We start from the raw sequence: 108734 nt of genomic DNA, 5'->3' as shown, positions 1-108734 counted from the left end.
CCACCACCAGATCTCAACAGCGGGTAAACGCCGGCCCGCGGCCGGCGGTTCCGCGCCGGGCGATCAGGCGTCGACGTGCTTCAGGACCAGGGTGGCGTTGGTGCCGCCGAAGCCGAAGGAATTGGTCAGCACGTGGCCGAGCTGCGCGTTGTCCCGGCGCTGCTGCAGGATCGGCATGTCGGCGAAGGCCGGGTCGAGCGTGTCGATGTGCGCGCTCTCGCAGATGAAGCCGTTGTTCATCATCAGCAGGCTGTAGATCGCCTCCTGCACGCCGGTGGCGCCCAGGGAATGGCCGGTCAGCGACTTGGTGGCCGAGATCGGCGGGCAATCCTCGCCGCGGCCGAACACCTCGCGGATCGCCTCGATCTCCTTGTCGTCGCCGACCGGCGTCGAGGTGGCGTGCGGGTTGATGTAGTCGATCCGCGCGCCCTTCAGCCCGTCCAGCGCCTGGCGCATGCAGCGCACGGCGCCCTCGCCCGACGGCGCGACCATGTCGTGGCCGTCCGAGGTGGCGCCGTAGCCCGCGACCTCGCCGTAGATCCGGGCGCCGCGCGCCTTGGCGTGCTCCAGCTCCTCGAGGACCAGCACGCCGGCGCCGCCCGCGATGACGAAGCCGTCGCGGTTGGCGTCGTAGGCGCGGGAGGCACGGGACGGCGTGTCGTTGTACTTCGACGACATGGCGCCCATGGCGTCGAACAGCACCGAGAGCGTCCAGTCGAGATCCTCGCAGCCGCCCGCGAAGATGATGTCCTGCCGGCCGCCCTGGATGATCTCGGCGGCGTTGCCGATGCAGTGATTCGAGGTCGCGCAGGCGGAAGAGATCGAGTAGTTCACGCCGCGGATCTTGAACCACGTCGCGAGCGTCGCCGAGGCGGTCGACGACATCGCCTTCGGCACGGCGAACGGGCCGATGCGCTTGGGACCCTTGTCCCGCGCGATGCCGGCGGCCTCGACGATCACGCGGGTCGAGGGACCGCCCGAGCCCATGATGATGCCGGTGCGCTCGTTCGAGATGTCGCCCTGATCCAGGCCGGCATCCTGGATCGCCTGATCCATGGCGACGTGATTCCAGGCGGTCCCGCCGCCGTGGAAGCGCATGGCGCGCCGGTCCACCACGCCCTCGGGATCGAGGGTGGGCGCGCCGGAGACCTGGCTGCGGAAGCCGTGCTCCGCGTAGCTGGCGTCGCGCGCGATGCCCGAGCGGGCCTCGCGCAGGGAGGCGAGCACCTCCTGCGTGTTGTTGCCGATGGACGAGACGATGCCCATCCCGGTGATGACGACACGGCGCATGATGGTGACACTACCTCCGTCGCGGTCCCGGTCGCCCGGGCCGCGTCACGGTCAGCTAAGGTGACGCGGACACAATCTCAACCGCCGAGACCGTCCGGCGTTGCGGCCAAGCCGCGAACCGGACGCGCGGCGGCTGCGGCTCAGCTCTGGAACAGGCCGACCCGCATGTCCTGGACCTGATAGACGCGCTCGCCGTCGGCCTCGAGCCAGCCGTCGCCGATGCCGAGCACGAGCTTGCCCTGACGGACCCGCTTCACGTCGACATTGTAGACGACCTTCTTGATCGTCGGCAGCACCTGGCCGGCGAGCTTCACCTCGCCGACGCCCAGGGCGCGCCCGCGGCCCGGCGAGCCGAGCCAGCCGAGATGGAAGCCCAGCATCTGCCAGAGGGCGTCGAGGCCGAGGCAGCCCGGCATCACCGGGTCGCCCTGGAAATGGCAGGGGAAGAACCAGAGGTCCGGCCGGATGTCGAGCTCGGCCGTCACGTGCCCCTTGCCGTGGGCGCCGCCCTCGGTCCCGATGGACGTGATCCGGTCGAACATCAGCATCGGCGGCAGCGGCAACTGCGCGTTGCCGGATCCGAAGAGTTCGCCGCGCCCGCAGGCCAGAAGATCCTCGTAGGAATAGTGCGACCGGCGGTTCGCACCCTGCGCTTGTGTCTCGGCGTCTGGCGGCATTGCGTTGGCTGTTTCCTCGGATGTGCGCGATCTTCGCGTCGCGGGCGACTATACTCGGCCCATCGGCTGGCGCGCGGGTTAGCACGGGGCGCCGCGCCTTCAAAGCCTGCAGCCGCGGGTATGCGGCAACGCTCGGGTTGCGACTGTCCGACCACTTCAATATACTGAGGAGACATCCGTTCCTTCAGGCCCCTCGTCGAGCGTTCAGTCCAGCGATGTCCGAACCGGTGCCATTCCAGGCCGTCTTCAACGGCCGGGTCCCCGCCCCCCAGTTGGAGGCCAACGGGACTCCGCGCCGCGGCTGTCCGCTGTCCGACCTGCGCGACCGTTTGCGTCGGGCCGGCCTGCGCCCGACGCGGCAGCGCCTGTCCCTGGGCTGGCTGCTCTTCGGCCGCGGCGACCGCCACCTGACGGCGGAGATGCTTTACGACGAGGCGATGCGCGCCAAGGTGCCGGTCTCGCTGGCGACCGTCTACAACACGCTGCACCAGTTCACCGAGGCCGGGCTCCTGCGCCAGCTCGCGCTCGACGGGTCGAAGGCCTATTTCGACACGAACCCGACCGAGCACCACCATTTCTACCTGGAGGACGAGAGCCAGGTGATCGACATGCCGGATTGCGGCATCACGGTCGATTCGCTGCCCGAGGCGCCCGAGGGCATGGAGATCGCCGGGGTCGAGGTGATCGTGCGCCTGCGCCGCAGCCGTCCGGCGGGCCGCCGCCAGGGCTGAGGCCCGCGTCCAACGCAGTACGCAAGCGACGCGAGGCCCGGCATCGTCCGGGCCTTCGTTTTTTCGGGCGGCGGCGGCGTGCCGGGAGCTGGCGCGCCGCCGCCGCCCGGAATGACGGACGGGCGCCGTCGGGGCGCCCGGACCGCTATTCCACGACCTCGTTCGGGTAGACGCCCCACAGGCGATTCTGGCGAATGTAGCCGTCGACGTCCCGCTTGTTGGGCAGCGCGACGATCATGCGGCACCACGTGCCGGTGCAGCTCTTGACGCTGCCGATCACGCCGGTCTGGAGCTTGGCCTCGTCGTCGGCGCCGTCGTCGGCCTTGGCCCGCAGCGACACGGCCGCCTTCTCGACACCCTTGTCGGGGCCGGCATTCACGATGGCGGTGCGGCGCCCGGACAGCAGCGAATGCAGCACCCAGCCCTCGGTGCCCTCCGAATCGCGGATCCTGCGCCAGGTTTCGAACTCGCCCACGATCTCGACCGGCAGGCCGGCCCGCTGGAACACCCAGAGCGTCCGGTGATCCTTCGAGGGGCCTTCGCGGAGGTTGACGCGATCGGTCTTCAGGCTCGCGTAGCGCGGCAGCGGCAGCTTGGTCACCGGCCCGACCCCGGCCTCGGGGCCGGTCGGCGGCGCCGCGCGGGCACCGGTCGCGAGGCCGCCGGCCAGCACCGCCGCGACGGCGAGGCTGAGGCATGACACGCGCATGGTCGTCTCCCTATCCAGACGTGGCGTTGCTCGGCGCCGGACATGTCGAAAGCGGGGCCGGTTCGACACGCGGACCGGCCCGCATCCGATTGTGTTCCGGCCCACCTCTGGTAGAGAGGCCGATGGGTCGGAACAGGCTCCGGAACCGGCGCCCGTGACCGATCCTGTCTGGCCGAGTTCGGTTAACGGACGCTTGCGGGACGCGGTCCGGGCGGGAATCACCGGGCGCGAGCCGTGATCAAGGCCGCTGGGCTGACGGGGAGAGAGACGTGTCGAAGCGCAAGCCGCTGGTGGTCGTGACGCGGCGCCTGCCGGATGCCGTCGAGACGCGGATGCGCGAGCTGTTCGACGTCCGGCTCAATTCCGAGGACGCGCCGATGGCGCCGGACGCCATGGCGTCGGCCCTGCGCGAGGCCGACGTGCTCGTCCCCACCGTGACCGACGAGATCGATGCCGGGCTGATCGCCCAGGCCGGCCCGAACCTCCGCCTGATCGCCAATTTCGGCAACGGCGTCGACCATATCGACGTGGCGGCGGCGCTGGAGCGCGGCATCACGGTCACCAACACGCCCGGCGTGCTGACCGAGGACACCGCCGACATGACCATGGCGCTGATCCTCGCGGTGGCCCGCCGGGTCACCGAGGGCGCGCGGATCATCCCGGACGACGAGTGGACCACCGGCTGGTCGCCGACCTGGATGCTCGGCCGGCGCATCACCGGCAAGCGCCTCGGCATCGTCGGCATGGGCCGGATCGGCCAGGCGCTCGCCAAGCGCGCCCGCGCCTTCGGCCTGCAGGTGCACTACCACAACCGCCGCCGGGTGCCGGCCGCCATCGAGAGCGCGCTGGACGCGACCTACTGGGAATCCCTCGACCAGATGCTGGCGCGCGTCGACATCGTGTCGGTGAACTGCCCGCACACGCCCGCCACGTACCATCTGCTCTCGGCGCGGCGCCTCAAGCTGCTCAAGCCCGAGGCGGTCGTGGTCAACACGGCCCGCGGCGAGGTGATCGACGAGAACGCCCTGGCGCGGCTGATCGAGGGCGGCGAGATCTCGGCGGCCGGCCTCGACGTGTTCGAGCAGGAGCCCGCCGTCAGCCCGCGTCTCGTCAAGCTCGCCCGCCAGGGCAAGGTCGTCCTCCTGCCCCACATGGGCTCGGCGACCTACGAGAGCCGCACCGACATGGGCGAGAAGGTCATCATCAACATCAAGACCTTCATGGACGGACACCGGCCGCCGGACCGCATCCTGCCGAGCATGCTCTGAGCGGCGGACACTGAGCGGCGGACACTGAGCAGCGGACGGCGGCGCCTCACAGGGCGTCGCCGGCCACCGCCTGGGGCTTGGACATGCCCTGCACACCCTGGAAGAGCCGCTCGCTGGTCAGCTTGAGGAAGTAGAACCCGAATTCGGGGTTCTGGTAGTAGAGCTGCTTCACGTCCGAGTAGGACACGCACAGCGCGTGTCCCGCCTCGACGCAGACCAGCGAGGCGGTGCGGGCGTTGCCGGGCGACAGGAGCCCGAGCTCGCCGACGATCCCGCCCTGGCGGACCTCGAGGTCGACCTCCGGGATCCGGAACACGCCGCTCTCGATGTAGTACATCTCGGTGGCGAGTTCCCCCTTGCGGAACACCACCTCGCCGATGCCGAACGGGCGTCGGGAGCCGAAGGGTCGGAGCCATTCCAGGGACAGGTCGTTCTCGGCGGCCGTCTCCACGTCTTGGACGAGGCGCAGCATCTGCCAGAGCCGGTAGGCGTTGAACGGCATCTGGATCAATTCGGTCAGCACCACCGGCATGCTGCCGATCATGATGCCGTAGGTGATCACGGCGCAGCTCGCGCAGAGCGAGATGATCCGCAGCGGGATCATCGTGCTCATGGCCGTCGCCGTGATGGTCAGCGCCGTCCCGAGATAGCCGATGCCCTCGACCCAATCCATCGCCGCCCCCTGTCGCGTTTCGGCCGGGGGATGCCTGTCTTGTCCGGCTGCGGCAAGCGTTCCGGTAGGTTCCGCGCCGCGCGCGCTTCAGCCTGTGCCCGCCCGGATACGCTCGCCGGCGCCCGTCTGTACGACGGCGGACACGGCCTCGGCGGCCCGGACGCCCTCCGCGTAGGCGCCCCCGACCGTGCCCCACTGCTCCCGGGATAGCGCCTCGCCGGCGAACCAGACGGTGTCGGCGACGGCGGCGCGGAGGGCCTGTCGCGCCGGCGCGTGGCCCGGCGGGACCACGGCCCACGAGCCGCGCGACCACCGGTCGTGGCGCCACGCGCTCACAGCGGGGATCGTCAGGTCGCGCAGCCGCGCCCGGCCGAAATGCTCGCCCAGGACCGCGCGGACATGGCGGCGCACGCCGTCCGCACCGGATCCTGCCGCGTCGATCGCCGCCGCCTCGTGCAGGTCGAGCTCGTAGTAGTGGAACGGCGTGTCGTCGATGCGGGTGAGGAGGCCCGGCGGGGCGCGCCGCCCGCCGTGGATCGCCGCCAGCCGGTCGCGGCCGCGGAACGGGCTCGATGGCCAGTGCAGCACCGCGTGCTCGTAGATGCCGGTGGTGAAGCCGTCGATGGCGGCGCGGACCGCGTTCGGCAGCGGCGGCGTGAAGGTCGGCCCGTCCCGGAGCACCATCATCGGCACCGTCACGATCACCGCGCGGGCGGCGTAGACGGTCCCGTCGGCGCCTGTCGCGCGGACGCGGCCATCCGACCAGTCGATCCGCGTCACCGGCGTCGCGAGCGCCACCGGCAGGCCGTCCGCCAGGCGGGCGACGTAGCTGCCGTAGCCGTCGGCCAGGAAGTAGTTGTCGCCGTACTCCATGCTGGGGAAGTCGTGGAGCGAGACCGCCTCCAGCGGCCGGCCCGAGACGAGGCCGTGGACCTGCGCGACCCGGTCGCCCCAGGCACCGAGCCCGGGCGGCAGCGCGCTGGCGGCCGGCCGGTCGGGACCGGGCTGCGCGGCGCCACGGGTCATGGCGCGGTCCGCGCGGTCGAAGGCGCGCGCGTTGGCCCGGACGGCGTCGGCGCGGCCCGGCCGGCCCCCGACCCAGACATGGCTCTCCTGCGCGGCCCGGCGGAGCCGCTCGCCGCGCGCCCGGCCGAGCGCCACCAGGGGATTGATCGGCCCGGCATGGAGCCAGTGGGCACCGAGATCGAGGGCGTGGCCGCGGAGGGCCACCGTCACGGCCCGGCCTCCGACGCGGTCCCGCGCCTCCAGAACCGCGACGGGCACGCCCCGGGCCGCGAGGGTGCGGGCCGCGCCGATGCCGGCGGCGCCCGCGCCGATTACCAGCACCTCCGGCCTCTCTGGCAGCGGCGCGAGGCGCGGCCTGTAGGCGGGCCGGACGACCGGGTCGCTCCACGGGTGATCGGGCGCCCGCGGCGCCGAGATCTGTCCTGTCGTGTCCTGCACGCGTGCTCCCCGCACCCTGCCGCCCCTGCGACGGAGCCCGATCTTGCACCGGTCGCCGCACCGCTCCACAACGCGCCAGCGCCGCTTCCGGCGCAGGCCGGAACTCTCGCCCGATGCTCGTCGAGTCCGCCGCGGCGGCTTTGCGCCAGACCTTCTCGCCGCCGCTGCGCGCGATCCTGTGGAAGTCCCTCGGCCTGACGGTCGGGCTCCTGCTCCTGATCTGGCTCGGCCTGACCCGGCTGATCCAGGCCTTCCAGGCGAGCCACCACATCTCCGCCCAGTACCCGATCCTCGACAGCCTCGCCTACTACCTCGCGGGTTTCGGTCTGGTCGTGGCCCTCGCCTACCTGATGCCGGCGGTCTCGATCCTGGTGGCGGGCTTCTTCCTCGACGACGCGGCCGAGATCGTCGAGCGCACCGATTTCCCGAACGAGCCGCCCGGACGCGCCATGCCATTCGGGACCGCCATGCTCTACGCCCTGCGCTTCGCCGGTGTGACGCTGCTGGTGAACCTCGCGGCCCTGGTGATCTTCTTCGTCCCTGTCATCGGGATCGCGGCTTTCTTCGCCGCCAACGCCTACCTGCTGTCCCGCGAGTACTTCGAGATGGCGGCGGCCCGGTTCCGGCCCCTCCCCGAGGCCGCCGAGATGCGCCGCGCCTTCTCGGTCCGGACGCTCGGCGCCGGGTGCCTGCTGGCCGGCCTGATGATCGTCCCGGTCCTCAACCTGCTGACGCCCCTCTTCGGCATCGCCCTGATGGTCCACCTGCACAAGCGCCTCAGCCGGCGACTGCTGGTGGCCGGGCCGGCGCGTTAGGCCGGCGCGCCGATGCGGCCAATGCACACGCTGGCCGGCCGGCCCGCCGGGCGCTACCCTCACCGTGGCCCTGCGGGATGTCCGGGGCGGAGAGCCGATCGATGAAGGCGCACGACGCGGGCGCGGAAGTCCCTCCGCCGCCCGGCAAGGCCCCGTTCCTGCTGGTCGGCCTCGCCGGACTCGGCCTGCTCGCCTGGGGTGCCTACGGTCACTGGCAGCGCGACGTGGAGGCGACCGCGACGCTGGAGCGGATCAAGACCCTCGTGCCGCAGGTGCGCACCGTGGCCGCCGAGCGGGCCGAGGGCCCCCTCGATCTCGTGCTTCCCGGCGAGATCCAGGCCTTCACCACGGCGGCGATCGCCGCGCGCGCCACCGGCTACATCGCGGAGCGCCGGGTCGATATCGGATCCCGGGTCAAGGCGGGCGACCTCCTTCTGCGCATCGCCGCACCGGATCTCGACCAGCAGCTCGCGCAGGCCGAGGCGCAGGTCGGCCAGCTGAAGGCGCAGCTGCTCCAGGCGCAGGCGCAGGTCGAGCAGGCCCGCGCGAACGTGAACCTCGCCAACCTCACCAACAACCGCACCAGCACCCTGGCCGTGCAGGGCTGGGCCTCGCGGCAGAACGCCGACAACACCAAGGCGGGCGTGCTGAGCCAGGCCGCCGCGCTCGCCGCCGCCGAGGCCGGCGTGAAGGTCGCCACCGCCAACATCAAGGCGCAGGAGGCTGTGGTCGACCGCCTGAAGGCGCTCACCGCCTTCGAGCGTGTCGTGGCGCCGTTCGACGGGGTCGTGACCGTGCGCAACGTCGATGTCGGCGACCTCGTCCGCGCCGACAACGGGGGCACGCCGCTGCTGACCATGGATCAGGACAGCCTGCTGCGCATCACCGTCAACGTGCCGCAGAAGGATGCCGTCGGCGTCAAACCCGGGGTGCGGGCCGAGATCACCGTGCCGCAGATGCCGGGGCGGCGCTTCGAAGGCTACGTGGAGCGCAGCTCCGTCGCGCTGAACGCGGCGTCGCGCACGCTGACCACCCAGGTGGACGTCCCCAACGCCGACCGGGCGCTGCGGGCCGGGCTGTACGCCTACGTCACCCTCAAGATTCCCCGGGCGGAGCCCGGCGTGTCGATCCCCGCCGAGGCGACGGTGTTCGACGGCAACGACCTCAGGGTCGCCACCCTCAGCGACGACGACCGGGTGACGTGGCGGACGATCCGCGTCCGGCGCGATCTCGGGCGCACGCTGGAGCTCGACTCGGGGCTGCCTGCCGACAGCCGGATCATCTACAGCCCCGCCCCGGATCTGCGGGACGGCCAGTCCGTCGAGCCCCTGAAGTCACCGCCTCCGCCCGGGCCGCTCCGCTCGGCGCAGCGGTGAACGCGGGAAACACTCGACCGCGGGAATCACTCGGGCGCGCCGGCCGCGGACCGCGTCGCGACGGCGCGGCCGGCGCGCGGATACCGCCTCTGAGCTGTCGGAGACCGGTCGGTATATCGGTGCCGAGCTGGCGACATGAGCATCGCGCCGGCCGGATCCGTTGCTCAAATGCGCGCCACTCGTAATGAAAGGTTGCGTTCAATCGACGGGATCCGCTCGCCGGCACAAGCGCGGTGCCGAAGATTTCACCGATCGGGCGGTCGACTGTGCCTGATCCGCCGATTGCTCCGTGACTGTCGCGCGCAGCTGATCCGTGATCTGAGACAAGCCAGCTAATTGCCTCTTAACAAGTGACATTTATCGCTGGCCGGACGTGTGACCCAGCGACCTGTGCGATGCGAGATCCCGAGACACCGACGGCGTGCGCGGACCGAGCCGGGCACACCCGCGCGGCCGCGACGCGGACGGGCCGTATCACGTCGATCCGCGCCGCGGTCAGCGTCGCCTTCCTCTGTGTCGGTCTTCTCCTGGGCGCGCTCGCGCTCTCGGCTGGCTTGGCGATCACGCAGGTCGGGACGCTCGTCACACGGACCTACGACGAATCCCTGACCTCGATCAGCTTCGCCCGCGCGGTGGCGGCCGATTTCGCGAAGATGCGCGCTGCCCTCGTCCGGCGGATGCAGACCGGCGACGCTGCCGAGGTGGCGAAGCGGGATGCGGACATCACCGACCTCTCGGCGATCCTGGCCGAGGATCTCACCATCGCGGCCGAGCGGGCCCAGTCCGAGCGGGCGGCGCGGACGGCCGAGGCCGTCCAGACCAGCGTGGCGTCCTGGGAGAGCCTGCGCCGCGCTTTCGATCCCGTGACGGTTCGGCCGGATCAGAAGGCGGCTCTCGAACGGCAGGCCGACGCAATCGAAGGCCAGATCGATCTCCTGATCAACGTCATGGCCGGCGACGGCTTCACCTTCCGACAGGCTGCGCGGCAGCGCGTGCGGGGCGTCGTCCGGTGGCACGCCATCGCGGCGGCCCTCGTGATCATCGCCTGCGGGCTGATCGCCTGGCTGCTCACCCGCCACATCGGCGGATCGGTCGGCGCGCCGGCCGAGGCGGCCGAACGGATCGCGGGCGGCCAGCGCGACGATCGGATCCCCACCGGCGGCCGCGACCGGTTGAGCCGGCTGCTGAACGCCGTCGCGGCGATGCGGTCGACCATCCGGGCTCTCACGCTCCGCGAGGGCAGCCAGCGCCGGGGCACCGAGACGCAGGTGGCGGACGCGCTGCAGACAGCACGGGAAGGCGTCGTCGTGGTCGATGCCGACGGCCGGATCACCCTGGCCAACGCGCAGGCCCTGCGCTTCTTCGACGGGCTCGACGCTGCCATCGAGGCCGGTCTGTCGCTGACGAAGGTTGCGCACGAGCCGCAGGACCACCGCTCGGATGTCCCGGAGGATCGCTTCGGAGCCCTGGCCCGGGACGGTGACGTCCGGTTGGCCGACGGCCGCTGGCTGCGGGTGAGTCGCACCGCGACCCGGCAGGGCGGCTTCATCGCGGTGTGCAGCGATATCAGCCTGCTCAAGGAGCAGGCTCATTTCCTGACCCGGACCAACCTGCGCCTCGATGCGGCCCTCGACACCATGTCCCAGGGGCTCTGCCTGTACGACGCGCAGCATCGGTTGATGGTGGTCAACCGGCGCTACGGCGAGATCTACGGCCTGCCGCCCGGCACGGTCGTACCTGGCATGACGGCCCTCGAGGTCCTGAGCGCCAGTCTCGCGGCCGGCGACCATCCCGGCTGCGATCTCGAAGCGCTGCTGCGCCAGCAGCGGGACGCCTTCAGCAACGGCGTTTGGCAGACGCATTTCCAGGAGCTGAGCAACGGCCGCATCGTCGCCATCGACCGGCGTGAGGCCGCCGATGGCGGCTTCGTGGCCACCTACGAGGACGTCACGGAGCGCCGCCGGGCCGAGGCCCGCATCGCCTTCCTGGCGCATCACGACATGCTGACCGGCCTGCCCAACCGGGTGGCGGTGGGGCAGCAGATCGACGTGGCCGTGGCGCAGGCCGGGCGCGACCAGGGCTTCGCGGTCTTCGCCATCGACCTCGACGACTTCCGGCCGGTCAACGAGACCCTGGGCCACGGGATCGGCGACGAGCTGCTCGTCGCGGTCGCGAATCGGCTCACCGCCTGCGTGCGCGAGATCGACTGCGTCGCGCGCCTCGGTGCCGACGAGTTCATCGTGGTCCAGCGCGGCGTCGACCGGCCCGAGGACGCCGCCATCCTCGCCCGGCGCATCATCGCGGTCGTCGGCGCGCCCTACAGCCTGACCCATCACACGATCTGCGTCGGGCTCACCATCGGCATCACCCTCGCCCCGAGCGACGGGTCCGACGCGGACAAGCTCCTGAAGAACGCCGAAGTCGCCCTCGACCGGGGCAAGGCCGAGGCGCGCGGAGCGTTCCGCTTCTTCGAACCGGCCATGGATGCCCGCCTCATGGCCCGGCGGATCATGGAGCGCGACCTGCGTGACGCCCTCGCCCGGGAGGCGTTCGAGGTATACTACCAGCCGATCTACAGCCTCGAGACGGACCGGATCTGCGGCTTCGAGGCGCTGCTGCGCTGGAGCCACGCGGTCCGCGGCTCCGTCTCGCCGGCCGAATTCATCCCGATCGCCGAGGAGCTCGGGCTGATCGTGCCGCTCGGCGAGTGGGTGCTGCGCCGCGCCTGCGAGGAGGCCGCTCGCTGGCCGGACGAGCTCAAGGTCGCCGTCAACGTCTCGGCCGTGCAGTTCACCTCGGCGAGTCTCGTCACCGCCGTGCGCGAGGCGCTGCGGCGGACCGGGTTGCCGGGCCGGCGCCTGGAGCTGGAGATCACCGAGACGGTCCTGGTGGCCAATCCCGGTGCGACGACGGCGATCCTGCATAGCCTGCGCGCGCTGGGCGTGCGCGTGGCGATGGACGATTTCGGCACCGGCTACTCGTCGCTCAGCTACCTGCGCTCCTTCCCGTTCGACAAGATCAAGATCGACCAGTCCTTCGTGCGCGACCTGTGCGTGAAGGACGGGACCGATTTCATCGTTCGGGCGGTGATCGGCCTCGGTGCCAGCCTCGGCATGACGACGACCGCCGAGGGCGTCGAGACGGAGGCACAACTCGCGCATCTGCGCGCCGAGGGCTGCGACGAGGTCCAGGGCTACCTGTTCAGCCGCGCCGTCCCCGTCTCGGAGGTCGCCTCGGTCATCCGCCGCTGGAACGGCACGCTCCGGGCGATCGCCTGACCATCGCGGTGTCCGGCGGTGCGCGCCGCCCCCGCGAGGGGACAGCGCGCGTCGTTGGCCGGTCGGATGACCGGTCGGAGATCTGCCCTACTCGGCCGCGTCGAGGCGCGGGCGCTCGATGTGGCTGCGCTCGGCCTTGACCAGCTCGGCCGTGCGGAACGCCACCTCCAGCGCCTGCTCCGCGTTGAGACGCGGGTCGCAGTAGGTGTGGTAGCGGTCCTGCAGGTCGTCTGCCGTCAGGGCCCGGGCGCCGCCCGTGCACTCGGTCACGTCCTTGCCGGTCATCTCCAGGTGGATGCCGCCCGCGAAGGTGCCCTCGGCGCGGTGGACGCCGAAGAAGCCCTCGATCTCCTGCATCACCCGCTCGAACGGCCGGGTCTTGTAGCGGCCGGCCGGGATCGTGTTGCCGTGCATCGGATCGCAGATCCACACGACCGAGCGCCCTTCCCGCTCGACCGCCCGGATCAGCGCCGGCAGGTGGTCGCCGACCTTGTCGGCGCCGAAGCGGCAGATCAGGCTGAGGCGCCCCGGCTCGTTCTCCGGGTTGAGCAGGTCGATGAGCCGGATCAGGCCCTCCGCCTTCATGGACGGGCCGCACTTGAGGCCGATCGGGTTCTTGATGCCGCGGGCGTACTCGACGTGGGCGTGGTCCGGCTGCCGGGTCCGGTCGCCGATCCACAGCATGTGGCCGGAGGTCGCGTACCAGTCGCCGGTCGTCGAATCGACGCGGGTCAGCGCCTCCTCGTAGCCGAGCAGCAGGGCCTCGTGACTGGTGTAGAAGTCGGTGGTCCGCACCTCCGGATGGGTCTCCGGATTGATGCCGATCGCCCGCATGAAGTCGAGCGCGTCGGTCATGCGGCCGGCCACGTCCTGGTAACGCGAGGATTGCGGCGAATCCTTCACGAAGCCCAGCATCCAGCGATGCGCATTCTCGAGGTTCGCGTAACCGCCGGTTGCGAAGGCGCGCAGCAGGTTCAGCGTCGCGGCCGATTGCCGGTACGCCTCGAGCTGGCGGCGCGGATCCGGCACCCGCGACTCCTCGGTGAAGCCGATGCCGTTGATGATGTCGCCCCGGTAGCTCGGCAGGCTCACGCCCTCGAGGGTCTCGGTCGGCGACGAGCGCGGCTTGGCGAACTGCCCGGCGATGCGCCCGACCTTCACCACGGGCGAACCGCCCGCGAAGGTCAGCACCATCGCCATCTGCAGGAACACCCGGAAGAAGTCGCGGATGTTGTCGGCAGAGTGCTCGTCGAAGCTCTCGGCGCAGTCGCCGCCCTGGAGCAGGAAGGCCTGGCCCGCGGCGACGCGCCCGAGCGCGGCCTTCAGCTTGCGGGCCTCACCGGCAAAGACCAGCGGCGGAAAGCTCGCGATCTGCGACTCGACGGCACCGAGGCTGGCGGCGTCCGGATAGGTGGGGGCCTGCTCGATCGGCAGATGTCTCCAGCTCTTCGGTGTCCAACGCTCGCCCATGGTCTCTCTCCGCGCACCTCTTCGTGCGATCGCGCCTACGCGCGAAGCGCGGCTTATAGAGAGGTTCCTCTACACTGGCGAGTGCCGTGAACCGGGGGGCAGGCGCGTCCCGGATTCAGGTCTCGGGTCAGGCCTCGCCGTCCTCGACCTCGATCCCGTGCTCGGCCAGAATCCAGAAGATCGCCTCCAGATCCTCGGCCGAGACGTCCCTGGGCGGCAGCGCCTCCTCCAGGTCGTCGTAGGTCAGGTTGCGGCTGCGCTGCGCCTCAGCTTTGGCGAGGAGGCGGTCGATCGCATGCCGGATGTCGGGGGAGAGGGCCTCGTGGCTCGGCGGCCGGTGGAAGGCCGGCCGCAGGGCGTCCTCCAGCAGGCCGTCGATGATCGCCTGCCGCCGCGCGTGCGCGTCGTCCTCGCGTCGTCCCTTGCCGGTGCCCTGCTTGCCCATGACCCTGATATGGCTCGGTCGCGCACCGCGTCGAGCCCCGGCCGCGGCGCAGGTCTCAGCCGACGCCGACCGGGTGCTTGGTGACCTCCGGGACGCGCATGGTCACCAGCTCCTCGGCGGCTGTCGGGTGGACCGCGATGGTCCGGTCGAAATCGGCCTTCGTGGCGCCCATGGTCACGGCGATGCCCACCGCCTGGATCACCTCCCCGGCATCGTGGCCGAAGATGTGGACGCCGACCACGCGGTCGCTGGCGCAGTCGACCAGCACCTTCATGAAGATCCGCTCCTCGCGGCCGGACAGGGTCGCCTTCATCGGGCGGAAGCGCGCCTTGTAGACGTCGATGTTGCCGTAGATCGCCCGGGCGGCCGCCTCGTTGTGGCCGACGACGCCGATCTCGGGGGTCGAGAACACCGCGGTCGGGATCAGGCGATGGTCGACGCAGGCCGGCTTGCCGCCGTAGACCGTGTCGGCGAAGGCGTGACCCTCGCGGATCGCCACCGGCGTCAGGTTGGCGCGGTTGGTCACGTCGCCCACCGCGTAGATCGACGGCACCTTGGTCTGCGAGTAGGCGTCGACCGGGATCGCACCGGCGGCGTCGGTCTCTATGCCGACCCGGTTGAGGCCGAGGCCCTCGACGTTCGGCCGCCGCCCCGTGGCGACGAGCACCTCGTCCACCAGGATCTCGCCGCCGTCGTCGAGCTGCGCGCAGAGGCCGCCGTCCCGGCGCTCGATGCGCCGCAGCGTGCGCCCGAGCCGCAGGTCCATGCGCTGTGCGTAAGCTTCGGCCAAGGCGTCGCGGATCTCGTCGTCGAACCCGCGCAGCAACCTGTCGCCCCGGTGCAGCAGCGTCGTGCGGCTGCCGAGTGCCGCGAAGACGCCGGCGAACTCCACCGCGATGTAGCCGCCGCCGATCACCAGGATCCGGTCCGGCAGGCGCTCCAGCTCGAACACCTCGTTGGAGGTGATCGCCAGGTCGATGCCCGGCACCGCCGGCTCCTTCACGGGGTGCGCGCCGACCGCCACCAGGATCCGCTCGGCCCGGATGGTGCGGCCGGACGCGACGAGGCGGATCGTGTGGGGATCCTCGATCACCGCCCGCTCTGGCACAATCTCGACGCCGGCGCGGATCAGGTTGGTGTCGTAGATGCCTTCGAGCCGGGTCACCTCCGCGTCGCGCCGCGTCTTGAGCGTGCCCCAGTCGAAGCGGGGCTTCTCCACCGTCCACCCGAAGCCCGCGGCGTCCTCGAACTCGTCGGCGAAGCGGCCGGCATAGACCATCAGTTTCTTCGGGACGCAGCCGCGGATCACGCAGGTTCCGCCCACCCGGTACTCCTCGGCCAGCGTCACCCGCGCGCCGTACCCGGCCGCGATCCGCGCCGCGCGGACACCACCGGACCCGCCGCCGATGACGAAGAGGTCGACGTCGAACGCGCTCATGCCGGACCGTCCCGTTCGGATCTCTCGATCGCGCCGCCCTGAGGGGCCGCGCGCATCCAGGTGATGGCAGCGCCGAGCCCCGCCGTCCACCACGCGGCCCAGCCGTTGTGCTCGACGAAGGCGATCGAAGCCGCGCAGGCCACGAGGCCGAGCGCCGCCGCGCGGTCGGGCCGCGGCAGCCGCGCGATCCGGGCGAGCATCAGCATCGCGGTCAGCGCCGCGAGGATCGCGCCGGGCAGGCCGAGCTCGACCCAGACCTGCAGGAAGCTGTTGTGCGGGTGCCCGACCCCGAGGAGGACGCGCATCTCCGGCGGCACCGTCTGCGCGACGGGCGTCTCGGCGAAGCGCGCGCTGGTGCCGACGCCCGCGCCGCGCCAGGGATCGGCCGCCACCGCGGCCCCGAAGCTGCGCGCGATCGCGACCCGGGCCCGGGACGAGGACTGAACGAGGCGTTCGTGGGCGGCCTCCGGCATGGCGCGGGCGAGGAGGTCGCCCTCGACCGGGGCGAGGATCAGCGCGAGGCCGAGACCGAGTCCGGCGAGGCCTATGCCGACCCGCCTGGGCAGCGAAAGCGCGAGGGTCGCCATCGCGGCGCCCGCCAGGAGGCCGAGCTGGGCGGCGCCGCTGATCGAGCGGACCACGCCGAGGCTCGCGAAGGCGAGCGTCGCGGCGGCGAGGCCGCGGGCGCGGTCCTTCCAGAGGACGAGGGCCAGCGGGCCGGCCACGAGGTCGAGGGTCAGGGCCGGCCGGTTGTGCACGAAGGCTGCGACCCGGCGCCCGAGGGCCCGCTCCAGGGCCAGATCCGAGGCGAGATCCACGGCGATCAGGAGTCCCGCCAGCGCGACCGCGATCGCGCCGAGCCGCGGCGCGAAGGCCGGGATCCGGCCGGGCGCGAGGCAGGCCAGCAGGTATGCGGCAAGCAGCGTCGGGAGGAACTCGCCCAGCACCCGCAGGGAGGCCGCCGGGAACGGGCTCCAGGCCAGCGAGACCAGCGCCCAGGCCAGGAAGGCGAGCGCCGCCCCGGCCAGCGGCGTCCGCAGCGGGGACAGGAGCGCGCGGCGCAGGGCGGACGCGTCCTCCGCCCATCGTCCGGCCAGGAAGGCGAGCGCCGCCAGCCCGACGACCAGCGGGCTCGACCGGTTGGCCAGCACCATGGCGAGCGGCATGGCCGCGAGGAGCGCGCCGCCCGCCGCGTACATGCGGCCGGCCGCTCTCATGGACGACCTCTCACGGCGATCCGCCCCCGGGAGCGGCTGCCCTCACTGCATCTGGTGTCCGCGCTTGCCCATCTCGGCGCGGACGCGGACCATGACGTATTCGGAGACGTCCTGCGTCCAGTCCTGCATCTCCTGCACCATCTCGTCGAGGAGCTGCGGCTGCGCCTCGACGTAGTGCTTGCCGGCGGGCGAGCGGAAGAAGGTCGCGATCTCCTTCAACTCGGTTTCCGAGAACTTCGACGCGTAGGTGCGCGCCGCGATGTCGATCATGCGCTGCTTCTGCAGTTCCATCTCCGGCTGCAGCGAGGCCAGGACCTCCTCGAGGTCCTTGGACAGCTCGGGACGGGTGACCGCCTGCTTGCGGATCTGGTCGGCGAAGGCCGGCAGCACCGAGTCGAACGACCGGGCGATGCCGGAGCTGAGCATCACCTCGCGGGCCAGGGCGAGGTGGGCCGGCGTGTAGGTGGCCGCGGCCGGGCTGTTGGCCGCGGGGGCGCCGGCGGCCGGCTGCGCCGCCGGCTTGGCCTGCGCGGCCTTCTGCGGCTGCGCGACCGCCGCGTGGGGGAGCGCCGGGAGCGCGAGGCCGAGCGCGAGGCTGAGCGCGAGGCCTGGCACGGCGGTGAGGCGACGGGACATGCTGGACTTTCTTGCGAGGATGGCCGGCGATGGAGGGCGGCGCCTCAGGTGAGGCTGCCGAGAACGGTGACCTCGGCCTGCCCGTCCCGCGCCGCCGCCAGGATCGCGGCGTCGGCGATGCCGAGGAACAGACCGTGCTCGACGACGCCCGGCACGGCCCAGAGGGCGGCGCCGAGGGCCTCCGGATCAGGAATCGCTCCGAGGCGCGCGTCGAGGATGTAATGGCCTCCGTCGGTGACCAGGGGCTTGCCATCCGTCAGGGCGCGCAGCCGGACCTCGCCGGAGCAGCCGGTCCCGGCGATTGCGGCCTCGACGGCCCGGTGCGTGGCCTTGAGGCCGAAGGGATTGACCTCGATCGGGAGCGGGAAGGCGCCCAGCCGCGCCACGTGCTTGGCCGCGTCGGCGATCACCACCATGCGATGGCTCGCGCAGGCGACGATCTTCTCGCGCAGGAGTGCCGCGCCGCCGCCCTTGATCAGGCGCAGCCGGTCGTCGACCTCGTCGGCGCCGTCGATGGTCAGGTCGAGCTCGGGCTGCTCGTCCAGGGTCGCGAGGCGGATGCCCAGGCCCTCGGCCTGCGCGCGCGTGGCCTCGGAGGTCGGGACGCCGACGATGTCGAGGCCGGCGCGGACGCGCTCGCCGAGGAGCGCCACGAAGGCCGCCGCCGTGGAGCCCGTGCCGAGGCCGAGCCGCATGCCCGGTTCGACGAGGTCGAGGGCGCGGGCGGCCGCGGCCCGCCTCAGGTCCGGCCCACTCACCGGGACACGGCCCGGTCGGCGAGGGGGAGCGAGGGAGCGCGGGTCATGGGCAGCCGGTCTTTCCGTGGGCGTCGGGCGGCCCCTAGCACGGGACCGGGCCGACCGGAACGCCCCGCCCGCACGGCCGCGTCACGGACGGCCGCCCTGGGTCGGGGTGGCGCTGGCGCCCGCGCGACCCGGGGCCGGACCGGTCAGCGGCGCGTCGGACGCGCCCTCGGCGCCCGGCTTGCCCTGCTGCGTGCAGACGACCTGCTCCTTCTTCACCAGCACGAAGCAGATGCTCATCTCGCCGGTGCGATAGTTCACCCGGAAGACGCCGGCCTCGCGGGTATGCCGGCTCGCCACCAGCCCGTATTCGGACGGGGTCTGCGGCCCGGCGCCCTCTCCCGATCCGAAGCAGACCGTCTGGCCGATGCCGCCCGCCGATTCCTGGAGGCCGTACTGGCAGGAGGTCACCTCGCCGGTCACCTTGTCGACCCGGTACATCCGGTTCAGGTCGGTCTGCGGGGCGGGCACGAACTCGAAGGAGGTCGCCGCCGCCGGCAGGGCTTGCAGCGCGGCGCAGGCGGCCAGGAGGGGCAGGAAGAGTTTCATCGCGGGTCCCGGGGCTGGTACGCGCTGCGTTTCGCTGCGCTTTCGGGCGAGTCTGGGGCGCCCGGTGAGACGATCCGCGCATCCGCCGTGCCGCGCCGGTCGGCTTGCCCCGGGTGCCCGGTCCCGATAGCGACGCCGTTCGAGATCCCGCCGAGCACGGAACCGCCCAGGCATGTCTACCGAATCGACGCGCAAGCCCCCGATCGCCGTGTTCGACCTGGACGGGACGCTCGCTGAGACCGCGGGCGACCTTATCGGCACCCTCAACGTGCTGATGAAGCGCGAGGGATTGGCCGAGCTGCCCCTCTCGCAGGCGCGCGGGCTGATCGGCGCCGGCGCCCGGGCGCTGATCCGGCGGGGTTTCGAGGCCGAGGGCCGGCCACTCTCGCCGGAGGACCACGACCGGCTGTTCGACGCCTTCATCGCCCATTACGGGGCGCACCTCGCCGACACGTCCCACCTCTTCCCGGGCGTTGTCGAGGCGCTCGACGCCCTCGAGGCGGCGGGTTTCCGGCTCGCGGTCTGCACCAACAAGTACGAGGGGCAGTCGGTCGAGCTGCTGCGCCTCCTCGGCATCGGCCACCGCTTCGCGGCGATCTGCGGTCGGGACACCTTCCCGCAGTCGAAGCCCGACCCGCGCCACCTGACCGGCACCATCGCCCGCGCCGACGGCGATCCGGCCCGCGCGGTGATGGTAGGCGATTCCCGCACCGACATCGACACCGCCAAGGCCGCCGGGATCCCGGTGGTGGCGGTCACCTTCGGCTACACCGACCGCCCGGTCGCCGAGCTCGGGCCCGACCGGGTGATCGAGCACTTCTCTGAGCTGGTCGAGGCGGTCGGCGCCCTCGTGCCGGCTGCCTGACCTGTCAGCGCAGCCACGCCTTCAGGCGCCGCGCCGCCTCGCGGCACTCGGTCTCCGAGCCCGCGAAGGAGAAGCGGACGTGGTGGTTGCCCACGTCCGGATCGAAATCGAGGCCCGGCGTCGCCGCGACGTGCGCCTCGTCAAGCATGCGCCGGCAGAAGTCCGAAGCGTCGTTGGTGAGGTTCGAGACGTCCGCGTAGAGGTAGAAGGCGCCGTCGGCCGGGTGGACGCGGCCGAGGCCGAGGGCCGGCAGCGCGTCCAGGAGGATCGCGCGGTTGCGTGCGTAGCCGTCGCGAACGGCGTCGAGTTCGTCCGTCGCGTCGAAGGCCGCCAGGGCGCCGACCTGCGACAGGTACGGCGCCGAGATGTAGAGGTTCTGGGCCAGCCGCTCGATCGGGCGGACCAGCGCCTCCGGCACGACCATCCAGCCGACGCGCCAGCCGGTCATGCAGTGGTACTTCGAGAACGAGTTGATCACGACTGCGTCGGGGTCGAAGCGCAGGGCCGTGACGGTGGGCTCGCCGTAGCTGAGGCCGTGATAGATCTCGTCGGAGATCAGCGGCAGGCCGAGGCCGCGCGCCGCCGCGCAGAGATCCTGCAGGGCGCCCTCCGTGATGACTGTGCCGGAGGGGTTCGCCGGGCTCATCACCAGTGCCCCGGAGACCGGCGCGCGGGCGTGGGTCTCGCGCAGCAGGGCGGCGGTCGGCGCGAAGCGGTCATCGGCGCGCAGCACCATCGGCGCCGGCAAGAGGTCGAGGGCGGCCAGGATGCTGCGATAGGCGGGATAGCCCGGCTGCGGGACGGCGACCCGGGCGCCGGCGTCGAACAGGCTCATGAATGCGAGGATGAAGCCGGCCGAGGATCCGGTGGTGATCACCACGCGCTCCGGGCTCACCGCGACGCCGTGCCGCTCCGCGTAGTCCCGGGCGATGCGGGCGCGCAGAGACGGCAGGCCCAGGGCCTCGGTGTAGGGCACGCGGCCGGTCGCGAGCGCCCCCTGCGCGGCCGCGATGACTGCCCGGGGCGCCGGTGCCGACGGCTGGCCGACCTCCATCCGCACCACGTCGCTGCCGGCCCGCGCCTTGGCGGCGGCGGCGGCCATGACATCCATCGCGAGGAACGGCTGGACGGCGGCGGCGCGCCGGGAGATCGGGATCATGGGGTCTGCTCTGAGCCGGACGACGCTGGAGCCTCCGGGGGTTAGACGCTCCCCCTTCCCGCCTCAAGCCGGCGCGCACGCCGCCCTCGCCGCGGGAATTGACCGGACGCCGCGAAAACGCCTAACCCAGCCCCTACCGCTCGCGCCACGCGCGGGCCGCCCCGCCGCGCAAGCGAGGATCTATGCCCTTCATCCGCCCCCTGCCCGCGCTGGTCCTGGCGCTCGGCCTCGTCGCCGTCCCGGCCCTCGCGCAGACCGTGACGCCCCCCGCCGCGCCGTTCACCGACGCGCAGCGCGCCGGCATCGAGGCGATCGTCAAGGACTACCTGATCAAGCATCCCGAGGTGCTCCAAGAGGCCCTCGCCGAGGCCGAGAAGCAGCAGGCCGAGACGCAGCGCCTGGCCCAGGCCGCCGCCCTCAAGGAGTCGCGCGAGGCTCTCCACAACGGTCCCCACGACGTCGTTGCCGGCAACCCGTCGGGCGACGTCACGCTGGTCGAGTTCTTCGATTACAATTGCGGCTACTGCCGCAAGGCCCTGGGCGACATCCAGGCGCTGATCAAATCCGACCCGAAGCTGCGGGTGGTCATCAAGGACTTCCCGGTCCTCGGCCCGGAATCGCTGGAGGCCAGCCAGGTCGCCGTCGCGGTGCGCCAGCAGCTGAAGGGCGACAAGCTGTTCGAGTTTCATCAGAAGCTTCTGGAGACCAAGGGCCGGGTGAACGGCGCCCGCGCGATCCAGGTCGCCAAGGACATGGGCGTCGACACGGCCAAGCTGCAGAAGGACATGGCCTCCCCCGAGGTGAAGGCCGCGCTCAGCGAGAACCGCGGCCTCGGCGACCGCCTGGGCCTGTCGGGCACGCCGGCTTTCATCATCGGCGACGAGGTGATCCCGGGCGCCGTCGGCGTCGAGCCGATGCGCAAGACCATCGCCGACGTGCGTCAGTGCGGCCACGCCTCCTGCTGAGCTGACGGATCGGGCCGAGGAACCCCGAAGGCGGTCCGCGCAGCCTTGTCGCGCCGGGGCGCCTTCGTCTAAGAGCCGCCAGCCGCAGGGCCGCGGTGGGGTCCAGGGCCGAGCCCGGATGGACGCACCGACGTGCCGCGAGACGAAGTAGGCCGGATGCCAAAGAACGACGCCATCGATCCCGAGCTCGTGCGCGAGCTCGCCAACCTCGTGACCGAGACCGGCCTGTCCGAGATCGAGGTCGAGAAGGGCGACCTGCGCATCCGCGTGGCGCGGCGGCTCGAGCCCGTGAGCGTGCAGGTCGCGGCGCCCGCGCCGCTCGCGGCCGTCGCCCCGCCTCCGGTGCCCGCGCCTGCCGCGTCGTCTCCCCTCGCCCCGGCCGAGCCGGCCCGCGCGCAGCCCGGCACCGTGCCCTCGCCGATGGTCGGGACCGCCTATCTCCGCCCCTCGCCCGACGCCAAGGCCTTCGTGGATGTCGGCTCGACGGTCGCGGTCGGCGACAAGCTGCTGCTGATCGAGGCGATGAAGACCTTCAACGAGATCGTGGCGCCCCGCGCCGGCACGATCAGCGCCATCTTCGTCGAGGACGGTCAGCCGGTCGAGTTCGGCGAGGCCCTGCTCGTCATCACCTAGGACGTCCGCCGGGCGCCCGCCGCCCAGTCCCGGACGACGCCGCAACACGAGAGGATAGAGCATCCTGCGCGGTCCGGGATCGCCAGGACGCCCTAACGGGTCCGATGTTCGACAAGATCCTGATCGCGAACCGCGGCGAGATCGCCCTGCGCATCCTGCGGGCGGCGAAGGAGCTCGGGATCGCTACCGTGGCGGTCCACTCCACCGCCGACGCGGACGCGATGCACGTGCGCCTCGCCGACGAGAGCGTCTGCATCGGGCCGCCGGCCGCCCGCGACAGCTACCTCAACATCCCGTCGATCATCGCGGCCTGCGAGATCACCGGGGCCGATGCCGTGCATCCCGGCTACGGCTTCCTGTCGGAGAATGCCCGCTTCGCCGAGGTTCTGGCCCATCACCAGATCGGCTTCATCGGACCCAAGGCGCAGCACATCCGCACCATGGGCGACAAGATCGAGGCCAAGCGTACGGCGCTGAAGCTCGGCATTCCCTGCGTGCCGGGCTCCGAGGGCGGCGTCGAGGATGCCGACACCGCCAAGCGCGTGGCCGCCGAGATCGGCTACCCGGTGCTCGTCAAGGCGGCGGCTGGCGGCGGCGGCCGCGGCATGAAGGTCGCGCGCTCCGAGGCCGAGCTCGAGCAGGCGATCGGCATGGCCAAGTCCGAGGCCAAGGCCGCCTTCGGCGACGACGCGGTCTATCTCGAGAAATACCTGGAGAAGCCCCGGCACATCGAGGTGCAGGTGCTCGGCGACGGCCGCGGCGGCGCCGTGCACCTCGCCGAGCGCGACTGCTCCCTCCAGCGCCGACACCAGAAGGTCTGGGAGGAAGGCGGTTCGCCGGCCCTCAACGAGTCGATGCGCGCCGAGATCGGCGGCATCTGCGCCAACGCCATGAAGGAGCTCGGCTACCTCGGCGCCGGGACGATCGAGTTCCTCTACGAGGACGGGCGGTTCTACTTCATCGAGATGAACACCCGCATCCAGGTCGAGCATCCGGTGACCGAGATGATCACCGGGATCGACCTCGTGATCGAGCAGATCCAGGTCGCCTCGGGCGGCCCGCTGTCGGTGAGCCAGGCGGACATCAAGGTCGAGGGCCACGCCATCGAGTGCCGGATCAACGCCGAGCACCCGGAGACCTTCCGGCCGTCGCCCGGTGAGATCACCCACTACCACACCCCCGGCGGCCTCGGCGTCCGCGTCGATTCGGCCGCGTTCCAGGGCTATCGGATCCCGCCGACCTACGATTCGCTGATCGGCAAGCTGATCGTCCACGGCCGGACCCGCAACGAGTGCCTCATGCGGCTGCGGCGCGCCCTGGACGAGTTCGTCATCGACGGGATCGACACGACGCTGCCGCTGTTCCGGACGCTGGTCCGCAACCCGGACGTGCAGAACGGCCTTTACGACATTCACTGGCTGGAGCATTTCCTGGAAGACGGCGGCATGAAAGCCTGACCGGACCTGGGCGGGGCTGCGGCGAGCGCGGCGCGCGCGGGATCTGGTCTTCGCGCCGTCCGCGCGCGACATTCACGGCATGCACGACACCGCCCGCGTGGACATCACCCCTGAGATCCTGCTGAAGGCCTACGCGGCGGGCATCTTCCCGATGGCGGAGGATGCCGACGATCCCACGCTCTACTGGGTCGAACCCAAGGCGCGCGGCGTTCTGCCCCTCGACACGTTCCGCGTTCCCCGGCGCCTCGCCCGGACGGTGCGGTCCGACCAGTTCGTGGTCCGCTGCGACACCGATTTCGACGGGGTGATCGACGGCTGCGCGGCGCCCCGGCGGGACAGCGAGCGCACCTGGATCAACGGGCGGATCCGCGAGCTCTACGGCGCCCTGTTCGACATCGGCCACGTCCACACGGTCGAGGTCTACGCGGGCGCGGACGGCCGGCTCGTCGGCGGCCTGTACGGCGTCTCGCTGGGGGCGGCCTTCTTCGGCGAGAGCATGTTCCACGAGGTCCGCGACGCCTCGAAGGTCGCCCTCGTCCACCTGATGGCCCGCCTGCGCGCCGGGCGCTACCGGCTCGCCGATACCCAGTTCGTCACCGACCACCTGTCGCAGTTCGGTGCCGAGGAGGTGCCGCGCCACGTCTACAAGCGCCGCCTCGCCGAGGCCCTCGATCAGGTCGCCGACTGGAACGTCTGGCCCGGCGACGGTTCGGTTCCGGGTACGCGGGTCCTCGAGGCGCTCGAAGCTCCGGATCGCCGCTAGGGCAGCGACCCGCGCCGGTGGCCGCTAGCGCCGACGCCGGTGGCGGTAGCCGGTCGAGAACGAGGCGTATTGACGGCCGCGCACGGACCGGTAGCGTCGACGCCGGCTGGTGCTGGCCTCGACCGTCTCCTCCACCTGCGGGATCGGCTCGGCCATGGCCGCCGCGGGCGTCGCCGCCATGGCGACCGCCGTATCGGCCGAGGCGTAGCCCCCGGCGACGTTCTTGGCCGCCGGTCCGAACATCGCGAGACACTGGTTGTAGGCGAGGTCGTTCTTGAGACGCTCGCATTCACCGATGGAGCGCGGTGTCCCCTGCGCCAGGGCCGGCAGGGGCGCGAGCAGCACGACGAGAGCGGCCAGTGGCTTGAGGCAGAGAGTCGGGCGGTGCACGGAGGGGGTCTCGAGCGACGACGGCAGGCTTGTGATCCCCGAGTGCGGCAAAATCGAGGGTTGGCCTCAGCGATCGGGTCGCTCCATCCACCGGATCAGCGGCATCAGCGGGAAGATCCACGCGATGCCGAGGATCGAGTAGATCACCGCCTGCACCGCCGCCGGCGTCTCCGAGATGCGGCTATCGGCCAGGGTCATCGCCAGCGGCCCGTAGAGGCAGACGAAGACCAGGATGGCGAGAGTGCCGATCAGGGTCCGGGTGCGGCGGCGCATTGCTGTGTTCCTGGACCGTGCCTTCGGACTGTGCCCCCGGCCCCGCGGAGGGCGCTGCGGGCTCGGACGGGCGACGGCTACCGTCCCGGAACCCGGTTGGCAACGCGCCCGCTGACGCGGGCTGCGGCGCCGGCGCCGTTGATGGGCGACCGGACATCCCCTAACCCGGACACCGCGGGGAGCATCCCGGTCTCCGCGGAAGGGACGTGTATGGACATGAGCGGCGCGGGCGACCGGCGGTCGGGGGCGGTGCGAACCTGGCTCTACGTGGTCGCGGCCCTGGTGGTCGCCATGGTGGCGGTCGGCGGTGCGACGCGGCTGACCGGGTCCGGCCTGTCGATCACCGAGTGGCGCCCCGTCACGGGCGCGATCCCGCCGCTGACGGAGGCAGACTGGGCGGCCGAGTTCGCCAAGTACAGGGACACGCCGCAATACAACATCCTCAACCAGGGGATGGGATTGTCCGCCTTCAAGGTGCTGTACGGCTGGGAATGGGGCCATCGCCTGCTCGGCCGGGTGATTGGCCTCGTGTTCTTCCTGCCGCTGATCGTGTTCTGGTGGCAGGGCCGGATCGGCCGGCGGCTCGGCCTCGGCCTGCTCGGTCTCGGCGCGCTCGGCGGCCTCCAGGGCGCCATCGGCTGGATCATGGTCGCCTCGGGCCTCCAGCCGGGCATGACGGCCGTGGCGCCGCTCAAGCTCGCCCTGCACCTCACCACCGCGAGCCTGATCCTGGCCGGGCTGGTCTGGCTGGCCGCGGGCCAGCGCCCCGGCGTCCTGGCGCCCGCCCCGGCGCGCCTGCGGGCCACGGCCTTGCTGCTGCCAATCCTGGTCCTGGTGCAGATCTTCCTCGGTGGCCTCGTCGCCGGCTCGCATGCCGGCCTCGTCTACAACACATGGCCGACCATGGACGGCCACCTCGTCCCGCCGCTGGACAGCCTGTTCGCGATCCGGCCGTGGATCGAGAATTTCATCGACAACCACGCCCTCGTTCAGTTCGACCACCGGGTGACGGCCTACCTCGTCTTCGTCGTGGCGGTGCTGCACGCCGTCGACGCCCGGCTCACCGGCCCGAAGAGCGCGGCTGGGCGGGCCACGGGGGTCGTCATCCTCGTCCTCGCCCAGATGGCGCTTGGGATCGCGACGCTGCTCCTCGCCGTGCCGCTCTGGGCGGCGCTCGCGCATCAGGTGCTCGCCATGGCGGTGCTCACGATGGCCACCGTCCATGCCCGCCTCGGCCGGGGATCCGGCCTGGTCGAGCCCGCAGCCGCCGAGCCGCCGCTGGGCTTCGAGGGGCTCGCCGCCGGCCGCATCTAGGCTCTCGTGCGGTGCAGCGGTCTTGCTGCGCCGCACGAGACTTTTACCGCTTTCAGTGGAACCTTGGGATAACTCCCCATCAGCAATCTGCACATGGAACGACTAAGACTTCTCAAGCTTTAAGCTGCACGCGTTGCAGGAGGCTTCAAGATGTCTCTCGCGGAGGATGGTCGACCGCTCTCCCTGACCTGGCACTACACGCCGCGGGAGATCATGGCGGATGGCGTGATCCACGGTCTCGGCGTGGTGCTCGGCCTCGCCGGTGCCGTTGCCCTGGTGGCGACCGCGGTCACGGCGCATCTCGGGATCGGCGAACGTGCGGCCGTTGTCGTGTACGCCACGGCCCTCGTCCTGATGCTCGGCGTCTCGGCCGTCTACAATCTCTACCCTGTGAGCCCGCGCAAATGGCTCCTGCGCCGCGCCGATCACGCGCTGATCTACCTGATGATCGCCGGGACCTACACGCCGCTGGTGGCCCTCGTCGGGTCGGGCCCGCGGGCCTACGCGCTCCTTGCGATGATCTGGGTCGTGGCCCTCATCGGGATCGCCGTGAAGCTGTTTCTGCCGGGCCGGTTCGATCGCCTCTCGATCGGGCTCTACCTGTTGCTCGGCTGGAGCGGGTTGTTCGCCTACGAATCAGTGATCGCGGCGCTTCAGCCGACCGCCCTGTGGCTCTTGGGAATGGGCGGAGCGCTCTATTCGATCGGCGTCGTGTTCCACATCTGGCGGACCCTGCCCTTCCAGAACGCGATCTGGCACGGCTTCGTCCTCGCCGCCACGGCCTGCCACTACGGGACGATCTGGGCCAGCCTGAACGGCTCGCCGATGACGTAGCGTTGGGATCGATTGCGACCGTGCGCGTAAAATTCCGGTTACCGTCCTGATGGAAAGGTCGAGACGCGGCGACCTGCATTAAGTTTCCTGCGACCACGGGTGCACCACAACCTAGGGACTGATATTCCCGGGAGCTGGAACGTGGTCCCGAAGACGAACGACTCTGGCATCGCTCAGCGTTATAGGATCCTGCACGTGTTCCGCGCGCCGGTGGGCGGCTTGTTCCGGCACGTGATGGATCTCGCTCGCCTTCAGGCGGCCGCGGGGCACCATGTCGGTCTCGTCTGTGATTCCAGCACCGGCGGCGACCGCGCTGCGGGCGCCCTGGCGGACCTGGTGCCCTGCCTGGACCTCGGCCTTGTCCGGCTGACGATGCGCCGCAATCCGCATCCGTCGGACTGGTCCTGCCTCCGGGCCGTGGCGCAGAGGGCCGCGGAGGTCGGCGCGGAGGTCCTGCACGGACACGGCGCCAAGGGCGGCGCCTATGCCCGGCTCGCCGCGGCGGGTCCGGCGATCCGCGCCTACACGCCGCACGGCGGCAGCTACAATTACCGGCCGGGCAGCCCGCTGCACCGCCTCTACATGGGTGCCGAGGCGGTGCTCGCCCGCCGCACCGACGCGTTCCTGTTCGAGAGCGAGTACGTCGCCGGCCGCCATCGGAGCTTCGTCGGCGGTCCTGAGCGGGTGACGCGGATCGTGCACAACGGCATCGCCGAGGCCGAGTTCGCGCCGCTGGACCGCGTCGCCGAGCCCTTCGACCTGCTCTACGTCGGCGAGCTGCGGGAGGCTAAGGGCCTGCCCTACCTGCTTGAGGCCCTGGTCCGGCTGCGGGCCGAGGGCCGGGCGCTGCGCCTGCTCCTCGTTGGGTCGGGACCGGATGCCGAGATCCTTCGCGACACCGTGGCGCGGCTCGGCCTCGCCGACGCGGTGGCGTTCGAGCCGCCGCAGGCGATCCGCTCCGTGCTCGCCCGCGGGCGGATCCTCGTCGTCCCGTCGCTCGCGGAGTCGCTGCCCTACGTCGTGCTGGAAGCTGCCGCGGCGGCGCAGCCCCTGGTCGCCACCCGGGTCGGCGGAATCCCGGAGATCTTCGGCGCGGCCGCGCGCGACCTCGTGCCGTCGCGCGACCCGGCGGCGCTCGTGGAGGGGATCCGACGGGTCCTCGACGCCGCGCCGGAGGCCCTGACCGAGCGGACGCAGAGTCTGAGCGCCTCGATCCGGCAGCGCTTCTCCCTGGAACGCATGGGCAGCGAGGTGATCTCCGGCTACGCCGCGGCCTTCGAGGCCCGCGCGGAGCGCCGCGATCCCGCACCGCGCGCGATCGCCGGGGCCCGGACCGCCTGACGACGAGACCAGCAGCAAGAGGAACGGGGGCCTGTGCGCCGCGGTGGAAAAGGCGGCGGCGCCCGCGCTCTTAAATGTTCCCACAACGCCCCGTGCCAGGGTTTCGCCGAGGCAGCGACCGTAAGGCTCGGGGGGAGCCGATCGATGAGCGCGTTCGACATTCGCGATCTTCTCGAGGCCGCCGTCCCGATGGAGGCGTCCTCGACCCCGGCCAAGGGCAGCGTCCCCCTCGCCGAGGCCGCCGTCCCCGGCCCGACGGCGATCTCGCCCGTCGTGGTGGCCGGTCTGGTGCGCGGGCTGGAATGCGCGCTCATCTTCGGCTTGGGCGCATTGCTGCACGTGCTGATGCTCCGCGGCCGCGTCCCGTTCGGGCTGACCTACGCGGGCGCGATCGGCATGATCGCGGTGATCACCGTGACGCTGATCCAGGCGTCCGGCGGCTACCGGGTCGCCGCCTTCCGGAGCTTCTTCAAGACCGCCGTCCGGCTGATCGCGGCGTGGTCGATGACGTTCCTGATGGTCGCCGCCGGCCTCGTGCTGGCCAAGGTCGCCGACCACTACTCGCGCCTCTGGCTCGCGACCTTCTTCGGCACCGGCCTCGCGATGCTGCTGGTCGGCCGCTTCGTCCTGTTCCGCATCATCGATGCCCAGACCCGGGCGGGACGGTTCGACCGGCGCACCGCGATCGTGGGCGGCGGACAGCCCGCGGAGGACCTGATCGCCGCCCTGGAGACGCAGACCGAGAGCGGCATCCGCATCGTCGGGGTGTTCGACGACCGCAACGCCGATCGCTCCTCGGACGTGGTGGCGGGGCACCCGAAGCTCGGCAACGTCGACGACCTCGTCGCCTACGCGCGGCACGCCCGGCTCGACCTGATCGTCTTCACGATCCCGATCACCGCGGAGGCCCGGATCCTCCAGATGCTCGCCAAGCTCTGGGTCCTGCCGATCGACATCCGTCTCTCGGCGCACGCCGCAAAGCTGCGCCTGCGCCCGCGCAGCTACTCGTATCTGGGCTCCGTCCCGGTGCTGGACGTGTTCGACCGTCCGATCGCCGACTGGGACGTCGTGGTGAAGGCGCTGTTCGACCGCTGCGTCGGCCTGATGATGCTGCTAGCGCTATCGCCGCTCATGCTGGTCATCGCCCTCGCGGTCCGGCTGACATCGCGCGGGCCGGTGCTGTTCCGGCAGAAGCGCCACGGGTTTAACAACGAGCTGATCGAGGTCTACAAGTTCCGCTCGATGTACGTGGATCAGTGCGACGCCGGCGCGGCCAAGATGGTGACACGGGGCGATCCCCGGGTCACGCCGGTCGGGCGCTTCATCCGGAAGACCTCGCTCGACGAGCTGCCGCAGCTGTTCAACGTGCTCAAGGGCGACCTGTCGCTGGTCGGCCCGCGCCCGCACGCGTTGCAGGCCAAAGCCGCCAACACGCTCTACGACCAAGTGGTCGACGGCTACTTCGCGCGCCACAAAGTGAAGCCCGGCATCACCGGATGGGCGCAGGTCAATGGCTGGCGCGGCGAGACCGACACCTCAGAGAAGCTGCAGCGGCGCGTCGAGCACGACCTCTACTACATTGAGAACTGGTCGGTGCTGCTCGACCTGCAGATCTTGCTGACCACGCCGTTCGCGCTGTTCAAGACCGAGAACGCCTACTGAGCGGAAGGGCCGGCACCGGAGCGGTGCCGGCCGGAAGCGCGCTACGGCAGCGCGCCGGCCTTCTCCTTGGCCTTCAGGATCGTGTCGCGGCAGCCCTGGGCGTCGCCGCCCTTGTCCTGCTGGCGCGCCTGCGCGACCAGCTTCTTGGCTTCCTCGACGCCCGCGGCGGTGGGCTTCACGGCGGCGTCCGACTTGGTGAGCGCCGGCGGCGTGTCGAGCGCCTTGGGCGAGTTCGAGGACGTGGTGCCGCCGGGCGGCGTCGTGCCGGTCACCGAGGCCGCGCCGGCGCTGTCCAGCCGCCGCTGCAGCGTGTCGACCTCGTCGGCGCACGGGGTCGCCAGGGCCGGCGTGGCGGCCGCCAGGGCCAGGGCTGCAACGGCGAAACGCATGATCATCGGGACGAGGCTCCACGGTGTCGGGATGCGGCCGGCGCCGACCCCTCATGCATGAGCGGACGGTGATGCGCCGGTGCGGCTACCGGGGAGACGCCGGGCGAACGGGCCCGTTCCCGAGACAGGAGGCCGCATGCGGTAGCGCGGAAACGCGACGGGCGCCCCGCGCGGCCTTCTGGCCGCGGGAGGCGCCCGCCTCTCGACGCCGCTGACGGATCAGTACTTCCGGATGATCGGCTCCGGCGACATCGGCACCGGATCGGCGCCGAAGGCGTAGCGGATGCCGGCGTAGACCGAGAAGGGCTGCGCCAGGGTCGTGGTCCGCGGATCGCTGATCCGCAGGTTGCCCGCCACCGCGCCCGGCTCGGCGTAGGTGCCGAACGTGGTGTAGCGGTTGTTGGTCAGGTTGGTGATGAGGCCGAAGACCTCGAGGTTCTTCGTCACCTGATACTTCGTCTGGAAGTTCAGAACGTAGTACGGCGGCAGCTTGCGGTTCAGGTTCGACTCGTCGCCGCGGAAATAGGACGAGGAGAAGGCCTGGAGGTAGAGGCCGAACTGCCAGTTGGGCGTGACGAAGTAGTCGAACCCGGCCTTGATCTGGTGGGTCGGCACCAGCGGCACGACGTTGCCCTTGCGGACCTGGATCGCGCCGTCATCCGCGAGCGGGTTGTTGGGCGACGACAGGGTGCCGTTGAACTGGAAGGTCGCGTCGACCAGCGCGTAGTTGGCGTAGACCCGCAGGTAATCGGCCGTGTACTCGCCGCCGACCTCGATGCCCTGCCGCTGCGTCGACGGCACGTTGACGAAGTAGGCGCGGGCGGTGTTGCCGGGGGTGGCCAGCGACAGGATGTCGTTGGCGAGATCGGTGCGGAAGGCGCCAATCTTGTAGGTGATGATGCCGCCGTCATAGGTGTTCGGCAGCTGGCCGCGGAAGCCGACCTCGTAGGTCCGTCCGGTGACCTGCTTGAGCGGCGGGTCGGCCACCAGCGAGTTCGGCAGCAGGCACGGCCGGTCCGGGTTGGCGCAGGCCAGCTCCAGCGGGGTCGGGGCGCGGTTCGACTCCGAGTAGCTGCCGTAGAGGTTCAGCGCGTCGAAGAACCGGTAGGTCAGGCCGGCGACCGGGTTGATCTTGTTGAAGTAGTGCGTGCCGGTCACGTCCGGCGAGAAGCCGGTCAGGTCCTCGCTCTGGATGCGCGCGAAGTTGAGCCGGGCGCCGGCGGTCAGCGACAGCCGGTCGGTCACGTCGAGCGTGTCGAGGGTGTAGAGACCCATGTAGAGGTTGGAGCCGTTGACCGAGCTCGGCGCGATGCCGAGCGCGCCGGCGGTCCGTAGCTGCGGCGTGCCGAGGCCCGGGACGTTGCCGTAGAACGGGTTGCTCGGGTTGGTTGTGATCGACAGATCCGGGTTGATGACGCCGAGCGTGCTGGACGACTTGAAGCCGTAATTGGCCGCGTCGATGCTGCCGCCGACCACGAAGGTGTTGGACAAGCCGAAGATCCGGTCGCGGTTGGCGGCCTGGAGCGAGCCGCCGAAGCCTGTAGCTTCCGTCCGGGTCGTGTCCAGCGTGCCGTACGGGATGCCCGCCCGGAACGGGATGCGCTGGTTCTGCTGCCCCAGGATCAGGAACTGGTTGCGGAAGGCGAGCTGCGACTGTCCGGCCGCCGGGCTGAACCCGTCATCCTCGAAGCAGAGGTTGCCGCGGAAGCTGGAGCGTGTGCTGCAGTTCTCGAAGTTGCCGTCGTTGCCGTCGACGTAGGTCTGGCTGAAGCGGCGGAAATAGGCGTTGCCGGCGAGGTCCCAGGTCGGCGAGATGTCGACCCGGCCGGTCAGCTGGAGCGTGCCGACCTCGGTGGTGGTGGTCTGCGGGAAGGTGAAGATCGCCCGCGGGTCGCGGTGGGTGAAGTCCACCGGCGTGGCCGCGGCCGCGCCGAAGAAGCTGCGGGCGGCGAGCCCGATCAGGTGGAACTCCGCATCCTGCGAGCGGTAGCCGATGTCACCGTAGAGACGGCCGATCGTGCTCGGGCTCTCGTAGCGCCAGCCGCGGTCGTTCAGGCCGTCGCCGGTGAAGTAGACGCTCCACGGGCCGGAGACCTTGCCGTACTCGAGATAGCCGGCGGTGCGCGCGTCCGAGCCGCCCCAGGCCGAGATCTCGGTGCCCTGCCAGGTGAAGCCGTTCTTCATCTGGATGTTGACCGCGCCGCCGAGCGCGTTGAGGCCGAAGACCGGGTTGCCGGTGACCACGTCGATGCGCTGGATTGCCTGCGGCGGGATCAGGTCGAAGTTGACGATGTCGCCGAAGGCCTCGTTGATGCGCACGCCGTTCTGATACACGGCGAGGCCCTGCGGCACGCCCTGCACGGGCGAGGCCGTGAAGCCGCGGTAGGTGATGTCGACGCGGTTGTTGTTGCCCTGCGAGTCCGAGATGTTGATGCCGGGCGTGCGGCGGGCCAGCGTTGTGGTCAGGTTGTCGCTGGCGCGATCGATCGTGATATCGCTCGCCGTGACCGATTCGACGGTGCTGGGGATCTTGTAGAGCGGCTGCTCGGAGCCGCGCAGCCGCACGCCGGTGCTCGGTCCCAGGGAGCCGGCCGGCGGCACCGGTCCGGGACCGTTGAAGATCTGCGCCTGGCTCGAATTTCCGCCGCCGGACCCGACCGGCGACGTCGAGACGACGCTGATCTCGCCGAGCGTGACCGATTGCTGAGCCTGCACCGCTGCCGGGAGAACCGTCCCGGCGAGCACCGATGCCGACGCGACCAGGCTGCTCCGAAGCGCCCGAAGTGACATCCCCAACCCCCTCAAACCCAAACACGTGCTCGTGACTGCCGAGCTTGGGTCTTTCTTGGAGGGTGCCGGGAACGCGCACAATTGGTTCAAGAACACGTGAGACGCGTTTCGGCCTCATTTCCGGCCCGCGCCGACCGAAGCCGCCGCCACGTGGTTAAACAGCAACAGTTTCGGTAAAGATTTCAGCCACTTAAGGATATTTCGGCAATCTGCCCGGGATAGTTTGGCAATGATCGCTGGCGCGTGGTCAGAGCCGTGCCTGAATCAGGCGCGCGATCTCACCGAGCCGCTGCTCGAGCAACTGCGGAACCTCGCAGACATAGGTCAGCGACTGGCTTCGCTCCTGAAAGATCCGGCGATCCCAGGCGAACTTCGTCTCCAGCTCGGACTGGTCCTTCGGGAGTTCCGTGGCGTCGGAGGCGCTCGGCGCGTCCTTCACCTGACTGATCTTGTCGGCCTCGTCGCGGATTCGCTCGGCCATCCGTCGCTGGCCCTGCGCGTAGCGCGCGATGCCACCCACCACCTTGTTGCGCTCGCCGTTCAGCACCTCGAACACGCCGGCGTAGACGCGGGTCAGGGCCTTGTCCTTCGCGTCCTTGTCGGAGCCGAACTTCTCCGCGAACGTGTCGAGGAGCGGGCCGACCTGCGAGAGGTCGGTGCGGCGCGACGCGATCTTCTGCGCCAGGACGGCGGCGTCGTTGTCGCTGCCCCAGTCGCCGGCGGCCTCCACGTCGGGACCGGTCCAGAACTGGCCGGGACTGAGTGTGGCGACCTTGCGCTGGACGCAGGGCCAATCCGGATCCTGTTTCGGCTGCGCCAGGGCTGGACCGGCGAGGATCGCGAGCCCCAGCGCCGGGCCGACGATGCGGGTCAGGAGGACGTTCATTGGGCGGACTCCATCAGGTGTTGTCGCCGGCCGGGCCGCCGCGCCGGGCCATGATGCCGCGGCCGGGGTCGTAGGCGACCACCGCCATGCCGAAGAAGGCGAGCCCCACGCCCAGCACCACGGCGCAGGCGACCGGCTCGAACTGGAGGTAGAGGGCGTAGCGGACGAGCTGGACCGCGTGGCTGAATGGGTTCAGCTCGCAGATCCAGTAGAGGGTCTCGGAGGATTCCCGGATCCGCCACAGGGGGTACAGGGCCGACGAGGCGAAGAACATCGGGAAGATCACGAAGTTCATCACGCTGGCGAAGTTCTCGAGCTGGCGGACCAGCGAGGACAGGAACAGCCCGATCGCCCCCAGCATCAGCCCCGTGGCCAGGAAGGCCGGCAGGGCCGCGAGGTAGCCCAGCCACGGGATGTCGCTCTCCCAGAAATACGCCACGGCCAGGAACGCGTAGGCCTGCACGATCGACACGGCGACGCCGGCGATCAGCTTGGCGAGCAGGAGCAGCCACCGCGGATAGGGCGAGGTGAGCAGCACCTTCATCGAGCCGACCTCGCGGTCGTAGACCATCGACAGCGACGATTGCATGCCGTTGAACAGCTGGATCATCACGGCGAGGCCCGGGACCACGTAGACCTCGTAGAGCACGTAGGTCTGGTAGGGCGGCTCGATGGACACGCCGAGCGTGTTGCGGAAGCCGGCCGCGAAGATGAACAGCCAGACCAGCGGCCGGACCAGCGCCGAGAAGAACCGCTCCTTCTGATTGAAGAAGCGCAGCAGCTCGCGGCGGACGATGCCGCCGAGGCAGATCAGGTAGCCGACCGCGTCGAGGCGGCCGATCCGCGCGGCCTGGCCGCGCGGCGGGGCGGTGCCGATCCGGGTGGCGAGCGGTGTCGGGTTCGTCATGCCGCCGCCCTCCCCGGCTCGGCGACCAGGCGGCGGAACGCGTCGGCGAGCGCCTCGCCGGGCCTTCCGATCCCGCCGGCCCGGCCCCGGGCGACGATCCGGCCCCGGTGCAGCACCACGGCGTCGTCGTCGTCCGCGATCTCCTCGAAGATGTGGGTCGCCCAGAGCACCGACAACCCCTCCTCGCGCACCAGGGCGCGGACGATCGCCACGATGTCGGCCCGGGATTCTAGGTCGAGGCCGACGGTGGGCTCGTCGAGGAGCAGCAGGTCGGGGCGGTGGATCAGGGAGCGGGCGATCTCGATCCGGCGCGACTGGCCACCCGAGAGTGTGCGCACCTTGTCGTGGCGCCGGTCCGCGAGTCCGACGCGGTCGAGCAGCTCGCCCACACGGACCTTGGCGGCGCCACGGGCGATGCCGTGCAGGCTCGCGTGGTAGAGGAGGTTCTGCTCGACCGTCAGGTCGGTGTCGAGGGTGCGGGCCTGGAACACGACGCCGAGCCGCGCCAGCGCCCGGGACGGCTCGCGATCCAGGGCGTGGCCGAAGATCGAGACCCGCCCGGTCTGGTTGTTGTAGAGCCGGGTGATGACCGAGAACAGCGTCGTCTTGCCGGCGCCGTTCGGCCCCAGCAGCGCGGCGAAGTGGCCACGCTCCACCGTGATCGAGACGTCGTCCAGCGCGGCGCGGGCGCCGAACTTGTGGCCGACATGCTCGATCAGGAGGGCCGCCGGCTCGGTCGCGCTCATCGGCCCAGGACCTTCCGGGCGTCGGAGACGGCGTCGAGGCACTCGTCGAACTCGCCCTCCTTCTGCTCCCGCTCGGCCACCCGCAGGGCCTTCTTGAGCTTCGGCACCGCCGTCTCGGGCGGGTTTAGGGCGAGGGCATCGCGGATCATCGTGATGCCCTCGGCGCAGGACGCGGCGTCGTCGGCCGCGAGGGCCGGGCCGGCGGCGAGGAGGCAGGCGGAGAGGAGGAGGAGGCGCATCACTTCACCGTCAGCGTGCCGGTCATGCCCTTGGACTCCAGGCCGTGCACCGACCACAAGTAGGTGCCGGGCTTGATCGCGACGAACTCGATGGCGATCTCGCCGGGATCGTCGAACTCCAGGTGATCGGGTGGGCCGCCGCCGTGGATCTCCTTGTGCTCGATCACGATCTGGTTGAACCAGATGTAGCGGAAGAACTCCGGCGCGTAGAATTTGTATTCCTGGCGCCCCTTGGCGACGATCCGTAGCCGGTAGGCCTTGCCGGATTCCAGCGTGATGTCCTTGTTCTCGACCACGAAGTCGTTGCCCTGATCGTCGCCCAGGACGAGGTCGGGCAGGTTCTCCCGCTTCTTGGTCAGGTCGAGGGCACTGGCCGGTGCCGCGGCGAGCAGCCCTGCCAGGCTGAGGGCCGCCGTTCGAAACATGCGTGTCATGTCGTGTTCCACCCTAGGGCCGCGTCGCGCGCGGCCGTCCTCGCTCGGCGCCCGGAGGTCGCGCGGATTAGTTCGGCGAGATCGCCACGCCCCAAGGCAGGAGCCCGACCGGGATGCTCTTCACCACCTTCTCGGCGGCCACGTCGATCACCGAGACGTCGTTGGAGGTGCCGTTCGTGGTGAAGAGCTGCTTCTGGTCAGGCGTGAAGGCGAGCTGCCAGACCCGCTGGCCGACCGGCAGGTACTTCTCGACCGCGTAGGTCTTGGCGTCGATCACGGCGACGCGGTTCGCCGGCCCGAGGGCCACGAAGGCCTTGGATCCGTCCTTGGTGATCCGGATGCCCACCGGCTGGATCGCCTCGTCGTTCACGCCCGGGATCTTGAAGGTGATCTTCCTGATCACGCGGCGCTGGGCGACGTCAATCACGCTCACCGTGCCGCCGACCTCCGCCGAGACCCACAGGAACTTGCCGTCGGCGGTGAACTCGGCGAAGCGCGGCCGGGCGTCGACCAGCACGTTGTCGATGACCTGGAATGTCTTCGTATCGATGAAGTGGGCCATGTTGGTCGTCTCGGAGGTGTTGACGAGGATCTTCCCGTCCGGCGACAGGCCCATCCCCTCCGGCTCGACGCCCACCGGTACCTCGGCGAGCACCTTGTTCTTCTCGATGTCGATGATCGTGACCTGGCTGTCGTCCTCGTTGGCCACGTAGAGCGGGTTCCCGGAGGCGTCGAGGATGAACTGCTCCGGATCCGGCCCGGAGCGCAGCGAGCGCACCACCTTTCCGGAACTGGTGTCGAGCACGTCGATCCGGTCGTCGTCGCTCGCGCAGACGAACAGCTCCTTGCCATCCTTGGAGACGGTCACACCGCGCGGGCGCCGCCCGACCTTCCACGTCGCCGTCACCGCCATCGTGTTGGTGTCGATGACGCTGACCGAGTTGCCCTTCTCGTTCGTCACGTAGGCGGTGAAGGCGGCGGCCGGCCCGCACAGGGCGAACCACGCACCGAGGGCGACCCCACGCAGACATGCCTCGACGACGCGGCGGCTCATACGGTTTCCTTCCCTTGTGACGGCCCGGCGCCCTGGGCGGACGTTCTCGGGGGACGTTTGTAGTGCGATTTCCGCGCGTTGCGAGGGCCTTGGCCGCTCGCCATCGCCGCAGGCCGCGGGTTCACTTGAACTTGCAGGTGGTCTCGGGGAGGTCGACGCCCAGCGTGTCGAGGGGCGTGCGCTGGTGCAGGAAACCCTGCTCGGGTGCGACGGAGACCAGCGCCTTCGGCTGTACCACGATGATCGCCTGCCGGAGCTGGTGGTCCCAGGGCCGGAAGCTCAGCGGCACGCCCTTGTAGGCCGGCAGCGTGAAGGCGGGCTCGACGAGGTACGGGGCGATCACGGCCGGGTCGTTGGTCTTCTTGGCCGTCACGGCCTCGCCCACCGTCCGCACCGCGGCCCAGACCTGATAGTCCAGCGGGCGCATCAGCCGGGAGGCGAGCCGCCGGAACCGGTTCTGGGCCTGCGCGGCGCCCCAGGTCTCCAGCACGGGGGACCAGGTCGTCGGCGTCAGCGCCTGCGTGCCGCCGACGGGGCGCGGATCGACCGTGCGGTAGGGCACGTAGTCGCCCCAGTCGCCCTCCTCGTCGGCCACGATGGCCATGTCGTAGTCGAGGCCCCGGGTGAAGACCATCGCCTCGGCGCGGGTCGGCGTGTCGCCGCGCGCCTTGGCGAGGGGGCCGAAGGTCCAGGGCTTCTCGGCGGTGATCTTCAGCGCGAACTTCCGCGCCGAGTTGCGCATCGCGTCGGCGTAGGCCTTGTCGGCGTCGGTCGGGCCGACGATCAGGAAGAGCTTCCGCCAGCGCATCACGGTCAGGTACTGCGCCAGCGCGTCGGTGAGCATCGCCCGCGACGGCAGGATGTGGAACACGTTGACCCGGCACTCGGCTCCGCGCAGACGATCGTCGGGCGCCCCCGCGTTGAGCACGACCGCGCCCGTGTCCTTGACGGCGTCGGCCACGGCCAGAACCGCGTCGGCGGGGAGCGCCAGGACCAGGTAGCGCACGCCCTTGCCGATCAGCTCCTTGGCCGCCGCCACGGCGTCCGGCTTGTCGTCGGTCAGGGCGACTTCGTCCAGGACGTAGGTCTGCTTGGTGAAGCGGCCGGTGGTGTTGTTGTCGGCGATGCCCATCTTGGCACCGGCCAGGCCCTCGTCCTCCGGCGCCGCCTCGGCATCATACGAGGACGGGGCAGGCTGCAGCCGGTAGATCAGGCCGACATGGGTCTCGAGCGCCTGCGGAGCGGCGGCCTGGGCCGGCTGCGCCGCCGCGGCCGGCACCGGGTCCTCGGCCCGCGCCGCCGCCGGGGCCATGGCGAGCGCGACGGCGGCCGCGCGCAGCCAGGACGGGCGCGTCTTGCGCCGGAGGGCCGTGTCGGGTGCAGGATGGTGCATGCGCGCGGCCTCTATCAGCTTCCGCTCAGGCCGCTCAACCGCGGCGTCTCGTCCCGACGTTCACGTTACCGTCGTGGGTTAGGCGGGCGCGGAAGTACATTGCCAAATTGTCCCTTCGCCCGACCTATGGCGGGAACGATGCCGCCGCCTCGGGCGGTCGCACGCCTCGAGAGGAAGCTCCCGCCGATGCGCCACACGTCTCTCCGCGCCGCGCTTGCCTGCGGCGTCGTCCTGTGGACCGCCCTGCCCGGTGCGGCCGGCGCCGCCGAGAAGGCCGCCGTCTTCCCGGTCGAGCTGTTCGATCCCGGTGCCGCCTACGGATCCCGGACGCGGCCGGTGGACGCCCGGAAGCTCGCCCTCGTCACCGACGAGTTGCGCAATGCCCTGCGCGACAAGGCCGGTCTGGAGATCGTCGATACCGCGCCCAAGGCCGACGTCGTGGCCAAGGAGGGGCCGCTCTACAAATGCAACGGCTGCGCTGCCGACATCGCCAAGAGCCTGGGTGCGGATCTCGTCGTGACCGGTTATGTGGAGAAGGGGTCCGGCCAGATCTTCAACCTGAGCGTCGCGATCGCCGAAGCCGATACCGGCAAGGTGGTGCGCGGCGGGCAGGTGACGATCCGGGCCGACACCGACGATACCTGGGCGCACGCGATGCGTTGGGTGGTCAAGAACCGCCTGCTCGCCGAGCCGCTGCCCGGGAAGTCCTGAGACGGCCCGTTCAAGTTCGAGTGTTTCGTGCCCGCGTCCACCATCCAGCAAGACCCCCTGCCCCGGCTCCTCGTCAGCGTTCGCGATCCGGCCGAGGCCGAGGCAGCCCGCCTCGCCGGCGCCGACCTGATCGACGCCAAGGACCCGGAGCGCGGGGCGCTCGGCGCCCTGGACGAGGACGTCGTGCGGGAGATCGTCGCCCGCGTGTCCGGCGGTGCCGCGACGAGCGCGGTGGCCGATCCGGCGGCCGGATCCGTCGCCGCCCTGGCCCGGACCGGCGTCGACTGGGTGAAGGTCGGTCTACGTCCTGCCGAGATCCGGGACGCGGCGACGCTGGCCGATCGCGTCGCGGCCGCGCCGGGCCGGCTGATCGCCGTGCTGTTCGCCGAGGACGGGCCGGCGGCCCCGCATGTGCCCGCCCTGGCGGCGGCTGGCTTCGCGGGCGCTATGATCGACACCGCCGGCAAGACCGGCGCCCGCCTGCCCGACCTCGCCGCGCCCTCGGACCTCTCGGCCTTCACCACCGCCTGCCGGGCGAACGGCCTGATGAGCGGCCTCGCTGGGTCGCTGCGGGTCATCGACATCCCCGGCCTCTGCGCGCACCGGCCGGATTACCTCGGCTTCCGCGGCGGCCTGTGCCGGGACTTCGACCGCCGCAACGGCATCGATCCCCTGCGCGTGACCGAGGCCCTGCGCGCCCTGCGGCCGAGCCGGCAGGACGCGGCGTGACGAGCGTCATCAAGATCGGCGGCAGCCTTGAGGCGGATCCGCATCGCCGCCGCGCCCTGCTGGAGGCGATCGGCGACGGCGCTCACGGGCGCTGCATCGTGGTGCCGGGCGGCGGCGCCTTCGCGGACGCCGTCCGGGCCGCGCAGGCGCGGGAGCGCTTCGGCGACGCCGAGGCCCATCGCCGGGCGCTCGACGCCATGGGCGACGCGGCCGGCATCTTCCGCGGGATCGAGCCGCGGCTGGTGCAGAGCCTGGAGCCCTGGGCTGAGGCCGCGCCCGCGCGGATACGGGTTTGGAACCCGCGCACTCTCCGAGCCGGTCACCCGGACATTTCGGAGACCTGGGACGTAACCTCGGACAGCCTCGCCCTCTGGCTCGCGGCGCGGGTCGGGGCGGAGCGCTGCGTCCTGGTGAAATCCGTCGACGCGCCGCCGGGCCTCGACCCCGCCGCGCTGGCGCGGGACCGGATCGTGGACGCTGCCTTCCCGGGCTTCGCGGCCGGTTTCGGGGGGACGATCGAGGTCTGGGGACCGCACCGCCGCATCGCCGTCGAGACGAGGGCCGCCGCGTGAGCACCGCCGAGCACATCGTCTTCGTCACCGGCCGCCTCGCCCGGGCGCGGCTCGAGAAGGTCGCGGCGGGGCTCCCGCCGACCCTCCACTGGAGCATCGCGGATGCCGGCGTGAAGGTCGCGGCGCTGATGACCGAGGAGATCATCCGCCGGCGGGTCGTGCTGCCCGAGGGCGCCACGCGGATCGTCCTGCCGGGCCGGTGCCGGGCCAATCCCGAGCACCTCGCGGCGCATTTCGGCGTCCCGGTGGAGCGCGGACCCGACGAGGTGGTCGACCTGCCGGCCTGGCTCGGCCTGACCGCCCGCAAGGTCGACCTGTCCCGGCACGACCTCCGGATCTTCTCGGAGATCGTGGACGCGTCGAAGATGAGCGTCGACCAGATCCTCGCCAAGGGGCTCGATCTCGCCGGGCGCGGCGCGGACGTCATCGATCTCGGCGGCCTGCCCGATACCCCGTTCCCGCACCTCGAGGATTCCGTGCGGGCGCTGAAGGGCGCCGGCCTGAGGGTCAGCGTCGATTCCTTCTCCCGCGAGGAACTGGTCCGGGGCGCCGGCGCCGGCGCCGACTTTCTGCTGAGCCTGAACGAGGAGACCCTCGATCTCGCCTTCGAGACCGACGCGATGCCGATCCTCGTGCCGATGCGGCCGGACGACCTGCCCTCCCTCGATCGTGCGATCGAGCGCATGCTCAAGGCGGGGCGGCCGTTCCTGGCCGACCCGATCCTCGAGCCGATCCACCACGGCTTCGTCGACTCGATCGCGCGTTACCGCGACACCCGCGCCCGCTGGCCCGAGATCGACATGATGATGGGTACCGGCAACCTCACCGAGCTGACCGAGGCCGATTCCCTGGGCGTCACGGCGCTGCTCGTCGGGATGTGCTCGGAGCTGTCGATCCGCAACGTGCTGATCGTGCAGGTCTCCAACCACACCCGCCGCACCGTCGAGGAGCACGACGCCGCCCGGCGGGTCATGTACGCGGCCAAGGCCGATTCGGCGCTGCCGAAGGGCTACGGCCGGGCGCTCCTCGCCCTTCACGACAAGCGCCCGTTCGTGCAGACCGCCGACGAGATCGCCCAGGCCGCCGCCGAGGTGCGCGACCCGAATTACCGGATCGTGATCGCCGAGGACGGGATCCACCTCTACAACCGCGACATCCACAGGGTCGGCACCGACGCGATGGCCTTCTTCCCCGACCTCGACGTGGCGAGCGACGGCGCCCACGCCTTCTATCTCGGCGCCGAACTCGCCAAGGCCGAGACGGCGTGGCGCCTCGGCAAGCGCTACGTTCAGGACGAGGCCCTCGACTGGGGCTGCGCGGCCGACGCCGACGTCGAGGATGCTACCGCCTTCAAGAAGGCCGGCCACACCCGCCATTCCGGACCCGACGCGCCCCCGCCCGGGACCCGCGACGCGCGCCTGGCCGGGCCCGAAGCGGACGCGAGCCAGCCCGAGACCGTCCCGGAGGCCGCGGCGCGCGCCGCGGTCGCGCCCGAGCGCCCGCAGGATCCGCCGTCGAAGCTGGTCTGCGGGCGCCTCGTCCCCGCCGACAAGGCGTGAGGCCATGCCGCTGATCCTCGAGACCATCGTCACCACCCTGTCCCCGGCGGGCGAGCTGCACCTCGTCCCGTTCGGGCTGATCGGCGAGGATGAGGGCTACGTCCTCGCGCCGTTCCGGCCATCGCCGACGATCGTCAACCTGGAGGCCAATCCCTGCTTCGCGGCCTCGAGCCCGCGCGACATCCGCGTGATCGCCGGCGCGGTGACGGGCCGGCGCGAGTGGCCGACGCTGCCGTGCGCGGCGATCGAGGGCCGCCGCCTCGCCGACAGTTTCGGCCACGCGGAATTCGCGGTCGCCTCCGTCGAAGCCCACGAGAGCCGGCCGCGCTTCCGGGGCCGGATGGTCCACAGCGCCGCGCACGCGCCGTTCATCGGCTTCAACCGCGCGCAGGCGGCGGTCCTCGAGGCCGCCATTCTTTCGACCCGGCTCCACATGCTGGAGCCCGAGAAGGTGTTGACGGAGATGGCCTACCTCGCCATCGCCATTGGCAAGACCGCGGGACCGCGCGAGCGCGAGGCCTGGGGTTGGATCGAGGACAAGGTCGCGGCGGCCCTCGGCCCCGAGGCGCGCGTCCTCGATCGCGACGACCGCTGAGGGCGGGAGGAGAAGGACAAGATGAAGAAAATCACCCTGGCCCTGGCGGCCACGGCGGCCCTGGTGGCGGCGACCGCGCAGGCCCACGGCCCGACCCGGCGCAAGATCACCGAGTCGATCGAGATCAACGCCCCCGCCGACAAGGTCTGGGCCGTGGTCGGCGACCTGAAGAACGCCGACTGGATGCAGAACGTCACCAAGACGGAACTCAACGGCGACCCGGCCGGCAAGTTCAAGCGCGTGCTGACGCTCAAGAACGGCAATCAGATTTCCGAGACCAGCAACAAGTACAAGCCCGAGGACAAGATGTTCTCCTACTACATCGACAAGGTCGATGTGAAGGATCTTCCGGCGAACGACTACTCGGCGACGATCACGGTCGAGCCCGAGGGCAACGCCAAGTCGAAGGTTGAGTGGAAGGCGGCCTTCTATCGCGGCTACATGAACAACGACCCGCCGCCGGATCTGAACGACGAGGCCTCCGAGAAGGGCGTCGGCGACTGGATCAAGGCGAGCCTCGCCAACCTGAAGGCCAAGGTCGAGAAGGGCTCGTGAGCCCGGCCCGGGGCCGCGCGGCCCTCGCCGCCGGCCTCGTCCTCGTGGCGACGGCCTCCCGTGCCGAACCGGCCCGGGAGGCCGTCGTCACCGCCCAACTCGGCGGCGCGGTCGAGATCGTCGATCTGGCCGCCGGGACGGTGGTGCGCCGCATCCCCGTCGACGGGGCCCCGGCTGGGATCGCCCTGTCGCCCGATCGCCGGCGGGCCTACGTCACGCGCCCGGAGGGGCACGGCCTCGCGATCCTCGACCTCGACGCCGGCAAGGTCCTGTCGGAGGTGCCGCTGCCCGGCGGCCCGCTCGGCGTCGCTTCCGACCCGCGGGGCGGAACGGTCTACGTGGCCGATTGGTACGGGCACCGCCTGTTCGTGCTGATCGAGCGCGACGGCACCCTGGTGCCGGACGGCGTGATCGCGGTCGGCGCCTCACCCTCAGGGATCGCCGTCAGCCCCGACGGAGCGACGCTCTACGTCGCCAATCGCGAGGGCGACACGGTCTCGGTCGTGGACGCCGCGACCCGGCGGGAGACCAAGGTCATCCCGGTGGGGCAGCATCCGTTCGGAATCACGCTCGATGCCGCGGCGGGGCGCGCCTACACGGCCAACGTGACCGGCGACGACGTCTCGGTGCTGGATCTGAAGACGGGGCGCGAGATCGGCCGCATCCCGACCGGCCGCCGGCCCTACGTCATCGCCCTCGCCGGCGGGCGCGGCTTCGTGACGGACCAGTATGCCGGCAGCGTCACGGCGTTCGACCTCGCCACGCTCAAGCCGATCGCCGACGTCGATGTCGGCGACCACCCGGAGGGGATCGCCGCCGATCCCGACGGACGCCTCTACGTCGCCAACTGGGGCGACAACACGCTGAGTGTGCTCGATTCGAAGACGCTCAAGGTGCTGAAGACCATCCCGACGGGCAACGGCCCGCGCTCGTTCGGCGCTTTCCTGCGCTGAGCGTCAGCCCGGTCGGCGCTGGGGCGCGCGCCGGTAGGCCGCCCGGGCCATCAGGAGTGCGCCGCCGACCTGCAGGAAGCCGGTCTCGCCGAGATCCGAGGGGGCGATATGCGCCTGGATCAGCAGCCGTGTCAGCGCGTTCAGCGCGAGCAACGTCAGGCAGAAGGCCGCGGCGGCGAGCAGGCTGGCGACGAACTCGGGCATGATCTCCCTCCGTGTCGAACGGGGAGAGATTAGCAAGCCGCGCGCCAAGGCCAAGCTGTCGCAGCGTCGATCTCAGCGCTTGCGTCCGGTGGGTGCGGGCGCCGGAGTCCCGGCCTGAGCGGCCGGTGTGGGCCGCGGCGTCTCGACGGCGAGCCGCTTCACCGGCCAGCCGTCGCTCCAGCGCTCCATGTCGGCGAGGCGCGGATTGTTCTTCAGCGCCGCCGCATCCGACCCGGCGAAGGCCGCCGCGGCGGCGAGGTCGAAGGTCTTCCAGAAACCGAGATAATCGAGCGCGTCGACCCGGGCGAGGTTGATCTGCGAGACCAGGGTCTGCTGCTCGCCGGACAGCGCCATGTCGGCGGACCAGCGGAATGGCGGCGGCTTCGCCGCGTCCTTGGTCGCGTCCTTCGGCTCCGGTCCCGGTTTGATGGCGCCGCCGTCATAGGCCGTGTCCACCCCCGCCGGGGACGCGAGTGTCGCCGTCAGGGCCGGAAAGCCGTGATCGTCCGACAGGGCCCGCACGAAGAGTTTGCGCTCCAGCGGCACGGCACTCGCCTCGCGCAGGAGGCGCTTAGCCGCGAGATCGGCGGCCCGCGTGTCTTTGTCGCCGACCATGGTCACGATCAGCGTCGCGGGATCGATCGCCGACAGGTCGGTGAGGGCGATGCCGCGGGATTTTGGCCCGCTGGCGATGCCGCCGGGCATCACCGCGAAGATCAGCTTCGGCACCGGCAGGCCCTGGGCCTTGGCCGCGGCAGCCAGATCCATGGCGAGCGGAGCCCCGGCGAGGTGGCCGATCATCGCGACGCGGCCGAGGTCGGGCTTCGCCTCGCCGTCCATCGCGATCTCGGTGAGGGCCGCCTTGACGAGGGATTCCGCGATGGACGGGGCGTCGGCCGGGCGGGTCCGGTTCACCTCCTGAAATCGCGGATACAAGATGAGCCAGCCCTGGCGGGCGAGATGATCGATCCAGCCGCCGTAGCTCTGCGGATTGACCGCGCCCCACCCGTGCAGGACGATCGCGACCGGCCGGCCCGTCTCGGGGGCCGCGCCCGCGGCGTAGAACGCGTAGGTCGAGGCCGTGCCGCGCCCGAGCAGCCGCTTGGTCACCGTCGCCTTGCGGTCACCCACACCGCCCGCGCCGTCGGCGGGCTGGGCCGGCGGGGTCGCCGCCTGAACGCACGCGAGACCGGCCAGGGTCATGATCGCGGCGGCGGTGAGCGATCCGCGAAGAACTGTGAGACGCATCCGGGACTCGACTGAGAGACGCACTGCGTCGGCAGGTCAGAATGCGCTGAATAGCAGATTCTCTCGTCTTGGCGACCCGCTGGCGCAGTCTCCTGTCAAGGTTCCGCGGCAGAAGCTAGGTCGGGCCGCAGCCCGCGGGACCCGGACGGTCGAGCTGCCGCGCCAGCGCCGCCAATTCCGCCGGCAGGTCGCGATCCGCCGTGCCGTAGACACTGAGCAGCCCCTCCCGGACCGTGTCGAGAACGGCGGATTCCGCCGAATCCCGCGAACCGGGGCGTCGGAGTGAATCGGCGTGGTTGGTTGCGACAATCTTCATGGCGGCATCGGGGATCGGTTGTACTGCGGAAGTCCGGGCGCGGCGCGCTCCGGAGTGGCGTACAACTGTGCGGCCGCCTCAGGTTTCCAAGCCGGACGGGATTATTTTGCCGCCCGGTCCGATAACGGACGGTCCCGACCCGGCCGAGGGTCGCCCGGCCGCCTGCTCCACCCAGGCGAGGATGTCTTCGGCGCGCCACGGCTTCGGGATGAATGTCGCCGAGACGCGCAGGTCGCTCGGCTGGTCGCCCGCGTCGCCCGAGGTCAGCAGGACTCGCACGCGCGGCCAAGTCACGCCGATGATCCGCGCGAGCTCGAAGCCGCCGATCGGTCCGGGCGTGCGGACGTCCGAGAAGACGACACTGACCTCGTCCGCGCGATCGTTGAGGATCGCCAGGGCGCGATCGGCGGTCTCGGCCTCGATCACCGTGAAGCCGGTATCCTCCAGCAGCGTGGCCGCGAGGAAGCGCTCGTCGGGCTGGTCCTCCACGACGAGGATCACGGGCTTCTGGCCAGGCTGTACCGAATCGCTCATGGACCAGGACACTCTACAGGGGCTGAACGGCGGTCGCTTCGATCGGTTCAACGCCCGAGCGCCGCGAAGGGCCAGACCCGCGCGGGCACAGATCCTCCTTGGATCCTTGCACGATTGTGAAGTTGTGGCCGTGTCTTGGGTAACACAGCCACCACGGAACGCGCCCGATCGGGCGTCCTGGGCCGACTATTCAGCCGACGCCGTGCGATTTCAGGAAGGCCAGCGCGCGCTTCCAGCCGTCCTCCGCCGCCTCGCGGCGGTAGCTCGGACGATAATCCGCGTGGAAGCCGTGCGGCGCGTCCGGGTAAACCACGAGTTCGACGCTCTTGCCGGCCGCCCTGGCGCGGTCGCGCGCCTCCTCGACCGCCGCCACGGGGATGCCGGTATCGGCCCCGCCGTAGAGGGCGAGGAGCGGCGCGTGGATCTCGGCCGCCACGTCGCCGGCGGTGCGCGGCTGGATGTCGGTCCGCTCGCCACCGACCGGCCCGTACCAAGCGACGGCCGCCTTCAGGTCGCGACGATGCGCCGCGTAGAGCCACGTGGCGCGCCCGCCGCGGCACCATCCCATGACGCCGAGGCGGTTCGGGTCGCCTTTCGCCGCCGAGGCCGCCCAGGCCACCGTCGCGTCGAGATCGCCGATCCACTGCGCGTCCGGCGTCTTCGCGATGACGTCGCGGATGATCTGCTTCGGATCCGACATGGTCGAGAGGTCGCCCTGGCGGGCGTAGAGCTCGGGGGCCACGGCGCAGTAGCCGGCCTTCGCGAGCCTGCGGCAGATGTCCTTGATGTAGTCGTGGACGCCGAAGATCTCCTCGATCACCAGGACGATCGGGAACGGGCCGGCGCCCTCCGGAACCGCGCGGTAGGCCGGCATCGGCCCGTCCGCGGCCGGGATCTTCACCTCGCCGGCCTCGATGCCCGCACTGTCGGTGTGGATCACCTGGGCCTCGACGCGGGTGGTCGCGAGCGTCAGCCCGCTCATCAGGCTCGTCATCACGAAGCCCCGTCGCGACAGGGGCGGCGTGATCAACCCGTCGAGTCCGGCCCGGTCGTGATCCGCCATCGTGCTCTCTCCCTCGTTCCGAGGCTGAGGGCTATCCGCGGGCGGCCGCCCGGGTCAAATCGGCCGCCGTCGCCGGGCCCTCAGGCGCCGGCGGCCGCCAGGGCCCGGACGGGCCGCGGGCTGGCGGCGCGCGCCGGCTCGGCGATCTCGCGGGGCTTCAGCATGTCGCCCAGGCTCACGAAGGTCTCGGCGGCCGGCGAGATCACGGCGCGGATGCCGTAGCCCAGCGCGAAGGAGCGGATCAGCTCGGCGTCCCGCGGGATGCCGAACCGGTCGAGAGCGGCGAGGAACGCCTCGCGGAACAGGCTCGGCCGGCACCAGCGCTTCTCGGCCATCTGCAGCGGCCAGTCCCACAGGCCCTCCGCCCGGCGCGTCGCGAGCGCGGAGCGGGCGATGAAGTAGCCGGTCTGGCGGTGCTCGATTCCGTCCGCCTGCACCGACCAATCGTCGTTGCCGAACAGTTCGACCTCAGCCGCGTCGCCCATCGGGTCCTCCGCCCTGAACCAGCCTTCCGGCGCACCGGAACATTGCCAGAACACTGGAGCGGAAATCGGCGGTGGTCAAGGCGCTTGTTCCCGGTGCGTTCGCGAATCGCGCGGGCGCGCCTCAGCGGGCCTTGAACATGGCGTGCTCGATCCGGTCGCCCGGGGCGATCCCGAGCTTCGCCGCGGTGCCGGCGTTCAGCTCGAGCACCGCCACGACCGGGCCGCCCGACGGGATGATCGCCGTGGAGAGCGGCTCGGTGTCGGCGGCGATCCGGCTGATCGTCCCGTCGGGCCGGATGAACACCATGTCGAGCGGCAGGTAGGTGTTCTTCATCCACATCGTGACGGGCTGGTTCTGCTCGAAGTCGAACAGCATGCCGTGGTCGGCCGCCATGTGCCGACGGAACATGAGGCCGCGGGCGCGGGCGGCGTCGTCGCGCATCACCTCTACGTCGAAGCGCTTCGGCCCGGCCTTCGTGACGATCGTCAGCGGCTCCGACTTGGTCGCTGCGGCCCGGGCGGCCTCCTGCGCCACGACGGCGGGCGCCGGGGCGATCGCGGTCAGGGCGAGGCAGGCGATGGCGGCCGCCCGGGCGGTGCGAAGGAGGGATCTCACAGGCTCATGCCTCTCGTGGGATGGCGCGCGGACCGTGAGGCCCGTCGCCCGGTGATAGACCAGGACATGCCGAAGGGGAATCCGGCTCCGGATTTTCCGAGCTTCGACAAGGAGATAGGACGGGGTACGCCGGGCCGGGGAAACGCGGCCTCAATGGGACGCGGGCATCGTCCCGTCGATCAGCCGCACCTCCGCCGCCATCACGCCCTTCGAGCCATCGCCGTAGCGCACCAGGACGGACTCGCCGGGCTTCAGCTCGGCGATCCCATAGCGCCGCAGCGTCTCCATGTGCACGAAGATGTCCGGCGTCCCGTCGCCGCGGGTCAGGAATCCGAACCCGCGAAGGCGGTTGAACCACTTCACGACGGCGGTCTCGAGCCCGCTGGTCGGCGTCACGGTGACGTGCGTGCGCGGCATCGGCAGCTCGGAGGGATGCACCGCCGTCGCCTGATCGAGGGAGATGACCCGGAAGGCCTGCCAGCCGCGGGGCCGCTCGACGGCCTCCACGACGATGCGGGCGCCCTCGCTGGCCGCCTGGTAGCCGTCGCGCCGCAGGCACGTGACATGGAGCAGGATGTCGGGCGCACCGTCGTCGGGCACGATGAATCCGAAACCCTTGGAGACGTCGAACCACTTGATGCGGCCGGCCACCTCGACGAGGTCGAGCGCCTCATCCTCGTGCTGACCCAGTTCGCCGGTTCGGGCGACAATCCCCCGCTCGGGGTTCTCCGGCCCGGATCCGCGTTCGTCAGACATGGCCGAGCAACCTACACCGAATCACGCCGCGCGCTCTCCCAGCAAGATTAACGAAGTCCTGATGTCCGGGAAGCCCATTTGGCCGGCAGAACAGTGACGCCAAGTTGCAATCTTGGCGCAAGGAGGCGGGGCCGCAACAGTCGATCGGTCGCAGGCTCGGGCGAAACTGGCGTTTAAGCGTCGGGGCTGCCGAGGGGTTTTCCGGATGCCGGCTCTCCCTCCCGGCACTCCCGCGCACGCCGCGTCGGCGTTCACGTTTCCGAGAGCCGACGCACCCGCTTCGGGCTCGGTCGGAGCGTCCGTCGCACGGCGCGATGGAAAGGGCGGCCCCGACATGGTTTGGGTGCACCATCATGTCCGTTGACGTCACCCTCGACCGTCCCGTCGCCGCCGCCCCGGTCGCGCCCGCCTCGCAGCGGCGCCGCCTGCCGGTCATCGACGCGGCGCGGGCGGCCGCCCTGCTGGCGATGGCGAGCTACCACACGCTCTGGGATCTCGGTCACCTGCGGCTGACCGTGGAGAACTACGCGCTGACGCCGACGGGGCGGCACGCCGCCGAGGCGATCGCCGGCACCTTCCTCGTCCTGGTCGGCATCGGCCTCGTGCTGATGAACGGGCGCGGGGTCCGGTTTCGACCGACGCTGCTGCGGCTCGCGCGGATCGGCGGGGCGGCGCTCCTCGTGACCCTCGGCACCTGGGTCATGTTCCCGGACGCCTTCGTGTTCTTCGGCGTGCTCCACTGCATCGCCGTCTCGAGCCTGCTCGGGCTGCCGTTCCTGTTCCTGCCGGTCCCGGTCACCGCCGTCGCGGCCGCGGCCGTGCTCGCCGCGCCGCACGTGGTGCACGCGCCCGTCCTCGACGCGCCGGCCCTGTTCTTCCTCGGCCTCGGCTCGGTGGTGCCGCGGACGAACGACTACGTGCCGCTCTTTCCCTGGTTCGGGCTGGTGCTGGCCGGCATCGTCCTGGGTCGTCTGGCCCTGCCGCGGCTCGCCCGGTCGCGGCTGGGAGCCTGGGCGCCGCGCACGCGGCTCGGCCGCGCCGCCACCTTCGCGGGCCGGCACAGCCTCGCGATCTACCTCATCCACCAGCCGCTGCTGCTGGCGCTGCTGACCGGGCTCGTCACGGTGGTCGGCGCCAATCCGCGCGCCGGGCTGCGGGCGTTCCGCGCCGATTACGTGACGATCTGCGCGCGCACCGGCGGCGAGCCGCCGCTCTGCCGCATCGCGGCCCGCTGCACCTCGGAGGCGCTGCTCCGCGAGGACCTGTTCCGGGAGGATGGTCGCCCCTTCAGCGGGACGGAGCGCCTGCGCGCGCAGGCGATCTCGCAGGGCTGCTACGCCACCCTGGAGGCCGCCGCGCGATCCGCGCGCTGAACGCGGCGACCGACCTCGCAGGGTTGGTCGCCGGCGCGGACCGGATCAGTCCTTGGCGCGCTCGACGTAGGACCCGTCGGCCGTCATGACGACGACGCGGGTGCCGGCGGCGATGTGGGGCGGCACGGTCGTGCGCACGCCGTTCGACAGGGTCGCGGGCTTGTAGGACGACGAGGCGGTCTGGCCCTTCAGGACCGGCTCGGTCTCGGCGACCTCGAGCGTGACACGCTGGGGCAGCTCGATGGTCAGCGGGACGCCGTTATGGACGGAGAGCATCACCGCCATGCCCTCCTGAAGGTACGGGGCGGCGTCGCCGACCACGTCCTGCGGCACCGCGATCTGCTCGTAGTTCTCCGGGTTCATGAAGTGGAACCCCTCGCCGTCGCTGTAGAGGAAGGTGTGCTCGCGATCCTCCACGAAGGCGCGCTCGACCTGCTCGGTCGTCCGGTAGCGCTCGGACACCTTCACGCCGTCCGTGATCCGGCGCATGTCGAGCTGGGTCACCGGGGTGCCCTTGCCGGGGTGGATGTTCTCGGCGAACAGGATCACGTAGAGCTTGCCGTCCTTCTCGACGACGTTGCCCTTGCGGAGCGTTGAGGCGATCACCTTCACGGAATTGCGTCCTGCATTGACATGGGGGCCGGCACGCGCCAAGCGCGGGCGCTGCATCTCGGACCCCGCCACTATCGCATCTGCGCCGCGGTTGCCAGCGGGCGGGCGCGGACCGTCGATGGCAACCGGCATCGGCCGCGGCGCGTCCCCGCGGTCCGGACCCAGTCAGGGCCGAGGATGAGAGTGCTTAAGAACGCGACGCGTGCCCGTCGGAGCCGGCCGATCCCGCCCCGGCGCGGAAACCGGTCGTGAGCGGATCCGCTTCCCCCTGGTGGTCGGCCGGCCGCCACGCCGACCGGCGCCCGGCGCTGCTCCTGCGCAACCGCGTCCTCGCGGCGTTCCGCGCATGGTTCGCGGACCGCGACTTCGTCGAGGTCGAGGCCGCCTGCCTGCAGGTCTCGCCCGGCAACGAGGCGCACCTGTCCGCCTTCGCCACCGAGGCCGTCGGAGCGAGCGGCGCCCGGACGCCCCTGTACCTGCACACCTCGCCGGAATTCGCCTGCAAGAAGCTGCTGGCGGCGGGCGAGCCACGACTGTTCAGCGTCGCCAGGGTGTTCCGAAACCGCGAGCGCGGGCCGCTGCACCATCCCGAGTTCACGATGCTCGAGTGGTACCGGGCCGGCGCCCCCTACACGGCGCTGATGGCGGATTGCGCCGACCTGCTCGCCGGCGCGGCCGAGACCGCCGGCGCCCGCCGCTTCACCTTCCGCGACCGGCAGACGGACCCCTTCGCCGAGCCGGAGCGCCTGACGCTGGCCGAGGCCTTCGACCGCTTCGCCGGGATCGACCTGCTGGCGAGCGTCGCGCCGGGCGGCGAGACGGACCGCGAGACTCTGGCCGCCGCCGTCGCGGCCTCCGGCCTCCGGGTCGCCCCGGACGATACCTGGGCCGACCTGTTCTCCCGCGTCCTCGTCGCGCGGATCGAGCCGCATCTCGGCCTCGGCCGCCCGACCATCCTGTGCGAGTACCCGATCAGCGAGGCCGCCCTCGCCCGTCCGGCGCCGCACGACCCGCGGGTGGCCGAACGGTTCGAGCTCTACGCCTGCGGCGTCGAGCTGGCCAACGCGTTCGGCGAGCTGACCGACCCGGCGGAGCAGCGCCGCCGGTTCGAGGCCGAGATGGCCGAGAAGCAGCGGGTCTACGGCGAGCGCTACCCGATCGACGACGAGTTCCTCGCGGCGCTGGCCGTCATGCCGGAGGCGTCGGGAGTCGCCCTGGGCTTCGACCGCCTGGCGATGCTGGCCTGCGGGGCTACCCGGGTCGAGGACGTGATCTGGACTCCCGTGGCGGAGACGCGGCCATGAACCGGGTCCTGCGTAGCGCAAACGACCTCCTCACCGCCGGCCTGATCTCGGGGGCGGAGGCCGAGGCCCTCGGCGCCGTCCTCGCGCGCTACGCGGTCTCGGTGACGTCCGACATGGCCGAGCTGATCGACCCGCAGGACCCCGACGACCCGATCGGCCGCCAGTTCGTGCCCCGCGCCGCGGAAGCCGTGGCGACGCCGGAGGAGCGCGCCGACCCGATCGGCGACGCCGCCCACGCCCCGGTGACGGGGATCGTGCACCGCTACCCGGATCGCGTGCTGCTGAAGCCGCTCCACATCTGCCCGGTCTACTGCCGCTTCTGCTTCCGCCGGGAGATGGTCGGACCCGACGGGCTCGGGACCCTCACCGACACCGAACTCGACGCCGCCCTCGCCTACATTGCGCAGGATCCGCGGATCTGGGAGGTGGTGCTCACCGGCGGCGACCCGTTCGCGCTCTCGCCGCGCCGCCTCGGCGCCATCGCGGAGCGCCTCGCCGCCATCCCCCATGTCCGGGTCATGCGGGTCCACACGCGCGTGCCCGTGGTGAAGCCCGATCTCGTCTCCGACGCCCTCGTCGAAGCGCTCAAGCGGTTCGGGCGCGCGGTCTTCGTCGCCGTCCACGCCAACCATCCGCGGGAATTCACCGCCGCCGCCAGCGCCGCCTGCGCCCGCATGGTCGATGCCGGCATTCCCCTGGTCAGCCAGTCGGTGCTCCTGCGCGGCGTCAACGACGAGGCCGCGACCCTCGAGGCGCTGATGCGGGTCCTCGTCGAGAACCGGATCAAACCGTACTATCTCCACCACGGCGACTTGGCCCCCGGGACGGCCCACCTGCGCACGGACGTGCCCGAGGGGCAGGCGCTGATGCGCGCCCTGCGCGGCCGCCTCTCCGGCCTCGCCCAGCCGACCTACGTGCTCGACATTCCCGGCGGCCACGGCAAGGTGCCGATTGGACCGGGCTACCTGCGCGACACCACCGACGGGGTGCGCGTGACCGATCCGGGCGGGCAGGACCACGCCTACCCGCCGAAGGCGTGACGGAGACTCTTCGATTATGCGCAGGCTTTGGGGTCGCCTCACCTCGGTGAACGTGCAGAAGGCGGTGTGGGGACTCGACGAGACGGGCCTGTCGTATGAGCGGGTCGAGGCCGGCGGCGCCCACGGGGTCGTCGACGACCCCGGCTACCGCGCGATGAACCCGAACGGCCTCGTCCCGACCTTGGAGGAGGACGGCTTCGTCCTGTGGGAATCCAACGCGATCCTCCGCTACCTGGCGGCGGTGAGCCCGGCCCTGGCCCTGCCGGCTGACCCCCGGGCGCGCGCCCACGCGGAGCAGTGGCTCGACTGGCAGGCCACGAGCTTCACGCCGGCCATGCGCGACGCCTTCTGGCAGCTCTACCGCGCGGCCGACCCGGACCGCGGCCTGATCGCCGCATCGCTGAAGAAGAGCGAGGCCATGGCGGAGATCCTCGACCGCCATCTCGCGGACCGGACCTACGCGGTCGGCGACAGCTTCGGCATCGCCGACATCGCCCTCGGCTGCGCGGCGCATCGCTGGCTGAACCTTCCGGCCGAGCGGATCGAGCGCCCGGCGCTGCGGCGCTGGTACGACCGGATCGCCGCCCGGCCCGGCGCCGCCCGGGCGCTCGGTGAGCCCATCGCCTGACGGCCGCCGCGGGCGCCCGGAGCCTTGCCGGCACGCCCGCGCGATCCACCTTCCCCGACCGCGCCGCCCGGACCGGGACCGGCCTTTCACGGAGCCCCCGATGGCGATCGACCCGACCCTGCGCGACGCGCTCTCCGCCGTGACACCGGCGAGCCTCGCCCGCGCCCTGGCGCGGGCCGGGGTGAAGGCCTGCACGCCGCACGGGCTCTCGGCGCGGGGGAGCGGAACCGTGGTCGGGCCCGCCTACACGATGCGGATGATCCCGGCCCGCGACGACGCCGCGGGCGATCTCGCCGCGGCCATCGATGCCGTCCCCGAAGGCGCCGTGGTCGTGATCGATGCCGCGGCCTCCGCCCTCGCCCTGCCCTTCGGAGCGATCCTGGCGGCACGCCTCGCCCAGCGCGGCGCCGTCGGTCTGATCACCGACGCAGCCCTGCCCGAGGAGATCGGCCTCCCCGCCTGGTGCCGGCCGGCCGCGGCCACAGGGGGCCTGGCCCTGGTCGGCACGCAGGAGCGCGTCGCCTGCGGCGGCGCCGCCATCCATCCCGGCGATATCCTGGTCGGCGACTTGAGCGGCCTCGTCGCCGTGCCGGCGGCGCTCGCCGAGCGGGTCGCCCTGGAGGCCGTCGAGCAGCAGCGCCTCGATCTCTGGATCCAGCGCGAGGTCGAGCGCGGCGCCGACCTCGCGAGTCTCCTTCCGCCGGACGCCGCGGCGCTCGCCCGGTTCGAGGCCGAGACGAAGCCGGCCTGAGCACCGTGTTCTTCCCCGTCTCGAAGGTGATCTTCTTCCTGATCACCCCGTCGAACTTCTGCATCTTCGCGATCCTGCTCGGGATCGCCGTCGCGGCGGTGACGCGGTGGCGGAGGGTCGGCCTCGGCCTGGCGCTGCTCGGCACCCTGCTGCTCGGCGCGGCCGGGCTGGCGCCCCTGTCGGACGTGGCCCTGATCCCCCTCGAGCAGCGCTTCCCCGCCTATCCGGAAGACGGGCCGGCCCCGGCCGGGATCATCGTGCTGGGCGGCGGCATCGAGACGGGCCTCTCGGAGGCGCGTCGCCAGATCGTCGTCAACGATGCCGGCGAGCGGCCGATCTATCTCGCCGACCTCGCCCGGCGCTACCCGGCGGCGCGGCTGGTCTTCTCCGGCGGCAGCGGCTTCATCGCGGGCGGCATGGCCGAAGCCGACATCGTGAGCCGGCAGGCGGACGTGATCGGCGTGCCGCGGACGCGCCTCATCCTGGAGAACCGCTCGCGCAATACCCACGAGAACGCCGCCTTCTCGGCGGCCCTGGTCCAGCCGAAGCCCGGCGAGCGCTGGCTGCTCGTGACCTCGGCCTGGCACATGCCCCGGGCGGTCGGCTGCTTCCGCCAGGCCGGATTCGCGGTGGATGCCTTCCCGGTGGATTACCGGACTCGCGGCTGGGGCGACGTCGCGCATTTCCACGGCTTCGCGTCGGACGGGCTGCTCCAGTTCGACCTGGCCGTGAAGGAGTGGATCGGCCTCGTCGCCTACCGCCTGTCCGGCTACACGCCGGACTGGCTGCCGGGCCCGGATCCCGACGGGGCCGCGCCGGAGGCGGGCAGCGACAGGCGGTAGATCCCGCGGAAATCGTCCGGGTCGACGGGCTTCCCCTTCCGCAGGATCGCGATCCGCCCGGCATGGGCGAGCCGCACCGCGACCCGGCGCACCGGCTGCATCAGCGGGCCCCAGCCGTCCGGGTGCGGGCCGCCGAGGGCGCGGGCGACCTCCGAGGGGCAGACGGTCTTGTCGGCGCCGCGCTCGGCCACGAGGCGCAGCATCGCCGTCTCGATCGCGGCGTCGTCGGGTCGTGGGTCGGTCATGTGCGGGCCTCTTCGGCGGGCGACAGGAGCGGCGCCTCGAGCGGTCCCTCGTGGGGCCCCTCCCCGGCTTCGAGGAGCGCCTTGCGGATCTCCGAGGCAAACTGGCGGCGCCACATGATGATCACGACGGCCGTCGTCGAGACGAACAGCACGTAGGGGCTGATGAACCAGCCGAGATAGGCCAGCGCGAAGAAGAACGCGCGCTGACCGCGGGCGAAGTGTCGCCCGGCGCTGACGTTCATGGCCGCGAGCCGCCGCACCGCCCGCAGCATCTCGACGTCGCTCGTGCCGGACCCCTTGTGCGGCACGGCGCCCAGCAGGATCGCCGTGTAATTGAACAGCCTGTAGGCCCAGGCGAACTTGAAGAACGCGTAGACGAAGATCAGCGCGAGGCCGGCGACCTTCAACTCCCAGGTCAGGCGATTGGCCACCGTCCCGAAGGGCAGCGTGGCGAACAGGTTCAGGACGTCGTCCCCGGAGCGCGACAGGGTCAGGACGGAACCCAGCGCGATGAGCGAGGTCGAGGCGAAGAAGGCCGTACCGTTCTGCAGCGACGCGTTGATCTGCGTGTCGACCACCCGGTTGTCGCGGCCGATGACCTGGCGCGCCCAGTTGGCCCGGTGGCCGTTCATGATCTGGCTGAGGGAGACCATCCTGCCGCGCAGCCGGCCGACGGACAGGCCGTAGGCGATCCAGGCGAGGACGAAGTAGAGCAGCGCCGCGAGATCGAGATGCGAGAAGGCGGCGCTGCCGGCGGACAGGTCGGTCATGGTCTCCGGATGGCGGATACGCGAAGGGGCCGTCCGCCATACCAGTCCGCGGGCGCGCGCTGAACCCGCGGCGGCGATCTCAGTCGCGCAGGATCCGGAATTCGCCGTCGCGCGGCACGTCGCCGCCGTCCCGCGCGGCCACGTCGGTCACGCGCGCACCCGGCGGACCCGACCGGCACAGGGCCGCCATCTCCGCCACGGCCTCCGGCGCGCCGCTGAAGACCGCCTCGACCGTGCCGTCGTCGCGGTTGCGCACGGAGCCGGAGAGGCCGCGTGCGCGGGCCTCGGACTGCGTCCAGGCCCGGTAGGACACGCCCTGGACGCGACCGGTGACGATGACGGAGATCGTCCGGGTCTCGCTCATGCGGGCGCGGTCTCGCCTGGAAGGGCCCGCGCCGGCGGCGCGGGCCGGGATGGCCTCACTCGGCCGCGATCGGGCGACGCATGCCGGCGCCGAGGGCCGGGATCCGCGTCGCGCCGGTGCGGACATGCGTGGAGTAGAGCATGAGGCCCGTGAAGGCGATGCCGCCCACGATGTTCCCGATCAGCGTCGGGATCTCGTTCCAGAGCAGGTAGTCCATCACCGTCAGGTGGCCGCCCATGAGGATCGCCGACGGGAACAGGAACATGTTCACCACCGAGTGCTCGAAGGTCATGAAGAAGAACACCGTGATCGGCATCCACATCGCGATGACCTTGCCGGGCACCGAGGTCGACAGCATGGCGCCGATGACGCCGGTCGAGACCATCCAGTTGCACAGCATGGCGCGGACGAAGAGCGTCAGCATCCCCGAGGCGCCGTACTTCTCGTAGCCGAGGGTGCGCGCCTCGCCGATCCCGGCGATGAGCTTGCCGACGGCGTTCGGCTCGGTGGCGAAGCCGAAGGTGAAGACGATCGACATCATCACCGCGGTGGTCAGGGCCCCCGCGAAGTTGCCGAAGAAGACCAGCACCCAGTTGCGGGCGACGCCGGCCACGGTGACGCCGGGGCGCTTGTCGACGAGGGCGAGCGGCGTGAGCACGCAGACGCCGGTGAACAGATCGTAGCCGAGCAGGTACAGCATCGAGAAGCCGACCGGGAACAGCAGCGCCGCGACCAGCGGCTGGCCGGTCGCCTGGTTGACGCTCACCGCGAAGGCGGCGGCGAGCGCCAGGATCGCGCCGGCCATGTAGGCCCGGATGAACGTGTCCTTGGTAGCCATGAAGACCTTCGCCTCACCGGCATCGACGGCCTTCTTCACGAAATCGGCGGGCGCCAGATACGACATGCACAACTCTCCCTCGCGAACGCACGCCGATCGTCGTTGACCGACGGGCGCGCCGCGCAATCACGGATGGCCGGACGGGCGCGGTGCTGCCGCTCGCCCTCCAGCTCGCTCGTGGGCAAGCATGTCGCGTACCAACTGCGCGACGCTCAGGCGGGCAGGCCGCGGGCCCAGGTGCCGAGTTCCCGTAGATAGGCGGGCGGCAGCTGCGCCGCGCGCGCCGCCGCGACGACCGCCTCCAGGTACCCGGGCCTCGGACGGCCGGGCGCGGTCGAGCATCCGCGATAGATCAGGGCGCGCTTGACGCCCTCCCCTGTGCGGACCGGCAGGGCCGCCTTGGTGTAGAGCCCCCCGGCGACGCCCTCGTAGCGGTCGAGGGCCGGGATGTCGTCGGGAGCGAGTTCCCACAGGACGCCCCAGACGGTGCGCCTTCGATCGGGCACGACGGACGCGTAGCCCTCGCGCATGATGATGAAGCGGTGGTTCGGCAGATGTCCGCCGCCGATCAGCCGCGAAACCGGGCAGCGCAGCGCCATCGCGGCGGCATCCATGTTGGCGCCGTAGGCGAAATAGAGGGGCATGCAGCCGCGATTCGTCGGCCGAGCTTTGGACTTATTGACCCGACTCGCGCTCGTCCCGCTGCACAGACCACTCGTTCGCCCGCATCGCCGCATAGGCGAGCGCGAGCGTGATGGCGGGGATCACGAATGTCACGAAGATCTCGCCCGAACTCATGGTCTGATGCTCCGAAGCACGCGCCTCCCGATCCAATGTAAGCCCATCGCCGCGCAAAGCCAGATCGCCGCGAAGAAGGCGGTCGCCGGCCGTAGGACCGGAGCATTCGCGATCCCGAAGCTCATGGCGGTGATCGGCGTGACGAAGCCGATCACCGCGAACGCGACGGCGATGTTGTTCAGCGCCGTCGCCAGCAGCTTGGTCTGCTCGTTGTGAACCGCAGTCACGGCCGCGAGCGCGACGCGTGCCCCGCGATCAGGCGAATTCCAGGATCACCGCGTCGACCGCGAGGCTGTCGCCCTCCTTGGCGTGGATCTTCCCCACCGTCGCGTCGCGCTCGGCGCGGAGGACGTTCTCCATCTTCATGGCCTCGACGACCGCGATCGGCTCGCCGTTCTTCACCTCCTGGCCCTCGGTGACGAGGATCTGCTTCACGAGGCCGGGCATCGGGCAGAGCACCTGCTTGCCCGAGCCGGCCTGCTCCTTCACCGGCATCAGGGCGGCGAGCTCCGCCTCGCGGCGGGTGTAGACCCGGGCCTCGGCGGCCGCGCCGGCGTGCTGCAGGAACACGCCGTTGAGCAGGCTGCGCACCTGGATCGCCACGCGCTCCGAGCCGATCGTGCCGATCCAGACCGGCTCGCCCGGGCGCCACGCGCTCGCCACCGTGAGCGCCGTGCCGTCGTCGCGGGTGACGAGGATGTCCTCACCCTCCGGCTCGACCGTCACCGGGAAAGAGTGACCCGCCAGGATCACCACGCGCTCACGCTCGAAGGCGAAGAGGCCGGGGGCGCGCATCTGCCCGGAGATGCCGCGCTTGCGCTGGTTGAGCTTGTGGTCGATCGCCGCCGCCGCCGCCATCATGCGGATCGCCACCGGGCCGGCGGGCTCCGGAGCCGTGAAGCCCTCGGGGAATTCCTCGGCGATGAAGCCTGTGGACAGCCGACCCTCCTGCCAGCGCGGATGGGCCATCAGCGCCGAGAGGAACGGGATGTTGTGGCGGATGCCGTCGATGGCGAAGGCGTCGAGGGCCTCGCCCTGCGCGGCGATCGCCTCGGCCCGGGTCGGCGCCCAGGAGACCAGCTTGGCGATCATCGGGTCGTAGTGGATGGCGATCTCGCCGCCCTCCTCCACGCCGGTATCGTTGCGGATGATCGCCGTGCCCTGCTGGCCCTCCTCCGGCGGACGGTAGGTGGTCAGCCGGCCGATCGAGGGCAGGAAGTTGCGGGTCGGGTCCTCGGCGTAGACGCGGCTCTCGACCGCCCAGCCGTTCAGCTTCACGTCGTCCTGGGTGATCGGCAGCTTCTCGCCGGCCGCGACGCGGATCATCAGCTCGACGAGGTCGAGGCCGGTGATCATCTCGGTGACCGGATGCTCGACCTGCAGACGGGTGTTCATCTCCAGGAAGTAGAAGGACTTGTCCTGCCCGGCGACGAACTCGACCGTGCCGGCCGAATCGTAGTTCACCGCCTTGGCGAGCGCGACGGCCTGCTCGCCCATCTTGCGGCGGGTCTTCTTGTCGAGGAGCGGCGACGGCGCCTCCTCGATCACTTTCTGGTTACGGCGCTGGATCGAGCACTCGCGCTCGCCGAGGTAGACGACGTTGCCGTGCTTGTCGCCGATCAGCTGGATCTCGATGTGGCGCGGGTCGGTGATGAACTTCTCGATGAAGACGCGGTCGTCGCCGAAGGAGGAGGCCGCCTCCGACTTGGCGCGGGCGAAGCCCTCCGCCACTTCCTCGCCCGAGTAGGCGATGCGCATCCCCTTGCCGCCGCCGCCCGCGGAGGCCTTGATCATCACCGGGTAGCCGATCTCGTCGGCGATCTTCCTGGCGTGCTCGGGTGATTCGATCACGCCGAGGAAGCCCGGAACCGTCGAGACCTCGGCGGCGGCGGCCGCCTTCTTCGACTCGATCTTGTCGCCCATCGCGGCGATGGCCCCCGGGTTGGGGCCGATGAACACGATGCCGGCGGCCTCGAGCGCCTTCGGGAAGGCCTCGCGCTCGGAGAGGAAGCCGTATCCCGGATGGACAGCCTGGGCGCCGGTCTTCTTGCAGGCCTCGACGATCTTCTCGATCACGAGGTACGATTCGGAGGCGGCAGCGGGCCCGATATGCACGGCCTCGTCGGCCATGGCGACGTGCACGGCGTCGCGATCGGCATCCGAGTAGACCGCTACGGTCTTGATGCCCATCCTCCGGGCCGTCTTGATCACCCGGCAGGCGATCTCACCCCGGTTGGCAATCAGGATCTTGTCGAACATCGCTGGCGCACTGCTTTCGAGATCGCCGGATTGCGCACCGGCTTGACTGTCCCGATAGATCAGTTGCGCCGCGGACGGAAGCTGCGCCTTGGTCTGAGGCTCAGGCGGCCAGGGCGAAGGTCATGCGCGGGGCCTGGACCGTGTCGCGGACGCGACGGTTGGCCTCGAGGGCGAAGGCCACCAGTGATTCGGCGCTGCTCTCGGCCTCGCGGACGACTTCCATGGCGATCCGGGCACCCACCGCGCTCGGGCCGTCGCGGCCGCTGAGCGAGGCGGCGAGCCACGCGGCGACGTCGCGGTCGATGTAGCCGGTCGGGCGCGAGCCCCACACGGCGAAGTCGACGACCGAGGCGACCAGGAAGTCGGCGAAGGCGTCGGAACCGATCACCGCCCGCTCGAGGGCGATCAGCAGGTCGGCCTCCTCGCGGTTCATGAGGCCGTCCGGGAGAACCTCGCGCTTCAGGACGAGCAGGTCCTCGTCGCTGATCGTGCCGGCCGAGACAGCATGGTTGCAGAACTGTTGAACGGAAATGGTGGTCATGATCGCCTGCCTCCCCGACCTTTGTTGCGGTCGGCTCTAGTCCCTGTGTGTCTTCAACTTACGGGACCGCTCCCCTTCCAGAGGTTAATGGCGAGATCTGAACGGAAGTTCAGGTAAACACCCCCCGAGCAAGCAGGCTTATTGGGACGTTGACCGGTTGCGTTACCGGACGATGACCGTGGCTCCCACGGGCACCCGGTTGTAGAGGTCGACCACGTCGATGTTGCGCATCCGGATGCACCCCGAGGAGACCGCCTGGCCGATCTTCTCGGGCTCGTTCGTGCCGTGGATCCGGTAGAGTGTGTCCCGACCGCGGTCCGACAGGTACAGGGCGCGGGCGCCGAGCGGGTTCATCGGGCCGCCCTGCATGGCGTGGACGTGCGGCCAGCGCCGGATCATCTCGGCCGGCGGGTTCCAGGCCGGCCACTCCGCCTTGCGATCGATCCGGGCCGTGCCGGTCCAGCCATACGCCTCGTCGCCCACCGACACGCCGTAGCGCATCGCCCGGCCGTTCGGCAGGACGAGGTAGAGCTGGCGCTCCCTGGTCTCGACGACGATCGTGCCGGGCGCTTCCCGGGTCGGGTCGGCGATCTCGTAGCGGGCGAAGTGCGGATCGAACTCGGCCTCGGGCACCAGGGCCATGTACTCGGCGTCGCGGGCCGAGAGCGCCGGATCGGGCACGCCCTTGAAGGTGCAGCCCGCCAGCAGCAGGGCGCAGCCGAGTCCCGAGATGATGCGCATATCCCCGCCTCGAAGGTCGTCGCGGCCGCGGCCGCGGACGGGGCGCGCGGATCGCCGATCCGGGTCCGTCCCGTGGAAGAATCACGCAACCATAAGGGGGCAACGGCACCCCGCCGTAGTCCGCGCGTTGGGCCCGTGGCACATTGCCGGCTCCTGTTGCCGGTGCGCGACAGGCGAGCACCCCGGGAGCGACCCTCGTGACCACCCTCTACGTGAGCCATCCCGCCAGCTTCGATCATGAGGTCCCCGAGGGGCATCCGGAGCGACCGGCCCGGATGCGCGCGGTGGAGCGGGCCCTGGAGGACGAGCGCTTCGCGGGCCTCGTGCGGGCCACGGCGCCCCGGGGCGAGATCGAGGCCGTCACCCTCGCGCACCCGCGCGAGTACGTGGACGCGCTGGTGGCGGCGGTGCCCGAGCACGGCATGGTCGGCATCGATTCCGACACGATCCTGTCGGCGGGCAGCCTCGAGGCGACGCTGCGGGCCGTGGGCGGCGGGATGCACGCCGTCGACGCCGTCGTCGGCGGCGAGTGCCGCAACGCCTTCGTGGCCATGCGCCCGCCCGGCCACCACGCGGAGCGGACCCGCGCGATGGGCTTCTGCCTGTTCAACCACGCCGCCATCGCAGCGCTGCACGCCCGGAAGAAGCACGGCGCCGAGCGGGTGGCGCTCGTGGACTGGGACGTCCACCACGGCAACGGCAGCCAGGACATCTTCTGGAACGACGCCTCGGTGCTCTACTGCTCGACCCACCAGATGCCGCTCTATCCCGGGACAGGATCGCCGTCCGAGCGGGGCGAGAAGGACACGATCGTCAACGTGCCGCTGCGGCCGAACGACGACGGCGAGGTGTTCCGCGAGGCGTTCGAGACCGGCATCCTCTCCCGCCTGGAGGCGTTCCGCCCGGACGTGATCGTGATCTCCGCCGGCTTCGACGCGCACCGGCTGGACCCGCTCGCCAACCTGCGGCTGGAGGCCGAGGATTTCGGCTGGGCGACCCGCCGCCTGATGGACCTGGCCGAGCGCTGCGCGGGCGGCCGGGTCGTCTCGATCCTCGAGGGCGGCTACAGCCTCGAGGGCCTCGGCAAGTCGGTGGCCGCCCACGTCGACGCGCTGATGGGCCGCTGACGGCAGCTGCGTTGCGGTCGTCCGGCGGCACGCGATAATCGGCGTCTCGGAGGAGATCGCCGCCATGCCGCCACGGAGCCGTCTGCGCCCACCCCTGCGGAGCATTCCCGTCCCGGCCGCGGGCTCCGCTCGATGACGCTCGCGGGCTTCCTGACCTACGCGCTGGCCCTCGGGGTCGCTGCCGCGATCCCCGGGCCCGGCGTCGTCGCCCTCGTCGCCCGGGCCCTGGGCGCCGGTTTCGGCGCCGCGATGGCCTTCTCGCTCGGCCTGATCCTCGGCGACCTGACCTATCTCGCCGCCGCGATCTTCGGCCTGTCGCTGATCGCGGAGGCGCTCGGGGCGGTCTTCGTCGTCGTCCGCTACGGCGCGTCGCTCTACCTGGCCTACCTGGCGTTCCGGCTCTGGCGCGCGGCCGGAGCCGCAGCCCGGGTCGAGGGGGAATCGCGGGACCGGCCGTGGACCAGCTTCGTCGCCGGGCTGACCATCACCTTGGGCAATCCGAAGACGATCGTCTTCTACCTCGCGATCCTGCCAACGCTCGTCGATCTGCGGGGCGTGACGGCGGCGGATTGCGTCACCCTCGTCGTCATCACGGCCGCGATCCTCTTCGCCGTGATGACGCCCTACGCGGCGCTGGCGGCGCGGGCGCGCGAGTCTCTCCGGCGGCCGGCCTTTCGCGCGCGGCTGAACCGCGGCGCCGCGGCGATCATGGCCGGCGCGGCGGTCTGGACCGTCCTGCGCCGCGCCTGACCGGGGCGCTCTTCCGGGCCTCAGCCCTCCAGGGGCTCGTCGCCCAGGAGCTCGATGCCGAAGCCCGAGAGGCCGACATAGGAGCGGGACGAGGTGGCGAGATTGCGGATCGAGACCACGCCGAGATCGCGCAGGATCTGGGCGCCGAGCCCGACCTCGCGCCACTGCCGCGCCCGGAGCGCCTCCGTACCCTCGTCGGTGACGCTCTTGACCGGGACACCCGCGGTGCCGTCCCGGAGATAGACCAGCACGCCGCGCCCGGCCGCCGCGAAGCGCTTGAGCACGGCGTCGATCTGCTTGCCGCCGCCGATCACGTCGGCCGCGACGTTGGAGCGGTGCAGGCGCACCAGCACGTCGCGGCCGTCGCCGATCTCGCCCATCACGAACGCGAATTGCTGGATCGACTCGAAGGGCGTCGAGAAGACGTAAGCGTTCAGGTCGCCGTGGTTCGAGCGCACCGGGAAGTGTCCGACCCGCTCCACCAGACGATCGCGGGCCTGCCGATAGGCGATCAGGTCAGCCACCGAGACCTGCTTGAGGCCGTGCGTCTCGGCGAAGGTCTCGATCTGCGGCCCCTTCATCACGGTGCCGTCGTCGTTGGCGAGCTCGCAGATCACGCCCACGGGCGGCAGCTCGGCGAGGCGGCACAGGTCGACGGCGGCCTCGGTGTGGCCCGAGCGCATGAGCACGCCGCCGTCGCGGGCGATCAGCGGGAAGACGTGGCCGGGCCGCACGAAGTCGCCGGCGCCCATGTTGCCGTTGGCCAGCGCCCGCACGGTGTTGCAGCGCTGCTCCGCCGAGATGCCGGTCGTCAGCCCGTGCTTGACGTCGACCGTGACCGTGAAGGCCGTGCCCAGCGGCGCGTCGTTCGAGGCGACCATCGGGGCGAGGTGCAGGCGCCGCGCCTCGCTCTGGGTGATCGGCGCGCAGACGATGCCGCAGGTGTTGCGGATGATGAACGCCATCTTCTCCGGCGTGCAGAGCGAGGCGGCGACGACGAGGTCGCCCTCGTTCTCGCGGTCGTCGTCGTCGGTGACGACCACGATCTCGCCGCGGGCGAAGGCCGCGATGGCCTCTGTGACGGTGCAGTGGGGCACGGGCATTCTCGAATCGTTGGGACGGACCCGGATCAGGGCCGGGATCCGACCTGTCCGCGATGGCGCAGATAGTGATCGGCCAGCACGCAGGCCATCATGGCCTCCGCGACCGGCACGGCGCGGATGCCGACACAGGGATCGTGCCGGCCCTTGGTGACGAGATCGACCTCGCCGCCGTCGCGGGTGACGGAGCGGCGCGGGGTCAGGATCGAGGAGGTCGGCTTCACGGCGAACCGCACCACGACCGGCTCGCCGTTGGAGATGCCGCCCAGGATGCCGCCCGCGTGGTTCGCCAGGAAGCGCGGCCGGCCGCCGTTGCCGGCCCGCATCTCGTCCGCGTTGTCCTCGCCGCGCAGGGCCGCCGCCGCGAACCCGTCGCCGATCTCGACGCCCTTCACGGCGTTGATCGACATCATCGCGGCGGCCAGGTCCGCGTCCAGCTTGCCGTAGACCGGTGCGCCGAGACCGGGCGGCACGCCCTCGGCGACGACCTCGATGACGGCGCCGACCGACGAGCCGTCCTTCCGGAGCCCGTCGAGATAGGTCTCGTAGAAGGACGCCGTCTCGGCATCGGGGCAGAAGAACGGGTTGTTGCCGACCGCGTCCCAGTCCCAGCGGGACCGGTCGATGGCGTGCGGGCCCATCTGCACGAGGGCCGCCCGGATGGTCACGCCCGGGATGACCTTGCGCGCCACCGCGCCGGCCGCGACCCGCGCGGCGGTCTCCCGCGCCGAGGACCGGCCGCCGCCGCGGTAGTCGCGGATGCCGTACTTCACGTCGTAGGTGTAGTCGGCGTGGCCGGGGCGGTAGCTGTCGCGGATCTCCGAGTAGTCCTTCGAGCGCTGATCCGTGTTCTCGATCATCAGCGCGATCGGGGTGCCGGTGGTGAGCTGGCGGCCGCCGGTGCGGTCGTCCGCGAAGACGCCGGACAGGATCTTGACCTGATCGGGTTCGCGGCGCTGCGTCGTGAAGCGCGACTGGCCGGGCTTCCGGCGATCCAGCTCGGCCTGGATCTCCTCGGCCTCCAGGGGCAGGCCGGGCGGGCAGCCGTCGACGACGCAGCCGAGCGCGATCCCGTGGCTCTCGCCGAAGGTCGTGACGCGGAACAGGTGGCCGAAGGTGTTGTGCGACATGGCGCGGCTGCCTTAGCGCGGGAGCGGCGGGGGCACAAACGCGGCCCGTGCAGGGCGGCCGGGCAGACCCGCGCGCGGCGACGGGTCGGAGCGCCCGGCAGCCTCACCGGGCCTTCCGCGAACCGGGCAGATCGAGCCCGCCCCGCGCCTTGAGCGCCCGGTACGCCGCGACCGCCGCCGCGAGATCCCGGCGCAGCCGGCGCTCGTCGCCGAGATCGGCGAGGGCGTAGGTGAGGCCGAGGATGTGGGCGGCCTCGTAGCCCTCCGGCAACTCGCCCGCGCTGCCGAGGGCGATCGTCGCGTTCGGCAGCGCTTCGGCGAAGTCCGACAGCCGCGTCCTGAGCGCGGCGCCGCTGGCGCGAAGATGGGCACCGGCCGCCGCCGGACCGTGGCTGCGGATCGCCGCCACCGTTCCCTGCGCCAGCGACAGGTGCACCGCCTCGCGGTGCGCCGGAAACAGGTAGACGAGGTAGTAGCCCCGCGTGGCGCTGGTGGTGACGGCGGGATCGAACACGGCGATCCAGGGGATCGCGGCCCAGCGGCTCCCGCGCCCCGGGCTGCCCTTCACCAGGAACGGCCCGTCGATCGGCTCCAGGGCGGCGCGCAGCTCGTCCGGCGCACCCCTGCGGATGACGGCGGCGAGCGGGTGGCCGGCCGGCGGGTCGAGCCGGGCGAGCGGGTATTCCTCGACGATCCGCCGGAGCGCGTAGCCGAGGCTCACGGCCGCGCCAGCACCCCGCCGGTGATGGCCTCGCGTACGCCTGTGGTCGCCGGGAAGGTGATCGGCAGGCCCTTGAGCGAGCGCACCGCGAGGTACGCGAAGGCCTGCGCCTCCAGATAGGCGGAGGACCAGCCGATCGCGTCCGCGGTCGTGATCTCGGCGCGCAGGTGGTAGTTCAGGAGCCGCACCAGCTCGCCGTTGCGGGCGCCGCCGCCGGCCACGATCCAGCGGGTCGGGACCTCAGGGGCGTGATCGAGGGCGCGGGCCACGGCCCGGGCTGTGAAGGCCGTGAGCGTCGCGGCGCCGTCCTCGGTCGAGAGTTGTCCGGCGAGCTTGTGCGAGAACCAGTTCCGGTCCAGCGACTTCGGCGGTTTGCGGAAGAAGAACGGGTGCGTCAGGAGCCAGGCGAGCAGCTGCTCGTCCGGGCGGCCGCGGGCGGCGGTGCGGCCGCCATCGTCGAGGTTCTTGCCCTCGCGCTCCTGCATCCACTCGTCGATCAGGGCGTTGCCGGGACCGGTGTCGAAGGCGATGACGCCGCCCTTCGAGTCGATCAGCGTCGCGTTGGCGACGCCGCCGATGTTGAGGATGCCGAAGGGCCCGTCGAAGCCCGACGCCTCGGCGAGCGCCTTGTGGAAGACCGGCACCAGCGGCGCCCCCTGCCCGCCCGCCTCGATATCGGCCCGGCGCAGGTCCGAGACGACCGGGATGCCGAGCCGGGTCGCCAGCGCCTGCCCGTCGCCGATCTGGATCGAGATCCGCTGGTCCGGGCGGTGGATCACGGTCTGGCCGTGGAAGCCGATCACGTCGATCTCGGAGGCATTCAGGCCGTGCTCCTCCAGGAAGCGCTCCACGGCCTCGGCATGGGCGAGGGTGACGAAGGCCTCGGCCTCCGGCAGACGCCCCGGCCGGTCGGCGGGATGGAGGACGGATTCGGCGTCCTTGGTGGCCGCGCGCAGCAGCGCCTTCTCGTCGTCGGCGTAGCCGCGGTAGCCGGTGGGGCCCAGCGGCTCGAGGAAGTTGTTGTGGCCCTTGACCACGTGGACGCGCTCGCCGTCGGTCTCGATCAGCGCGATGTCGACGCCGTCCAGCGAGGTGCCGCTCATCAGTCCGATCGCGCGCATCATCGCCATGCCGTGCTGCCCCGTGCCTTTCGGCCAACGCCCTGCTAAGAGCGCGCCGTATCCTGAACCCAGCGCGAGCTAGCATGCGGGGCCTCGGCCTGTCGCGCCAGCGCGCGACCCGAGATGGCATCCATGACCGCCGAGAGCTTCGCGCCGAAATCCGACTTCCTGCGGATCCTGACCGAGCGCGGCTATATCCACCAGACCTCGGACCTCGCCGGCATCGACGCCGCGGCCCTCGAGGGCCGACTGACCACCTATGTCGGCTACGACTGCACGGCGCCCTCGCTCCATGTCGGGCACCTCCTGTCGATCATGATGCTGCACTGGCTGCAGGCCACTGGGGGCAGGCCCATCGCCCTGATGGGCGGCGGCACGACCCGGGTCGGCGACCCGTCCGGCCGCGACGAGACCCGCAAGATCCTCACCGTCGAGCAGATCGACGCCAACAAGGCCGAGATCCGCAAGACCTTCGACCGGTTCCTGCGTTTCGGCGACGCGGCCGGCGACGCCGTGATGGTCGATAACGCCGAGTGGCTGACCAAGCTCAACTACATCGAGATGCTGCGCGACGTCGGCCGCCATTTCTCGGTGAACCGCATGCTGTCGATGGACAGCGTGCGCCTGCGCCTGGAGCGCGACCAGGAGCTGTCGTTCCTCGAGTTCAACTACATGATCCTTCAGTCCTACGACTTCGTGGAGCTGAATCGCCGCTACGGCTGCGTCATGCAGATGGGCGGATCGGACCAGTGGGGCAACATCGTCAACGGCATCGATCTCGGCCGCCGCATGGGCACGCCGCAGCTCTACGCCCTGACCTGCCCGCTGCTGACCACGTCGTCCGGCGCCAAGATGGGCAAGACCGCGGCCGGCGCCGTCTGGCTCAACCCGGACATGCTGAAGCCCTACGATTACTGGCAGTTCTGGCGGAACACCGAGGACGCGGACGTGGCCCGCTTCCTCAAGCTGTTCACCCTGCTGCCCATGGAGGAGATCGCGCGCCTCTCCGCCCTCGCCGGCTCCGAGATCAACGCGGCCAAGATGGTGCTGGCCACGGAGGCGACCGCGCTGATGCACGGCCGCGAGGCCGCCGAGGCCGCCGCCGAGACCGCCCGCAAGACCTTCGTCGAGGGGACGCTGGCCGCCGACCTCCCGAGCGTCACCGTGCCGTCCGCCGCCCTGGAGGCGGGCCTCGGCGTGCTCACCGCCTTCGGGCCGGAGGTCGCCAAGCTCGTGCCGTCCACCAGCGAGGCGCGCCGTCAGATCAAGGGCGGCGGCCTGCGGGTCAACGACGTGGCGGTCACGGACGAGAAGGCCGTCCTCGGCCGCGGCGACGTGACCGCGGACGGGGTGATCAAGCTCTCCTTCGGCAAGAAGCGGCACGTGCTGTTGCGGCCCGAATAGGCCGCCCGAGACCGCCACGAGGGACGGAACGCGTGAGCATAGCCCGCATCCTGGTGATCGACGACGAGCCGCCGATCCGCCGGCTGCTCCGCACCGGTCTCGGGACGCAGGACTACGCGGTCGTCGAGGCGGCCGACGGGGCCGCGGCCCTCGCCGCCCTGGAGACCGGCGGGGTGGATCTCGCGATCCTCGACCTCGGCCTGCCCGACATGGCCGGCCACGCCCTCCTGGCGGCGATCCGCGAGCGCTGGCCCGACCTGCCGGTCGTGATCCTGTCGAGCCGCGACGACGAGCGCGGCAAGGTCGAGGCTCTCGATCTCGGCGCCGACGACTACGTCACCAAGCCCTTCGGCATGAACGAGTTGCTGGCGCGCATCCGCGCGGCCCTGCGCCATCGCCTCGCCATGCAGGGGGAGCGGCCGGTCTTCCGGGTCGAGGACCTCTCGGTCGACCTCGTCCGCCGCATCGTCCGCGTCGGCGAGCGCGAGGTGAAGCTGTCGCCGCGGGAATACGAGTTCCTGCGCGTGCTGGTGCAGCACGCCGGCAAGGTGCTCACCCACGCGCAGCTCATGCGCCACGCGCCGGCTTCGTCGGACCCGCAGTACCTGCGCGTCTACATCCGGCAGCTGCGCCAGAAGCTCGAGCCCGATCCCGAGCGCCCGCGCTACCTGCTCACCGAGACCGGCGTCGGCTACCGCCTGCGCGCGCCGGACTGAGCCCGGCGCGCCGGCTCAGGGCTCCAGCCCCTCCTCGACGCGCCGCGCGGCGCGCAGCTTCTCGACCCGCGCCACCGAGAACACCGAGGCCTCGTAGAGGAGCAGCATCGGGATCGCGAGGGAGAGCTGCGAGATGACGTCCGGCGGGGTCAGGATGGCGGCGGCGACGAAGACCAGCACGATCGCGTAGCGGCGCTTCTCGCGCAGGAACGCCGCGTCGATGATCCCGATCTGGCCGAGCAGTGTCAGGATCACCGGCAGCTGGAAGGCGATGCCGAACGCGAAGATCAGCGTCATGATCAGCGACAGGTACTCGTCGACCTTCGGGAGCAGCTTGATCGTCGGCTCCCCGGCGACGCCCACCTGCTGGAGCGACACCGAGAATTTGATCAGCAGCGGCATCGCCAGGAAGAACACCACGAGCGCGCCGAGCAGGAAGAAGATCGGGGTGGCCACGAGGTAGGGCAGGAACGCCTTGCGCTCGTTGCGGTAGAGGCCGGGTGCCACGAAGGCGTAGATCTGCGTCGCGATCACCGGGAAGGCGAGGAAGGCCGCGCCGAAGACGCTGAGCTTGATGTTGGTGAAGACCTGCTCGAGGAAGTGCGTGGCGATCAGCTCGGCGTTCTGCGCACCCACGATGGAGACGTAGGGATAGACCAGCACGTTGTAGATATCGCGCGAGAAGAAGAAGCACGCGAAGAACATCAGCACGAAGGCGATGAGCGACTTGATCAGCCGCGACCGCAATTCGATCAGATGTTCGAGCAGGGGCGCCCGGGACGCCTCGATCTCGGCCTCGTCCGCCTCGCTGATCATCGGGCAGCCGTGCCGTTCTTAGACTCTTCGGTGGCGGGATGCGCGGCGGGCGGGTCGAGCGGTGGGCCGAACGGATCGTCCACTGAGCCGGGCACGGGCAGGGGCGCCTCCGCGACCTCGGTCGTCGCACCATGGTCCGACGCGCCGGCGGGCGTCACCGGATGCGTATCGGCGGCGTGAGGTGCCGCCGCGGCTTCCTGCTCGGCCTTCAGCTGCGCCGTGGCGTCGGCCAGCGACCGGGTCTCGACCGGGGTCGTCTCGGGGCCGGGCATCTCCGGTCCCATCTTCTCCGGACCCATCTTGGCCCGGCCCTCGACGGCGCCCTTCAGTTCGTCGCGGATCGTCTGCACCGGATTGAAGGTCGAGCCCGCCGTGCGGACGGTGTTGCGGATGCCGTCGACCTCGCGTCGGACGTCGTCGAGCTCGGCCTCGCGGATCGCCTCGTTGAACTGCATCTGAAACTCGCCGGCCATGCGGCGCAGCTTCGTGGTGATCTGCCCGACGGTGCGCAGCGCCTTCGGCAGATCCTTCGGCCCGATGACGATGAGGGCGACGCCGCCGATCAGCATCACCTCGCCCCAGCTCATGTCCAGCATGTCGTCGACGGTCCTGCTGCCCCGAGATCCGGCACGGCGGCCGGACCCCGTCAGGCTCTACACGAGCGCGCGCGCTCTGACAGTCCTACAGTCAAGCTCGCCGTCAGACCGGCTTGCGCTCGCCGCCGGGGATATGACTCGCCGGGATCGCGGTGCCGGGGCTCGTCTCGGCGGTGTGCGGGATGGTGCGAACCGGCTCGGCCGGCGGCGGCGCGGCCTGGGCCGCCGGCGGGGTCTCGTCCTCGGCCATGCCCTTCTTGAAGGCCTTGATGCCCTTGGCGACGTCGCCCATCAGGTCGGACACCTTGCCGCGTCCGAAGAGCAGCATCACGATGACCGCGACGATGACCCAGTGCCAGATACTCATGCTGCCCATGGCAACCTCCTGCGGGCGCCCCGAAGAAGCGGGAGCGTGACGCCACGTCCGGTTGAGGATTTCGGGGCGAACCTAGGGATCGCGCCGCCCGAACACAAGCAGAGGCGATGCCACGGCCGGTGGAAGGCCGCGATGGATCGCCGCGCGGTGTCTCAGGTCAGGCGGCGGCGAGGGCCGCGGCGAAGCGGTCGCGGGCTTCCGCGACGTCGAGCCCGTCGCCGGCGGGGTCGAGCCGCGCCAGCGCGGCGGCGGCGCGCCGTGCGGCCTCGCCGGTCAGTTCGGGCGCCGCCTCGGCCACAGCCTGCATCTCGTCGCGCGCGCCGTTGCAGTGGAGGCCGATGTCGATCCCCGCCGCGAAGGCGCGCTCCGTCCGGTCGCGGAACGTGCCGGTCAGCGCGTGCATGGACAGGTCGTCGGTCATCAGCAGGCCGTCGAAGCCGATGGCGCCGCGGATGATGTCGCGGATGACGGTGTCCGACTGGGTCGCCGGCCGGTCGGGATCGATGGCGGTGAAGACGACGTGCGCGCTCATCGCCATCGGCAGGTCCGCGAGGGCGCGGAAGGTGCGGAAATCCTGCCCGGAGAGATCCGCGCGGGTCGCGTCGACCACCGGGAGGCCGTGGTGGCTGTCGCAGGTGGCGCGCCCGTGCCCGGGGATGTGCTTCATCACCGGCAGGACGCCGCCGGCCATCAGGCCCTCGGCGACGGCGCGTCCGATCTCGGCGACCCGCTCCGGGCTCGTCCCGTAGGCCCGGTCGCCGATGATGTCGTGCGAGCCCGGCGCCGGCACGTCGAGGACGGGGGCGCAGTCGACGTTGATGCCGACCTCGGCGAGGTCGTGCGCCATGAGGCGCGCGCCGAGCCGGGCGACGGTCGCGGCGCTGCCGTTCAGGCGGCCGTAGCGGCCGCCGGCCGGATAGGCCGGCCAGTGGGGCGGGCCCATCCGCTGGACCCGGCCGCCTTCCTGATCGATCAGGATCGGCGCCCGGTCGGACCCGACGCAGTCCCGGAGTGCCCCGGTGAGGGCGCGGACCTCGTCGGGCGTCCCGATGTTGCGCTTGAACAGGATGAAGCCCCAGGGCTTCACGTCCCGGAAGAAGGCCCTCTCCTCCGCCGTGAGCGACGGGCCGGTGCAGCCGAGAATCAGGGCGCGGGAGGTCATCTGGAACGACTCGGGGACAGCTCGGTTGCGGCGCGAAGACGGCGCGAGAACGGCGGCGGAACCGCCGGACGGCGCGAATCGATTGCGACAGAGTCGGGCGGGAACGGGGAGCCGGCAAGACCAAACCGCGGCCCGGGACCAGGGACGGCGCGATGGGGCCGCGCCTGTTGCCGCCGGGACTCGGTCGGACGCCCGACGCGGAGGCCAGACGCGGAAGGCCGCGGACGGGGTGCTGTCCCGTGCGCGGCCTCCGGTCAGGGCCTCAGTTCTTGGCCACGAAGCACTGGCCGCCCGCGCCCTGCAGGGCGCTGCACAGGCTCGCGGCCTGGGCCTTCTCCAGCGGTCCGACGCGGACGCGGTAGATCGTCTTGCCGTTGACCTCGGCCTGCCGGATCAGCTCGGGCTTGCCGGCGAGCTGCGCGTACTTGGCCTGCAACTGGTGGAACGCGGCCTTGGCCTCGGCGGCGGAGCTGCGCACCCCGAGCTGGACCGAGAAGCCGCTGACCGGGCCGGACTTCACGGCGTCGTCGTCCGTCGTGGTGCTGGCGGTGGTGTCGGGCGCGGCCGCCCCGGCCGGAGCGACGGCGGCGATGCGCTGGGCGGCCTTCGGCGGCGGCTTCACGGCCACCGGCTTGGGCGCCGGCTGCTCGACCGCGGCTTCCGGCTGCGCGTCGACGGGCGTGGCCGTGGTCGCCGGCATGGCTGCGGCGGTCTGGCGGACGGGCCTGGACTTCGGGGCCGGCGGGGCGGGCGGCTCGTCGCTCGGCAGGACCATGGTGGGGATCGGGGCCGGCCCGGCATCGGCGGCCTGCTGCTCGCGCGGCGGCGGCGCGGGCGGTGCCTCGGGCTTGACCGCGACGGTGCGGACGCGGCGCGGCTCCCCGAACGCCTCGAACGGGCCGCTGCCCGGCGTCGTGCCGCCCTGGGCGCCGCTCGGCTGCGACGGGCCCTGGGCCGCCCGGGCGGCCTCGGCCACGTCGAGGGGCTGCTCCTCGCGGTTCACGATCTTGATCTGGCCGTCCTTCTTGCCCTTCGGGTCGTAGATCTGCCGGTTCTGATCCGGGATCTCGACGCCGTCGGCGACCTTCGGGGCGACCTTGAGGGGCGTGGAATCGGCCTGGACCACCGGAACGCCGCCGTGGCCCGAATTGCTCAGGCCCTTGTAGGTGAGCGCCCCGGTGACGGCGAGCGCCACCACGGCGACGCCGGCACCCACCGAGACGAGCCGCCGCCGCGGATTGGCGCGCCGGAGCGCGCGGCTGTCCGCGTAGGTCTCCTCGTCGCCGGTCGAGGTCGGGCCGCTCTCCGGAGCGTAGCCGGCGCCCTCGCGGTGCGTGTCCTGCTCTACCGAGGCGAGATACTGGTCGAACGCGTCGGCCGGCGTGGCCTTGGCGGGTTCCGGGGCGAAGCTCGGCTCGACCCGGGCATTCCAGGCGGCCTGCTGCGGCGCGGCGGGCGCGACAGCGCGCATCTCGTCGCGGGCCGCGAGCAGCGCCCGGAACGGGTCGTCCTGGCCGACGATGCGGGCGAGTTCCGCCAGCGGGTCGCCCTTGCCGGACGCCTGCGGCGCCTGGCCCTTCTCCTGACGCAGATCGCGCGCGAGGGCGTCCAAATCGACCTGAGCGCGCGAAGCGTTCGTCATGGCAGCATCCTCACATCAACGCCGAAGACCGGCCCGATGCACCCGGGCCTATCGCATCTCGTCCGGCGCGGTCACACCGAGAATCGCAAGGCCGGCCGCCAGCGTGCTCCGCAGAGCTTCGACGAGCGCCAGCCGGGCCCACGTCGACTTTCGGTCGGTTGCATTAACAAACCGTAATTGCGGCAAGTCTTTGCCCTTGTTCCAGAAACTATGCAGCGCGGAGGCCAGTTCATAGAGGTGGAAGGCGATTCTGTGCGGCTCGTGCGCCAGCGCCGCGGATTCGAGGACCCGCGGGTACTGCGCGATGAGGCGCATCATCTCGATCTCGCCCGGGTCGCTCAGCACGGAGAGGTCCGCCTCACGGGCCAGCGCCGCGGCCGACAGGTCGGCGTCCGGGAAGGCCTCGCGCGCCTGCCGCTGCACCGAGCGGACGCGGGCATGGGCGTACTGGACGTAGAAGACCGGGTTGTCCTTCGTTTGCTCCACGACCTTGGCGAGGTCGAAATCCAGGGTCGCGTCGTTCTTCCGGTAGAGCATCATGAACCGGATCGCGTCGCGGCCGACCTCTTCGATCACGTCGCGCAGGGTCACGAACTCGCCGGCCCGCTTGGACATCTTGACCGGCTCGCCTGCGCGCAACAGCCGCACGAGCTGGCAGAGCTTGACGTCGAGCGTGGCCTTGCCGTCGCTGACCGCCTTCACGGCAGCCTGCATGCGCTTCACGTAGCCGCCGTGATCGGCGCCCAGGACGTCGATCAGCTCGGTCGCGCCGGCGAGATACTTGGCCCGGTGGTAGGCGATGTCGGAGGCGAAGTACGTGTACGAGCCGTCCGACTTCAGCAGCGGGCGGTCGCTGTCGTCGCCGAATTCCCGGGTGCGGAACAGCGTCTGCTCGCGGTCCTCCCAATCCTCCGGCAGCTGACCCTTGGGCGGCGGCAGGCGGCCCTCGTAGACGAGGCCCTTGGCGCGCAGTTCCGCGAGCAGGGACTTCACGGCCCCGCTCTCCTGGAGCGTGCGCTCGGAGAAGAACACGTCGTGGCGGATGCCGATCGCCGCCAGGTCGGCCCGGATCATCTCCATCATCATGCCGAGCGCGGTCTCGCGCACCGCGGGCAGCCACTCCGCCTCGGGCTTGTCGAGGAGCGCGCGGCCGTGAGTCTCGGCCAGCGCGGCGCCCACGGGCTTCAGGTAGTCGCCCGGGTAGAGGCCCTCGGCGATCGCGAAGGGCTCGCCCAGGGCCTCGCGGTAGCGCTGGAAGGCCGAGCGGGCCAGCACGTCGACCTGAACGCCGGCGTCGTTGATGTAGTATTCCCGCGTCACCTGCCGGCCGGCGGCGACGAGCAGGTTGCACAGGGCGTCGCCGAACACCGCGCCGCGGCCGTGCCCGACATGCATCGGCCCCGTCGGGTTCGCCGACACGTACTCGACGTTGATCGGGCCGCCGGGCAGCCGCGCGCGGCCGAACGCCTCCGGCGCCGTCAGCGCGTCGCGCACGACCGCGTGGAAGATCGCCGGGTCGAGCCGCAGGTTGATGAAGCCCGGTCCGGCGACGCTCGCCTCGACGATCCGCGGGTCCGCGCGGAGTTCCTCCGCCAGGGCCTCTCCGAGCGCCTTCGGATTGGTCCGCGCCTCCTTGGCGAGCACCAGGGCGGCATTCGTGGCGAGATCGCCGTGCGACGCGTCGCGGGGCGGCTCGACGACCACGCGGCCCAGGTCGAGGCCCTCGGGCAGGTGGCCGGCGCGGGTCAGCGCCTCCACGGCCTCGCGCACGCGCGCCTCGAACAGGGCGAAGATGTTCATGGGTCTCGATCTCGCTCGCGCGGGGGTCTCGTCGCCCGGCCCGTCCGGCCTGCGCCCGCCCCGGCGGTCTAGCAAGGGGGCGGGAGGGTGTCACGGCGCCGGGCCGCGCACCGAGCCCGCGGAATCCGCGATCGCGGCATCGCTCCGGTAACCACGTGCGCGTCGCCGACGGGTTATCCCGCGCGACGAATACGGATCGCCCAGTGTCCGTCTTGTCTCGAACGAGACGACACGGTGTCATCGTCGGCGATCGTGAGTAGGCCGATCGCGGAGTTACTGATGAAGACCTTGACGATTGCGGGCACGGCGCTCTGCGCGCTCATCCTGGCCGCGCCGAGTGCCGAGGCGGGCGGGTTCCGCGGCGGCGGATTCCATGGTGGCGGATTCCATGGCGGCGGATTCCGGGGCGGTTACCGCGGCGGCTACGGCTACCGCGGTGGCTACGCGGCCCGCGGCTTCTACGGGCGCGGCTACGGTTACGGCTACCGCGGCGGCTACGGTCGGGCCCTCGGCTACGGGCTGGCCGGCGCGGGGATCGGCCTCGGGCTCGGGCTCGCCGCCGGCAGCGTCTACGGCGGCTACGGTTATGGCGGCTACGGCTACGGCTACCCGGCCGCCTACGGCGGCTACGGCTACGGCTATCCCGCCGCCTATGGTGGCTACGGCTACGGCGGGTGCTACGGCAGCTTCACCTGCGGCTGCGGCTGCTGACACGCGCCGGCCCCGCGCCGGGCCCTCAGGGCTCGGCGAGGGGCAGGCCCCGGCTGGGCAACTCCCAGTGGAGGTCCGGCGTCGTCGCGTAGAGCTTGCGATGCGCCAGGACCGCGTAGGTGTCGGTCATGCCGGCGATGTAGTCGGCGACCCGGCGGGCGACCCGGGCCTCGGTGGCCCCGTCGAGACCGGCGCTCCACTCCTCCGGCATCCGGGCCGGCGCCGCGGTGAACGCGGCGAACAGGTCGTTGACGATGGCGTCCGCTTTCTTCCGCACGGCCACCACGCCGGGATGCCGATACATCCGCTCCCACAGGAAGCGCATGATCTCGGCGTCGGCCGCCGCGATCTCCGGCGAGAACACGATGACGGGCTGATCCGCGTTGCGGATGTCCTCGACGCGCTGCGGATCCAGGGCGGCGATGCGGCGGCCGCCCTCGCGGATGACGTCCTCGACGAAGCGGGTGATCACCCGGCGGGCGAGCTCGTGGATCATCCGCGACGGCTCCAGGCCCGGATGCAGCCGGTCGATCTCGTCGAGCAGCCCGGCCAGGAACGGGACCGCCCGCAGCTCCGGGATCTCGAACAGGCCGGCGCGCAGCCCGTCGTCGAGGTCGTGGGCGGCGTAGGCGATGTCGTCCGCCAGGGAGGCAGCCTGGGCCTCGGGGCCGGCCTGACTCCACAGGTCGAGGGGATTTAGCGCGTCGTATTCCAGGATCGCCGCCGGGATGCCGCGGGCGGCGTAGCGGGGCGTCGGGTGGCCGTCCGCGGTGAGCAGCGGACCGTTGTGCTTGACGAGGCCCTCCAGCGTCTCCCAGGCGAGGTTCAGCCCGTCGAAGCCGGCGTAGCGCCGCTCCAGCCGGGTGACGATCCGCAGCGCCTGGGCGTTGTGGTCGAAGCCGCCGTGGCGCGCCATGCAGGCGTCGAGGGCGTCCTCGCCGGTATGGCCGAAGCAGGTGTGGCCGAGGTCGTGGCTGAGGGCCAGAGCCTCCGCGAGGTCCTCGTCGAGACCGAGGGCGCGGGCGAGCGCCCGGCCGATCTGGCTCACCTCCAGGGTGTGGGTCAGGCGGGTGCGGTAATGGTCGCCCTCGTGATGCACGAAGACCTGCGTCTTGTGCTTCAGCCGCCGGAACGCTGTCGAGTGGATGATCCGGTCCCGGTCGCGCTGGAAGTCGCTGCGGGTCGGCGAGCCGGCCTCCGGGATCAGGCGGCCCCGGGTGCGGGCCGGGTCGGTGGCGTAGGGCGCGCGCCAGCGCTCACCGTTCGGTCGCACGGCATCCGCTCTGAAACTCACGCACCCTGCTCATGACGGCTCCCCGCCCGGCGCGTTGCGGCGCGGGCTTGCGGCTCATATCTTGTGGGGCGAGGCGCCCTCGGCAACGGGCCGGGCGCGCCGTCCACCGAACGAATGCGTGGCCAGAGACCGATGGCTGAGATCACCCTGACCGCCCGCGCGGCCAAGCGCATCAACGAGATCATGGTGGCGGAGCCGGCGGGCTCGTCGCTGCGGATCAGCGTCAACGGCGGCGGCTGCTCGGGCTTCTCCTACGCCTTCGACATCACCCGCGCCCGCGAGGCGCAGGACGTCGCGATCGAGCGCGACGGCGCCACCGTGATCGTCGATCCGGTCTCGCTCGAGTACATGAGCGGCTCGACCATCGATTTTGTGAACGACCTGATCGGGCAGTCCTTCAAGATCGAGAACCCGCTCGCCACCGCCTCCTGCGGCTGCGGCACCTCCTTCTCGTTGTAGTGCCCGGCCCGGCGCCGCCGCGCCGTTGCGTCCGTACGACACCTTTCCCGGCTCGATCGCCCGGGCCGGCGCGCGCGATTGCCTCGCCCGGCAAAACACGGCACGGCTAGGGCATCCCCGCGAGAGCCCTGGTCCGGACGCTGCCATGAACCACCCGAAGGCCCGTCTCCGCCTCCGGTCGGCCTGGGCGGCGGCCGTCACGCTGGCCCTTCTCGGCCTCGCGCCCGCGCCGCTCGCCGCGCAGGAGGGCGCCGCCGCCGTCCAGGACGTGACGGTCAACGACGTGGTGATCCCGCTGGGCGGCACGCTGCTGAAGGCTCCGAAGCTGACGGCCAGCGGCACCCGCCTCTCCAAGGAGGATCTCGCGGCGATCCTGCGCCCGGATTCCAACGTGCCCTGGGAGCAGCGCCTCGCCCGGCTCGACGCCGGCAGCCTGACCGTCCCGGTCCTCGTCTCCGAGAACGCGGGTCCCGGCGAGAACCGGCAGACCGTGACCTACCGCGACGTGGTCGCCCGCGACATCCGCGCCGGCCGCGTCGGCGAGCTGACGGCGGCCGGCGCGACGGTCAGCTCCGTCGCGGGGCCGAACCGCGGGTCCGGGACCTACGGTCAGGTGCGCGCCACGGAGCTGGATCTCGCCGCGCTCAGCCGGCTCTACACGGTGCCCGGCGACGGCAAGGGACCGGTCCAGCGCGTCTACGGCACCATCCAGGTCTCGGACGTCACCTACTCGGACGCGCGCGGCACCACCGTGAAGATCGCCCGCCTCGACGGCCGCGACCTCGGCGGCCGGCAGGTCCCGGACGGCTGGAGCGGTGCCTTCGCCATCGTGGCGAACGGCTTCGACGGCGCCAGCGACCGCCGACCGCTGGCCGCCGCCGCCGCCGATCTCATCGACGCCACCTCGGTCGGCAGCCTGGAGATGCAGGGCCTGAGCGTCAGCGACACCGATCCGAAGGGGCCGGTGCTGTTCGAGATCGGCCGGGCCGCCTACACCTCCTCGGGCTCCGAGGGCGGCACCACCCTGGACAACCTGTCGATGACCCGCGGCGCGCTGCGGATCCATGTCGGCCGCGTGGCCGCGCTGGGGACCTCCCTGGCGCCGACCGTCGCGACCCTCCAGGGCATCGCCGCCGAGCCGACGGGTGGCGCCGGCTTCTCCGACGTCGAGATGCGTCGCCTGACGCCGAAGCTCGGCACGCTCACCCTCACCGACCTGTCGATCGACCTGCCGCCCGAGGCGGAGGCCGAGCGGGCGGCCCCCCGCGACGTCCGGCCCCCGGCCCGCGGCGCCCTGCCCGATCCGGGCCGGTCGGCGCGGACACCCGAGCCCAGGCTGGCCGACAGGACCGTGGATCCCCTGGCGGTCACGGTGTCGCCGCGGCCGTCCCCCCGCGTCGCGCTGCGCGAGGCGGCCCTGGCCTTCGGCCCGCTGACCGACGGCGTGCCCAGCGCGACCCGCATCAGCCTCACCGGCCTGAGCCTGCCCGCCGACCTGCTCGCGGGCGCGCCGCTCCTCGGCCTGCTGCCGGCCTACGGCTACCGAGACCTCGACCTCGACCTCGTGGCCGACGCGAGCCTGGACGAGAAGGCCCGCGACCTCGCCCTGCGCGAGGTCACGATCTCCGGGCGGGACATCGGCACCGTCCGCCTGTCCGGCACGCTCGGAGGCATCGGGCCCGAACTGTTCTCCGGCACCCTGCCGGCGGCGACCATGGTGATGTTCTCGGGCAGCGCCAAGACCCTGAACCTGACGGTCGAGAATGCCGGCCTGTTCGAGCGCTTCCTGGCCGCGCAGTCGAAGGATCTCAGCCTCAAGCCGGACGAGTTGCGCAAGGAATACGTCACCGCCAGCCTGCTCGGCGTGCCGATCATCCTGGGCAACAGCGCGGCCGCCAAGGGGATCGGCGCCGCCATGGGCCAGTTCGTGATGAAACCCGGCAAGCTCGTGGTGCACGCCAAGTCCAAGGAGCCGGCGGGGATCGGCTTCATCGACCTGGGCGCGGCGCGCTCACCGGCCGCCGTCCTCGACCGGCTCGAGGTCGAGGCGAAGGCGAACTGAGGGGCACCGCGATCGGCCGAGGCCGTGGCCCGGCTCCGATGGCGACGCCCGCATATCTGGAAGGGCCGCCCATGCTCGCCGTCCGCCTCTCGAAGGCCGCCCTCGTCGGCGCCCTGGCACTGACCTGCACGCTGGTCGTGTACGGCAACGTCACGGAGCCGGCGGTGAACCTCGCCTTCGTGCAGCACGTGCTGTCGATGGACACGATCCTGCCGGATTCGGGCATCGCCGACCGCGCGATCACCGATCCGGCACTGCAGCGCGGCGCCTTCGCGATGATCGTCGCCGGGGAGGCTGTCACGGCGCTCCTGCTCTGGATCGGCGTCGCGCTGATGCTGGCGCGGCTGCGGGCTCCGCGCGGCGACTTCGACCGGGCCAAGACCTGGGCGATCGCCGGCCTGAGCGTTGGCTTCCTGGTCTGGCAGGCGGGCTTCCTGGGCATCGGCGCCGAGTGGTTCGGCATGTGGATGTCGAAGGTCTGGAACGGCCAGCAATCCGCCTTTCGCTTCGCCATGACGGTCCTCGGCGTGATGATCTACGTCGCCCTGCCCGAGGCCGAGGATCCGGAGGCGGGCCGCAGAGGCTGAGATCGCGCGGCCGGCACTGCCCCGACGCGGGGGCTGTCGTGCCGACCGCGTTCTCGAAGCTCGCCGCACTGCCACCCGGAACGATCGGGAATCGCGATCAGTTCGTTCGATAAGTTCTGTTGGATTGAACACTCGGCGAGAGGGATGGTGGCTCCCTGTTCTGGAGCCGAGCCGTGTCGAGCAGGTCCAACCCTCTTTCGATCGCGTGCCGCATCCGCGGTTCCGTAGCCAGGCTTGGCTCCCGCCTCGCGGTCAGCCTCGGAGCCGTTGGCCCGAGGCGGTCGAGGCCGCGATCGTCGGCCGAGTCCCGGACCCACACCCTCGCTCGCCGCGCTCACCGCCGTCAGCCTCCACCTGATCCACCTTCCGGCATCGCGCGATGCCCAAGCCCGGTTCGAGGATCGTCAGGAGAGAAATCGGACCGTGGAACCGCGATCTGCAAACCGCAGAGCAACGGTCATCGAGTTACCCCACGCTGTTGAGGAGACACCGCCGTGAGCCAATCCGCCCTTCCCCGCCGTGCCGTGCTGGCCGGCCTCGGCCTCGGAGGCCTCGCTGCGGCCGCCCCGGCTTGGGCCGCCGGCACGGTCAGACTCCCCCTGCCCGGCGGTCCCGAGCAGCGCGCGATCACGACCGCCTTCCCCGGGAAGGGCGCGATGATCCTGCAGCGCACCCGGCCGCCGCTGCTGGAGACACCCTTCGCGGTGTTCGACGAGGGCGTGTACACCCCCAACGACCGCTTCTACGTGCGCTGGCACTGGGCCGAGATCCCGACCGCGATCGACGTGCCGTCCTTCCGTCTGACAGTGCGCGGCCACGTCGAGACGGCCCTGTCGCTGTCCCTCGACGCACTCGCCGACATGCCGCGATTCGAGATCGCGGCGGTCAACCAGTGCTCGGGCAATTCGCGAGGCCTGTTCGTGCCGCGGGTCCCCGGCGCGCAGTGGGCCAACGGCGCGATGGGGAACGCCCTCTGGACCGGCGTGCGCCTGAAGGACGTGCTCGACCGCGCGGGCGTGAGGGCCGGGGCCGTACAGGTGCGCTTCGCCGGCCTCGATGAGCCGGTCGTGAGCGACGCGCCGCACTTCCGGAAATCCCTCGCCCTGGACCATGCCCGCGACGGCGAGGTGATGATCGCCTACGCGATGAACGGCGCGCAGTTGCCGCTGCTGAACGGCTTCCCGCTGCGCCTCGTCGTTCCGGGCCGGTACTCGACCTACTGGGTCAAGATGCTGTCGGACATCGAGGTTCTGGACAGGCCCGACGATCAGTACTGGATGGAGACCGCCTACCGCATCCCGGACGTGCCGGGAGCCAACGTCCGGCCCGGCCAGACCGGTTTCAAGACGGTGCCGATCGACCGCATGGTGCCGCGCGCCTTCGTGACGAATCTGCAGGACGGCGCCCGGGTCGCGGCCGGCGCGCCGGTGGCCGTGCGCGGCATCGCCTTCGGCGGCGATTGCGGGGTCAGGTCCGTGGAGATCTCGACCGACGGCGGCGCGTCTTGGGCGCCGACGCGGCTCGGGGCCGACGCGGGCGCCTACAGTTTCCGCCGCTTCGACGTCGGCTTGCCGGCCCTCGCGACCGGCACCCGCGCCGTCAAGGTCCGCTGCACCAACACGAACGGACTCGCGCAGCCGATGGACCCGGTCTGGAACGGCGCGGGCTTCATGCAGACCGGCGTCGAGACCGTGACGCTCCAGGTCGCCTGAGGAGGAGTTTCATGTCCCTGCCGCCAACAGCGCGCTGCCTGGCCGCGCTCGCCCTGATCCCCGTTTCCGCGGCCGCCGCGCCGGAACCGATGCGCTTCACGTCGCAGCAGGTCGAATGGCCCACGTCCGATCAGGTCTTCCCGGCGGGACCGGGCGCCGAGGCGATCAGCAACACCTGCCTCGCCTGTCACTCGGCCGGGATGATCCTCACGCAGCCCCCCCTGTCGAAGGCGCAGTGGAGCGGGATCGTCGACAAGATGATTCACAGCTACAAGGCCAGCGTGGATCCCGCCGACCGGCAGGCCATCATCGACTATCTCGCCGCGCTGAAGCCGCGGCCCTGACTGCGCCGCTCACGGCGCCCCGTCCCGGATCAGGCCGAGCAGGGCGTCCGCGGCGCGGCTCCGGTACCGCTCCCTGTGGCGCAGCATCCAGAAGGTCCGTGCCGGCAACGGGAACGGCGGCGCGACGAGCGCGCCGGCGGCCAGCTTGCCCGCCACGACCGCCTCCGACAGGACGCTGGCACCGGCCCCGGCCTCGATCGCGGCGAGCACGGCCTCGTTGGAGGGCAGCTCGAGCGACACCGTCACATCCGTGAGCGCCAGCCCCGCCGCCGCGAGCGCCGCCTCGAAGGCGGAGCGCGTTCCGGAACCCGCCTCGCGCAGCACCCACGGGTGGCCCGCGAGATCGGCGGCCGTCAGGGTCTCCCGGGCCGAGAAGGGGTGGCCGGCCGGCACGACGAGCACGAGCCGATCCTGCGCGACCGCCGCGCTCGCCAGAACCGGATCCTCGACCTCGCCCTCGACGAAGCCGAGTTCGGCCGAACCATCGGCGACCGCCCGCGCCACCTCCGCGGTGTTGCCCACGGCAAGCCGGATCGTGATGTCCGGATGGGCGGCCCGGAACGCGACGAGATGGCGGGGCAGCCAGTGGCTGGCGATGGTCTGGCTCGCGTGAACGCGCAGGCTTCCCCGCCGCAGGCCGCTCAGGTCGGCCAAGACCCGCTCGGCCGCCTCGGCGCGGGCGAGGACCGCACGGGCCTCTTCGAGGAAGACGCGACCGGCATCGGTCAGCTCGATCCCGCGGCCGACCCGGTGGAACAGCTTCACCGCGTGGCGCTCTTCCAGCCCGGACACCGCGGCGCTGACCGCGGACTGCACGATGTTCAAGGCCTCGGCCGCGCGGGTGACGTGCTGACGCTCTGCGACCGCCACGAAGATGCGCAACTGATCGAGGGTCATCGACGGGCTCTGCGACCGCGAGGGACGATCCAGGCTACCACGCCTTCGCGCCGCGCCCTGTCGTGAGCGCGAGCGCCGTCGCGGCCAGCGCCAAGGGCGCGAAGGACACCCAGAGAACCGTGTCCCAGCCGTAGCTCGTCAGCAGGCCCCCCGACGAGAACGAACCGACCGCCACCATTCCGAACACGATGAAGTCGTTGATCGACTGCACCCGCGTCCGCTCCTCCGGGCGATGACAGTCCAGCACCATCGCGGAGGCGCCGACGAAGCCGAAATTCCAGCCGACGCCGAGGAGGATGAGGGACAGCCAGAAATGCCCGACGTCCGCGCCCGCGAGTCCGACGAGCGCGGCCGCCCCCGTCAAGGTGAGGCCGGTCGCCACCACGCGGGACGCGCCGAAGCGCGTGATCAGTCGCCCGGTGAAGAAGCTCGGGCCGTACATGGCGATGACGTGCCACTGCAGGCCCAGATTGGCATCCTCCTGCGCGTGGCCGCACAGGCGCATGGCCAGCGGGGCGGCCGTCATGACGAAGTTCATCAGCAGGTAGGACACGGCCCCGCAGATCACCGCGATCACGAAGCGCGGCTGCGCGAGAATGACGGCCAGCGGTCGTCCGCCCGAGACGGACTCGGCGGACGGCCGCGGCAGGCGAACGCCCGCCAGGATCAGGGCGGCCGCGGCGGCGACGGCGGCCTGGGCCAGGAAGGTGGCGGCGAACAGGTAGGGTGGCCACAGGTCCATGGTGTGGGTGACGAGCTGCGGCCCGATCACCCCGCCGAAGACGCCGCCGGCCATGACGGCCGACAGCGCCCGCGGGCGGCGGTCGGCCGGAACGCAGTCCGCGGCGGCGAAGCGGAACGAGAAGACCACGGCCGCGTAGGCGCCCCCGAGGAACATCGCCGCGCAGAACAGCCAGAAACTGGCCGCGACGATCGCCCAGGCCGAGAGCAGGCCGACGAGCACGCCGCACCCGGTGCCGACCATGAAGACGGTGCGGCGCCCGTGGCGCCTGGCGATGCTGCCGGTCGGAAGGGCGCAGGCGGCCATCCCGACCACGAAGATCGAGATCGGCAATGTGGCCAGAACCTTGCTCGGCGCGAGCATGTTGCCGACGACCGCGCCTGTCGCGAACACGACGGTCGAGTTCGCGCCGGCGAGGGCCTGCGCGACGGCCAGCCTGACCACATTGCCGGTCCCCGACAGGTCGGCAACGGGGGCGCGGTCGATGGCCGAGGGGGACGTGCGGGACATCGGGACGCTCTGGATTCGACAAGGCTCCGCGGCCGGCCGGTCCGGCGTTCATCGCGGCGCGGGGCCGACTTCGGGTGGGCCGGTGCGACGAGGGCACCGGTATAGCGGCGGCGTTCTCGTCCGTATCGCGACGCGATGACAAACCGTGCCGCCCGGTCCTTCGCCGCAATTCGCGCATCCGGGTCGATCGGCGCCCGCTCTCCACAGGATCGCCCGCCGTGCGGCAGCGATCCCGAGCGGTCGCGCCTGCCGCGGCTCTTCAGCCCTGTAGGCTTTCGCCCCACCGCCCGACACGGCCTCCGCCGCGTCGCTGAAGGTGCCGCGTTCCAGCACCTCCCGCGCCGCGTGCGCGAGACCGCCGAGGACCGCCCGCGCGAACCACCCGCCGATACTGATCCGCACCTCCCTCGGGCGCCCCTACGCCAATCGGGTCCCGCGGGGGGATGGCCTGCCTGGCCGGGGATCGTCCGAGGTTGAGATGGAGGGAGGTTCAACGATCCGTTCGGGAGGCGCGCTGAACGCAGTGGCCGACCTGGACCGATGGCATCGGCCGAACGGCCGGCGCGACACGCGTCACTGCGCGATGATCTCCGGATGCTGCGCGGAGAGGTTCGCCCGCGTCGCCTCGGCCCAGGCGCGGTCGCGTTCCCGGCGCGGCCGGTCGAGGCGGACGTCGGCGATGAGACTGGCCGGGCGCCGCGACACGAGGAGCAGCCGGTCTGCGATCCCGATCGCCTCGGCGACGTTGTGCGTCACCATCAGCACGCTCATGCCGGCCCGGTCCACCGTGTCCACCACGAGGCCGCGCAGCTCCGCGGCGGCGGCGTCGTCGAGGGACACGAACGGTTCGTCGAGGACGAGGACGCGCGGGCCGTCGGCCAGGGCGCGCGCCAGCGCCACGCGCCGCTGCATGCCCAGCGACAGCGCCTTCGGGTAGCGCGTCCGCCACGCCGTCAGGCCGAGCCGCGCGAACAGATCGTCGAGATCGCGCCCGCGCCGTGCCCGGGGCAGGCCGAGGCGGACGTTGTGCTCGACGCTGCGCCAGGGCAGGAGCCGCGGCTCCTGGAACACGATGCCCGCCCGGTCCGCGCCGGAGACGCGGCCCTCGAACGCGGTGTCGAGGCCGAGCAGGATCCGCAGGGTGGTGGTCTTGCCGGCGCCCGACGGCCCGATCAGGCAGACGATCTCCCCGGCGCCGACGCCGAAGGTCAGGTTCCGGACGGCCTCGACCGCCTCGGCCCGGGCGGGCCGGTACCATTTCGACGCGATCGCGACCTGGAGGACGGGCTCAGCGCCAGCGACGGACATAGGCTTCGAGCCGCTGGAGGAGGAGGACGTCGATGCCGATCATCACGGCCATGAAGACGAGGCTGTAGCCGATGATGGCCGCCACGTCGGTGCTCTGGACGAAGTAGTAGTTGATCGCGAAGCCGACCCCGTCCGGGCGCCCGAGCAGCTCCACGACCAGCACGATCTTCCAGGCGAGCGAGAGGCCCGACCGCGCCGCCGTGACCATGTAGGGCTGGAGCTGCGGGATCAGGATGTCGCGGGCCCAGCTGCGCCGGTCGAGTCGGTAGGCGCGGGCCATCTCGTCGAGCCCGGGATCGAGATTCCGCGCGCCCTCGCGCACGATCACCGCGACGTTCGGCAGCTTGTTGAGCACCACCGCCAGGATCGCGGCGGTCTCGGTGAGGCCGACCCAGACATAAGCCAGGACCGTGATCACCAAGGCGGGCGTGTTCAGGAGGACGAGCAGCGGCGTGTCGAGGGTGAGGTCGGCGGCCTTGGACCGTCCGAGCGCGACGCCGAGGAGGACGCCGAGGACCATCGCCACGGTGAAGGAGATCGCCACGCGGAGCAGCGTCATGCCCACGTTGTGCGCGAGGTCGCCGCGCTCCGCCTCCTGAACGATGAAGCGCAGCACCGCGAGGGGCGCCGGCAGCAGGCGGGAGCCCGCCTCCATCGCGGCGAACTGCCAGGCGGCGAGGAGCACGGCCAGGGACGCGATACGGGTCAGCGCGCCCATGCGGTCCCGATGATCCTGATAGTCTTGACGGTCGACACGCGCGCCCGCCGGGCGGCCGCCTCAACCATTGCGGCCGGTGTAGTAGAGGTCCGGCGGGAGCGCGCTGCCCTTTCCGACGAGGCGGGCGCCGCCGAGCCGCGCCATCACCGCGTAGAGCTTCTCGGCGTCGGCGCGCTCCTCCGCGATGGAGCGGCGCGGAATGCCGGCCAGGAAATCGTGCTTCAGGGCCTCGAAGGTCGCCTCGTCCTCCGCCGCCATCAGCGGGCGCACGATCTCCCACGTGCTGGGGTCGGAGGCGAGCATGTCCTTTGCGGCCCGCGAGGCCCGGGCGAAGGCCGCCACGGCCGCGGGCTTCTCCTTCACGGTGGCGTCCTGGAACAGGTAGCCGATCAGCGCCACGTCGCCCGGGACCCCGAGGGCGTGCATGATGTCCTCGGCCCCGACCAGCTGCCGATAGCCCTTGGCCTTCAGGCGGGCGCAGTAGGTCCAGTAGGTCAGCGCCGCGTCGAGGGCGCCCTGCTCCAGCTTCAGCGTGATCAGAGGCGGGGCGCCGTAGGCGATCTCGGCGGCCTGCTCGAGGTCGATGCCGGCCGCGTCCTTGGCCTGTGCCCGGAGGAGGAGCCAGTTCTTGTCCAGGGGGCCGCCCGCCACCCCGAGGCGCTTGCCCGCGAGATCCTTGAGGCTCTTCACCGGGCTGCCGCCCGGCACCATCACGCCGCCCTCGGAGGTCGAGTACGGGATGAAGCGGACCGCCTGGCCGTCGTTGCCGAGGCGGGCAGCCCAGAGCAGGTCGCCGATGATCGTGTCGACCTGCCCGCCGATGAAGCTGATCCGGGCCGCGTCGTTGCCGGCGAGCTTGACCGCGTCCAGCTCGAAACCGTTGGCCGTGTCGAGGCCGCGGGCCTTGATCACGGCCGCCTCCCAGGTGGACGTGCCGAAGGGCAGGCTGCCGAGGCGGATCGTCGGCACGTCGGCGCGCGCCGCCCGCAGGCCGAGGCCGCCGAGCAGGCCCCCGGCGAGCATCGCGCGCCGTGACAGCATCACGCCTTCTCCCATCGTATTGCGCAGTCTTCAGCGGCGGCAGACTGGAGTGCCGATCGAGCCGGACGCCATTGCCAAAAGGTCATAGGGCTCACACCGGTTTCCGTCCACCATGGCAAACACGCTTGCGCGCAACCGGCCGCGGCGGCACCCTCGGCCGCGACGGTTTCATCGGAGATGGATCATGAGCGAGCGACGCGAGGGCGCACTGGACGACGCGACCGTGGAGGCGCGGCTGAAGGCCGAGCTGCCCGCCTGGCGGCTGGAGGACGGGTGGATCCGGCGCACCTACAAGACGTCCGGCTGGAAGAGCACCCTGATGGTGATCAACACGGTCGGCCACCTCGCTGAGGCGGCGTGGCACCATCCGGACATCACGGCCTCCTACGCCTGGGTCGAGGTCCGGCTGATGAACCACGCGGCCAAAGGCATCACCGACAAGGATTTCGCCCTCGCCCGGAAGATCGAGGAGGTCGTCTCCTGGCAGCCGGGCCTGGAGGGACAGGGGCTCGAGGGCACCCCGACCGATCCGCGCTTCGCCTACATCAAGTACGAGAAGTAGCGGTCGCCGCGTGCGTCACCGCGGCTCCTTCACCCGGCGGCACTCCGTCTTCAGGTAGGCGGTCTTGCCGATCTCCTCGCGCAGCTCGGTGCGGGCGATGATCTCCTGCCAGCCGGTGGCGCAGCCGAGTTCGTTGGCGACCCGGACCTTGCGGACCTCGAGCGCCTGGGCGTCCGTGCAGGAATCCTGGGCGATCCCGTTGGCACAGACCAGGACGACGGCGATGAAGGCGTTCATGGGCAAGACGGTCCTCGTTTCCGTCGCACCCTACGCGCCGGAACACCGTCGGGTTTCCGGCGGTGTGGCCCCGCTCGCGTGAAATATCGTCACGGTCGGCCCGCCCTGAGGGGGCGGAGGGGCGGGCCGACCGTTTCTCGCAGCGCCCGCGGGCGCCGCGATCGCGTGAGCCGGCCGATCAGCCGGCGTGGGCCGCCGGCGCGCCGCCCGTCTCCGGGCGGATACGGTAGCAGCCGACGTAGAGCGCGGGCAGGAACAGGAGCGTCAGGAAGGTCGCCGCCAGGATCCCGCCGATCATCGCGAAGGCCATCGGCCCCCAGAACACCTCGCGGGCGATGGGGATCAGGCCCAGGCTCGCCGCGGCGGCGGTCAGGAGGATCGGCCGCATGCGGTGGTGGGTCGCCTCGAAGACCGCCTGCCAGGGCGCCATCCCCTCGGCCCGGAACTCCTCGATCTGGCTCACCAGGATCACCGCGTTGCGGATGATGATCCCGATTAGCGCCAGGATGCCCAGGATGGCGACGAAGCCCATCGGCTTGTCGAACAGGAGCAGCGCCGGCACCACGCCGATCAGGCCGAGCGGCGCCACGGTGAAGACGAGGAGCATCCGGCCGAAGCTCTGGAGCTGCATCATCAGCAGGAACGCCATGGCCAGCAGCATGACCGGGACCACGGCCGCGATCGGGCCCTGGCCCTTGGCGGATTCCTCGACGGCGCCGCCGGTCTGGACCGTGTAGCCCTCCGGGAGCGCCTTGATGAAGGCGTCGAGACCGGGCTGCAGGGCGGCCACGATGGTGGCCGGCTGGGTCGCGTCGTGGATCGTGGCGCGCACCGTCACGGTCGGGAGGCGGTCCCGGCGCCAGACGATCGGCTGCTCGAGATCGTAGCCGATCCGCGCGAAGGCGAGCACCGGCACCACCGTGCCGTTGGCGAGACCGACCTGCAGCGACTGCAGGGTGTCCAGCGACGACCGCTCGACGGCGCGGGCGCGGCCGACGACGTTGACGAGGTAGATCGAGTCCCGGACCTGCGTGATCGCCTGCCCGCCCTCGATCCCGTTCAGGATGCCGGCGACGTCCTGGCTGGTCACGCCGAGCTGGCGCGCCTTGTCCTGGAGAATCTCGACGCGCAGCACCTTGCCGGGCTCGTTCCAGTCGAAGGTCGGCACGTCGAGGCGCTTGTCGGCCGCCACCACGTTGGCGAGGTCGAGCGACAGGCGGCGCACCGTCTCCATGTTCGGGCCGCTGAGGCGGTACTGCACCGGCCGGCCCACGGGCGGCCCGAGGCTCAGGGGCTGCACCAGCACGTCGGTGCCGACGAAGTCGCGCAGGCCGATCGTCTGCAGGCGCGCCATCACGCGGTCGCGCACCTCCAGCGACTTCGTGACGATGACGATCTGGCCGAAGAACGCGTTGGCGAGCTGCTGATCGAGCGGGAGGTAGAAGCGCACCGCGCCCTCGCCGACGTAGGACGACCAGCTCGTCACGTCCGGATCGTCCTTCAGGTTCGCCTCGAACCGGTCCATCTGCGCCCGGGTCTCGGCGATGGTGGCGTTCTGCGGAAGGGTCAGGTCCACCAGCACCTCGGACCGGTCCGAGGACGGGAAGAACTGCTGCTGCACGTGCCCCATCCCGACGATGGCCGCCGCCATCAGCCCGAGACAGACCACCACCGTCGTCCAGTGCCAGCGCATGGCGAGCCGCAGCGCCCAGACGAACAGGCGCGTGAAGATCCCCTCCTTCTCCGTGTGGTGCTTCATGGTCTTCGGCAGGAGCGTGACGCCGACGAGCGGCGCGAACAGGACCGCCACGACCCAGGAGACCAGCAGCGAGGCCGCGATCACCACGAACAGCGAGTAGGTGTACTCGCCGGCGCCGGAGCCGTTGAAGCCGATCGGCAGGAAGCCCGCCACCGTCACGAGCGTCCCGGTCAGCATCGGGAACGCCGTCGACGTGTAGGCGAAGGTGGCGGCCTTCCGCAGCGTGTCGCCCCGCTCCAGGCGGGCCACCATCATCTCGACGGTGATCATGGCGTCGTCGACGAGGAGGCCGAGCGCGATGATCAGCGCGCCGAGGGAGATGCGCTGGAGGGTGACGTCCATGATCTGCATGACGACGAAGACGATCGCCAGCACCAGCGGGATCGACACGGAGACGACGAGGCCGGCCCGGACGCCGAGGCTCACGAAGCTCACCCCCAGCACGATGATGACGGCCTCGACCAGCGCCTGGGTGAAGCCGCCGACCGCGTGCTCGACCTGCTTGGGCTGGTCCGACACGAGATGGACGCCGACACCGAGCGGCAGGGTGGCCTCGATGGCGCGCATGCGCTCCTTCAGCGCCTCTCCGAAATGCAGCAGGTTGGCGCCCGGACGCATCGCGATGGCGAGGCCGATCGCGGGCTTGCCGTCCACCCGGAACAGCGGTGCGGGCGGATCCTCGTAGCCGCGGCTGATCTCGGCGATGTCGGCGAGGCGAAAGAAGCGGTCATTGACCCGCAGGTTGAAGTCCTGGAGCGAGGCCTCGGAGGCGAAGGAGCCGCTGACCCGCAGCGAGATGCGCTCCGGCCCGGCCTGCACCACGCCGGAGGCCGAGACCGCGTTCTGCGCCTGCAGGGCCTTGATCAGGGCCTGGAAATCGATGCCGTAGCCGGCGAGCTTCCGGGTGGAGAAGTCGAGGTAGATCGTCTCGTCCTGCGTGCCGATCAGCTGGGTCTTGCCGATATTGGGCACCCGCAGGACCTCGGTGCGGATGCCCTCGACGTAGTCGCGCAGCTGCCGGTGCGTCAGGCCGTCGGCCGTGAACGCGTAGATATTGCCGTAGACGTCGCCGAACTCGTCGTTGAAGAACGGACCCTGCACGCCCTCCGGGAACTGACCCTTGATGTCCCCGAGCCGCTTGCGGACCTGGTAGAAGGCCGGCTGGATCTCGTTCTTCTTGAGCGTGTCGCGGAACTGGACGAAGACTGTCGACGATCCGGGCGTCGTGTAGCTGCGGACGAAGTCGAGGCCGTTGAGCTGCTGGAGCTCCTTCTCGACCCGGTCGGTGACCTGATCGAGGGTGTCCTTGATGGTCGCGCCCGGCCACGTGGTCTGCACCACCATGGTCTTGATGGTGAAGGGCGGATCCTCCTCACGGCCGAGGCGGGTGTAGGCCATCAGGCCCGCGATCAGCGAGACCAGCATGAGGAACCAGACGAACGAGCGGTGCCCGAGCGCCCAGTCGGAAAGGTTGAAGTCCTTCACGCGAAAACCCCGTGCGGTCGGATCAGACGGCGCCGTCGGTCAGGCGCACGGCCTGGCCTTCCTTGATGACGTGGACGCCCGCGACCACGACGCGCTCGCCGGCCTTCAGGCCGGCGACGACCGCGACGCGGCCGTCCTCGGCGTTGTCCCGCGCCGCCACGGTGACGTCGCGGCGCGCTACCGACTTCCCGTCGGGCGAGACGACCCAGACCGAGCGGCGGTCACCGTCCTCAAGCAGCGCCGAGGCGGGCAGAAGGACGGTGGGCGCGACCTTGCGCATGAGCGACACGTTGATGGTCGCGCCGAGCCGGAAGGCCGGGCCGGGATCGTCCAGGGTGATCCGGATGCGCTTGGACCGCGTCCCCGACTCGGCGAGGGGCGCGATCTCGCGGACGCGCCCGCGCGCCGTCAGCTCCGGCGCGCTCTGGAGCGCGACGGTGAACACGCCGTCCGACGGCAGAGCCCCGACATGGGCCTCGGGAATGTCGACCACCGCCTCACGGACGTCGGGCCGCGCCACGGTCACGACGCCCTGGCCGGCGCTGAGCACTTGGCCGACCTCGGCGAGGCGCTGGGTCACGACACCGTCGAACTCGGCCTTCAGCTCAGTGTAGCCCATCTGGTCGCGGGCCTTCTGGAGGCTCGCCATCGCCTGATCCACCCGGGCCCGGGCGGTCTCGCGCTTGGCGACAGCCTGATCGAGCGTCGCCTGGGAGACGGCGTTGCCGGTCATCAGGCGCCGGGTCCGCGACTCCGCGGCCTCTGCGTTCTCGGCCTGCGCCTTCGCGTCGGCCAAGTCGGCCTCGGCGCGGGTCAGGTCGAAACGGGTCACGATGGTGTCGAGGGCCGCGAGGCGCTGGCCGCGGGTGACGAGGTCGCCGATCGTCACGTCCCGCGCGACCATGCGCCCGGGGATCTGAAAGCCGAGCTGCGCTTGGTAGCGCGGCTCGATCGTGCCGGCGAACGGCCCGAACGTGACGGTGTCACTCGGTACGACAACCTGCGTCAGCACCGGACGGACCGGGGCCGCCGCGGCCTCGCCTCCCTCCTCGCCGTGACCGTTGCACCCGGCCAGTGCCGTCGCGAGGAGGCCCAGGACGAGATACGCGCGCGCCGTCATGGGCGGTCTCCGATCTCGGCGGCCGCGACCGTCTGGCCGGGACGCAGGAACTGGATGCCGGCGACGACCACGCGCTCGCCCGGCTCGACGCCGCGCTTCAGCGCGATGATATCGGGGCCGAAGCGATCGATCTCCACCGCGCGGACCGAGACGGTCTTCCGGTCCGGATCGTAGACCCACACCGAGGGCTTCCCGTCGTAGCGGTAGAGCGCCGACCAGGGCAGGATCACCGATTCGTGCGGCGCGAAGCGCCCGCGGCCGATCACGACGGCGCCGAGCCCCATGGCGGCGGGCGTCGACTTAAGGCCGATCTTGACCCGCACCGTGCCGCTGGCGGCATCCACGGTGGGAGAGATCTCCCGCACGGTCCCGACCGCGGTGACGGACGGGTCCGACTGCAGCGCCACCGCGACGGTGTCGCCGGCCGGCGGCTGGGCCAGCAGCGATTCGTAGACGTTGAAGACCGCGTCGCGAGGCCCGTCCTGCGCGACGACCAGCACGGTCTGGCCCGACTGGACCACTTGGCCGACCTCGAAGCTGCGGCTCGTCACCACGCCGGACACGCCCGCGCGCAGCTCGGTATAGGAGAACTGCTCCTGCGCGGTTCCCAGCGCCGCCTTGGCCGAGTCGACCGCCGCCTGCGTGGTGCGCAGCTCCTGCTCGGCGTTGTCGTAGGTCGAGCGGGTCGTGAAGCCGCCGGCCAGGAGCTGCTTCTGGCGCTCGTACGACATCTTCGCCTGCGTCAGCAGCGCCTCGGCCGAAGCCAGGGCGGCCTTGGCGTTGTCGAGATTCGCCTGCTGCGTCAGGGGTTCGAGGACGGCGAGGACCTGATTGGCCGTGACGTGGTCGCCGACTTCGACGCGCCGCTCGGCGACCTTCCCGTTCGTCCGGAACGAGACGTTGACCTGCGCCTGGGCCTGGACGTCGCCGGTCACCACCACGTCGAGCGCCATCGGTGTGCGACGCGCCTGCACGACCCGCACGCGCGCCACGGCGGAGTCGAGCGCCGTCTCGGGCGCGGCCTGGGCGCACCCGATCGACCCGAGCGCGGTTAACATCAGCAGCGCGGAAGCCGATGGAAGGAAAGCGATGCGGTTCATGCGATCGACCGTGTCGGCGCGACTCGTGCGAATTGCGTGGCGCGTTCCTACGCCATCCGTTACATACCGTCCAGACGGTTTTTAGTGCAGGTCCGTGATGCAGGCGAAGCGACAGCGACTGGCGGCGCGCCCCGAGATCATCCTGGAGGCGGCCGCGGCCGTTCTCCTGAAGGGAGGCGTCCGCGGGCTGACCATCGACGCGGTCGCGGCCGAGGCCGGGCTGAGCAAAGGCGGCGTCCTGCACCATTACGCGTCGAAGGACGCCCTGGTGGGCGCGCTGGTCGCCCGCAAGCTCGCGGACGTGCGCGCGGAGATCGACGCCTGCGCGCGGGAGATACCGGCCGGCCCGTCGCAGCTTCCCAGGGCGATGGTGGCGCATATCCGCGGGCATTACTGCGACGACAACGAAGCGGCGCGCGCACTCCTGCTGGCATCGATGGAGTCACCGGAGGCGCAGAAAGACTTTCAGGCGTTCGTCGCGGATCAGCTGGACCAGCTCGGACGGATCGAGGGCGCGACCCCGGGCGAGGGCTCGGTCCTGTACTTCGCCATCCTCGGTCTGTTCATGAGCCGGGCGCTGGGCTTCCAGCAACTCGACGAGGACGCCCTGGCGCCGATGCTCGAGGCCCTCGACCGCATCGCCGGGCGAGCCGGCGGCTAGATCCGGACGCTCAGGCCTGGAAGGCGAGGACGGCGCGCGTCCCCGCGCTTCGGGGGGCGTACGACAGGGCCGAGCGGAGGTTCGATGCCATGGCGCGCACGATGCGCGACCCGAGACCGGTGCCGCGGACCTCGCCCTCCCCGGTCCAGCCGATACCGTCATCCTCGACGGCGAGCAGCACGGTGTCGGCGGCGTCCCGCTCGACCGCGACGCGGATCTCGCCCGACGTGCCGACCGGATAGGCGTACTTGTAGGCGTTGGTCACGAGTTCGGTCACGACCACGCCGACCGACACGGCCTTGTCGGTCGAGAGCCGCACCGGCGCGGCACGAAGGCGGATCGCGTGGTCGCGCCCGCTCGCCCGCATGGCGGCCTGCAACTCCTCGACCAGGCTCTGCAGGTAGGCGTCGAGCTCGACGGATTCGACGTCGTCGGACGTGTAGAGGCGGCGGTGGATGCCGGCGATCGCCGAGATCCGGGCCTGCATCTCGTCGAGCGCCGCCTTGGCGGCCGGGTCCGTGACGGCGTTGCGCTGCATGTGCGCCAGGGCGGCGACGAGGGCCAGGGAGTTGGCCACGCGGTGGTTGACCTCGCGCAGCAGCAGCTCGGCGCGGTCGCGCGCCTCGCGCATCTCGGCCTCGGCCCGCTCCTTGTCGCGCCGCAGGCTCTCCTGCCGGAGGGCGGTGGCGACGGCCTCGCCGAGCAGCTCGCGGAACTGACCCTGGACGTCCTTCCAGACGTAGTCCACCGCTCCGGCCTTCAGGGCCGCCACGGCGACGCGGCTGTCCTCGGAGCCGGTCACGTAGATGACCGGCGGCGCCTCGGGCAGCGCGCGGATCTCGGGCAGCAGGTCGAGGCCCGTCTGTCCCGGCATGTGGTGGTCGAGGGCGACGGCGTCGATCCCGCCCCGGGCGAGCCGCGCCAGCCCCGCCGCGCCGTCGGGACAGAGCTCGACCGCGTAGCCGCGCGCCTCGAGGGCGCGCCGGACCAGGCGGCCGAGGCCGGGATCGTCGTCGATGTAGAGGATGCGTGCCGCCGCGGCGGTGCCGTCCCCGCTGGCACGCCGAGCGGTCATGGGTTCTGCGGAACCTGCATGACCGAGAAGAACAGCCCGAGCTGGCGGATCGCGTTCGCGAAGCCGTCGTAGCTCACCGGCTTGGTGATGTAGACGTTGGCCCCGAGGTCGTAGCAGCGCTGGATCTCGCGGCTGTCGTCCGTCGTGGTCAGGACCACCACCGGGGACCGACGCGTGTGCGGGTTCGCCTTCACCTTCTCGAGGATGTCGAGGCCGGTCATGTCCGGCAGGTTGAGGTCGAGCAGGATCAGCAGGTGCCGTCGGGCGCTTGCCTCGCCGGAGCCGTCCGGCCCGAGCAGATAGTCCAGCGCCGAAGTGCCGTTGCGGAACGGCACGATGTCGTTGTTGACGCCGGCGCGTCGGATGTTGCGCTCGATCAGGCGCGCATGGCCCTCGTCATCCTCGATCATCACGATGCTGACGGGGTGCACGGGCCGCTCCACGCTCATTAGGCGGCGATGGGCGCCGGTTCGGGGTCGATCCGGACCGCTGTAGCCGTCCCGTGCGGCAAGGTCACGTCGAACGTCGTGCCCACACCGAGTTCTGAACGGATCTCGATCCGGCCCCCGAACGAGCGCACCAGCGCCTTCACGTGGGCGAGACCGATCCCCTCGCCCGGGCGGTCCTGGGCGCCCGACCGGCGGAAGAGTTCGAAGACGCGGGCATGGTCCCGCGCGGCGATCCCCCGGCCGTTGTCGGCGACCGAGAAGCAGACGCCGCGTTCGCCCACGGCCTTGGCCGTGACGGCGATCCGCCCGGGCCGGCTCGGGTCGAGGTACTTCACGGCGTTGTCCAGCAGGTTGCCGAAGACCTGCTCGATCGCGAGCCGGTCGGCGACGATCTCGGGCAGGTCGCGGGCGATCGTCACCGTGGCCCCGACCGCCTCCGCCTGATGCCGCTGGGCATCGGCCACGCCGCGGAGCACGCTCGTCATGTCGAGGGCCTCGGGCGAGAATTGTCGCCGGCCCTCTCGCGAGAGCTTGAGGATGGCGGCGATCAGACCCTCCATCCGGTTCACCGCCGCCTTGATGAAGCCGAGCGCCTCGCCGAAATCGGCGTCGAGCCGCTCTGCAGCCGGGTGATCCCGGAGGGCCGCGGCGACCTCGGTCCGTGTCGCCTCCAGCTCGCTCGTGAATCCCATCACGTTGACCAGCGGCGCGCGCAGGTCGTGGCTGACGATGTAGGCGTAGCGCTGGATCTCCTCGTTGGACTCGCGCAGGTCGGCTTCGGCCTGACGCTGCTCGGTGATGTCCGTGTGGACGCCGACCCACTCGCGGATCTCGCCGCGCGCGTCGAGGACTGGGATGGCACGGATCGCGAAGTGTCGCCACGTCCCGTCGCGCACCCGGACCCGGTGCTCGTGGACGTAGGTGCGCCGCGCCCGGACGGTCGCGTTCCACGTCTCGACGGAGGCCTCCATGTCGTCGGGATGGACCGCGTCGGCCCAGCCGTAGCCCTGATACTCCGCCCGCGTCTGACCGGTGATCGCGCTCCAGCCCGGCTGCTCGCCGAGCATCCGGCCCGCCGCATCGTTGGTCCAGAGCACGCCGCGCACGGCCTGCACAGCGGCCCGGAACCGCGCCTCGCTCGCCTGGAGCTCGCGCTGCACGCGCTGCTGGTCCAGCGACGAGGCGAGCATCGCCAGGAACAGGATGAGGAACGTGGCACCGGCGACGTAGAGGGCGAGGTTCTGCTGAGCCGGGGCGCCGGTCACCGCGTGGGCGGCGTGGGCGCCGCCCGCTTCGGCGGTGATCGTCGCCGCCGCCATGCCGGTGTAGTGCATGCCCGCCACCGCGAGGCCCATCACGCAGGCCGCGACGAGCTTCTGCCAGACGCCGTGTTGCCGGAAGGAGAGCCACAGGGCGGCGGTCGCCGCGGTCACGGCGATCGCCACCGAGAGCGCGATGATCGCCGGGCTATAGGCGAGGTCGCCGGGGATCCGCAGCGCCGCCATGCCGGTGTAGTGCATGCCGGCAACGCCCAGGCCCATCAGCGGGCCGGCGACGAGAAGGCTGCCGGTCCCCTCGCCGACGCGCGCAACCCACAGGAAGGCGGCGCCGGTCGCCGCGACGGCGATCGCGAGGGACAGGAGCGTGAGCCCGGTATCGTAGGCGGCCGGCAGGCCCATCTCGAAGGCCAGCATGCCGATGAAGTGCATCGACCAGATGCCCCCGCCCATGGCGAGGGCGGCGCCGGCGATCCACGGCCAGCGCGGTCCCGACACGGGCCCGCGGATCCGCGCGCCCAGGTCCAGCGCGGTGTAGGACGCGAAGACCGCGAGGCCGATCGACAGGGCGACCAGCGCCGGATTGTAGCCAGTATGGACCATCGACTGCGATCGACGCGTGAAGGAGCCTTCTCGCGATGTATCCCGGGTGATCCGTCGGCGCTATCGCGATTCCGAGACGCATGAAGCTCCCGAACATCGAGCCGCGTCGGCGAGCACCGAGCCCGGCGCCGGGACCAGAACGGATCGGCCACCGCGATCAGCATCCCGGTGCGCGCCACACAGGCTCAGGCAAGCAGGGTCAGCGATGATGCACCGCGACTCCCGTCAGACGAGACCGGCAGACAGGATGCGCGCCAGAGGCTGGATGACGCCGACGCTGGCATCCCGGCCGGAATGCCTCGGTGGACAGGCGCGTATCGCCGCCGCCGCGCGGCCGAGCCGCGTCGAAAAAAAACGCGTTCGTCACACAGCGACGGTCTCTCCCGGCGGGCGCGCGCGTTCTAGGTTCTGTCGATCGCTCAACGCGAATGCAGGTTCATGAACGGACACGCCGCGGCACGATTTCCGGACGACCTGCGCGAAGCCCTGGCGCAGGCTCTGTACGATTGCGAGCGGACGGACGGGGAGGATCGCGCTGCCTGGACCGACACGGACCTTGAGGCCCGCCACCCGGGCCTGCGCGAGCGCTATCGCCGATCCGCCGACGCCCTGGCGGCCGGTCCGCTCGCGGACCTGATGGCCGCCCGCCATGCCGACGAGGAGGAACTGCGGGTGCTGCGCCGGCAGCGGATGTCGCCCGAGCGCGAGCGGGAGCTGCTGGAGGCGAACAACCGCCTCGTCGCCCGCGCCGAGGCCGCCGAGACGGCGCGGCACACCGCGGAGGAAGCGCTCGCGACGCTGCGCCGCGAGCGGGATGTCGCGCGGGAAGCCGAGGCGTTCTGGCAGCAATTCGCCTTCGACGCCGACGATCTCGCGACCCGGCGCCTCATTGAGCAGACCGACGCCCGCGCCGAGGCCGAGCGGCGGGCGATCGAGGAGCGTTGCCGACGGGAACGCGCGGAGGCGGCGCTGCGCCTGTTCGCCGACCGGGCCGACGTCATGCCCAAGGAGGGATGGGCGTCGGAACTGGCGAAGGCCAATCGCGACATCCCGCTCTGGTGGTTCCACGCGGCCCGCGTCGCCCTCGAGCCGCCGGACCTGTCCCGACCGACCGAGAGCGGCGAGGCCTGAACGCCTCAGGCCGCCGCGGGCTGCTTCGCGGGCGTGTCGCGGAACAGAGCCGTACAGCCGGAGCCGCGATGCATGCTCAGGATCGACGCGCGGTCGATCTCCGGGTGCGTCTTGAGCACCTTCTGAACGCAGGCGAGCACCCGCTCGTACTGCGCGGCGTCGTAATTCGGTTCGAGCGGGCTGACGGCGATGTAGGTCTCGACCACCAGGACGCGCTCGGCGCGGTCGTGGGCGACGTCGACGGCGATCCAGGACGACTTGATCAGGCTGGTGCTGGCGAGCATGGGCGTTCCTCGTGCAGCGTTGCATCGTTTCACCCACTTCCGCGGCGCGTTTTTCATCCCGCGGCTGGGGCAATTTTGGCGAAATCATGGACCGCCTGTCGGCGAATGCCAAGGGGTCGCCGCCCCGGACCCCATGCACGCTGTGCAGCGTGTTGAGCGCGATCCCGCACCGGCTTACGGTCGGCCATCGGCCGCTGCCGGAGGTGTCCACAATAGGCACTCGCATCCGGCAAATGGCATGTGGTATACAAATTGGCGGACTCGTCACCCCGGGTCCGCGTGACGGTGTCGCGATACGACGGGACCGCGCTGTGGGAGGGAGAACAGACATGATCCGTTCGAGGATGGAAGGCCCCTGCCCCGCAGTCGCGGCACGCGCGTCACGGGCCCGTGCAGGCATCGAACCGATATCCCGCGCGGCCTGAGCCGCCCTCCGACATCCCCAAACCGACTCCAGCTCCGAGACCGATCATGACCAAGGCCCTCGAAGGCGTCCGCATCCTGGACTTCACCCACGTTCAATCCGGCCCGACCTGTACGCAGCTCCTGGCTTGGTTCGGCGCCGACGTCATCAAGGTCGAGCGGCCGGGCGCGGGGGACGCCACGCGTCAGCAGCTTCAGGACATCCCGGACGTGGACAGCCTCTATTTCACGATGCTGAACCACAACAAGCGGTCGATCACACTCGACTCGAAGAACCCGAAGGGCAAGGAGGTCCTCTGGCGGCTGATCAAGGAATGCGACGTCCTGGTCGAGAATTTCGCGCCCGGCGCCCTCGCCCGCATGGGCCTGACCTGGGAGAAGATCCACGAGGTCAACCCGCGGATGATCCTGGCCTCCGTGAAGGGCTTCGGTCCGGGCCGCTACGAGGATTGCAAGGTCTACGAGAACGTCGCTCAGTGCGCCGGCGGCTCCGCGTCGACGACGGGCTTCCGCGACGGAATCCCGATGGTGACGGGCGCGCAGATCGGCGATTCCGGCACCGGCCTGCACCTCGCCCTCGGCATCGTCACGGCGCTCTATCACCGGACCCAGAGCGGCCTCGGCCAGAAGGTCGACTGCGCCATGCAGGACGGCGTGCTCAACCTCTGCCGGGTGAAGCTCCGCGACCAGCAGCGTCTCGCGCACGGGCCTCTCAGGGAGTACAGCCAGTTCGGCGAGGGCATCCCGTTCGGCGAGGCGACCCCGCGTGCGGGCAACGATTCCGGTGGCGGCCAGCCGGGCCGGATCCTGCGCTGCAAGGGCTGGGAGCAGGACCCGAACTCCTACATCTACGTCATCACCCAGGCCGCCGTCTGGGAGCCGATCTGCGACATCATCGGTGAGCCGGATTGGAAGACCGATCCGAACTACGCGACCCCGAAGGCCCGCCTGCCGCATCTCAACGAGATCTTCACGCGGATCGAGGCGTGGACGATGAAGGTGTCGAAGTTCGAGGTGATGGACACCCTGAACAAGTACGACATCCCCTGCGGGCCGATCCTGTCGATGAAGGAGATCGCCGAGGACGAGTCCCTGCGGAAGACCGGCACCATCGTGGAGGTTGATCACCCGACCCGCGGCAAGTACCTGACGGTCGGCAACCCCATCAAGCTGTCGGCGAGCCCGAGCGAGGTCACCCGCTCGCCGCTCCTCGGTGAGCACACAGACGAGATCCTGCGCTCCGTGCTCGGCTACTCCGAGGCCGAGGTCGGCGAGATCGCCGAGTCCGGCGCGATCGGCGCGGTCCAGAAGATCGCGGCGGAGTGATCGGTCTCCGGCGATCCGGGGGCGAGATCCCGGATCGCCGATGTTACAATCCGGGGGCGTGCGTGAAGCGCGGCCCCGGATTCCGGGTGACGCCGTTCGACAGCCGGGGCACGGTCGCGCCGCCGAGCCCGCGTTCGGTTTGTTTCTCCCCGGCCCCGCTCAGGGTCCGGATGACACCCAGGAGCCTGCATGCGCATCGCCTTCATCGGTCAACAGGATTTCGGAAAAGCGGTCCTGGAGGCGTTCCTCAAACGAGGCGATGAGGTTGCGGCGGTGTTCTGCGCGCCTGAGAAGCCCGGCGCCAAGCCGGATGTCCTCAAGACGGCGGCCGTCGAGAAGGGGCTGACGGTCTTCCAGTTCCCCAGCCTGAAGAGCCCCGAGGCCGAGGACGCGATGCGCGGCCTGAACGCCGATATCGGCATCATGGCCTACGTGCTCCAGTTCGCGCCGCAGAGCTTCGTCAACATCCCGAAGCACGGCACCATCCAGTATCATCCGAGCCTGCTGCCGCGTTACCGGGGCCCGTCCTCGATCAACTGGCCGATCGCCCGGGGCGAGTTGCAGACCGGCCTCACGATTTTCCGGCCGACCGACGGCCTCGACGAGGGGCCGGTGATCCTGCAGAAATCCTGCCCGATCGGCGCCGACGCGACCCTGGGCGACGTCTACTTCGACAACCTGTTCCCGATGGGCGTCGAGGCCATGCTCGAGGCGGCCGACCTCGTCGTGGCCGGCCAGCATGTCGAGATCGATCAGGACGAGGACGCCGCGAGCTACGAGGGCTGGTTCCGCGGCGCCGAGGCGGAGATCCACTGGTCAGCCCACGCCGAGCAGATCTACAACCTGATCCGCGCGGCGAACCCGGCGCCCGGTGCCTGGACCACGCACGACGGCAAGAAGCTCCATATCTTCGACTGCGGCCTGCATCGGATCCGCAAGCTCGCCGACGTCGTCGGCAAGCCCGGCGAGGTGATCGCCGTCGACGACGAGGGCTTCAGCGTCTGCGCGCAGGGCGGGCGCCTCGAGATCCGCAAGGTCAAGGCGGAGGGCGGCAAGAAGGTCGCGGCCGCCGAGTACGCCCGGGAGGCCGGGCTGGCGGTCGGTCAGTTTCTCGGGCGTTAGGTCAGCCGCGCCTCAGGTCGTCTCCGGCGCGGTCGGCCGCGCCGCATTCAGACCGTAGCCGCGGAAGCGCTCGACCGTCGTGCCGATCTCGTCGTCGGACAGGATGATCGGCGTCCCGATCTGCCGCGCGACGGCGTATTGCTGGCAGAGCGTCTCCAGCTCGACGGCGAGCCACAGGGCCTTCTCCAGGCTCGCCCCGGCCGCGATCATGCCGTGATTGGCGAGGAGGCAGACGTTGCGGTCGACGAGCGCCGCGAGGGCGAGGTCCGAGAGTTCCGCGGTGCCGTAGGGCGCGTAGGGCGCGCAGCGTACCGTCGGGCCGCCGAAGGCCGCGATCATGTAGTGGACCGCCGGGATGGCCTCTCCGCACATTGCGAAGGCGGTGCAGTAGACCGGATGCGCGTGGACCACCGCGTGGAATTCCGGACGGGACGCGAGGATGTCCCGGTGGAAGCGCCATTCCGATGACGGCTTCCGATCCGGCGCGTGGGTGCCGTCGAGACCCATCCGGACCACATCGTCCGGTTCGATCCGATCCGTGGGCACGCCCGACGGGGTGATCAGGAGCCCATCGCGGAAGCGCACCGAGACATTGCCCGACGTGCCGCGGTTCAGCCCCTGTGCGTCGAGTGCCCGCGCCGCTGCCACGACGCCCTCGCGCGCGATCCGCTCGTCCCTGTCCATGCCCGATCTCCGGAAGGCCCGGTTCCCGGTATGCAGGAAGCCCGGCGCCGTAAAGACGGCGCCGGGCTCATTCGCTTCGGTTCGGCGCCGCGGCGCCGAGCGATCGGGGCCTGCTACTGCGCCAGCACCGGAGCGAGGCCCGCCTCGGGCTTTTTGGTGTAGGCGGCGCGCATCGGCTTGAGGACGAACAGCGCCAGCAGGGCCGCGAGGATGTTGAGGGCCGCGGCCGCGAGGAATACCGTGTGCCAGCTTCCGGTCATGGTCGTGAGCACGCTGGTGTAGGGAACGATCAGCGCCGCGGTGCCCTTGGCCGTGTAGAGCAGCCCGGCATTGGTCGCCGCGTACTTCGAGCCGAACGTGTCGCCGCAGGTCGCCGGGAACAGCGAGTAGATCTCGCCCCACGCGAAGAACACGAGACCGGTCAGCAGCACGAAGGCGATCGGATTCTGGCCGAATTGGCTCAGCGCGTAGATGCCCAGGCCCTCGATCGCGAAGGACAGGAACATCGTGTTCTCACGGCCGATATGGTCGGAGACCCAGCCGAAGAACGGGCGCGTCACGCCGTTGAGAACCCGGTCGAGCGTGGCCGCGAAGGTCAGCGCCGGCAGCGTGATCCCCAGGAGCGAGACCGGGACGTCGGCGATCTTGAAGTCCTTGGCGATCGGGCCGAGCTGCGCGGTGGCCATCAGGCCGCCGGCGGCCATCATGACGAACATCGCGTACATGACCCAGAAGATCGGGGTGCGGACCATCTCGGAGGGCTTGTAGTCCCGCTTCGACTGGCTGACCCGGGCGACTTCCGGAACCTGGCCCTTGGCCGGCGCGCGCAGGAACAGGGCGATCAGCATGACGATCACGCCCTGCCCGATCCCGAAGTAGAAGAAGGCCGCCTCGTAGCCCTGGGACTTGATCATCGCCTGGATCGGCACGACCGTGAGTGCCGAACCCGCGCCGAAGCCCATGGCGGTGATGCCGGCGGCCAAGCCGCGGCGGTCGGGGAACCACTTCAGCGAGTTGCCCACGCAGGTCCCGTAAACCGCGCCTGCACCGGTGCCGCCGATCGCGGCCGCGATGTAGAGCACGGTGAGCGAGTCCGCGTAGGAATTAATCACCCACGCGACGGCGCAGAGCAGGCCGCCGAACAGCGTGACGATGCGCGGACCGTACTTATCCACGAACCAGCCCTCGATCGGGACCAGCCACGTCTCGGTGACGACGAACAGCGTGAACGCCACCTGGATCGCCGCGCGATCCCAGCCGTGCCGCTCCTGCATCGGGCTCACGAAGAAGGTCCAGCCGTACTGCATATTGGCAATCATGCACATGCAGACGACGCCGAAGGCGAGTTGCAGCCAGCGGCCGCGCCCAACCGGTTTGACGATCTCGGACATACCGTTCCCTCTTGGCAGTATTCTTGTCGGCGTTCGCGCTCGAGCCGGGCTTATGCCCTGCCACGGCGCAGCTTGTCAGAACAACGTGATCGGAATTCTTCGAATAATTCTTGGCCCGCAGACAAATAATCTCTGCAGTACAGCAGCATCCGGCGCCGAGTCGGCCTTGATGTCCGATGGTCGACGGTATGCCAGCAAGATGGTGCTGATTTAATCCCGGGGTGTCAATCAAACCTGCAAAAAAACACAGGTTCGCGACTGGGGATTAAAACGCCTTTCCGAACGTGCCTCGCTAGGCGACGGGTGATGGTCGCGCCGCGGCCAATTTTTCAGGTGCCAAGCGCCGGCAATGGTCACAGGTCTGTGGGACCGTTCCGCGTTCGACTAGGATCTTGCAAAGGTTTGGGTTAGGTCGTTTAAGAGCGCACGACAGAGAATGCGTGCGAGACATCATGCGTGTGAGCTGACTGGACGAGGGATGTCGAATTCCGAACCGCTGAGCGTGAAGCCCATCGTCGCCAGCTCCAGTCTCCGGACATTGGCCTACGAGGCGCTCAAGACGGCCATCACCAACATGGACATCTACGGGCGTCCGGACGAGGTGCGGCTCGACGAGCGCAAGCTATCGCAGGATCTCGGTGTCAGCCGCACCCCGGTGCGGGAGGCCCTGACGGTTCTCGAGCAGGAAGGCTTCGTCCGCTCCGAGGCCCGGCGCGGCGTCTTCGTGATCAAGAAGAACAAGCGCGAGATCGTCAGCATGATCCACGCCTGGACAGCGCTGGAGAGCATGGCGGCACGGCTCGCCTGCGCGCGCGCCACCGACGGCCAGCTCCGCTCGCTGCGCGAATCCTTCCCCGAGTTCTTCGAGGGCCAGCCGTCCGAACACATGGACGAGTATTCGGACGCGAACATCCGATTTCATCAGCGGATCATCGCGCTGGGTCACTGCGAGGCGATCGCCGATCTGACCAGCAATTTGCTCATGCACGTTCGTGGCATCCGCAGCACCGCGCTCCGGCAAGGCGATCGGGCGGAGCGCTCCATCCGAGAGCACGTCGCCATCATCTCGGCGCTCGAAGCCCGTGATGCCGATCTGGCCGAGAGACTCGTGCGCGAGCACGGTCTGGGCCTCGCGCAGCACGTCGACACCTACGGCGATTATCTGGATTGAGCGACCCTTCAGTCCTCGCCTGACGGATCGTCCGGCGCGGACGACACCTCGTGCCTCTGCGGCATGATGATGGGCCAAGGGCGCGAGCGGCGCTCGGGAAGACCCCTCGATCGCCGCCCCGGCTATCACACGAGCTCAGCACGTGCCTAAATATAAATCGCGCGCAAGCGTTGATGCACTGCAGAACATGTTCGGCAGGCCACGACCTTTCAAAGCCGGTCAGTTGTGCATTTTTATGCATGACTGGGCAACAATCCGGACTTTGTGGGCTCGATCTGCGCGCCTCATGCATGTTCGACATAATCGGTATTCGTAATCTGGCATACCAAGTTGCGCAGCAGCATGGCACGCATTGCGTCGCAACATGAGGCGGTTCCAGACCGCGCCGGAGAATCCGATGCTCGCCAGCTTCCTCGTCATCTTTGTCGCCTTCGCCGCCTGCCAGGCGCTGCTCACCGTCAAGTTCGCGGACTTCCTCTCCGCCGACCGGGCACGGAACACTGTCGAGCCGACCGCCGACGTCGCGAACGCCAAGCTCGCCTGAAGTCAGAGCTGGATCCGCGATACCAGAGAGTGCGTAGGGGTAACGCTTTCCTCAAATTTTACGCGTAGGGTGAACCGATCGTTGACCGTGCGGGCGAGGAGCTACCGCGTTGGCCCTCGGCGCAGCCTCGGTTTTCTCGGACGGCCCCT

The 108734-nt window shown here is 70.9% G+C and carries 114 protein-coding genes and 1 pseudogene (1 of these 115 only partly in view); 45 read left to right on the top strand and 70 right to left on the bottom strand.

Translation table 11 applies throughout. The features are described from left to right. Positions 1-63: 63 nt before the first annotated feature. Together fabB and fabA are read right to left on the bottom strand one after the other, a co-directional pair. The gene (gene fabB, locus ACLBX8_RS07475; protein WP_056528916.1) at positions 64-1290 is read right to left on the bottom strand and encodes a beta-ketoacyl-ACP synthase I; all 1227 of its coding nucleotides are present in this window, start codon (positions 1288-1290) and stop codon (positions 64-66) included. A 140-nt stretch (positions 1291-1430) separates the two neighbouring features. Further along, on the bottom strand, positions 1431-1967 hold the full coding sequence (gene fabA, locus ACLBX8_RS07470) for a 3-hydroxyacyl-[acyl-carrier-protein] dehydratase FabA (protein WP_020092118.1): 537 nt from the start codon (positions 1965-1967) through the stop codon (positions 1431-1433). 215 nt (positions 1968-2182) lie between these two features. Here fabA and irr point away from each other — a divergent pair, with 215 nt between their 5' ends. Then, on the top strand, positions 2183-2698 hold the full coding sequence (gene irr, locus ACLBX8_RS07465; RefSeq protein ID WP_012319639.1) for a Fur family transcriptional regulator Irr: 516 nt from the start codon (positions 2183-2185) through the stop codon (positions 2696-2698). Between the two features lie 145 nt (positions 2699-2843). Here irr and ACLBX8_RS07460 read toward each other — a convergent pair whose 3' ends face one another. Then, positions 2844-3407, bottom strand: a complete 564-nt coding sequence (locus ACLBX8_RS07460) for an SH3 domain-containing protein (protein ID WP_020092117.1) — start codon at positions 3405-3407, stop codon at positions 2844-2846. A gap of 269 nt (positions 3408-3676) precedes the next feature. Here ACLBX8_RS07460 and ACLBX8_RS07455 point away from each other — a divergent pair, with 269 nt between their 5' ends. Continuing rightward, entirely contained in the window at positions 3677-4675 is a 999-nt protein-coding gene (locus ACLBX8_RS07455; RefSeq protein ID WP_012319641.1) for a 2-hydroxyacid dehydrogenase, read from the top strand. A gap of 46 nt (positions 4676-4721) precedes the next feature. On the opposite strand, the gene ACLBX8_RS07450 is transcribed toward ACLBX8_RS07455, so the two are convergent. Both ACLBX8_RS07450 and ACLBX8_RS07445 read right to left on the bottom strand, forming a co-directional pair. After that, positions 4722-5348 (bottom strand): Crp/Fnr family transcriptional regulator, encoded by a 627-nt coding sequence (locus ACLBX8_RS07450; RefSeq protein ID WP_447714835.1) that lies wholly within the window; start codon positions 5346-5348, stop codon positions 4722-4724. An 87-nt stretch (positions 5349-5435) separates the two neighbouring features. Beyond that, complete coding sequence (locus ACLBX8_RS07445; RefSeq protein ID WP_447698804.1) at positions 5436-6791, bottom strand: flavin monoamine oxidase family protein; 1356 nt, start codon at positions 6789-6791, stop codon at positions 5436-5438. Between the two features lie 134 nt (positions 6792-6925). Here ACLBX8_RS07445 and ACLBX8_RS07440 point away from each other — a divergent pair, with 134 nt between their 5' ends. The 3 genes from ACLBX8_RS07440 (at position 6926) to ACLBX8_RS07430 (ending at position 12281) form a co-directional block, all read left to right on the top strand. Continuing rightward, the gene (locus ACLBX8_RS07440) at positions 6926-7627 is read left to right on the top strand and encodes a sulfate transporter family protein (protein WP_091676735.1); all 702 of its coding nucleotides are present in this window, start codon (positions 6926-6928) and stop codon (positions 7625-7627) included. 101 nt (positions 7628-7728) lie between these two features. Then, positions 7729-9003, top strand: a complete 1275-nt coding sequence (locus ACLBX8_RS07435) for an efflux RND transporter periplasmic adaptor subunit (RefSeq protein ID WP_447698640.1) — start codon at positions 7729-7731, stop codon at positions 9001-9003. A 395-nt stretch (positions 9004-9398) separates the two neighbouring features. Further along, positions 9399-12281 carry an EAL domain-containing protein gene (locus tag ACLBX8_RS07430; protein WP_447714834.1) on the top strand — a complete coding sequence of 961 codons (2883 nt, stop codon included), beginning with the start codon at positions 9399-9401 and terminating at the stop codon, positions 12279-12281. 87 nt (positions 12282-12368) lie between these two features. Here the strand turns inward: ACLBX8_RS07430 and ACLBX8_RS07425 are convergent, their stop codons facing one another. The 7 genes from ACLBX8_RS07425 to ACLBX8_RS07395 all read right to left on the bottom strand — a co-directional run bounded on the left by ACLBX8_RS07425 (position 12369) and on the right by ACLBX8_RS07395 (position 18839). Next, on the bottom strand, positions 12369-13751 hold the full coding sequence (locus tag ACLBX8_RS07425) for a class II 3-deoxy-7-phosphoheptulonate synthase (RefSeq protein WP_447714833.1): 1383 nt from the start codon (positions 13749-13751) through the stop codon (positions 12369-12371). A 127-nt stretch (positions 13752-13878) separates the two neighbouring features. Further along, positions 13879-14196: an RNA polymerase sigma factor region1.1 domain-containing protein gene (locus ACLBX8_RS07420; protein WP_020092109.1), complete on the bottom strand. Its 318-nt coding sequence runs from the start codon at positions 14194-14196 to the stop codon at positions 13879-13881. A 55-nt stretch (positions 14197-14251) separates the two neighbouring features. Next, a complete protein-coding gene (gene gor, locus ACLBX8_RS07415; protein ID WP_447714832.1) occupies positions 14252-15634 on the bottom strand; it encodes a glutathione-disulfide reductase in 1383 nt (460 codons plus the stop codon). Then, a complete protein-coding gene (locus ACLBX8_RS07410) occupies positions 15631-16851 on the bottom strand; it encodes an O-antigen ligase family protein (RefSeq protein WP_447714831.1) in 1221 nt (406 codons plus the stop codon). The genes gor and ACLBX8_RS07410 overlap by 4 nt, the downstream gene beginning before the upstream one ends. 42 nt (positions 16852-16893) lie before the next feature. Next, on the bottom strand, positions 16894-17487 hold the full coding sequence (locus ACLBX8_RS07405; protein ID WP_020092106.1) for a DUF2059 domain-containing protein: 594 nt from the start codon (positions 17485-17487) through the stop codon (positions 16894-16896). Positions 17488-17531: 44 nt separating this feature from the next. After that, complete coding sequence (gene rpiA, locus ACLBX8_RS07400; RefSeq protein WP_020092105.1) at positions 17532-18245, bottom strand: ribose-5-phosphate isomerase RpiA; 714 nt, start codon at positions 18243-18245, stop codon at positions 17532-17534. Positions 18246-18374: 129 nt separating this feature from the next. Continuing rightward, positions 18375-18839, bottom strand: coding sequence for a hypothetical protein (locus ACLBX8_RS07395; protein WP_020092104.1), 465 nt, complete (start codon positions 18837-18839; stop codon positions 18375-18377). 172 nt (positions 18840-19011) lie between these two features. Between ACLBX8_RS07395 and gph the strand changes: the two genes are divergently transcribed. Further along, positions 19012-19704 carry a phosphoglycolate phosphatase gene (gph, locus tag ACLBX8_RS07390; protein WP_091976445.1) on the top strand — a complete coding sequence of 231 codons (693 nt, stop codon included), beginning with the start codon at positions 19012-19014 and terminating at the stop codon, positions 19702-19704. 4 nt (positions 19705-19708) lie between these two features. On the opposite strand, the gene ACLBX8_RS07385 is transcribed toward gph, so the two are convergent. Beyond that, positions 19709-20863 (bottom strand): pyridoxal phosphate-dependent aminotransferase, encoded by a 1155-nt coding sequence (locus ACLBX8_RS07385; protein WP_447698644.1) that lies wholly within the window; start codon positions 20861-20863, stop codon positions 19709-19711. Between the two features lie 182 nt (positions 20864-21045). Between ACLBX8_RS07385 and ACLBX8_RS07380 the strand changes: the two genes are divergently transcribed. From ACLBX8_RS07380 to aat, 4 genes are all read left to right on the top strand, one after another. After that, complete coding sequence (locus tag ACLBX8_RS07380; RefSeq protein WP_447698645.1) at positions 21046-21828, top strand: DsbA family protein; 783 nt, start codon at positions 21046-21048, stop codon at positions 21826-21828. Positions 21829-21984: 156 nt separating this feature from the next. Further along, positions 21985-22461, top strand: a complete 477-nt coding sequence (gene accB / locus ACLBX8_RS07375; RefSeq protein ID WP_427508824.1) for an acetyl-CoA carboxylase biotin carboxyl carrier protein — start codon at positions 21985-21987, stop codon at positions 22459-22461. 104 nt (positions 22462-22565) lie between these two features. After that, on the top strand, positions 22566-23918 hold the full coding sequence (gene accC / locus ACLBX8_RS07370; protein ID WP_447698646.1) for an acetyl-CoA carboxylase biotin carboxylase subunit: 1353 nt from the start codon (positions 22566-22568) through the stop codon (positions 23916-23918). Positions 23919-23997: 79 nt separating this feature from the next. Then, positions 23998-24681: a leucyl/phenylalanyl-tRNA--protein transferase gene (gene aat / locus ACLBX8_RS07365; RefSeq protein WP_020092098.1), complete on the top strand. Its 684-nt coding sequence runs from the start codon at positions 23998-24000 to the stop codon at positions 24679-24681. 24 nt (positions 24682-24705) lie between these two features. Here the strand turns inward: aat and ACLBX8_RS07360 are convergent, their stop codons facing one another. Together ACLBX8_RS07360 and ACLBX8_RS07355 are read right to left on the bottom strand one after the other, a co-directional pair. After that, positions 24706-25071 carry a hypothetical protein gene (locus ACLBX8_RS07360; RefSeq protein WP_020092097.1) on the bottom strand — a complete coding sequence of 122 codons (366 nt, stop codon included), beginning with the start codon at positions 25069-25071 and terminating at the stop codon, positions 24706-24708. A 66-nt stretch (positions 25072-25137) separates the two neighbouring features. Continuing rightward, positions 25138-25344, bottom strand: a complete 207-nt coding sequence (locus tag ACLBX8_RS07355) for a DUF2842 domain-containing protein (RefSeq protein WP_012319661.1) — start codon at positions 25342-25344, stop codon at positions 25138-25140. Positions 25345-25554: 210 nt separating this feature from the next. Between ACLBX8_RS07355 and ACLBX8_RS07350 the strand changes: the two genes are divergently transcribed. From ACLBX8_RS07350 to ACLBX8_RS07335, 4 genes are all read left to right on the top strand, one after another. Next, entirely contained in the window at positions 25555-26658 is a 1104-nt protein-coding gene (locus ACLBX8_RS07350; RefSeq protein ID WP_447698647.1) for a COX15/CtaA family protein, read from the top strand. 150 nt (positions 26659-26808) lie between these two features. Then, on the top strand, positions 26809-27492 hold the full coding sequence (gene trhA, locus ACLBX8_RS07345; RefSeq protein WP_447698648.1) for a PAQR family membrane homeostasis protein TrhA: 684 nt from the start codon (positions 26809-26811) through the stop codon (positions 27490-27492). A gap of 141 nt (positions 27493-27633) precedes the next feature. Next, positions 27634-28833: a glycosyltransferase family 4 protein gene (locus ACLBX8_RS07340; RefSeq protein ID WP_447714830.1), complete on the top strand. Its 1200-nt coding sequence runs from the start codon at positions 27634-27636 to the stop codon at positions 28831-28833. Between the two features lie 144 nt (positions 28834-28977). Beyond that, positions 28978-30495: an undecaprenyl-phosphate glucose phosphotransferase gene (locus ACLBX8_RS07335; RefSeq protein WP_447698650.1), complete on the top strand. Its 1518-nt coding sequence runs from the start codon at positions 28978-28980 to the stop codon at positions 30493-30495. A gap of 41 nt (positions 30496-30536) precedes the next feature. Here ACLBX8_RS07335 and ACLBX8_RS07330 read toward each other — a convergent pair whose 3' ends face one another. The 9 genes from ACLBX8_RS07330 to ACLBX8_RS07290 form a co-directional block, all read right to left on the bottom strand. After that, positions 30537-30890 carry a hypothetical protein gene (locus tag ACLBX8_RS07330; protein WP_132366675.1) on the bottom strand — a complete coding sequence of 118 codons (354 nt, stop codon included), beginning with the start codon at positions 30888-30890 and terminating at the stop codon, positions 30537-30539. 213 nt (positions 30891-31103) lie between these two features. Next, positions 31104-33674 (bottom strand): TonB-dependent receptor, encoded by a 2571-nt coding sequence (locus ACLBX8_RS07325; protein WP_447698651.1) that lies wholly within the window; start codon positions 33672-33674, stop codon positions 31104-31106. Between the two features lie 247 nt (positions 33675-33921). Further along, entirely contained in the window at positions 33922-34560 is a 639-nt protein-coding gene (locus ACLBX8_RS07320; RefSeq protein ID WP_091676777.1) for a hypothetical protein, read from the bottom strand. 13 nt (positions 34561-34573) lie between these two features. Beyond that, complete coding sequence (locus ACLBX8_RS07315) at positions 34574-35467, bottom strand: ABC transporter permease (protein ID WP_020092089.1); 894 nt, start codon at positions 35465-35467, stop codon at positions 34574-34576. Beyond that, on the bottom strand, positions 35464-36213 hold the full coding sequence (locus ACLBX8_RS07310) for an ABC transporter ATP-binding protein (protein WP_091926704.1): 750 nt from the start codon (positions 36211-36213) through the stop codon (positions 35464-35466). The genes ACLBX8_RS07315 and ACLBX8_RS07310 overlap by 4 nt, the downstream gene beginning before the upstream one ends. Then, the gene (locus tag ACLBX8_RS07305; RefSeq protein ID WP_447698652.1) at positions 36210-36452 is read right to left on the bottom strand and encodes a hypothetical protein; all 243 of its coding nucleotides are present in this window, start codon (positions 36450-36452) and stop codon (positions 36210-36212) included. Before ACLBX8_RS07305 ends, ACLBX8_RS07310 begins: the two co-directional genes overlap by 4 nt. Beyond that, positions 36452-36886 carry a hypothetical protein gene (locus ACLBX8_RS07300; protein WP_447698653.1) on the bottom strand — a complete coding sequence of 145 codons (435 nt, stop codon included), beginning with the start codon at positions 36884-36886 and terminating at the stop codon, positions 36452-36454. The genes ACLBX8_RS07305 and ACLBX8_RS07300 overlap by 1 nt, the downstream gene beginning before the upstream one ends. A gap of 67 nt (positions 36887-36953) precedes the next feature. Further along, entirely contained in the window at positions 36954-37940 is a 987-nt protein-coding gene (locus ACLBX8_RS07295; protein ID WP_447698654.1) for a YVTN family beta-propeller repeat protein, read from the bottom strand. A gap of 121 nt (positions 37941-38061) precedes the next feature. After that, positions 38062-39333 (bottom strand): ABC transporter substrate-binding protein, encoded by a 1272-nt coding sequence (locus ACLBX8_RS07290; protein WP_447698655.1) that lies wholly within the window; start codon positions 39331-39333, stop codon positions 38062-38064. 186 nt (positions 39334-39519) lie between these two features. Between ACLBX8_RS07290 and ACLBX8_RS07285 the strand changes: the two genes are divergently transcribed. Genes ACLBX8_RS07285 through ACLBX8_RS07255 form a run of 7 tightly spaced genes read left to right on the top strand, consistent with a single transcriptional unit; the run spans position 39520 to position 45007 of the window. Then, the gene (locus ACLBX8_RS07285) at positions 39520-40044 is read left to right on the top strand and encodes a DUF3280 domain-containing protein (RefSeq protein WP_427508820.1); all 525 of its coding nucleotides are present in this window, start codon (positions 39520-39522) and stop codon (positions 40042-40044) included. A gap of 27 nt (positions 40045-40071) precedes the next feature. Beyond that, the gene (locus ACLBX8_RS07280) at positions 40072-40773 is read left to right on the top strand and encodes a (5-formylfuran-3-yl)methyl phosphate synthase (RefSeq protein WP_447698656.1); all 702 of its coding nucleotides are present in this window, start codon (positions 40072-40074) and stop codon (positions 40771-40773) included. After that, positions 40770-41345, top strand: coding sequence for an amino acid kinase family protein (locus ACLBX8_RS07275; protein WP_447698657.1), 576 nt, complete (start codon positions 40770-40772; stop codon positions 41343-41345). Before ACLBX8_RS07280 ends, ACLBX8_RS07275 begins: the two co-directional genes overlap by 4 nt. Beyond that, the gene (locus ACLBX8_RS07270) at positions 41342-42904 is read left to right on the top strand and encodes a DUF6513 domain-containing protein (protein WP_447698658.1); all 1563 of its coding nucleotides are present in this window, start codon (positions 41342-41344) and stop codon (positions 42902-42904) included. Before ACLBX8_RS07275 ends, ACLBX8_RS07270 begins: the two co-directional genes overlap by 4 nt. Positions 42905-42908: 4 nt before the next feature. Then, on the top strand, positions 42909-43499 hold the full coding sequence (locus tag ACLBX8_RS07265; protein WP_447698659.1) for a DUF447 domain-containing protein: 591 nt from the start codon (positions 42909-42911) through the stop codon (positions 43497-43499). A 21-nt stretch (positions 43500-43520) separates the two neighbouring features. Then, positions 43521-44054 carry an SRPBCC family protein gene (locus tag ACLBX8_RS07260; protein ID WP_056528820.1) on the top strand — a complete coding sequence of 178 codons (534 nt, stop codon included), beginning with the start codon at positions 43521-43523 and terminating at the stop codon, positions 44052-44054. Continuing rightward, on the top strand, positions 44051-45007 hold the full coding sequence (locus tag ACLBX8_RS07255; protein WP_447698660.1) for a YncE family protein: 957 nt from the start codon (positions 44051-44053) through the stop codon (positions 45005-45007). The genes ACLBX8_RS07260 and ACLBX8_RS07255 overlap by 4 nt, the downstream gene beginning before the upstream one ends. Before the next feature lie 3 nt (positions 45008-45010). On the opposite strand, the gene ACLBX8_RS07250 is transcribed toward ACLBX8_RS07255, so the two are convergent. The 8 genes from ACLBX8_RS07250 to ACLBX8_RS07215 all read right to left on the bottom strand — a co-directional run bounded on the left by ACLBX8_RS07250 (position 45011) and on the right by ACLBX8_RS07215 (position 50229). Next, the gene (locus tag ACLBX8_RS07250) at positions 45011-45211 is read right to left on the bottom strand and encodes a hypothetical protein (protein WP_020092076.1); all 201 of its coding nucleotides are present in this window, start codon (positions 45209-45211) and stop codon (positions 45011-45013) included. A 72-nt stretch (positions 45212-45283) separates the two neighbouring features. After that, complete coding sequence (locus ACLBX8_RS07245) at positions 45284-46459, bottom strand: alpha/beta hydrolase (protein WP_447714829.1); 1176 nt, start codon at positions 46457-46459, stop codon at positions 45284-45286. Positions 46460-46574: 115 nt separating this feature from the next. After that, the gene (locus ACLBX8_RS07240; RefSeq protein ID WP_020092074.1) at positions 46575-46775 is read right to left on the bottom strand and encodes a hypothetical protein; all 201 of its coding nucleotides are present in this window, start codon (positions 46773-46775) and stop codon (positions 46575-46577) included. Between the two features lie 78 nt (positions 46776-46853). Beyond that, a complete protein-coding gene (locus tag ACLBX8_RS07235) occupies positions 46854-47309 on the bottom strand; it encodes a response regulator (protein ID WP_042675510.1) in 456 nt (151 codons plus the stop codon). Between the two features lie 190 nt (positions 47310-47499). Next, positions 47500-48372, bottom strand: coding sequence for a dienelactone hydrolase family protein (locus ACLBX8_RS07230; RefSeq protein WP_020092072.1), 873 nt, complete (start codon positions 48370-48372; stop codon positions 47500-47502). 80 nt (positions 48373-48452) lie between these two features. Then, positions 48453-48857 (bottom strand): hypothetical protein, encoded by a 405-nt coding sequence (locus ACLBX8_RS07225; protein WP_020092071.1) that lies wholly within the window; start codon positions 48855-48857, stop codon positions 48453-48455. A gap of 121 nt (positions 48858-48978) precedes the next feature. Next, positions 48979-49473, bottom strand: coding sequence for a DUF192 domain-containing protein (locus ACLBX8_RS07220; protein WP_447698662.1), 495 nt, complete (start codon positions 49471-49473; stop codon positions 48979-48981). Between the two features lie 150 nt (positions 49474-49623). Continuing rightward, positions 49624-50229 (bottom strand): cold-shock protein, encoded by a 606-nt coding sequence (locus tag ACLBX8_RS07215; RefSeq protein WP_042675506.1) that lies wholly within the window; start codon positions 50227-50229, stop codon positions 49624-49626. A 353-nt stretch (positions 50230-50582) separates the two neighbouring features. Here ACLBX8_RS07215 and ACLBX8_RS07210 point away from each other — a divergent pair, with 353 nt between their 5' ends. Then, positions 50583-51602, top strand: coding sequence for a heparan-alpha-glucosaminide N-acetyltransferase (locus tag ACLBX8_RS07210; protein WP_447698663.1), 1020 nt, complete (start codon positions 50583-50585; stop codon positions 51600-51602). A gap of 45 nt (positions 51603-51647) precedes the next feature. Here ACLBX8_RS07210 and efp read toward each other — a convergent pair whose 3' ends face one another. Then, positions 51648-52271 carry an elongation factor P gene (gene efp / locus ACLBX8_RS07205; RefSeq protein ID WP_199778764.1) on the bottom strand — a complete coding sequence of 208 codons (624 nt, stop codon included), beginning with the start codon at positions 52269-52271 and terminating at the stop codon, positions 51648-51650. 191 nt (positions 52272-52462) lie between these two features. Between efp and epmA the strand changes: the two genes are divergently transcribed. From epmA to ACLBX8_RS07180, 5 genes are all read left to right on the top strand, one after another. Further along, positions 52463-53518 (top strand): EF-P lysine aminoacylase EpmA, encoded by a 1056-nt coding sequence (epmA, locus tag ACLBX8_RS07200; RefSeq protein WP_447714828.1) that lies wholly within the window; start codon positions 52463-52465, stop codon positions 53516-53518. Continuing rightward, complete coding sequence (locus ACLBX8_RS07195) at positions 53515-54558, top strand: lysine-2,3-aminomutase-like protein (RefSeq protein ID WP_447714827.1); 1044 nt, start codon at positions 53515-53517, stop codon at positions 54556-54558. Before epmA ends, ACLBX8_RS07195 begins: the two co-directional genes overlap by 4 nt. 16 nt (positions 54559-54574) lie before the next feature. Next, positions 54575-55186: a glutathione S-transferase family protein gene (locus ACLBX8_RS07190; protein ID WP_447681386.1), complete on the top strand. Its 612-nt coding sequence runs from the start codon at positions 54575-54577 to the stop codon at positions 55184-55186. Positions 55187-55286: 100 nt separating this feature from the next. Next, a complete protein-coding gene (locus ACLBX8_RS07185; RefSeq protein WP_447698666.1) occupies positions 55287-55937 on the top strand; it encodes an RraA family protein in 651 nt (216 codons plus the stop codon). A gap of 5 nt (positions 55938-55942) precedes the next feature. Next, positions 55943-56779 (top strand): YdcF family protein, encoded by an 837-nt coding sequence (locus tag ACLBX8_RS07180; RefSeq protein WP_447698667.1) that lies wholly within the window; start codon positions 55943-55945, stop codon positions 56777-56779. On the opposite strand, the gene ACLBX8_RS07175 is transcribed toward ACLBX8_RS07180, so the two are convergent. From ACLBX8_RS07175 to ACLBX8_RS07130, 10 genes are all read right to left on the bottom strand, one after another. Continuing rightward, positions 56707-57024: a DUF3253 domain-containing protein gene (locus ACLBX8_RS07175; RefSeq protein WP_427508807.1), complete on the bottom strand. Its 318-nt coding sequence runs from the start codon at positions 57022-57024 to the stop codon at positions 56707-56709. The genes ACLBX8_RS07180 and ACLBX8_RS07175 overlap by 73 nt on opposite strands. Further along, on the bottom strand, positions 57021-57794 hold the full coding sequence (locus tag ACLBX8_RS07170; RefSeq protein WP_020092060.1) for a DUF599 domain-containing protein: 774 nt from the start codon (positions 57792-57794) through the stop codon (positions 57021-57023). The genes ACLBX8_RS07175 and ACLBX8_RS07170 overlap by 4 nt, the downstream gene beginning before the upstream one ends. A gap of 79 nt (positions 57795-57873) precedes the next feature. Then, the gene (locus ACLBX8_RS07165) at positions 57874-58158 is read right to left on the bottom strand and encodes an acylphosphatase (RefSeq protein WP_447714826.1); all 285 of its coding nucleotides are present in this window, start codon (positions 58156-58158) and stop codon (positions 57874-57876) included. A 55-nt stretch (positions 58159-58213) separates the two neighbouring features. Next, positions 58214-59062 carry a formate/nitrite transporter family protein gene (locus tag ACLBX8_RS07160; protein WP_447714825.1) on the bottom strand — a complete coding sequence of 283 codons (849 nt, stop codon included), beginning with the start codon at positions 59060-59062 and terminating at the stop codon, positions 58214-58216. 146 nt (positions 59063-59208) lie between these two features. After that, complete coding sequence (locus ACLBX8_RS07155) at positions 59209-59640, bottom strand: gamma-glutamylcyclotransferase family protein (protein ID WP_091676826.1); 432 nt, start codon at positions 59638-59640, stop codon at positions 59209-59211. 31 nt (positions 59641-59671) lie between these two features. Then, positions 59672-59794, bottom strand: coding sequence for a hypothetical protein (locus tag ACLBX8_RS07150; protein ID WP_331299137.1), 123 nt, complete (start codon positions 59792-59794; stop codon positions 59672-59674). Further along, positions 59791-60021 (bottom strand): hypothetical protein, encoded by a 231-nt coding sequence (locus ACLBX8_RS07145; RefSeq protein WP_331318052.1) that lies wholly within the window; start codon positions 60019-60021, stop codon positions 59791-59793. Before ACLBX8_RS07145 ends, ACLBX8_RS07150 begins: the two co-directional genes overlap by 4 nt. A gap of 28 nt (positions 60022-60049) precedes the next feature. Beyond that, a complete protein-coding gene (locus ACLBX8_RS07140) occupies positions 60050-62053 on the bottom strand; it encodes an acetyl-CoA carboxylase biotin carboxylase subunit (RefSeq protein ID WP_056528777.1) in 2004 nt (667 codons plus the stop codon). Positions 62054-62153: 100 nt separating this feature from the next. Next, positions 62154-62594, bottom strand: coding sequence for a hypothetical protein (locus ACLBX8_RS07135; protein WP_447714824.1), 441 nt, complete (start codon positions 62592-62594; stop codon positions 62154-62156). A 162-nt stretch (positions 62595-62756) separates the two neighbouring features. Then, positions 62757-63335, bottom strand: a complete 579-nt coding sequence (locus tag ACLBX8_RS07130) for a L,D-transpeptidase (protein WP_447714823.1) — start codon at positions 63333-63335, stop codon at positions 62757-62759. A gap of 197 nt (positions 63336-63532) precedes the next feature. Here ACLBX8_RS07130 and ACLBX8_RS07125 point away from each other — a divergent pair, with 197 nt between their 5' ends. Both ACLBX8_RS07125 and ACLBX8_RS07120 read left to right on the top strand, forming a co-directional pair. Beyond that, positions 63533-64462 (top strand): histone deacetylase family protein, encoded by a 930-nt coding sequence (locus ACLBX8_RS07125; RefSeq protein ID WP_020092052.1) that lies wholly within the window; start codon positions 63533-63535, stop codon positions 64460-64462. A gap of 132 nt (positions 64463-64594) precedes the next feature. Next, entirely contained in the window at positions 64595-65212 is a 618-nt protein-coding gene (locus tag ACLBX8_RS07120; protein WP_447714822.1) for a LysE family translocator, read from the top strand. A 20-nt stretch (positions 65213-65232) separates the two neighbouring features. Here ACLBX8_RS07120 and ribB read toward each other — a convergent pair whose 3' ends face one another. The 4 genes from ribB to ACLBX8_RS07100 all read right to left on the bottom strand — a co-directional run bounded on the left by ribB (position 65233) and on the right by ACLBX8_RS07100 (position 69293). Then, positions 65233-66309, bottom strand: coding sequence for a 3,4-dihydroxy-2-butanone-4-phosphate synthase (ribB, locus tag ACLBX8_RS07115; protein ID WP_091926747.1), 1077 nt, complete (start codon positions 66307-66309; stop codon positions 65233-65235). A gap of 32 nt (positions 66310-66341) precedes the next feature. Further along, positions 66342-67442 (bottom strand): chorismate synthase, encoded by a 1101-nt coding sequence (gene aroC, locus ACLBX8_RS07110; RefSeq protein WP_447714821.1) that lies wholly within the window; start codon positions 67440-67442, stop codon positions 66342-66344. Positions 67443-67545: 103 nt separating this feature from the next. After that, positions 67546-68163, bottom strand: coding sequence for a DUF3578 domain-containing protein (locus ACLBX8_RS07105; protein ID WP_447714820.1), 618 nt, complete (start codon positions 68161-68163; stop codon positions 67546-67548). Then, complete coding sequence (locus tag ACLBX8_RS07100; protein ID WP_020092047.1) at positions 68160-69293, bottom strand: anhydro-N-acetylmuramic acid kinase; 1134 nt, start codon at positions 69291-69293, stop codon at positions 68160-68162. Before ACLBX8_RS07100 ends, ACLBX8_RS07105 begins: the two co-directional genes overlap by 4 nt. 123 nt (positions 69294-69416) lie before the next feature. Here ACLBX8_RS07100 and tyrS point away from each other — a divergent pair, with 123 nt between their 5' ends. Both tyrS and ACLBX8_RS07090 read left to right on the top strand, forming a co-directional pair. Further along, on the top strand, positions 69417-70688 hold the full coding sequence (tyrS, locus tag ACLBX8_RS07095; protein WP_447698806.1) for a tyrosine--tRNA ligase: 1272 nt from the start codon (positions 69417-69419) through the stop codon (positions 70686-70688). Positions 70689-70720: 32 nt separating this feature from the next. Then, positions 70721-71404, top strand: coding sequence for a response regulator (locus ACLBX8_RS07090; RefSeq protein WP_447681375.1), 684 nt, complete (start codon positions 70721-70723; stop codon positions 71402-71404). A gap of 15 nt (positions 71405-71419) precedes the next feature. Here the strand turns inward: ACLBX8_RS07090 and tatC are convergent, their stop codons facing one another. The 6 genes from tatC to argS form a co-directional block, all read right to left on the bottom strand. Continuing rightward, a complete protein-coding gene (gene tatC, locus ACLBX8_RS07085) occupies positions 71420-72220 on the bottom strand; it encodes a twin-arginine translocase subunit TatC (protein WP_020092044.1) in 801 nt (266 codons plus the stop codon). Next, positions 72217-72816 (bottom strand): Sec-independent protein translocase protein TatB, encoded by a 600-nt coding sequence (tatB, locus tag ACLBX8_RS07080; protein ID WP_447698674.1) that lies wholly within the window; start codon positions 72814-72816, stop codon positions 72217-72219. Before tatB ends, tatC begins: the two co-directional genes overlap by 4 nt. A 103-nt stretch (positions 72817-72919) precedes the next feature. After that, positions 72920-73192 carry a twin-arginine translocase TatA/TatE family subunit gene (locus ACLBX8_RS07075; protein ID WP_020092042.1) on the bottom strand — a complete coding sequence of 91 codons (273 nt, stop codon included), beginning with the start codon at positions 73190-73192 and terminating at the stop codon, positions 72920-72922. Positions 73193-73349: 157 nt separating this feature from the next. After that, entirely contained in the window at positions 73350-74354 is a 1005-nt protein-coding gene (gene nagZ / locus ACLBX8_RS07070) for a beta-N-acetylhexosaminidase (RefSeq protein ID WP_447698675.1), read from the bottom strand. 262 nt (positions 74355-74616) lie between these two features. Beyond that, entirely contained in the window at positions 74617-75996 is a 1380-nt protein-coding gene (locus tag ACLBX8_RS07065) for an SPOR domain-containing protein (RefSeq protein ID WP_091976498.1), read from the bottom strand. 48 nt (positions 75997-76044) lie between these two features. Further along, positions 76045-77796 (bottom strand): arginine--tRNA ligase, encoded by a 1752-nt coding sequence (argS, locus tag ACLBX8_RS07060; RefSeq protein WP_447714819.1) that lies wholly within the window; start codon positions 77794-77796, stop codon positions 76045-76047. Positions 77797-78075: 279 nt separating this feature from the next. Here argS and ACLBX8_RS07055 point away from each other — a divergent pair, with 279 nt between their 5' ends. Then, entirely contained in the window at positions 78076-78507 is a 432-nt protein-coding gene (locus ACLBX8_RS07055; RefSeq protein WP_447714818.1) for a hypothetical protein, read from the top strand. Positions 78508-78532: 25 nt separating this feature from the next. Here the strand turns inward: ACLBX8_RS07055 and ACLBX8_RS07050 are convergent, their stop codons facing one another. Then, a complete protein-coding gene (locus ACLBX8_RS07050) occupies positions 78533-79780 on the bottom strand; it encodes a deoxyguanosinetriphosphate triphosphohydrolase (protein WP_091676856.1) in 1248 nt (415 codons plus the stop codon). Between the two features lie 153 nt (positions 79781-79933). On the opposite strand from ACLBX8_RS07050, the gene ACLBX8_RS07045 reads away from it, so the two are divergent. The 5 genes from ACLBX8_RS07045 (at position 79934) to ACLBX8_RS07025 (ending at position 84965) form a co-directional block, all read left to right on the top strand. Continuing rightward, positions 79934-80260 carry a HesB/IscA family protein gene (locus ACLBX8_RS07045; RefSeq protein WP_020092036.1) on the top strand — a complete coding sequence of 109 codons (327 nt, stop codon included), beginning with the start codon at positions 79934-79936 and terminating at the stop codon, positions 80258-80260. 145 nt (positions 80261-80405) lie between these two features. Next, positions 80406-82322, top strand: a complete 1917-nt coding sequence (locus ACLBX8_RS07040) for a hypothetical protein (protein ID WP_447714817.1) — start codon at positions 80406-80408, stop codon at positions 82320-82322. A 71-nt stretch (positions 82323-82393) separates the two neighbouring features. Next, a complete protein-coding gene (locus ACLBX8_RS07035; RefSeq protein WP_447714816.1) occupies positions 82394-82909 on the top strand; it encodes a DUF2165 family protein in 516 nt (171 codons plus the stop codon). Between the two features lie 494 nt (positions 82910-83403). After that, positions 83404-84621, top strand: a complete 1218-nt coding sequence (locus ACLBX8_RS07030; RefSeq protein WP_447714815.1) for a molybdopterin-dependent oxidoreductase — start codon at positions 83404-83406, stop codon at positions 84619-84621. 11 nt (positions 84622-84632) lie between these two features. Then, entirely contained in the window at positions 84633-84965 is a 333-nt protein-coding gene (locus ACLBX8_RS07025) for a cytochrome c (RefSeq protein WP_447698682.1), read from the top strand. Between the two features lie 9 nt (positions 84966-84974). Here ACLBX8_RS07025 and ACLBX8_RS07020 read toward each other — a convergent pair whose 3' ends face one another. The 6 genes and pseudogenes from ACLBX8_RS07020 to ACLBX8_RS06995 form a co-directional block, all read right to left on the bottom strand. After that, positions 84975-85862: a LysR substrate-binding domain-containing protein gene (locus ACLBX8_RS07020; RefSeq protein ID WP_447698683.1), complete on the bottom strand. Its 888-nt coding sequence runs from the start codon at positions 85860-85862 to the stop codon at positions 84975-84977. Between the two features lie 34 nt (positions 85863-85896). After that, the gene (locus ACLBX8_RS07015) at positions 85897-87114 is read right to left on the bottom strand and encodes an MFS transporter (protein ID WP_447698684.1); all 1218 of its coding nucleotides are present in this window, start codon (positions 87112-87114) and stop codon (positions 85897-85899) included. 302 nt (positions 87115-87416) lie between these two features. Next, positions 87417-87513: pseudogene (locus tag ACLBX8_RS07010) on the bottom strand (isocitrate lyase/phosphoenolpyruvate mutase family protein); the annotation flags it as partial. Positions 87514-87687: 174 nt separating this feature from the next. Continuing rightward, positions 87688-88422 (bottom strand): ABC transporter ATP-binding protein, encoded by a 735-nt coding sequence (locus ACLBX8_RS07005; protein WP_447698685.1) that lies wholly within the window; start codon positions 88420-88422, stop codon positions 87688-87690. After that, positions 88403-89140: an ABC transporter permease gene (locus tag ACLBX8_RS07000; RefSeq protein WP_056528723.1), complete on the bottom strand. Its 738-nt coding sequence runs from the start codon at positions 89138-89140 to the stop codon at positions 88403-88405. Before ACLBX8_RS07000 ends, ACLBX8_RS07005 begins: the two co-directional genes overlap by 20 nt. Positions 89141-89200: 60 nt before the next feature. Next, the gene (locus ACLBX8_RS06995; protein ID WP_447698686.1) at positions 89201-90181 is read right to left on the bottom strand and encodes an ABC transporter substrate-binding protein; all 981 of its coding nucleotides are present in this window, start codon (positions 90179-90181) and stop codon (positions 89201-89203) included. 184 nt (positions 90182-90365) lie between these two features. Here ACLBX8_RS06995 and ACLBX8_RS06990 point away from each other — a divergent pair, with 184 nt between their 5' ends. Next, a complete protein-coding gene (locus tag ACLBX8_RS06990) occupies positions 90366-90743 on the top strand; it encodes a 4a-hydroxytetrahydrobiopterin dehydratase (protein ID WP_020092026.1) in 378 nt (125 codons plus the stop codon). 15 nt (positions 90744-90758) lie between these two features. Here the strand turns inward: ACLBX8_RS06990 and ACLBX8_RS06985 are convergent, their stop codons facing one another. From ACLBX8_RS06985 to ACLBX8_RS06970, 4 genes are all read right to left on the bottom strand, one after another. Further along, positions 90759-90980, bottom strand: coding sequence for a hypothetical protein (locus ACLBX8_RS06985; RefSeq protein WP_012319732.1), 222 nt, complete (start codon positions 90978-90980; stop codon positions 90759-90761). 178 nt (positions 90981-91158) lie between these two features. After that, on the bottom strand, positions 91159-94224 hold the full coding sequence (locus tag ACLBX8_RS06980; RefSeq protein WP_447714814.1) for an efflux RND transporter permease subunit: 3066 nt from the start codon (positions 94222-94224) through the stop codon (positions 91159-91161). Positions 94225-94246: 22 nt separating this feature from the next. Further along, on the bottom strand, positions 94247-95344 hold the full coding sequence (locus tag ACLBX8_RS06975) for an efflux RND transporter periplasmic adaptor subunit (RefSeq protein WP_056528714.1): 1098 nt from the start codon (positions 95342-95344) through the stop codon (positions 94247-94249). Next, on the bottom strand, positions 95341-96444 hold the full coding sequence (locus tag ACLBX8_RS06970) for an efflux RND transporter periplasmic adaptor subunit (protein ID WP_427508785.1): 1104 nt from the start codon (positions 96442-96444) through the stop codon (positions 95341-95343). Before ACLBX8_RS06970 ends, ACLBX8_RS06975 begins: the two co-directional genes overlap by 4 nt. Positions 96445-96541: 97 nt before the next feature. Between ACLBX8_RS06970 and ACLBX8_RS06965 the strand changes: the two genes are divergently transcribed. Next, positions 96542-97105, top strand: a complete 564-nt coding sequence (locus ACLBX8_RS06965) for a TetR/AcrR family transcriptional regulator (RefSeq protein WP_447714813.1) — start codon at positions 96542-96544, stop codon at positions 97103-97105. A 10-nt stretch (positions 97106-97115) separates the two neighbouring features. Here the strand turns inward: ACLBX8_RS06965 and ACLBX8_RS06960 are convergent, their stop codons facing one another. Genes ACLBX8_RS06960 through ACLBX8_RS06950 form a run of 3 tightly spaced genes read right to left on the bottom strand, consistent with a single transcriptional unit; the run spans position 97116 to position 100509 of the window. Then, the gene (locus ACLBX8_RS06960) at positions 97116-98180 is read right to left on the bottom strand and encodes a sensor histidine kinase (protein ID WP_447714812.1); all 1065 of its coding nucleotides are present in this window, start codon (positions 98178-98180) and stop codon (positions 97116-97118) included. After that, on the bottom strand, positions 98177-98629 hold the full coding sequence (locus ACLBX8_RS06955) for a response regulator (protein WP_020092019.1): 453 nt from the start codon (positions 98627-98629) through the stop codon (positions 98177-98179). The genes ACLBX8_RS06960 and ACLBX8_RS06955 overlap by 4 nt, the downstream gene beginning before the upstream one ends. After that, the gene (locus ACLBX8_RS06950) at positions 98629-100509 is read right to left on the bottom strand and encodes an MHYT domain-containing protein (RefSeq protein WP_447714811.1); all 1881 of its coding nucleotides are present in this window, start codon (positions 100507-100509) and stop codon (positions 98629-98631) included. Before ACLBX8_RS06950 ends, ACLBX8_RS06955 begins: the two co-directional genes overlap by 1 nt. 438 nt (positions 100510-100947) lie before the next feature. Between ACLBX8_RS06950 and ACLBX8_RS06945 the strand changes: the two genes are divergently transcribed. After that, a complete protein-coding gene (locus ACLBX8_RS06945; RefSeq protein ID WP_447714810.1) occupies positions 100948-101640 on the top strand; it encodes a hypothetical protein in 693 nt (230 codons plus the stop codon). 5 nt (positions 101641-101645) lie between these two features. Here ACLBX8_RS06945 and ACLBX8_RS06940 read toward each other — a convergent pair whose 3' ends face one another. After that, complete coding sequence (locus ACLBX8_RS06940; protein WP_012319741.1) at positions 101646-101924, bottom strand: hypothetical protein; 279 nt, start codon at positions 101922-101924, stop codon at positions 101646-101648. 471 nt (positions 101925-102395) lie between these two features. Here ACLBX8_RS06940 and frc point away from each other — a divergent pair, with 471 nt between their 5' ends. Both frc and ACLBX8_RS06930 read left to right on the top strand, forming a co-directional pair. Further along, positions 102396-103673: a formyl-CoA transferase gene (gene frc, locus ACLBX8_RS06935; protein ID WP_020092016.1), complete on the top strand. Its 1278-nt coding sequence runs from the start codon at positions 102396-102398 to the stop codon at positions 103671-103673. 189 nt (positions 103674-103862) lie between these two features. After that, a complete protein-coding gene (locus ACLBX8_RS06930) occupies positions 103863-104795 on the top strand; it encodes a methionyl-tRNA formyltransferase (protein ID WP_447714809.1) in 933 nt (310 codons plus the stop codon). Positions 104796-104807: 12 nt separating this feature from the next. Here ACLBX8_RS06930 and ACLBX8_RS06925 read toward each other — a convergent pair whose 3' ends face one another. Further along, complete coding sequence (locus tag ACLBX8_RS06925) at positions 104808-105479, bottom strand: class II aldolase/adducin family protein (RefSeq protein WP_447714808.1); 672 nt, start codon at positions 105477-105479, stop codon at positions 104808-104810. Positions 105480-105592: 113 nt separating this feature from the next. After that, positions 105593-106870 carry an oxalate/formate MFS antiporter gene (oxlT, locus tag ACLBX8_RS06920; RefSeq protein WP_020092013.1) on the bottom strand — a complete coding sequence of 426 codons (1278 nt, stop codon included), beginning with the start codon at positions 106868-106870 and terminating at the stop codon, positions 105593-105595. A 478-nt stretch (positions 106871-107348) separates the two neighbouring features. Between oxlT and ACLBX8_RS06915 the strand changes: the two genes are divergently transcribed. The 3 genes from ACLBX8_RS06915 to ACLBX8_RS06905 all read left to right on the top strand — a co-directional run. Next, on the top strand, positions 107349-108041 hold the full coding sequence (locus ACLBX8_RS06915) for a GntR family transcriptional regulator (protein WP_020092012.1): 693 nt from the start codon (positions 107349-107351) through the stop codon (positions 108039-108041). Between the two features lie 397 nt (positions 108042-108438). Continuing rightward, positions 108439-108585, top strand: coding sequence for a hypothetical protein (locus tag ACLBX8_RS06910; RefSeq protein WP_447714807.1), 147 nt, complete (start codon positions 108439-108441; stop codon positions 108583-108585). Between the two features lie 109 nt (positions 108586-108694). After that, positions 108695-108734 carry the beginning of an HD-GYP domain-containing protein gene (locus ACLBX8_RS06905; RefSeq protein WP_447714806.1) on the top strand. The gene runs 1034 nt beyond the window's last position, so the window shows 40 of its 1074 coding nt (coding positions 1-40); its start codon is at positions 108695-108697; the stop codon falls past the right edge of the window.

The organism is Methylobacterium sp. D48H, assembly GCF_053345715.1.
This window is presented reverse-complemented; position numbering and strand designations above follow the sequence as displayed.

Coding starts and splice junctions, on each gene's coding strand:
- fabB (WP_056528916.1), bottom strand. CDS start 1,290: ATGCGCCGTGTCGTCATCACCGGGATGGGCATCGTCTCGTCCATCGGC.
- fabA (WP_020092118.1), bottom strand. CDS start 1,967: ATGCCGCCAGACGCCGAGACACAAGCGCAGGGTGCGAACCGCCGGTCG.
- irr (WP_012319639.1), top strand. CDS start 2,183: ATGTCCGAACCGGTGCCATTCCAGGCCGTCTTCAACGGCCGGGTCCCC.
- ACLBX8_RS07460 (WP_020092117.1), bottom strand. CDS start 3,407: ATGCGCGTGTCATGCCTCAGCCTCGCCGTCGCGGCGGTGCTGGCCGGC.
- ACLBX8_RS07450 (WP_447714835.1), bottom strand. CDS start 5,348: ATGGATTGGGTCGAGGGCATCGGCTATCTCGGGACGGCGCTGACCATC.
- ACLBX8_RS07440 (WP_091676735.1), top strand. CDS start 6,926: ATGCTCGTCGAGTCCGCCGCGGCGGCTTTGCGCCAGACCTTCTCGCCG.
- ACLBX8_RS07435 (WP_447698640.1), top strand. CDS start 7,729: ATGAAGGCGCACGACGCGGGCGCGGAAGTCCCTCCGCCGCCCGGCAAG.
- ACLBX8_RS07430 (WP_447714834.1), top strand. CDS start 9,399: ATGCGAGATCCCGAGACACCGACGGCGTGCGCGGACCGAGCCGGGCAC.
- ACLBX8_RS07425 (WP_447714833.1), bottom strand. CDS start 13,751: ATGGGCGAGCGTTGGACACCGAAGAGCTGGAGACATCTGCCGATCGAG.
- ACLBX8_RS07420 (WP_020092109.1), bottom strand. CDS start 14,196: ATGGGCAAGCAGGGCACCGGCAAGGGACGACGCGAGGACGACGCGCAC.
- gor (WP_447714832.1), bottom strand. CDS start 15,634: ATGAGCGCGTTCGACGTCGACCTCTTCGTCATCGGCGGCGGGTCCGGT.
- ACLBX8_RS07410 (WP_447714831.1), bottom strand. CDS start 16,851: ATGAGAGCGGCCGGCCGCATGTACGCGGCGGGCGGCGCGCTCCTCGCG.
- ACLBX8_RS07405 (WP_020092106.1), bottom strand. CDS start 17,487: ATGTCCCGTCGCCTCACCGCCGTGCCAGGCCTCGCGCTCAGCCTCGCG.
- ACLBX8_RS07395 (WP_020092104.1), bottom strand. CDS start 18,839: ATGAAACTCTTCCTGCCCCTCCTGGCCGCCTGCGCCGCGCTGCAAGCC.
- gph (WP_091976445.1), top strand. CDS start 19,012: ATGTCTACCGAATCGACGCGCAAGCCCCCGATCGCCGTGTTCGACCTG.
- ACLBX8_RS07385 (WP_447698644.1), bottom strand. CDS start 20,863: ATGATCCCGATCTCCCGGCGCGCCGCCGCCGTCCAGCCGTTCCTCGCG.
- ACLBX8_RS07380 (WP_447698645.1), top strand. CDS start 21,046: ATGCCCTTCATCCGCCCCCTGCCCGCGCTGGTCCTGGCGCTCGGCCTC.
- accB (WP_427508824.1), top strand. CDS start 21,985: ATGCCAAAGAACGACGCCATCGATCCCGAGCTCGTGCGCGAGCTCGCC.
- accC (WP_447698646.1), top strand. CDS start 22,566: ATGTTCGACAAGATCCTGATCGCGAACCGCGGCGAGATCGCCCTGCGC.
- aat (WP_020092098.1), top strand. CDS start 23,998: ATGCACGACACCGCCCGCGTGGACATCACCCCTGAGATCCTGCTGAAG.
- ACLBX8_RS07355 (WP_012319661.1), bottom strand. CDS start 25,344: ATGCGCCGCCGCACCCGGACCCTGATCGGCACTCTCGCCATCCTGGTC.
- ACLBX8_RS07350 (WP_447698647.1), top strand. CDS start 25,555: ATGGACATGAGCGGCGCGGGCGACCGGCGGTCGGGGGCGGTGCGAACC.
- trhA (WP_447698648.1), top strand. CDS start 26,809: ATGTCTCTCGCGGAGGATGGTCGACCGCTCTCCCTGACCTGGCACTAC.
- ACLBX8_RS07335 (WP_447698650.1), top strand. CDS start 28,978: ATGAGCGCGTTCGACATTCGCGATCTTCTCGAGGCCGCCGTCCCGATG.
- ACLBX8_RS07330 (WP_132366675.1), bottom strand. CDS start 30,890: ATGATCATGCGTTTCGCCGTTGCAGCCCTGGCCCTGGCGGCCGCCACG.
- ACLBX8_RS07325 (WP_447698651.1), bottom strand. CDS start 33,674: ATGTCACTTCGGGCGCTTCGGAGCAGCCTGGTCGCGTCGGCATCGGTG.
- ACLBX8_RS07320 (WP_091676777.1), bottom strand. CDS start 34,560: ATGAACGTCCTCCTGACCCGCATCGTCGGCCCGGCGCTGGGGCTCGCG.
- ACLBX8_RS07315 (WP_020092089.1), bottom strand. CDS start 35,467: ATGACGAACCCGACACCGCTCGCCACCCGGATCGGCACCGCCCCGCCG.
- ACLBX8_RS07310 (WP_091926704.1), bottom strand. CDS start 36,213: ATGAGCGCGACCGAGCCGGCGGCCCTCCTGATCGAGCATGTCGGCCAC.
- ACLBX8_RS07305 (WP_447698652.1), bottom strand. CDS start 36,452: ATGCGCCTCCTCCTCCTCTCCGCCTGCCTCCTCGCCGCCGGCCCGGCC.
- ACLBX8_RS07300 (WP_447698653.1), bottom strand. CDS start 36,886: ATGACACGCATGTTTCGAACGGCGGCCCTCAGCCTGGCAGGGCTGCTC.
- ACLBX8_RS07295 (WP_447698654.1), bottom strand. CDS start 37,940: ATGAGCCGCCGCGTCGTCGAGGCATGTCTGCGTGGGGTCGCCCTCGGT.
- ACLBX8_RS07290 (WP_447698655.1), bottom strand. CDS start 39,333: ATGCACCATCCTGCACCCGACACGGCCCTCCGGCGCAAGACGCGCCCG.
- ACLBX8_RS07285 (WP_427508820.1), top strand. CDS start 39,520: ATGCGCCACACGTCTCTCCGCGCCGCGCTTGCCTGCGGCGTCGTCCTG.
- ACLBX8_RS07265 (WP_447698659.1), top strand. CDS start 42,909: ATGCCGCTGATCCTCGAGACCATCGTCACCACCCTGTCCCCGGCGGGC.
- ACLBX8_RS07260 (WP_056528820.1), top strand. CDS start 43,521: ATGAAGAAAATCACCCTGGCCCTGGCGGCCACGGCGGCCCTGGTGGCG.
- ACLBX8_RS07250 (WP_020092076.1), bottom strand. CDS start 45,211: ATGCCCGAGTTCGTCGCCAGCCTGCTCGCCGCCGCGGCCTTCTGCCTG.
- ACLBX8_RS07245 (WP_447714829.1), bottom strand. CDS start 46,459: ATGCGTCTCACAGTTCTTCGCGGATCGCTCACCGCCGCCGCGATCATG.
- ACLBX8_RS07240 (WP_020092074.1), bottom strand. CDS start 46,775: ATGAAGATTGTCGCAACCAACCACGCCGATTCACTCCGACGCCCCGGT.
- ACLBX8_RS07235 (WP_042675510.1), bottom strand. CDS start 47,309: ATGAGCGATTCGGTACAGCCTGGCCAGAAGCCCGTGATCCTCGTCGTG.
- ACLBX8_RS07230 (WP_020092072.1), bottom strand. CDS start 48,372: ATGGCGGATCACGACCGGGCCGGACTCGACGGGTTGATCACGCCGCCC.
- ACLBX8_RS07225 (WP_020092071.1), bottom strand. CDS start 48,857: ATGGGCGACGCGGCTGAGGTCGAACTGTTCGGCAACGACGATTGGTCG.
- ACLBX8_RS07215 (WP_042675506.1), bottom strand. CDS start 50,229: ATGTCTGACGAACGCGGATCCGGGCCGGAGAACCCCGAGCGGGGGATT.
- ACLBX8_RS07210 (WP_447698663.1), top strand. CDS start 50,583: ATGTCCGTTGACGTCACCCTCGACCGTCCCGTCGCCGCCGCCCCGGTC.
- efp (WP_199778764.1), bottom strand. CDS start 52,271: ATGCAGCGCCCGCGCTTGGCGCGTGCCGGCCCCCATGTCAATGCAGGA.
- ACLBX8_RS07195 (WP_447714827.1), top strand. CDS start 53,515: ATGAACCGGGTCCTGCGTAGCGCAAACGACCTCCTCACCGCCGGCCTG.
- ACLBX8_RS07190 (WP_447681386.1), top strand. CDS start 54,575: ATGCGCAGGCTTTGGGGTCGCCTCACCTCGGTGAACGTGCAGAAGGCG.
- ACLBX8_RS07185 (WP_447698666.1), top strand. CDS start 55,287: ATGGCGATCGACCCGACCCTGCGCGACGCGCTCTCCGCCGTGACACCG.
- ACLBX8_RS07175 (WP_427508807.1), bottom strand. CDS start 57,024: ATGACCGACCCACGACCCGACGACGCCGCGATCGAGACGGCGATGCTG.
- ACLBX8_RS07170 (WP_020092060.1), bottom strand. CDS start 57,794: ATGACCGACCTGTCCGCCGGCAGCGCCGCCTTCTCGCATCTCGATCTC.
- ACLBX8_RS07165 (WP_447714826.1), bottom strand. CDS start 58,158: ATGAGCGAGACCCGGACGATCTCCGTCATCGTCACCGGTCGCGTCCAG.
- ACLBX8_RS07160 (WP_447714825.1), bottom strand. CDS start 59,062: ATGTCGTATCTGGCGCCCGCCGATTTCGTGAAGAAGGCCGTCGATGCC.
- ACLBX8_RS07155 (WP_091676826.1), bottom strand. CDS start 59,640: ATGCCCCTCTATTTCGCCTACGGCGCCAACATGGATGCCGCCGCGATG.
- ACLBX8_RS07150 (WP_331299137.1), bottom strand. CDS start 59,794: ATGAGTTCGGGCGAGATCTTCGTGACATTCGTGATCCCCGCCATCACG.
- ACLBX8_RS07140 (WP_056528777.1), bottom strand. CDS start 62,053: ATGTTCGACAAGATCCTGATTGCCAACCGGGGTGAGATCGCCTGCCGG.
- ACLBX8_RS07135 (WP_447714824.1), bottom strand. CDS start 62,594: ATGACCACCATTTCCGTTCAACAGTTCTGCAACCATGCTGTCTCGGCC.
- ACLBX8_RS07130 (WP_447714823.1), bottom strand. CDS start 63,335: ATGCGCATCATCTCGGGACTCGGCTGCGCCCTGCTGCTGGCGGGCTGC.
- ACLBX8_RS07120 (WP_447714822.1), top strand. CDS start 64,595: ATGACGCTCGCGGGCTTCCTGACCTACGCGCTGGCCCTCGGGGTCGCT.
- aroC (WP_447714821.1), bottom strand. CDS start 67,442: ATGTCGCACAACACCTTCGGCCACCTGTTCCGCGTCACGACCTTCGGC.
- ACLBX8_RS07100 (WP_020092047.1), bottom strand. CDS start 69,293: ATGGCGATGATGCGCGCGATCGGACTGATGAGCGGCACCTCGCTGGAC.
- tyrS (WP_447698806.1), top strand. CDS start 69,417: ATGACCGCCGAGAGCTTCGCGCCGAAATCCGACTTCCTGCGGATCCTG.
- tatC (WP_020092044.1), bottom strand. CDS start 72,220: ATGATCAGCGAGGCGGACGAGGCCGAGATCGAGGCGTCCCGGGCGCCC.
- tatB (WP_447698674.1), bottom strand. CDS start 72,816: ATGCTGGACATGAGCTGGGGCGAGGTGATGCTGATCGGCGGCGTCGCC.
- ACLBX8_RS07075 (WP_020092042.1), bottom strand. CDS start 73,192: ATGGGCAGCATGAGTATCTGGCACTGGGTCATCGTCGCGGTCATCGTG.
- nagZ (WP_447698675.1), bottom strand. CDS start 74,354: ATGACCTCCCGCGCCCTGATTCTCGGCTGCACCGGCCCGTCGCTCACG.
- ACLBX8_RS07065 (WP_091976498.1), bottom strand. CDS start 75,996: ATGACGAACGCTTCGCGCGCTCAGGTCGATTTGGACGCCCTCGCGCGC.
- argS (WP_447714819.1), bottom strand. CDS start 77,796: ATGAACATCTTCGCCCTGTTCGAGGCGCGCGTGCGCGAGGCCGTGGAG.
- ACLBX8_RS07055 (WP_447714818.1), top strand. CDS start 78,076: ATGAAGACCTTGACGATTGCGGGCACGGCGCTCTGCGCGCTCATCCTG.
- ACLBX8_RS07045 (WP_020092036.1), top strand. CDS start 79,934: ATGGCTGAGATCACCCTGACCGCCCGCGCGGCCAAGCGCATCAACGAG.
- ACLBX8_RS07040 (WP_447714817.1), top strand. CDS start 80,406: ATGAACCACCCGAAGGCCCGTCTCCGCCTCCGGTCGGCCTGGGCGGCG.
- ACLBX8_RS07035 (WP_447714816.1), top strand. CDS start 82,394: ATGCTCGCCGTCCGCCTCTCGAAGGCCGCCCTCGTCGGCGCCCTGGCA.
- ACLBX8_RS07025 (WP_447698682.1), top strand. CDS start 84,633: ATGTCCCTGCCGCCAACAGCGCGCTGCCTGGCCGCGCTCGCCCTGATC.
- ACLBX8_RS07020 (WP_447698683.1), bottom strand. CDS start 85,862: ATGACCCTCGATCAGTTGCGCATCTTCGTGGCGGTCGCAGAGCGTCAG.
- ACLBX8_RS07015 (WP_447698684.1), bottom strand. CDS start 87,114: ATGTCCCGCACGTCCCCCTCGGCCATCGACCGCGCCCCCGTTGCCGAC.
- ACLBX8_RS07005 (WP_447698685.1), bottom strand. CDS start 88,422: ATGTCCGTCGCTGGCGCTGAGCCCGTCCTCCAGGTCGCGATCGCGTCG.
- ACLBX8_RS07000 (WP_056528723.1), bottom strand. CDS start 89,140: ATGGGCGCGCTGACCCGTATCGCGTCCCTGGCCGTGCTCCTCGCCGCC.
- ACLBX8_RS06995 (WP_447698686.1), bottom strand. CDS start 90,181: ATGCTGTCACGGCGCGCGATGCTCGCCGGGGGCCTGCTCGGCGGCCTC.
- ACLBX8_RS06990 (WP_020092026.1), top strand. CDS start 90,366: ATGAGCGAGCGACGCGAGGGCGCACTGGACGACGCGACCGTGGAGGCG.
- ACLBX8_RS06985 (WP_012319732.1), bottom strand. CDS start 90,980: ATGAACGCCTTCATCGCCGTCGTCCTGGTCTGTGCCAACGGGATCGCC.
- ACLBX8_RS06975 (WP_056528714.1), bottom strand. CDS start 95,344: ATGACGGCGCGCGCGTATCTCGTCCTGGGCCTCCTCGCGACGGCACTG.
- ACLBX8_RS06970 (WP_427508785.1), bottom strand. CDS start 96,444: ATGAACCGCATCGCTTTCCTTCCATCGGCTTCCGCGCTGCTGATGTTA.
- ACLBX8_RS06965 (WP_447714813.1), top strand. CDS start 96,542: ATGCAGGCGAAGCGACAGCGACTGGCGGCGCGCCCCGAGATCATCCTG.
- ACLBX8_RS06960 (WP_447714812.1), bottom strand. CDS start 98,180: ATGACCGCTCGGCGTGCCAGCGGGGACGGCACCGCCGCGGCGGCACGC.
- ACLBX8_RS06955 (WP_020092019.1), bottom strand. CDS start 98,629: ATGAGCGTGGAGCGGCCCGTGCACCCCGTCAGCATCGTGATGATCGAG.
- ACLBX8_RS06950 (WP_447714811.1), bottom strand. CDS start 100,509: ATGGTCCATACTGGCTACAATCCGGCGCTGGTCGCCCTGTCGATCGGC.
- ACLBX8_RS06945 (WP_447714810.1), top strand. CDS start 100,948: ATGAACGGACACGCCGCGGCACGATTTCCGGACGACCTGCGCGAAGCC.
- ACLBX8_RS06940 (WP_012319741.1), bottom strand. CDS start 101,924: ATGCTCGCCAGCACCAGCCTGATCAAGTCGTCCTGGATCGCCGTCGAC.
- frc (WP_020092016.1), top strand. CDS start 102,396: ATGACCAAGGCCCTCGAAGGCGTCCGCATCCTGGACTTCACCCACGTT.
- ACLBX8_RS06930 (WP_447714809.1), top strand. CDS start 103,863: ATGCGCATCGCCTTCATCGGTCAACAGGATTTCGGAAAAGCGGTCCTG.
- ACLBX8_RS06925 (WP_447714808.1), bottom strand. CDS start 105,479: ATGGACAGGGACGAGCGGATCGCGCGCGAGGGCGTCGTGGCAGCGGCG.
- oxlT (WP_020092013.1), bottom strand. CDS start 106,870: ATGTCCGAGATCGTCAAACCGGTTGGGCGCGGCCGCTGGCTGCAACTC.
- ACLBX8_RS06915 (WP_020092012.1), top strand. CDS start 107,349: ATGTCGAATTCCGAACCGCTGAGCGTGAAGCCCATCGTCGCCAGCTCC.
- ACLBX8_RS06910 (WP_447714807.1), top strand. CDS start 108,439: ATGCTCGCCAGCTTCCTCGTCATCTTTGTCGCCTTCGCCGCCTGCCAG.